This window comes from Agromyces sp. SYSU T00194 (genome assembly GCF_040496035.1).
GTDB classification, from domain to species: Bacteria; Actinomycetota; Actinomycetes; order Actinomycetales; family Microbacteriaceae; genus Agromyces; species Agromyces chitinivorans.
The window spans coordinates 109,814-223,775 of the sequence record NZ_JBEPJZ010000001.1; the positions used below are offsets into that span (position 1 = coordinate 109,814).

General features: G+C 73.4%; 100 protein-coding genes, 1 tRNA gene and 1 riboswitch (2 of these 102 cut by a window edge). Of the genes, 45 read left to right on the plus strand and 56 right to left on the minus strand.

From position 1 onward, the window contains the following. On the minus strand, positions 1–374 hold the beginning of the coding sequence (locus tag ABZK10_RS00565) for a phosphoglyceromutase (protein ID WP_353807238.1). The gene continues 379 nt to the left of window position 1, outside the view; only the first 374 of its 753 coding nucleotides appear in the window; the start codon lies at positions 372–374; the stop codon falls past the left edge of the window. 53 nt (positions 375–427) lie between these two features. Between ABZK10_RS00565 and ABZK10_RS00570 the strand changes: the two genes are divergently transcribed. Then, positions 428–1,237, plus strand: coding sequence for a class I SAM-dependent methyltransferase (locus tag ABZK10_RS00570; RefSeq protein WP_353807239.1), 810 nt, complete (start codon positions 428–430; stop codon positions 1,235–1,237). A gap of 54 nt (positions 1,238–1,291) precedes the next feature. On the opposite strand, the gene ABZK10_RS00575 is transcribed toward ABZK10_RS00570, so the two are convergent. From ABZK10_RS00575 to ABZK10_RS00590, 4 genes are all read right to left on the minus strand, one after another. Beyond that, positions 1,292–2,365 (minus strand): FUSC family protein, encoded by a 1,074-nt coding sequence (locus ABZK10_RS00575; protein WP_353807240.1) that lies wholly within the window; start codon positions 2,363–2,365, stop codon positions 1,292–1,294. Beyond that, positions 2,362–3,516, minus strand: coding sequence for a CAF17-like 4Fe-4S cluster assembly/insertion protein YgfZ (gene ygfZ / locus ABZK10_RS00580; RefSeq protein ID WP_353807242.1), 1,155 nt, complete (start codon positions 3,514–3,516; stop codon positions 2,362–2,364). Before ygfZ ends, ABZK10_RS00575 begins: the two co-directional genes overlap by 4 nt. Further along, positions 3,516–4,121 carry a nitrobindin family protein gene (locus tag ABZK10_RS00585; protein WP_353807243.1) on the minus strand — a complete coding sequence of 202 codons (606 nt, stop codon included), beginning with the start codon at positions 4,119–4,121 and terminating at the stop codon, positions 3,516–3,518. The genes ygfZ and ABZK10_RS00585 overlap by 1 nt, the downstream gene beginning before the upstream one ends. A 133-nt stretch (positions 4,122–4,254) precedes the next feature. Beyond that, positions 4,255–4,539 carry a hypothetical protein gene (locus tag ABZK10_RS00590; RefSeq protein WP_353807244.1) on the minus strand — a complete coding sequence of 95 codons (285 nt, stop codon included), beginning with the start codon at positions 4,537–4,539 and terminating at the stop codon, positions 4,255–4,257. Positions 4,540–4,617: 78 nt separating this feature from the next. On the opposite strand from ABZK10_RS00590, the gene ABZK10_RS00595 reads away from it, so the two are divergent. From ABZK10_RS00595 to ABZK10_RS00630, 8 genes are all read left to right on the plus strand, one after another. After that, a complete protein-coding gene (locus ABZK10_RS00595) occupies positions 4,618–5,307 on the plus strand; it encodes a response regulator transcription factor (RefSeq protein ID WP_353807245.1) in 690 nt (229 codons plus the stop codon). 88 nt (positions 5,308–5,395) lie between these two features. Beyond that, positions 5,396–7,579, plus strand: a complete 2,184-nt coding sequence (locus ABZK10_RS00600; protein ID WP_353807246.1) for an RNA degradosome polyphosphate kinase — start codon at positions 5,396–5,398, stop codon at positions 7,577–7,579. Next, positions 7,576–8,517 carry an NUDIX hydrolase gene (locus tag ABZK10_RS00605; protein WP_353807247.1) on the plus strand — a complete coding sequence of 314 codons (942 nt, stop codon included), beginning with the start codon at positions 7,576–7,578 and terminating at the stop codon, positions 8,515–8,517. Before ABZK10_RS00600 ends, ABZK10_RS00605 begins: the two co-directional genes overlap by 4 nt. Before the next feature lie 143 nt (positions 8,518–8,660). Further along, complete coding sequence (locus tag ABZK10_RS00610) at positions 8,661–9,749, plus strand: phosphate ABC transporter substrate-binding protein PstS (RefSeq protein WP_353807248.1); 1,089 nt, start codon at positions 8,661–8,663, stop codon at positions 9,747–9,749. A gap of 100 nt (positions 9,750–9,849) precedes the next feature. After that, positions 9,850–10,788, plus strand: coding sequence for a phosphate ABC transporter permease subunit PstC (pstC, locus tag ABZK10_RS00615; RefSeq protein WP_353807249.1), 939 nt, complete (start codon positions 9,850–9,852; stop codon positions 10,786–10,788). After that, the gene (gene pstA, locus ABZK10_RS00620; protein WP_353807250.1) at positions 10,788–11,882 is read left to right on the plus strand and encodes a phosphate ABC transporter permease PstA; all 1,095 of its coding nucleotides are present in this window, start codon (positions 10,788–10,790) and stop codon (positions 11,880–11,882) included. The genes pstC and pstA overlap by 1 nt, the downstream gene beginning before the upstream one ends. Before the next feature lie 20 nt (positions 11,883–11,902). Further along, the gene (pstB, locus tag ABZK10_RS00625) at positions 11,903–12,682 is read left to right on the plus strand and encodes a phosphate ABC transporter ATP-binding protein PstB (protein ID WP_353807251.1); all 780 of its coding nucleotides are present in this window, start codon (positions 11,903–11,905) and stop codon (positions 12,680–12,682) included. A 362-nt stretch (positions 12,683–13,044) separates the two neighbouring features. Further along, complete coding sequence (locus ABZK10_RS00630) at positions 13,045–14,265, plus strand: NAD(P)-dependent malic enzyme (RefSeq protein WP_353807252.1); 1,221 nt, start codon at positions 13,045–13,047, stop codon at positions 14,263–14,265. On the opposite strand, the gene ABZK10_RS00635 is transcribed toward ABZK10_RS00630, so the two are convergent. Continuing rightward, positions 14,249–15,139 carry an aminodeoxychorismate lyase gene (locus ABZK10_RS00635; RefSeq protein WP_436408475.1) on the minus strand — a complete coding sequence of 297 codons (891 nt, stop codon included), beginning with the start codon at positions 15,137–15,139 and terminating at the stop codon, positions 14,249–14,251. The two genes, ABZK10_RS00630 and ABZK10_RS00635, sit on opposite strands and share 17 nt — an antisense overlap. A 264-nt stretch (positions 15,140–15,403) precedes the next feature. Next, positions 15,404–16,036 (minus strand): DNA-directed RNA polymerase subunit beta, encoded by a 633-nt coding sequence (locus ABZK10_RS00640; protein WP_353807253.1) that lies wholly within the window; start codon positions 16,034–16,036, stop codon positions 15,404–15,406. A gap of 35 nt (positions 16,037–16,071) precedes the next feature. On the opposite strand from ABZK10_RS00640, the gene ABZK10_RS00645 reads away from it, so the two are divergent. Then, a tRNA-Lys gene (locus ABZK10_RS00645) sits at positions 16,072–16,144 on the plus strand. Between the two features lie 3 nt (positions 16,145–16,147). Here the strand turns inward: ABZK10_RS00645 and ABZK10_RS00650 are convergent. After that, positions 16,148–18,469, minus strand: a complete 2,322-nt coding sequence (locus tag ABZK10_RS00650; RefSeq protein WP_353807254.1) for an FdhF/YdeP family oxidoreductase — start codon at positions 18,467–18,469, stop codon at positions 16,148–16,150. A 107-nt stretch (positions 18,470–18,576) separates the two neighbouring features. Here ABZK10_RS00650 and fdhD point away from each other — a divergent pair, with 107 nt between their 5' ends. Continuing rightward, positions 18,577–19,425: a formate dehydrogenase accessory sulfurtransferase FdhD gene (fdhD, locus tag ABZK10_RS00655; protein WP_353807255.1), complete on the plus strand. Its 849-nt coding sequence runs from the start codon at positions 18,577–18,579 to the stop codon at positions 19,423–19,425. Next, on the plus strand, positions 19,422–20,603 hold the full coding sequence (locus ABZK10_RS00660; RefSeq protein WP_353807256.1) for a MarP family serine protease: 1,182 nt from the start codon (positions 19,422–19,424) through the stop codon (positions 20,601–20,603). Before fdhD ends, ABZK10_RS00660 begins: the two co-directional genes overlap by 4 nt. 26 nt (positions 20,604–20,629) lie before the next feature. Here the strand turns inward: ABZK10_RS00660 and ABZK10_RS00665 are convergent, their stop codons facing one another. From ABZK10_RS00665 to ABZK10_RS00675, 3 genes are read right to left on the minus strand one after another with little or no spacing between them, the layout of a single operon-like run. Beyond that, on the minus strand, positions 20,630–21,670 hold the full coding sequence (locus tag ABZK10_RS00665; protein ID WP_353807257.1) for an LLM class F420-dependent oxidoreductase: 1,041 nt from the start codon (positions 21,668–21,670) through the stop codon (positions 20,630–20,632). Between the two features lie 11 nt (positions 21,671–21,681). After that, entirely contained in the window at positions 21,682–22,614 is a 933-nt protein-coding gene (locus ABZK10_RS00670) for an aldose 1-epimerase family protein (RefSeq protein WP_353807258.1), read from the minus strand. A gap of 9 nt (positions 22,615–22,623) precedes the next feature. Next, on the minus strand, positions 22,624–23,475 hold the full coding sequence (locus ABZK10_RS00675) for a DeoR/GlpR family DNA-binding transcription regulator (RefSeq protein ID WP_353807259.1): 852 nt from the start codon (positions 23,473–23,475) through the stop codon (positions 22,624–22,626). Positions 23,476–23,560: 85 nt separating this feature from the next. On the opposite strand from ABZK10_RS00675, the gene galT reads away from it, so the two are divergent. Both galT and galK read left to right on the plus strand, forming a co-directional pair. Continuing rightward, positions 23,561–24,712 (plus strand): galactose-1-phosphate uridylyltransferase, encoded by a 1,152-nt coding sequence (galT, locus tag ABZK10_RS00680; protein WP_353807260.1) that lies wholly within the window; start codon positions 23,561–23,563, stop codon positions 24,710–24,712. Further along, positions 24,709–25,875, plus strand: a complete 1,167-nt coding sequence (gene galK, locus ABZK10_RS00685) for a galactokinase (RefSeq protein WP_436408476.1) — start codon at positions 24,709–24,711, stop codon at positions 25,873–25,875. The genes galT and galK overlap by 4 nt, the downstream gene beginning before the upstream one ends. A gap of 6 nt (positions 25,876–25,881) precedes the next feature. Here the strand turns inward: galK and ABZK10_RS00690 are convergent, their stop codons facing one another. Then, complete coding sequence (locus ABZK10_RS00690) at positions 25,882–26,379, minus strand: YbaK/EbsC family protein (protein ID WP_353807261.1); 498 nt, start codon at positions 26,377–26,379, stop codon at positions 25,882–25,884. A gap of 43 nt (positions 26,380–26,422) precedes the next feature. On the opposite strand from ABZK10_RS00690, the gene ABZK10_RS00695 reads away from it, so the two are divergent. Next, positions 26,423–27,697, plus strand: a complete 1,275-nt coding sequence (locus tag ABZK10_RS00695; RefSeq protein ID WP_353807262.1) for an APC family permease — start codon at positions 26,423–26,425, stop codon at positions 27,695–27,697. A 13-nt stretch (positions 27,698–27,710) separates the two neighbouring features. Here the strand turns inward: ABZK10_RS00695 and ABZK10_RS00700 are convergent, their stop codons facing one another. Further along, positions 27,711–28,130, minus strand: a complete 420-nt coding sequence (locus ABZK10_RS00700; RefSeq protein ID WP_353807263.1) for a hypothetical protein — start codon at positions 28,128–28,130, stop codon at positions 27,711–27,713. Positions 28,131–28,270: 140 nt separating this feature from the next. On the opposite strand from ABZK10_RS00700, the gene ABZK10_RS00705 reads away from it, so the two are divergent. Further along, positions 28,271–28,807 carry a gamma carbonic anhydrase family protein gene (locus ABZK10_RS00705; protein WP_353807264.1) on the plus strand — a complete coding sequence of 179 codons (537 nt, stop codon included), beginning with the start codon at positions 28,271–28,273 and terminating at the stop codon, positions 28,805–28,807. Positions 28,808–28,872: 65 nt separating this feature from the next. On the opposite strand, the gene ABZK10_RS00710 is transcribed toward ABZK10_RS00705, so the two are convergent. The 5 genes from ABZK10_RS00710 to ABZK10_RS00730 form a co-directional block, all read right to left on the minus strand. Then, on the minus strand, positions 28,873–29,172 hold the full coding sequence (locus ABZK10_RS00710; protein WP_353807265.1) for an HNH endonuclease signature motif containing protein: 300 nt from the start codon (positions 29,170–29,172) through the stop codon (positions 28,873–28,875). A 208-nt stretch (positions 29,173–29,380) separates the two neighbouring features. After that, positions 29,381–29,956 (minus strand): 13E12 repeat family protein, encoded by a 576-nt coding sequence (locus tag ABZK10_RS00715; protein ID WP_353807266.1) that lies wholly within the window; start codon positions 29,954–29,956, stop codon positions 29,381–29,383. Positions 29,957–30,022: 66 nt separating this feature from the next. Then, a complete protein-coding gene (locus ABZK10_RS00720; protein ID WP_353807267.1) occupies positions 30,023–31,390 on the minus strand; it encodes a DUF6716 putative glycosyltransferase in 1,368 nt (455 codons plus the stop codon). A 119-nt stretch (positions 31,391–31,509) separates the two neighbouring features. After that, complete coding sequence (locus ABZK10_RS00725; protein ID WP_353807268.1) at positions 31,510–32,400, minus strand: N-acetylneuraminate synthase family protein; 891 nt, start codon at positions 32,398–32,400, stop codon at positions 31,510–31,512. Positions 32,401–32,431: 31 nt separating this feature from the next. Next, positions 32,432–33,661: a cytidylyltransferase domain-containing protein gene (locus ABZK10_RS00730; protein WP_353807269.1), complete on the minus strand. Its 1,230-nt coding sequence runs from the start codon at positions 33,659–33,661 to the stop codon at positions 32,432–32,434. Positions 33,662–33,803: 142 nt separating this feature from the next. Between ABZK10_RS00730 and ABZK10_RS00735 the strand changes: the two genes are divergently transcribed. Together ABZK10_RS00735 and ABZK10_RS00740 are read left to right on the plus strand one after the other, a co-directional pair. Beyond that, positions 33,804–34,628: a hypothetical protein gene (locus tag ABZK10_RS00735; protein WP_353807270.1), complete on the plus strand. Its 825-nt coding sequence runs from the start codon at positions 33,804–33,806 to the stop codon at positions 34,626–34,628. A gap of 48 nt (positions 34,629–34,676) precedes the next feature. Further along, on the plus strand, positions 34,677–35,417 hold the full coding sequence (locus ABZK10_RS00740) for a sulfite exporter TauE/SafE family protein (RefSeq protein ID WP_436408477.1): 741 nt from the start codon (positions 34,677–34,679) through the stop codon (positions 35,415–35,417). 43 nt (positions 35,418–35,460) lie between these two features. On the opposite strand, the gene ABZK10_RS00745 is transcribed toward ABZK10_RS00740, so the two are convergent. After that, positions 35,461–36,342 carry a bifunctional methylenetetrahydrofolate dehydrogenase/methenyltetrahydrofolate cyclohydrolase gene (locus tag ABZK10_RS00745; RefSeq protein ID WP_353807272.1) on the minus strand — a complete coding sequence of 294 codons (882 nt, stop codon included), beginning with the start codon at positions 36,340–36,342 and terminating at the stop codon, positions 35,461–35,463. Positions 36,343–36,346: 4 nt separating this feature from the next. Further along, on the minus strand, positions 36,347–37,621 hold the full coding sequence (gene glyA, locus ABZK10_RS00750; RefSeq protein ID WP_353807273.1) for a serine hydroxymethyltransferase: 1,275 nt from the start codon (positions 37,619–37,621) through the stop codon (positions 36,347–36,349). A gap of 67 nt (positions 37,622–37,688) precedes the next feature. After that, a riboswitch (ZMP/ZTP riboswitch) is annotated at positions 37,689–37,771 on the minus strand. Between the two features lie 100 nt (positions 37,772–37,871). Here glyA and ABZK10_RS00755 point away from each other — a divergent pair. From ABZK10_RS00755 to ABZK10_RS00765, 3 genes are all read left to right on the plus strand, one after another. After that, on the plus strand, positions 37,872–39,410 hold the full coding sequence (locus ABZK10_RS00755; RefSeq protein WP_353807274.1) for a beta-N-acetylhexosaminidase: 1,539 nt from the start codon (positions 37,872–37,874) through the stop codon (positions 39,408–39,410). Next, entirely contained in the window at positions 39,407–40,555 is a 1,149-nt protein-coding gene (locus ABZK10_RS00760; RefSeq protein WP_353807275.1) for an N-acetylglucosamine-6-phosphate deacetylase, read from the plus strand. Before ABZK10_RS00755 ends, ABZK10_RS00760 begins: the two co-directional genes overlap by 4 nt. 262 nt (positions 40,556–40,817) lie before the next feature. Then, entirely contained in the window at positions 40,818–42,317 is a 1,500-nt protein-coding gene (locus ABZK10_RS00765; protein ID WP_353807276.1) for a sigma-70 family RNA polymerase sigma factor, read from the plus strand. On the opposite strand, the gene ABZK10_RS00770 is transcribed toward ABZK10_RS00765, so the two are convergent. Beyond that, positions 42,272–43,555, minus strand: a complete 1,284-nt coding sequence (locus ABZK10_RS00770; RefSeq protein ID WP_353807277.1) for an MFS transporter — start codon at positions 43,553–43,555, stop codon at positions 42,272–42,274. The genes ABZK10_RS00765 and ABZK10_RS00770 overlap by 46 nt on opposite strands. 182 nt (positions 43,556–43,737) lie before the next feature. Here ABZK10_RS00770 and purU point away from each other — a divergent pair, with 182 nt between their 5' ends. The 3 genes from purU (at position 43,738) to ABZK10_RS00785 (ending at position 46,101) form a co-directional block, all read left to right on the plus strand. After that, complete coding sequence (gene purU / locus ABZK10_RS00775; RefSeq protein ID WP_436408520.1) at positions 43,738–44,583, plus strand: formyltetrahydrofolate deformylase; 846 nt, start codon at positions 43,738–43,740, stop codon at positions 44,581–44,583. Between the two features lie 18 nt (positions 44,584–44,601). Then, entirely contained in the window at positions 44,602–44,961 is a 360-nt protein-coding gene (locus ABZK10_RS00780) for a YrdB family protein (RefSeq protein ID WP_353807279.1), read from the plus strand. Positions 44,962–45,039: 78 nt separating this feature from the next. Then, a complete protein-coding gene (locus ABZK10_RS00785) occupies positions 45,040–46,101 on the plus strand; it encodes an isopenicillin N synthase family dioxygenase (protein WP_353807280.1) in 1,062 nt (353 codons plus the stop codon). A gap of 4 nt (positions 46,102–46,105) precedes the next feature. Here ABZK10_RS00785 and ABZK10_RS00790 read toward each other — a convergent pair whose 3' ends face one another. Continuing rightward, positions 46,106–47,185: an ABC transporter permease gene (locus ABZK10_RS00790; RefSeq protein WP_353807281.1), complete on the minus strand. Its 1,080-nt coding sequence runs from the start codon at positions 47,183–47,185 to the stop codon at positions 46,106–46,108. Between the two features lie 153 nt (positions 47,186–47,338). Between ABZK10_RS00790 and ABZK10_RS00795 the strand changes: the two genes are divergently transcribed. Further along, entirely contained in the window at positions 47,339–47,932 is a 594-nt protein-coding gene (locus ABZK10_RS00795; RefSeq protein WP_353807282.1) for a TetR/AcrR family transcriptional regulator, read from the plus strand. A gap of 63 nt (positions 47,933–47,995) precedes the next feature. Here ABZK10_RS00795 and nagB read toward each other — a convergent pair whose 3' ends face one another. From nagB to ABZK10_RS00840, 9 genes are all read right to left on the minus strand, one after another. Continuing rightward, complete coding sequence (gene nagB, locus ABZK10_RS00800; protein WP_353807283.1) at positions 47,996–48,781, minus strand: glucosamine-6-phosphate deaminase; 786 nt, start codon at positions 48,779–48,781, stop codon at positions 47,996–47,998. Continuing rightward, the gene (locus ABZK10_RS00805; protein WP_353807284.1) at positions 48,774–49,694 is read right to left on the minus strand and encodes an ROK family protein; all 921 of its coding nucleotides are present in this window, start codon (positions 49,692–49,694) and stop codon (positions 48,774–48,776) included. Before ABZK10_RS00805 ends, nagB begins: the two co-directional genes overlap by 8 nt. Beyond that, positions 49,691–51,175, minus strand: coding sequence for a glycoside hydrolase family 3 protein (locus ABZK10_RS00810; RefSeq protein WP_353807285.1), 1,485 nt, complete (start codon positions 51,173–51,175; stop codon positions 49,691–49,693). Before ABZK10_RS00810 ends, ABZK10_RS00805 begins: the two co-directional genes overlap by 4 nt. After that, entirely contained in the window at positions 51,172–52,122 is a 951-nt protein-coding gene (locus ABZK10_RS00815) for a carbohydrate ABC transporter permease (RefSeq protein WP_353807286.1), read from the minus strand. Before ABZK10_RS00815 ends, ABZK10_RS00810 begins: the two co-directional genes overlap by 4 nt. After that, positions 52,119–53,096 carry a carbohydrate ABC transporter permease gene (locus ABZK10_RS00820; RefSeq protein WP_353807287.1) on the minus strand — a complete coding sequence of 326 codons (978 nt, stop codon included), beginning with the start codon at positions 53,094–53,096 and terminating at the stop codon, positions 52,119–52,121. The genes ABZK10_RS00815 and ABZK10_RS00820 overlap by 4 nt, the downstream gene beginning before the upstream one ends. Positions 53,097–53,287: 191 nt before the next feature. Further along, complete coding sequence (locus ABZK10_RS00825) at positions 53,288–54,529, minus strand: extracellular solute-binding protein (RefSeq protein WP_353807288.1); 1,242 nt, start codon at positions 54,527–54,529, stop codon at positions 53,288–53,290. A gap of 70 nt (positions 54,530–54,599) precedes the next feature. Then, positions 54,600–55,868, minus strand: a complete 1,269-nt coding sequence (locus ABZK10_RS00830) for an ROK family transcriptional regulator (protein ID WP_353807289.1) — start codon at positions 55,866–55,868, stop codon at positions 54,600–54,602. A gap of 170 nt (positions 55,869–56,038) precedes the next feature. Further along, positions 56,039–58,990, minus strand: a complete 2,952-nt coding sequence (locus ABZK10_RS00835) for a S8 family serine peptidase (protein WP_353807290.1) — start codon at positions 58,988–58,990, stop codon at positions 56,039–56,041. Between the two features lie 359 nt (positions 58,991–59,349). Beyond that, positions 59,350–59,943, minus strand: coding sequence for a hypothetical protein (locus ABZK10_RS00840; RefSeq protein WP_353807291.1), 594 nt, complete (start codon positions 59,941–59,943; stop codon positions 59,350–59,352). A gap of 204 nt (positions 59,944–60,147) precedes the next feature. Here ABZK10_RS00840 and ABZK10_RS00845 point away from each other — a divergent pair, with 204 nt between their 5' ends. Continuing rightward, on the plus strand, positions 60,148–61,785 hold the full coding sequence (locus ABZK10_RS00845; RefSeq protein WP_353807292.1) for a sensor histidine kinase: 1,638 nt from the start codon (positions 60,148–60,150) through the stop codon (positions 61,783–61,785). Continuing rightward, complete coding sequence (locus tag ABZK10_RS00850; protein ID WP_353807293.1) at positions 61,782–62,426, plus strand: response regulator; 645 nt, start codon at positions 61,782–61,784, stop codon at positions 62,424–62,426. Before ABZK10_RS00845 ends, ABZK10_RS00850 begins: the two co-directional genes overlap by 4 nt. Before the next feature lie 9 nt (positions 62,427–62,435). Here ABZK10_RS00850 and ABZK10_RS00855 read toward each other — a convergent pair whose 3' ends face one another. After that, positions 62,436–64,334: a heavy metal translocating P-type ATPase gene (locus ABZK10_RS00855; protein ID WP_353807294.1), complete on the minus strand. Its 1,899-nt coding sequence runs from the start codon at positions 64,332–64,334 to the stop codon at positions 62,436–62,438. 103 nt (positions 64,335–64,437) lie between these two features. Beyond that, positions 64,438–65,655 (minus strand): NADP-dependent isocitrate dehydrogenase, encoded by a 1,218-nt coding sequence (locus ABZK10_RS00860; RefSeq protein WP_353807295.1) that lies wholly within the window; start codon positions 65,653–65,655, stop codon positions 64,438–64,440. Positions 65,656–65,821: 166 nt separating this feature from the next. Between ABZK10_RS00860 and ABZK10_RS00865 the strand changes: the two genes are divergently transcribed. Then, positions 65,822–66,274: a GNAT family N-acetyltransferase gene (locus ABZK10_RS00865; RefSeq protein WP_353807296.1), complete on the plus strand. Its 453-nt coding sequence runs from the start codon at positions 65,822–65,824 to the stop codon at positions 66,272–66,274. Between the two features lie 10 nt (positions 66,275–66,284). Beyond that, on the plus strand, positions 66,285–66,602 hold the full coding sequence (locus tag ABZK10_RS00870; RefSeq protein ID WP_353807297.1) for an MGMT family protein: 318 nt from the start codon (positions 66,285–66,287) through the stop codon (positions 66,600–66,602). A gap of 22 nt (positions 66,603–66,624) precedes the next feature. Here ABZK10_RS00870 and ABZK10_RS00875 read toward each other — a convergent pair whose 3' ends face one another. Next, on the minus strand, positions 66,625–68,577 hold the full coding sequence (locus ABZK10_RS00875) for a sensor histidine kinase (protein ID WP_353807298.1): 1,953 nt from the start codon (positions 68,575–68,577) through the stop codon (positions 66,625–66,627). Beyond that, positions 68,577–69,251, minus strand: coding sequence for a response regulator (locus ABZK10_RS00880; protein WP_353807299.1), 675 nt, complete (start codon positions 69,249–69,251; stop codon positions 68,577–68,579). The genes ABZK10_RS00875 and ABZK10_RS00880 overlap by 1 nt, the downstream gene beginning before the upstream one ends. 176 nt (positions 69,252–69,427) lie before the next feature. Here ABZK10_RS00880 and ABZK10_RS00885 point away from each other — a divergent pair, with 176 nt between their 5' ends. Next, complete coding sequence (locus tag ABZK10_RS00885) at positions 69,428–73,312, plus strand: DUF3376 domain-containing protein (protein ID WP_353807300.1); 3,885 nt, start codon at positions 69,428–69,430, stop codon at positions 73,310–73,312. Here the strand turns inward: ABZK10_RS00885 and ABZK10_RS00890 are convergent. From ABZK10_RS00890 to ABZK10_RS00925, 8 genes are all read right to left on the minus strand, one after another. After that, on the minus strand, positions 73,309–75,114 hold the full coding sequence (locus ABZK10_RS00890) for an ABC transporter ATP-binding protein (RefSeq protein ID WP_353807301.1): 1,806 nt from the start codon (positions 75,112–75,114) through the stop codon (positions 73,309–73,311). The genes ABZK10_RS00885 and ABZK10_RS00890 overlap by 4 nt on opposite strands. Next, the gene (locus tag ABZK10_RS00895) at positions 75,111–77,075 is read right to left on the minus strand and encodes an ABC transporter ATP-binding protein (protein ID WP_353807302.1); all 1,965 of its coding nucleotides are present in this window, start codon (positions 77,073–77,075) and stop codon (positions 75,111–75,113) included. Before ABZK10_RS00895 ends, ABZK10_RS00890 begins: the two co-directional genes overlap by 4 nt. A gap of 361 nt (positions 77,076–77,436) precedes the next feature. Further along, positions 77,437–78,696: a dimethylargininase gene (ddaH, locus tag ABZK10_RS00900; RefSeq protein WP_353807303.1), complete on the minus strand. Its 1,260-nt coding sequence runs from the start codon at positions 78,694–78,696 to the stop codon at positions 77,437–77,439. Positions 78,697–78,760: 64 nt separating this feature from the next. Further along, a complete protein-coding gene (locus ABZK10_RS00905) occupies positions 78,761–79,855 on the minus strand; it encodes a Glu/Leu/Phe/Val dehydrogenase family protein (RefSeq protein WP_353807304.1) in 1,095 nt (364 codons plus the stop codon). 130 nt (positions 79,856–79,985) lie between these two features. After that, positions 79,986–81,587, minus strand: a complete 1,602-nt coding sequence (gene purH / locus ABZK10_RS00910; protein WP_353807305.1) for a bifunctional phosphoribosylaminoimidazolecarboxamide formyltransferase/IMP cyclohydrolase — start codon at positions 81,585–81,587, stop codon at positions 79,986–79,988. Between the two features lie 67 nt (positions 81,588–81,654). Further along, positions 81,655–82,245: a phosphoribosylglycinamide formyltransferase gene (gene purN / locus ABZK10_RS00915; protein WP_353807306.1), complete on the minus strand. Its 591-nt coding sequence runs from the start codon at positions 82,243–82,245 to the stop codon at positions 81,655–81,657. A 10-nt stretch (positions 82,246–82,255) separates the two neighbouring features. Next, positions 82,256–83,644 carry a cell division protein PerM gene (locus tag ABZK10_RS00920; RefSeq protein ID WP_353807307.1) on the minus strand — a complete coding sequence of 463 codons (1,389 nt, stop codon included), beginning with the start codon at positions 83,642–83,644 and terminating at the stop codon, positions 82,256–82,258. 12 nt (positions 83,645–83,656) lie between these two features. Beyond that, a complete protein-coding gene (locus ABZK10_RS00925) occupies positions 83,657–85,144 on the minus strand; it encodes a hypothetical protein (protein WP_353807308.1) in 1,488 nt (495 codons plus the stop codon). 290 nt (positions 85,145–85,434) lie between these two features. Between ABZK10_RS00925 and ABZK10_RS00930 the strand changes: the two genes are divergently transcribed. Then, positions 85,435–87,501, plus strand: a complete 2,067-nt coding sequence (locus tag ABZK10_RS00930) for an MSCRAMM family protein (protein ID WP_353807309.1) — start codon at positions 85,435–85,437, stop codon at positions 87,499–87,501. A 120-nt stretch (positions 87,502–87,621) separates the two neighbouring features. Here the strand turns inward: ABZK10_RS00930 and sucD are convergent, their stop codons facing one another. The 3 genes from sucD to ABZK10_RS00945 form a co-directional block, all read right to left on the minus strand. Further along, on the minus strand, positions 87,622–88,524 hold the full coding sequence (sucD, locus tag ABZK10_RS00935; protein ID WP_353807310.1) for a succinate--CoA ligase subunit alpha: 903 nt from the start codon (positions 88,522–88,524) through the stop codon (positions 87,622–87,624). Between the two features lie 35 nt (positions 88,525–88,559). Next, positions 88,560–89,726 (minus strand): ADP-forming succinate--CoA ligase subunit beta, encoded by a 1,167-nt coding sequence (sucC, locus tag ABZK10_RS00940; RefSeq protein WP_353807312.1) that lies wholly within the window; start codon positions 89,724–89,726, stop codon positions 88,560–88,562. 205 nt (positions 89,727–89,931) lie between these two features. Continuing rightward, on the minus strand, positions 89,932–90,225 hold the full coding sequence (locus tag ABZK10_RS00945) for a hypothetical protein (protein ID WP_353807313.1): 294 nt from the start codon (positions 90,223–90,225) through the stop codon (positions 89,932–89,934). Between the two features lie 149 nt (positions 90,226–90,374). On the opposite strand from ABZK10_RS00945, the gene ABZK10_RS00950 reads away from it, so the two are divergent. From ABZK10_RS00950 to ABZK10_RS00960, 3 genes are read left to right on the plus strand one after another with little or no spacing between them, the layout of a single operon-like run. After that, positions 90,375–90,704, plus strand: coding sequence for a DUF7882 family protein (locus ABZK10_RS00950; protein ID WP_353807314.1), 330 nt, complete (start codon positions 90,375–90,377; stop codon positions 90,702–90,704). Continuing rightward, positions 90,701–91,000: a hypothetical protein gene (locus ABZK10_RS00955; RefSeq protein ID WP_353807315.1), complete on the plus strand. Its 300-nt coding sequence runs from the start codon at positions 90,701–90,703 to the stop codon at positions 90,998–91,000. The genes ABZK10_RS00950 and ABZK10_RS00955 overlap by 4 nt, the downstream gene beginning before the upstream one ends. Then, positions 90,997–91,725, plus strand: a complete 729-nt coding sequence (locus ABZK10_RS00960; RefSeq protein WP_353807316.1) for a VIT1/CCC1 transporter family protein — start codon at positions 90,997–90,999, stop codon at positions 91,723–91,725. The genes ABZK10_RS00955 and ABZK10_RS00960 overlap by 4 nt, the downstream gene beginning before the upstream one ends. On the opposite strand, the gene ABZK10_RS00965 is transcribed toward ABZK10_RS00960, so the two are convergent. The 4 genes from ABZK10_RS00965 to ABZK10_RS00980 all read right to left on the minus strand — a co-directional run bounded on the left by ABZK10_RS00965 (position 91,686) and on the right by ABZK10_RS00980 (position 96,941). Then, a complete protein-coding gene (locus ABZK10_RS00965; protein WP_353807317.1) occupies positions 91,686–92,426 on the minus strand; it encodes an FAD:protein FMN transferase in 741 nt (246 codons plus the stop codon). The genes ABZK10_RS00960 and ABZK10_RS00965 overlap by 40 nt on opposite strands. Before the next feature lie 40 nt (positions 92,427–92,466). Then, positions 92,467–93,012, minus strand: coding sequence for an FMN-binding protein (locus ABZK10_RS00970; RefSeq protein WP_353807318.1), 546 nt, complete (start codon positions 93,010–93,012; stop codon positions 92,467–92,469). Further along, positions 93,009–94,418 (minus strand): ferredoxin reductase family protein, encoded by a 1,410-nt coding sequence (locus ABZK10_RS00975; protein ID WP_353807319.1) that lies wholly within the window; start codon positions 94,416–94,418, stop codon positions 93,009–93,011. Before ABZK10_RS00975 ends, ABZK10_RS00970 begins: the two co-directional genes overlap by 4 nt. 87 nt (positions 94,419–94,505) lie before the next feature. Then, positions 94,506–96,941 (minus strand): ATP-dependent helicase, encoded by a 2,436-nt coding sequence (locus tag ABZK10_RS00980; protein ID WP_353807320.1) that lies wholly within the window; start codon positions 96,939–96,941, stop codon positions 94,506–94,508. Positions 96,942–97,022: 81 nt separating this feature from the next. Here ABZK10_RS00980 and ABZK10_RS00985 point away from each other — a divergent pair, with 81 nt between their 5' ends. Both ABZK10_RS00985 and ABZK10_RS00990 read left to right on the plus strand, forming a co-directional pair. Further along, positions 97,023–98,339, plus strand: coding sequence for a threonine/serine exporter family protein (locus tag ABZK10_RS00985; protein ID WP_353807321.1), 1,317 nt, complete (start codon positions 97,023–97,025; stop codon positions 98,337–98,339). 55 nt (positions 98,340–98,394) lie between these two features. Then, positions 98,395–99,681, plus strand: a complete 1,287-nt coding sequence (locus ABZK10_RS00990; RefSeq protein WP_353807322.1) for an amidohydrolase family protein — start codon at positions 98,395–98,397, stop codon at positions 99,679–99,681. On the opposite strand, the gene ABZK10_RS00995 is transcribed toward ABZK10_RS00990, so the two are convergent. Together ABZK10_RS00995 and ABZK10_RS01000 are read right to left on the minus strand one after the other, a co-directional pair. Beyond that, complete coding sequence (locus ABZK10_RS00995; RefSeq protein WP_353807323.1) at positions 99,678–100,622, minus strand: PDR/VanB family oxidoreductase; 945 nt, start codon at positions 100,620–100,622, stop codon at positions 99,678–99,680. The genes ABZK10_RS00990 and ABZK10_RS00995 overlap by 4 nt on opposite strands. 3 nt (positions 100,623–100,625) lie before the next feature. Next, positions 100,626–101,258: a helix-turn-helix domain-containing protein gene (locus tag ABZK10_RS01000; protein WP_353807324.1), complete on the minus strand. Its 633-nt coding sequence runs from the start codon at positions 101,256–101,258 to the stop codon at positions 100,626–100,628. A 135-nt stretch (positions 101,259–101,393) separates the two neighbouring features. Here ABZK10_RS01000 and ABZK10_RS01005 point away from each other — a divergent pair, with 135 nt between their 5' ends. The 8 genes from ABZK10_RS01005 (at position 101,394) to ABZK10_RS01040 (ending at position 109,219) form a co-directional block, all read left to right on the plus strand. After that, positions 101,394–102,644: an amidohydrolase family protein gene (locus ABZK10_RS01005; protein WP_353807326.1), complete on the plus strand. Its 1,251-nt coding sequence runs from the start codon at positions 101,394–101,396 to the stop codon at positions 102,642–102,644. Between the two features lie 8 nt (positions 102,645–102,652). After that, positions 102,653–103,423, plus strand: a complete 771-nt coding sequence (locus tag ABZK10_RS01010) for an ABC transporter ATP-binding protein (RefSeq protein ID WP_353807327.1) — start codon at positions 102,653–102,655, stop codon at positions 103,421–103,423. Continuing rightward, complete coding sequence (locus tag ABZK10_RS01015; RefSeq protein WP_353807328.1) at positions 103,420–104,322, plus strand: ABC transporter permease; 903 nt, start codon at positions 103,420–103,422, stop codon at positions 104,320–104,322. Before ABZK10_RS01010 ends, ABZK10_RS01015 begins: the two co-directional genes overlap by 4 nt. A gap of 101 nt (positions 104,323–104,423) precedes the next feature. Then, the gene (locus ABZK10_RS01020; RefSeq protein ID WP_353807329.1) at positions 104,424–105,593 is read left to right on the plus strand and encodes an ABC transporter substrate-binding protein; all 1,170 of its coding nucleotides are present in this window, start codon (positions 104,424–104,426) and stop codon (positions 105,591–105,593) included. 80 nt (positions 105,594–105,673) lie between these two features. Then, a complete protein-coding gene (locus tag ABZK10_RS01025) occupies positions 105,674–106,417 on the plus strand; it encodes an SDR family NAD(P)-dependent oxidoreductase (RefSeq protein ID WP_353807330.1) in 744 nt (247 codons plus the stop codon). Between the two features lie 14 nt (positions 106,418–106,431). Then, positions 106,432–107,775, plus strand: coding sequence for an FAD-binding oxidoreductase (locus ABZK10_RS01030; RefSeq protein ID WP_353807331.1), 1,344 nt, complete (start codon positions 106,432–106,434; stop codon positions 107,773–107,775). Further along, entirely contained in the window at positions 107,772–108,545 is a 774-nt protein-coding gene (locus ABZK10_RS01035) for a creatininase family protein (protein ID WP_353807332.1), read from the plus strand. The genes ABZK10_RS01030 and ABZK10_RS01035 overlap by 4 nt, the downstream gene beginning before the upstream one ends. A gap of 11 nt (positions 108,546–108,556) precedes the next feature. Continuing rightward, entirely contained in the window at positions 108,557–109,219 is a 663-nt protein-coding gene (locus tag ABZK10_RS01040; RefSeq protein WP_353807333.1) for a pyridoxine/pyridoxamine 5'-phosphate oxidase, read from the plus strand. A 27-nt stretch (positions 109,220–109,246) separates the two neighbouring features. On the opposite strand, the gene ABZK10_RS01045 is transcribed toward ABZK10_RS01040, so the two are convergent. Both ABZK10_RS01045 and ABZK10_RS01050 read right to left on the minus strand, forming a co-directional pair. Beyond that, complete coding sequence (locus ABZK10_RS01045) at positions 109,247–110,269, minus strand: methylenetetrahydrofolate reductase (RefSeq protein WP_353807334.1); 1,023 nt, start codon at positions 110,267–110,269, stop codon at positions 109,247–109,249. Positions 110,270–110,279: 10 nt separating this feature from the next. Further along, positions 110,280–111,356 carry a glycerophosphodiester phosphodiesterase family protein gene (locus ABZK10_RS01050; protein ID WP_353807335.1) on the minus strand — a complete coding sequence of 359 codons (1,077 nt, stop codon included), beginning with the start codon at positions 111,354–111,356 and terminating at the stop codon, positions 110,280–110,282. Between the two features lie 198 nt (positions 111,357–111,554). On the opposite strand from ABZK10_RS01050, the gene ABZK10_RS01055 reads away from it, so the two are divergent. Further along, positions 111,555–112,355 carry a Bax inhibitor-1/YccA family protein gene (locus ABZK10_RS01055; RefSeq protein ID WP_353807336.1) on the plus strand — a complete coding sequence of 267 codons (801 nt, stop codon included), beginning with the start codon at positions 111,555–111,557 and terminating at the stop codon, positions 112,353–112,355. Positions 112,356–112,451: 96 nt separating this feature from the next. Here the strand turns inward: ABZK10_RS01055 and ABZK10_RS01060 are convergent, their stop codons facing one another. Together ABZK10_RS01060 and ABZK10_RS01065 are read right to left on the minus strand one after the other, a co-directional pair. After that, a complete protein-coding gene (locus ABZK10_RS01060; RefSeq protein WP_353807337.1) occupies positions 112,452–113,729 on the minus strand; it encodes an RNA polymerase sigma factor in 1,278 nt (425 codons plus the stop codon). 30 nt (positions 113,730–113,759) lie between these two features. Beyond that, on the minus strand, positions 113,760–113,962 hold the end of the coding sequence (locus ABZK10_RS01065) for a YciI family protein (protein ID WP_353807338.1). 217 nt of this gene lie beyond the right edge of the window; the window shows 203 of its 420 coding nt (coding positions 218–420); its start codon lies beyond the right edge, outside the window — the gene reads right to left on this strand; it ends in the stop codon at positions 113,760–113,762.

A 113,962-nucleotide genomic window follows, 5' to 3' on the forward strand; every position in this document is an offset into this window, starting at 1 on the left:
GGCGGCGGCACGTCGAACGAGCGACGCCACTGCATGAACTGCTCCTCGCCGTACTTCTCGAGGGTCTCGGCCTTGTCGAGGCCCTGCAGTGCGCCGTAGTGGCGCTCGTTGAGGCGCCAGGAGCGCTTCACGTCGATCCAGAGCCGGTCGGCGCGCTCGAGCGCGATGTTCGCGGTGACGATGGCGCGCTTCAGCACCGACGTGTGCACCACGTCGGGCAGGACGCCCTGCTCGGCGAGCAGCTCGCCCGCGCGCTCGGACTCGCCCTTGCCGATGTCGGTCAGCCCGACGTCGACCCACCCCGTGAAGAGGTTCTTCTGGTTCCATTCGCTGTTGCCGTGCCGCAGCAGCACGAGCGTGTAGGGAGCTGGCATGCCCCCAGACTAGCGCCGCCCGGGCGCGGCGCCCGCGCTGGCAGACTGGGCCCATGCCGGTGGGCTCCATCACGCGCGGGACGACCAACGCGAACCGGCTGCGCCGGTTCGATCGCTGGATCGCCGCGCAGCCGGCGATCCGTCGCGCCGCCGATCCGCTGGTCGTCGACCTGGGCTACGGCGCGAGCGCGGTGACCCCGCTCGAACTGCATCACCGGCTGGCGGCGGTGCGACCCGACGTCGAGGTGCTCGGCCTCGAGATCGACCCGGCCCGGGTGCGGCGCGCGCGAGCGCAGCTGGCCGAGGTGCGGGCCGGCGCGACGGCGTTCGACCCGGAGGCATCCGTCTCGTTCGCCCTGGGCGGGTTCGAGGTGCCGGTGCCCGGCGGGCGGGCGCCCGCCGTGATCCGCGCCTGCAACGTGCTGCGCCAGTACGACGAGTCCGAGGTCGCCGAGGCGTGGGGCATGCTCGTCGGGCGGCTGGCGCCGGGCGGTGTGCTCGTGGAGGGCACCTGCGACGAGCTCGGGCGCATCGCCTCGTGGGTCGGCCTCGACGCCGACGGGCCCCGCACGTTCACGGTCGCGCTGCGCCTGGCCGGACTGGAGGCGCCGTCGGTCGTGGCGGAGCGACTGCCCAAGGCGCTGATCCATCGCAACGTGCCGGGCGAGCCCGTGCACCGGTTCCTCCGCGCGCTCGACCGCGCATGGACGGTGCATGCGCCGCTGTCGGTCTACGGCCCCTCGCAGCGCTGGATCCGCTCGGTGCGGACGCTCCGCGAGGAGGGCTGGCCGATCGAGGGCGGCGTGCGGCGCTGGCGGCTCGGCGAGGTCACGGTGGCCTGGTCGGCGGTCGCGCCGGCCTGAGCGGATGCCCCGGGCCGTGCCGGATGCGCGGGCGGCGTGCGACCCGCCGGTCGTTCAGAGCGGCGCGAGCGCGTCGCGGGCCGCCGCGATGTCGAGCCCCGTCGCCACGAGCACGTCGACCAGGTACGGCCGCAGGGCGTGCACGACGTTGCGCTCCGCGACGGCGCCGGAGTCCGGCACGATGCGCTCGGGGTCGAGGTGCTTGGCGATCTCGATGGCCGACTGTCGCGCGACGACGACATGCTCGACGTCGCCCATCGCGTCGGCGAGGATGCCCACCGCGGCCGCGGTGCGCGCGAAGAGCTCCGCGAGTCCGGGTCGGCGGGCACCGTCGCGTTCGGCGAACGCCGTGCGCCGGGCGACGACCCGCAGGTTCCGCGTGGCGAGTTCGAGCCCCGTGAGCATGGTGCGCTGCCGGTCGAGGTCGTAGCGGCTGCGCCGGCCGAACGGAGAGATGCGCGCGATCGCGACGCCCGAGTCGACGGCGGCGGTCCAGGCGTCGACCACGGGCTGCGTCGAGCGCGCCCGGGAGAGGGCCAGCTCCGCGGCATCGGCGTCGCCGTGCCGCAACGCGTCGGCGAACGCGCCGAGCACGGCGACGTGCTCGTGCACGAGCCGGCGGCCCTCGCGCGCGGCCGTGCGCCGCGGGTCGCGCGGGATGATCGCGGTCGCCACGAGCGCGAAGGCGCCGGCGACGAGCCCGTCGACGGTGCGCGTGAACGGCCCGCCCTCGGGCAGCGGCATCAGCATGACGAGCGTGCACTGCAGCGCCGCCGCCACGGCGAACGCCGCCGACGGCGAGACGAGCCGCGCGACCAGCAGCGTCACGGCGAGCGCGAGCGCGTACTGGGGGATGCCCTGCCCGGCGACGATGAGCAGCACCTCGGCGAGCGCGATGCCGAGCGTCATGCCGACGACCGTCTCGAGCACGCGGATCGGGCGCGCGTCGCGTACGAAGCCGAGGGACGAGATGACCACGAGCGCGGCGATCAGCGGGCGCTCGTGTCCGAGCACGAACGAGGCGAACGCATAGGACGCGACGGCGGTGACGGTCACCTGCAGGATCGCGGGGGCGGCGTCGACCATGCGCCGCACGTCGACGGTGCGGGCGATGCCGCGCAGGTTCACCGGTGGATGCCGAGCCTCGGCAGGCGCGGGACCTCGACGGCGGCACCGGCCCCGGACGGGACGACCGCGACCTGCGATGCGGCGACGTCGATGCCGTGCGACTCGACGATCACGGGCACGTCGTCGGGCACCGCGCGCTTGACGATCGCCAGTGCGATCGGACCGAGCTCGTGGTGGAGGGCGCTCGCGGTGATGGTGCCGACCGCGCGCCGCTCGGGCTCGCCCTCGGGCAGCTGCTTCATCGCGACGACCACCTCCCCGTGCTCGGGCAGCACCGTGTCGGAGCCGTCGAGGTGCAGCATCACCAGGCGTCGCGGCGGACGGCCGAGGTTGTGCACCTTCGCGACGGTCTCCTGCCCGCGGTAGCAGCCCTTCGACAGGTGCACCGCGGTGCGCAGCCAGTCGAGCTCGTGCGGGAGCGAGCGCTCGTCGACCTCGGTCGCGAACCGCGGCCGCCAGGCGGCGATGCGCAGCGCCTCGGCTGCGAGGGCACCGGCCATGCGCACGCGACCCGCGGTCGCGGCCGCGGCGAGCGCCGGAAGGGCCTCGCGCTCGACCAGCATCTCGCTCCAGGTCCACTCGGCGGCCGGATGCTGCGGGTCGGTCGCGTACTGGAACCCGCCCGCGACCACGTGCGACCAGGGGTCGCGCCACACCAGCGGCACGCCGGCGGGCGCGGCGACGGCCACGCCCTCGGGCAGCAGCGACGCCGGGTCGCCCGACGCGGCGGCGAGCACCGCGAGCTCGTCGGTCCGCACGGACACCTCGACCCGGAGCATGAAGCGCATGCGGTCGAGCCACGAGCCGAGCGCGTCGGCGTCGCCGCCCTCGGCGACGAGCCACGTCGACGTGCCGTCGTCGAGCACGTGCACGGCGTGCTCGACGTGGCCGGCGGCGTCGAGGAAGAGCGCCTCGGCGGCCTCGCCCGGCACGAGTCGGGCGAGCGACTGGCTGGCCATCGAGTCGAGCCAGCTCAGCCGGTCGGGCCCCTCGACCCGGACCACCCCGCGCACCGAGCAGTCGACGAGCGCGTCACCGCGCTCGAGGTCGCGCTGCTCGACGATGGGGTTGCCGTAGTGGGCGGCGACGCCCGCGTCGACGCCCTCGGCGGGCACGGCGCCCGGGACGGACAGGAGCGGCGAGTCGACCATCAGCCCACCTTCGCCAGTCGAGCCGACGCGTGGGTGCGCAGGTCCTGGCCGAGTGCCGCGACATCCCACGCCCAGAGCAGGTGGCCCTCGACGAGGCCGTAGAGCCGGGTGGCGGCGGCGTAGGGCTTCGCGCCCTCGGCCCGCACGACCGCGTCGGTCGCGAGGTCGATGCGCGGCCCCGCCACCTGACCGAGGTAGAGCTCGCCGACGCCGTCGGGATGCACGAGCTGCACCTGCAGGTCGAAGCCGTCGGCGTCGTTGCGGAGCGACTCCACGGCCTCGGCGTCGCCGTAGGCGGTCGCGCCGGCGGCCGGCAGCATGCCGGGCCCCGGGTCGCCGTCGCCGAGGGGCCGGGCGAGCCGCCAGTAGCCGACCTCCGAGGGCAGTTCGCGCGCGGTGCCGTCGGGCGCGTCGAGGAGCCAGGCGACCGAGGAGTACTGGAGCACGGCTCCGCCGTCGTGGGCGAACTGCACGCGCTGGCCGAACTCGTGCGTGACCGAGTCCTCGCCGATGCGGTAGTCGATGACCCCGGTGCCCTCCCAGGTGCCGATCAGCCAGGAGAGCGGGACGAGTTCCGCCGGGAGGTCGACGGGGATCTCGAGCATCGTGCTAGCGCTGGCCCTTGAAGAGCTTGTAGACGACCACGCCGCTGATCCACGCGATCGTGACGCTCGCGAGTCCGAGCAGGCCGAGGTAGACGAGTTCGAGGGCGACGAGGGAGGACTCCATGGCCCGAGTCTAGCCGTTCAGCGCCTGCGCGAGGACCTGCGCGACGGCGGCGACGCCGATGATCACGACCGCCCCGCCGAGGCTGTCCCGCACCCGTGCGAGGTAGCCGGCCGGCGTGCGCGTCGCCAGCTGCAGCGCGAACGCCAGCACGATGCATCCGCCGAGACTCACCGACAGCCAGGCCACCGGGCGGTCGGGTGCGACCAGCACCACGAGGGCGGATGCCGCCAGCGCGGCCGCCCAGACCGGCACGACGCTCGCCCACCACAGCCGGTTCCCGGCGCGCTCGTCCATGCTTCCCCTCCCGGCCGGCGTCCGTCGGCCCCTCCCGGGCACGATAGTATGGCCAGACCTTACTCCAGGAGGGTCTGCGTGGCGCAGCTGTTGATCTTGACGTCGGCCGCCGACAACGACGTGCTCCCCGCCCTCGCCCTCCTCACGCACCGCACCCGGGTCATCCCGGCGTCGCCGGACCAGCTCGTGCGGGCGCCGGACTCGGACCTCGTCTTCGTCGACGCGCGGTCGAACCTCGCCGGGGCGAAGGCGCTCTGCCAGATCCTGCGCACCACCGGTCTCTCGGTGCCGCTCATCCTGGTCGTCACCGAGGGCGGCCTGACGGCGGTGAGCCCGGAGTGGGGCGTCGACGACGTGATCCTCGAGTCGGCGGGCCCGGCGGAGGTCGATGCCCGCATCCGCCTGACCATCGGCCGCACCGCGGCGGCGCCGGCCTCCGAGCGCATCCAGACGTCGGGCGTGATCATCGACGAGGCCAGCTACTCGGCGAAGGTCCACGGCAAGCCGCTCGACCTCACGTACAAGGAGTTCGAGCTGCTGCGCTTCCTCGCCGCGCACCCGTCGCGCGTGTTCACCCGCGAGCAGCTGCTCAGCGAGGTGTGGGGCTACGACTACTTCGGCGGCACCCGCACGGTCGACGTGCACGTGCGGCGCCTGCGCGCGAAGCTCGGCGACCTCGAGGGCCTGATCGGCACGGTGCGCAACGTGGGCTACCGATTCAACGTCCACGAGGACGACGAGCGCGACATGGCCGTCGGCAGCCGCTGACCGCGCTTCCGGTCGCGATCCGCGAGCCGTAACCGCGCGTTCACGCGGGGCATGTCGATCCCCTCCGCCCCGGTGGCATGATGAGGGGATGAACGCCGACTCCACCCTCACCGAGAGCGAAGAGCGGACCAGCAGCGACTTCGACGACGACTTCGAGCCGCTCGACGTCGCGGGAGCGCCGGAACTGCCGGCCGAACGGTACCTGGACCGCGAGCTCAGCTGGCTGGCGTTCAACCAGCGCGTGCTGGAGCTCGCCGAGGACCCCGCGGTCCCGGTGCTGGAACGCGCGAACTTCCTCGCGATCTTCGCGTCGAACCTGGACGAGTTCTTCATGGTGCGCGTCGCGGGGCTGAAGCGCCGCATCAACACCGGACTGGCCGTGCCGACCAACGTCGGACGGGCCCCGGCCGACGTGCTGAGCGACATCTCGAAGGCGGCGCACGAACTGCAGGAGCGCCACGCCCGCGCCTACCAGGACCTCGTGCGGCCGGCCCTCGCAGAGGCCGGCGTGCGGATCGTCGCCTGGGAGGACCTCGACGCGCCCGAGCAGGACCGCCTGCACGAGTACTTCGGCGCGCAGATCTTCCCGGTGCTCATGCCGCTCGCGGTCGACCCGGCGCATCCGTTCCCCTACATCTCGGGGCTCTCGCTGAACCTGTCGGTGCGGGTGCGCAACAGCCGCACCGGCAAGCAGGAGTTCGCGCGCGTGAAGGTGCCGCAGATGCTCCCCCGGTTCATCCGGGTCAGCGACGCCGAGAACGTCGAGGACGCGCGGTACGTCACCCTCGAGTCGCTCATCGCGAACCACCTCTCCGACCTGTTCCCGGGCATGGACGTGCTCGACCACCACGTCTTCCGCGTCACCCGCAACGAGGACGTGGAGATCGAGGAGGACGAGACCGAGAACCTCATCAAGGCACTCGAGAAGGAGCTCCTCCGCCGCCGGTTCGGGCCGCCCATCCGGCTCGAGATCACCGACGACATGGACGACGTCACGCTCGGCCTCCTCGTGCGCGAGCTCGACGTGACCGAGCAGGAGGTGTACCGCCTGCCCGCGCCGCTCGACCTCGGCGGGCTCTTCGACATCGCGAGGATCGACCGGCCCGACCTGCACTACCCGCCGCACGTGCCGACCACGGCGCTGCAGCTGCGCCCGTCGGAGACGAACTTGCAGGCGGACGTGTTCGCCGCCATCGACCGCCGGGACGTGCTCGTGCACCACCCGTACGAGTCGTTCGCGACGAGCGTGCAGGCGTTCCTCGAGCAGGCGGCGCACGACCCCGACGTGCTGGCCATCAAGCAGACGCTGTACCGCACCTCCGGCGACAGCCCCATCATCGAGGCGCTGATCGACGCCGCCGAGGCGGGCAAGCAGGTGCTCGCGCTCGTCGAGATCAAGGCCCGCTTCGACGAGGCCGCGAACATCACCTGGGCGCGCAAGCTCGAGAAGGCCGGCGTGCACGTCGTGTACGGGCTCGTCGGACTGAAGACCCACTGCAAGCTCGCGCTCGTGATCCGCCAGGAGAAGGGCGAGCTGCGCCACTACAGCCACATCGGCACGGGCAACTACAACCCGAAGACCAGCCGCCTGTACGAGGACATGGGCCTGTTCACGGCCGACGGCCAGGTCGGCAAGGACCTGACCCGCCTGTTCAACGAGCTGTCGGGCTACGCGATCGAGAAGAAGTTCAAGCGGCTGCTGGTCGCCCCGCTGCACCTGCGGAAGGGCCTGCTGAAGCGCATCTCGCAGGAGGCGCGCAACGCCGAGGCCGGCAAGCCCAGCGGCATCCGGATCAAGGTGAACTCGATGGTCGACGAGGCCATCATCGATGCGCTCTACCGCGCGTCGAACGCGGGCGTGCCGGTGGAGGTGTGGGTGCGGGGCATCTGCAGCCTGAAGCCGGGCGTGCCGGGCATGAGCGAGCACATCAGGGTGCGGTCGATCCTCGGCCGCTACCTGGAGCACTCGCGCATCTTCGCCTTCCACAACGACGGCGAGCCCGAGGTCTACATCGGCAGCGCCGACATGATGCACCGCAACCTCGACCGCCGCGTCGAGGCGCTCGTGCGCCTCACCGACCGCGGGCACATCGCCGAGGTCGGCGCGAACTTCGACCGGGCCATGCACGACGGCACCTCCTCCTGGTGGCTCGGCGGCGACGGGGTCTGGACGCGGCACGCGACCGACGAGGACGGCCGCCCGCTCGACGACCTGCAGAACGCGCTCATGCAGCAGATCGGACAGCGCACGCGCACGGGAACGCGCCGGTGAGCGCGGCCGCCGTCTACGCGGCCGGCGCCGTCTGCTGGCGATGGATCGACGGGAGGCTGCACGTCCTCGTCATCCACCGCACGCAGTACGGCGACGTCACCATCCCGAAGGGGAAGGTCGACCCCGGCGAGAGCCTGCCCGAGACCGCCGTGCGCGAGATCAAGGAGGAGACGGGCCTGTCGATCGCACTCGGCGTGCCGCTGGGCGAGAACCGGTACGCGATGCCGAACGGACGCGACAAGGTCGTGCACTACTGGGCGGCGGAGGTCTCCGACGAGGCCGTGCGCACCTCGACCTTCGTGCCCAACGGCGAGGTCGCCGCGCTCGAGTGGGTCACGCTGAAGCGCGCACGCGGCTACCTGAGCTACCAGCCCGACGTCGACCTCCTCGACCGCTTCGCCGCGCTGGTCGAGGACGGCGTGACGAGCACGGTGCCGCTGATCGTGCTGCGGCACGCCAAGGCGCGATCGCGCAACGGCTGGGGGAAGAAGCCCGACGCCAAGCGCCCGCTCGTGGAGCGCGGCGTGCAGCAGGCCGCCGCGCTGGTCGGCACGCTCGAGGCGTGGGGACCGAAGCGGATCGTGTCGAGCCCGGCGACCCGCTGCGTGACGACGGTGGCCCCGCTCGCGGCGGCGGCCGGCATCGACATCAAGCGCACGGACGACCTCAGCCAGGACGCCTGGGAGTCGGGCACGGCCGACGTGCGCCGGATCATCGGCAAGCGCGTGCGGGCGCGCAAGCCCGCGGTCATCTGCAGCCACCGCCCGGTGCTGCCGCAGATCATGCGGGAGATCGCACTCGCCACCGGCACGCCGATCGGCACCTACGCCGACGATGCGGCCGAGATGGATGCGGGCGGGTTCAGCGTCGTGCACCTGTCGGCGGCGAACCCGGCGTCGGGCATCGTGGCGGTGGAGACGCACCCCGCCCGGCGCTGAGCGGGCCACCCCGTCTGGTTCCCGGTCGTTCACCTCCCGTTCACCGACGGGGAGGCGACGCGTCACTCGTGCTGCGTACCGTCGCTCGCGGGTCGGGGATCTCCGGCCCGCAACCTGCATCCGAACCCGGAAGGGAATCACCCGTGAATCTCAAGCGTTTCGGCGCCCCCGCCGCAATCGCCGCCGCAGCAGTGCTCGCGCTCAGCTCGTGCGCAGCCAACGAGGGATCGGCCTCCACCGACTCCGACTCCGGCCTCTCCGGCACCCTCGTGGGCGCCGGCGCCTCCTCCCAGGGTTCGGCCCAGGAGGCATGGATCGCCGCCTTCCAGACCGCCAACCCCGAGGTCACGGTCAACTACGACCCGTCGGGCTCCGGCGCCGGACGCGAGACCTTCCAGGAGGGCGCCAGCGACTTCGCCGGCTCCGACCGCGCGTTCAACGACGAGGAGGTCGCGGAGGGCAACTTCCAGGCCTGCGCGCCCGACACCGGCATCGTCGAGCTGCCGCTGTACATCTCCCCGATCGCCGTGATCTTCAACCTCGAGGGCGTGGACTCGCTGAACCTCGACGCCGACACCGTCGCGGGCATCTTCGCGGGCGAGATCACCAACTGGAACGACGACGCGATCGCCTCGCAGAACGACGGCGTCGAGCTGCCCGACCAGGCGATCACCGCCGTGCACCGTTCGGACGACTCGGGCACCACCGAGAACTTCACCGACTACCTCGGCGTGGCTGCGCCCGACGTGTGGACCTACGAGGCCGACGGCGTGTGGCCGTTCGAGGGCGGCGAGGCCGCCCAGGGCACCTCGGGCGTCGTCGACGCGGTGACCAACGGCACCGGCACCATCGGCTACGCGGACGCCTCGCGCGCCGGCGACCTCGGCACCGTCGCGGTCAAGGTCGGCGACGAGTACGTGCCGTACTCGCCCGAGGCCGCTGCGGCCGTCGTGGACGCCTCGCCGCTCGTCGAGGGCCGTGGCGAGCACGACCTCGCGATCGAGCTGCAGCGCGACACCGCCGCGTCGGGCGCCTACCCGATCGTGCTCGTCAGCTACCTGGTGGCCTGCGAGCAGTACGCCGACTCGGCCAACGTCGAGCTCGTGAAGGCGTACCTGGGCTACATCGCCAGCCCCGAGGGCCAGGACGAGGCGGCGGCGAGCGCCGGTTCCGCCCCGATCTCGGAGACCCTGCGCGAGCAGGTCGTGGCTGCGATCGACTCCATCCAGTAATTAGGCTGATGCCCGACCCCGTGAGAGGCGAATCGCACGGGGTCGGGCACCGCCGTTCCGGCGCGTCCCCCGTACCATCGACCACGAGGATCCCCACCAGATGACCACCCAGGCCCCGCCCATCAGGGCCAAGCAACGAGCCGGCGACCGCGTCTTCTCGGGATCTGCCGTCTTCGCCGGTGCGATGATCCTGGTCACGCTCGGCGCCGTCGCGATCTTCCTGATCGTCCAGTCCGTGCCGGCGCTGTTCGCCACCTCCGACGACGCGTCGATCCTCACCACCAACTTCTGGGACTACGTCTGGCCGCTGCTGTTCGGCACGGTCTGGGCGGCGGCCCTCGCGCTGCTGCTGGCGATGCCGCTGTCGATCGGCATCGCGCTGTTCATCTCGCACTACGCGCCCCGCCGCCTCGCGTCGGCGCTCGGCTACATCGTCGACCTGCTCGCCGCGGTGCCCTCGGTCGTCTTCGGCCTCTGGGGCATCGGCGTCCTCGCGCCGGCCGTGCAGCCGCTCTACACCTGGCTCGTGGACAACATGGGCTGGTTCCCGCTCTTCAACGGGCCCGTCTCGGGCACCGGCCGCACGATCCTCACGGCCGCCGTGGTGCTCGCGGTCATGGTGCTGCCGATCATGACCGCGATCAACCGCGAGGTCTTCCTGCAGACGCCGAAGCTGCACGAGGAGGCCGCGCTCGCGCTCGGCGCGACGCGCTGGGAGATGATCCGCACCGCGGTCCTCCCCTTCGGCGCCCCGGGCATGCTGTCGGCGGGCGTCCTCGGCCTCGGCCGCGCGCTCGGCGAGACCATGGCCGTCGCCATGGTGCTCTCCGCCACCGGCGCGATCACCTTCCAGCTGCTCACCTCGGTGAACCCGTCGACCATCGCGGCCAACATCGCGCTGAGCTTCCCCGAGGCGTACGGCATCAACATCAACGTGCTGATCGCGACGGGCCTGATCCTGTTCATCGTCACCTTCGGCGTCAACGCCTTCGCCCGCTGGATGGTCAGCCGGCGCAAGGAATTCTCGGGAGCGAACTGATGGCCACCACGACCACCCGTCCCGACCGGGCGAGGACCTCCGTCGCCAACTCGCTCGCCGCGGCGAAGCTGCCGACCTACGCGCTCTGGATCGTCTTCGGCGTCGCCTTCGCGGTCGTCGGGGCCGTGCTCGGGCTCATCGCCATCGCGTCGGAGACCGAGTTCAACTACGCGGCCTGGCTCATCGTCGGCGGCGTCCTCTACGCCCTGAGCGTGTGGCTGTTCTCCTCGCTGGTCGAGGGTCGCCGCCGCGGCATGGACCGCTTCGTCACCGCGCTCGTGATCGGCGCGTTCGTGATCGCGATGATCCCGCTGATCTCCGTCACGGTCACGGTGGTGACCCTCGGCGCCAACCGCTTCGACATCGAGTTCTTCTCGTACTCCATGCGCAACATCACGGGCGAGGGCGGCGGCGCGCTGCACGCGATCGTCGGCACGCTCGAGATGACCGGCATGGCCGCGCTCATCTCGATCCCGATCGGCCTGATGACCTCGATCTACCTGGTCGAGTACGGTCGCGGCGCCGTCGCGCGGGGCATCACCTTCCTCGTCGACGTCATGACGGGCATCCCGTCGATCGTCGCCGGCCTGTTCGCCTACTCGCTGTTCTCGCTCTTCCTCGGGCCGGGCACGCGCACCGGCTTCGCGGGCGCGATCGCGCTCGCGGTGCTGATGATCCCCGTGGTCGTGCGCTCGAGCGAGGAGATGCTGCGGCTCGTGCCGAACGAGCTGCGCGAGGCGTCGTACGCCCTCGGCGTCCCGAAGTGGCTCACGATCGTGAAGGTCGTGCTCCCCACCTCGATCGCCGGCATCACGACGGGCATCATGCTCTCGATCGCCCGCGTCATCGGCGAGACCGCGCCGCTGCTCATCGCCGCCGGCTTCACCGCCAGCATGAACTACAACCTCTTCGAGGGCCGCATGAGCTCGCTGCCCGTGTTCGTCTACACGCAGTACGCGAACCAGGGCAACCCGCCCGAGGCGTACCTCGACCGCGCCTGGGCGGGCGCGCTCACGCTCATCATCATCGTGATGGCCCTCAACCTCGTCGCCCGCCTCGTCGCCCGCTACTTCGCCCCGAAGACCGGCCGCTGAGCCGCCAGCAAAGGAAACACGTGTCCAAGCGCATCGAAGTCAACGACCTCAACGTCTACTACGGCAAGTTCCTCGCCGTGGAGGGCGTGAGCCTCGAGATCGAGCCCCGTACCGTCACCGCGTTCATCGGCCCGTCGGGCTGCGGCAAGACCACCTTCCTCCGCACGCTCAACCGCATGCACGAGGTCACCCCCGGCGCATCCGTCTCGGGCGAGGTGCTCATCGACGGCAACAACCTGTACGGCACGGGCGTCGACCCGGTGCTCGTGCGCCGCCAGGTGGGCATGGTCTTCCAGCGACCGAACCCGTTCCCCACGATGTCGATCAAGGAGAACGTGCTGGCGGGCGTGAAGCTCAACAACCGCCGCATCTCCAAGTCGGACTCGGACGACCTCGTCGAGACGTCGCTGCGCGGCGCGAACCTCTGGAACGAGGTCAAGGACCGCCTCGACCGCCCGGGCTCCGGCCTGTCGGGCGGTCAGCAGCAGCGCCTCTGCATCGCGCGCACGATCGCCGTGTCGCCCGAGGTCATCCTCATGGACGAGCCGTGCTCGGCCCTCGACCCGATCTCGACGCTCGCGATCGAGGACCTCATCGAGGAGCTGAAGCAGGAGTACACGATCGTGATCGTGACCCACAACATGCAGCAGGCCTCGCGGGTGTCCGACCGCACCGCGTTCTTCAACATCGCCGGCACCGGCAAGCCCGGCAAGCTCATCGAGTACGACGACACCACGACCATCTTCTCCAACCCGTCGCAGAAGTCCACCGAGGACTACGTGTCGGGCCGCTTCGGGTAGGGCGCACCTGCACGATCGGATGTCCCGGGGGCGCGTTCCCCCGGGGCATCCGTCGTCTGGCGCCGTGGCCGCATCCCGCCCCGGTGCAGAAAAGCATGCACATTTCTCCGCCTCGGTCCCTGTGCGGCGGCCGCCCCCGCTGCTAGCGTGGGGCGCACCACGGTGCAGGATCACCCGTTCGGCACCGCCCCGCGATCGCACACCAGCGGTGCGCACCCTGGACGCGCGGCGCACTCGCGCCGCCCCACGACGGCCGCCCGCACGGCGAGACGACTCCCTGCGGCTCCCGCCCTCACCCGCACCCGCACCCCGGGCGACGGCATCCGACGCTGCCGCGCGCCCGCGACCCGAAGGAGTCGACGATGACCACGGAGCCCCTCCCCCCCGGCACCCCCACCCGCACCCCGATCACGCTCACCGATGCGGAGATCTTCGCCGCGCACGACGGCGGCAAGCTCGAGATCGCCCTCGCATCTCCCCTGGAGACCAAACGCGACCTCTCGATCGCCTACACGCCGGGCGTCGCGCAGGTGAGCCGCACCATCCGCGACGCCCCCGATGCAGCCCGCCAGTACACCTGGGCGAGCCGGCTCGTCGCCGTCGTGAGCGACGGCACGGCCGTGCTCGGCCTCGGCGACATCGGCGCCTCGGCGTCGCTGCCGGTGATGGAGGGCAAGTCGGCGCTGTTCCGTCGGTTCGGCGGGCTGAACTCCATTCCGCTCGTGCTCGAGACCACCGACGTCGACGAGATCGTCGAGACGCTCGTGCGGCTGCGCTCGAGCTTCGGCGCGGTGAACCTCGAGGACGTCGCGGCGCCGCGCTGCTTCGAGCTCGAGGCGAAGCTGATCGAGGCGCTCGAGATGCCGGTCATGCACGACGACCAGCACGGCACGGCGGTCGTCGCGCTGGCGGCACTGCTGAACGCCGCCCGCGTCGTCGACCGCGACCTGCGCTCGCTGCGGGTGGTGATCTCGGGCGCGGGCGCCGCGGGCATCGCGGTGGCGGAGATCCTGCTGCGGTCGGGCGTCGACGACGTGGTGCTGCTCGACTCGCGCGGCATCCTGTCGGGTGCACGGGAGGACCTGGGCGGCGTCAAGGCCGAGTACGCGGCGCGCACCAACCCGCGCGGCGTCTCCGGCGGCATCGACGAGGCGCTCGAGGGCGCGGACGTGTTCATCGGCGTCTCTTCGGGCACCGTGCCCGAGGAGACGATCGCCCGCATGTCCCGTGACGCGATCGTGTTCGCCCTGTCGAACCCCGACCCCGAGGTGCACCCCGACGTGGCCGCACGGCACGCCCGCGTGGTCGCGACGGGACGCAGCGACTTCCCGAACCAGATCAACAACGTGCTGGCCTTCCCGGGCATCTTCCGCGGCGCGCTCGATGCGGGTGCGCGCCGCATCACGACGGAGATGAAGCTCGCCGCCGCGCGCGCGATCGCGGGCATCGTGGGCGACGACCTGGCCGCCGACCGCATCGTGCCGAGTCCGCTGGACGACCGGGTCGCACCCGCCGTCGCCGAGGCCGTGATGGCCGCAGTCGAGCTGGAGCGCGCGACGGCGGAGCTCAGTCCCGAGGACTGAGCAGGTAGGCGTTGAACGCCGCCGTGCGCGGGTCGACGGGCAGCTCGCGCCCGTCGATCGCGCGCACGGGCGCGGCCATGCGCACGCTGGAGACCAGCCACGCGGCATCCGCCGTCTCGAGCTCGGCGACGGGGATGTCGCGCACCTCGGTGGTCTCGCCGGTGGCCGCGAGGTGCTCGAACAGCGAGACCTGGGTCGTGCCGCGCAGGATCGCGCCGCTCGGCGCCGGCGTCGAGAACACGTCGCCGTGCCGCAGGATGACCGACGAGGTCGGACCCTCCATCACGTACCCGTCGCTCGTGACGAACAGCGCGTCGTCGGCGCCGCGTCGGTGCGCCTCGCGGATGGCCGCCATGTTCACCGCGTACGAGAGCGTCTTGGCGCCGAGCAGCAGCCACGGGGCGCGGTCGGGCGTGCCGAGGTCGAAGCCGCGGTCGAGCGTGACGACCCGCAGCCCCTCGGTGCGGGCGCGGGTCTGGTCGGCGGCGGGGAAGGCGTGCAGCCACGCGGTGGGCGCGGGGCCGTGCTCGACGCCGCGGCTCAGCACGAGCTTCAGCGCGTACTCCCCCGTCGACGGCAGTGCGGCCACCGCGCGGGCGGCGGCGGCCTCCCACTGGCCCACGTGCGGTTCGGGCAGGTCGCAGATGCGCGCCGAGTTGCGGAGCCTCGCGAGGTGCGGATGCAGCTCCTGCGCGTGCCCGTCGACGACGGCGAGGGTCTCGAAGATGCCGTCGCCGCGCTGCGTGCTGAGCTCGCCGACGCGCAGCGCTGGCTCGGCCTGGTCGACCTCGACGAAGGTCGCCCGGAGCGTCTCGTCGTCGACCACCGCGTCGTGCGGCAGCGGGGTGATCAGCAGCGTGAAGGTCTCGGGCACAGCTCGATGCTAGACCGTGCCCGGACATGCTGGCGGCCGGCCGCAGAACGCCTCTCGGCGCGAGGCCGCTCGTAGCGGCGAGAATTGGAGCCCGGGGTTACTGCGACCGGCCACGACCAGTGTAAACAGACGGAGCGGGTCGTTTCATTCCCGTTCGCCGGGCGCGATATCGTCGCCGCCCGGGCGCGTCCGCGAGTCCCGCTCAACTCCGCGGCCGGTCGCGGCGGCGGGGGCATGGGCGGGGCGAGGCAGGGGCAGGGGCGGTCAGTCCAGCCGCTCGCGCCGCCACAGGCGTGCGCACGCCGACAGCTCGGCCGCGAGCTGGCTGAGCCGCAGTGCGCGCGTGGTGAGCGCGCCGCCCCGCTCGGAGTCGGCGAGGTCGGCGGTGTCGGCGAGGCCCGCGGCGCCGAGCGCCGTGATGCGGCAGAACGACGCCGCGCGCTCGAGCGCGATCGCGAAGTCGCCGGTGAACGCCCCGCGCAGGATCTGGTCGGCGAGCGCGAGCACCTCGTCGGGGCCGGTCGGCGAGGCCGCGCCGGCGACGACGCGGTCGCCGGTCGTGGCGAGTTGCGCCCCCTGCTCGTAGACGACGCCCATGCCCACCGGGTCCTGCCGGATCAGGGCGCGCAGCAGGTAGATGCGCCAGAGCGCGCCCGGCAGGCTGCGGGCGCCGGCGCGCGACCAGAGCTCGGCGACGGTGTCGATGCCGTGCTCGTCGGTGAACGACACGAGGCGCTCGACGACCTCGGGGTCGGGGTCCTCGCGCACCCGCGCGAGCAGCGCCGTCGCACTGTCGTGGGCGGCGCGGTTCAGCTGCGCCGGGTCGGCGGCGCCCTCGTATCCCTCGAACGCCCCGGAGGGCATCCGCACCGGTCGATGGAAGTCGGCTGCGCTCATACCCCGGCCACGATACCCCGGTAGATTGGGTGCCCGGGCCTGTAGCTCAGTTGGCAGAGCAGTGGACTTTTAATCCATGGGTCGTGGGTTCGAGCCCCACCGGGCCCACCGTCACCCGGCCGAGGCCGCCTCCAGCCGCACGAGCACCGACTTCGAGGTCGGCGTGTTGCTCACGTCGGCCACCGCGTCGAGCGGCACGAGCACGTTCGTCTCCGGGTAGTAGGCCGCCGCGTTGCCGCGCGGGGTGGAGTACGACACGATGCGGAACCGCGGGGCACGGCGCTCGATGCGGTCGGGAGCGACCGAGACGAGGTCGACCATGTCGCCGTCGGTGAAGCCCGCGGCGGCGATGTCGTCGGGGTGCAGGAGCACGACGCGGCGCCCGTGGTGGATGCCGCGGTAGCGGTCGTCCTTTCCGTAGATCGTGGTGTTGTACTGGTCGTGCGACCGGAGCGTCTGCAGCAGGAGGCATCCGCTCGGGATCTCGGGGTACTCGAGCGGGTTCGCGGTGAACCTGGCCTTGCCGGTCGCGGTCGCGAAGCTCCGGTCGTCGCGGGGGGCGTTCGGCAGGCGCAGGCTCTCGCCGCCGGCGATCGCCTCCTCGAGGCCCTCGAAGCCCGGCACGACGGCGGAGATCGCCGCGCGGATCCGCGAGTAGTCGCCCCGCCACGCGGCCCAGTCGACGACGGGCGCGCCGCCGGGTGCGAGCGGCGGATGCTCCGCGGCGAACACCTCCTCGGCGATGCGCGTCACGATCGCGACCTCCGAGCGCAGGTCGTCGCTCGCGGGCCGGAGCCGGCCGCGCGAGGCGTGCACCATGCCCATGGAGTCCTCGACGGTCACGCGCTGGTCGCCGGTGGCCTGCGCGTCGCGCTCGGTGCGGCCGAGGGCCGGCAGGACGAGGGCCCGGCGGCCGGTCACCAGGTGCGAGCGGTTCAGCTTGGTCGACACCTGCACGGTCAGCTCGAGCCGGGCCAGGGCCCGCTCGGTGACCGCGGTGTCGGGCGTCGCACGCACGAAGTTGCCGCCCATGCCCATGAAGACCCGGGCCTTCCCGTCGCGCATCGCCCGGATCGCGTCGACCGTGTCGACCCCGTGGGCGCGCGGCGAGGTGAACGAGAACTCGCGGTCGATCGCGTCGTGGAACCACTCGGGCATGCGCTCGAAGATGCCCATGGTGCGATCGCCCTGCACGTTGGAGTGCCCGCGGACGGGGCAGACGCCCGCGCCGGGCCGGCCCACGTTGCCCTGCAGGAGCAGCACGTCCACCACGTCGCGGAGCGTCGCGACGGCGTGCTTGTGCTGGGTGAGGCCCATGGCCCAGCAGACGATGGTCGAGGGGGCGTCCGCCAGCATCGCCCCGACCTCGCGGATCTCGGATTCGCCCAGTCCGGTCGCGGTCTCGACCTCGGCCCAGTCGAGTGCCCGCGCGGCCGCCGCGTAGTCGTCGAAGCCGCTGGTGTGCTCGGCGACGAACGCCTCGTCGAGCACGTCGCCGCGTGCATCGTGCAGGTCGAGCAGCACCCGGCCGAGCGCCTGGAAGAGCGCCTGGTCGCCGCCGAGGCGCACCTGCAGGAAGCGGTCGGCGAGCTTCGTGCCTCCGCCGACGAGGCCGCGGGCCGACTGCGGGTCGTCGAAGCGGAGCAGCCCGGCCTCGGGCAGCGGGTTGACCGCGACGATCGTCGCGCCGTTGCGCTTCGCCTTCTCGAGCGCGCTCAGCATGCGCGGGTGGTTGGTGCCGGGGTTCTGCCCCGCGACGATGATGAGCGACGCGCGATGGAGGTCCTCGAGGCTCACGGTGCCCTTGCCGATGCCGAGGGTCTCGGTGAGCGCGGACCCGCTCGACTCGTGGCACATGTTCGAGCAGTCGGGGAGGTTGTTGGTGCCGATGCCGCGCACGAGCAACTGGTAGGCGAAGGCGGCCTCGTTCGACGTGCGCCCCGACGTGTAGAAGATCGCCTGGTCGGGATGCTCCATGGCGCGCAACTCGTCGCCGATCATGCGGAACGCGTCGTCCCACGCGATCGGGGCGTAGTGGGTGGCCCCCTCCTCGAGCACCATCGGCTCGGTGAGGCGCCCCTGCTGGCCCAGCCAGTAGTCGTCGTGCCCGCGCAGGTCGTCGATCGAGTGCGCGGCGAAGAAGTCGCGTCCCACGCGGCGGCGGGTGGCCTCCTCGGCGACGGCCTTCGCGCCGTTCTCGCAGAACTCGGCGGCGTGCCGGTGCTCGCCCTCCGGCCAGGCGCAGCCCATGCAGTCGAAGCCGTCCTTCTGGTTGACCCGCAGCAGGGTCTGCGCCGTGCGCACGACGCCCATCTGGTCAACCGATGCCTGCATGGCGTGCACGATCCCGGGGATGCCGACGGCACGGGTCTCGGGGGCCGAGACCCGCAGTTCCGCCTCGTCGATGTCGGATTCCGGGGCTTTCCGCACCATGCACATGCTCCTTCGCCGGGTCGTGACGCGGTCACTCTACGCCAGGACGCGCCGGGCGAGCCCGCACGCGATTTCCGCAACGCGTGCACACGGTGGAAGCTTGAGGCATGTCACGGATGACCATGCGGCGCCGCATCGAGCGGCTGCGGGTCGGCGCGGGCGACGCCGTCACGACGAGCCGCAGGGAGGACCGCATCGCGGTCGAGGAGCCGCTCGAGATCCGCGTGGGCGGCGCGCAGTTCGCCGTGACCATGCGCACGCCCGGCGACGACTTCGACCTGGTCGCGGGCTTCCTCCTCTCCGAGGGGGTGCTGGGCATCGGCGCGCCGGCCGCGATGCGGGTCTGCGCGGGTCCCGCGGCCGACGGCGAGCCGGGCGCCGAGAACGACTACAACGTGATCGACGCGACGCTCGGGCCGGATGCCTCGACCGAGGCCCTCGCCGACACCCGGCGCGTGCTCGCGACGAGCGCGTGCGGCCTCTGCGGCATCCCCTCGCTCGACGCCGTGACGAAGGCGTCCCGCTTCGACGTCGCCGACGACCCGATGCGCATCGACCTGCCCGTGCTGCTCTCGCTGCCCGATCGCCTCCGCGAGCACCAGCGCCTGTTCGACGACACGGGCGGCGTGCACGCCGCCGGCCTGTTCACGGCCGACGGCGACCTGCTCTGCCTGCGCGAGGACGTGGGCCGGCACAACGCCGTCGACAAGGTCGTCGGCTGGGCGATCCGCGAGGGACGGCTGCCCCTGTCGGGCACCGTGCTGCAGGTCTCGGGCCGGGCCTCGTTCGAGCTCGTGCAGAAGGCGAGGCTCGCGGGCATCCCGATGCTGTCGGCGGTGAGCGCGCCGTCGACGGCGGCGGTGGCGCAGGCGGATGCCGCGGGGCTGACGCTCGCCGGCTTCAGCCGCGGCACCGGGATCAACCTCTACACGCGCGGCGACCGGGTGGCGCGATGAACTGGACGCTCGTGCTCGACCTGCTGCTGATCGCGGCGCTCGCCGGCGCGTTCGTGCGGGGCTGGCGGAGCGGGCTGCTGCACACCGCGGGCGGACTCGCGGGCATCGTGGCAGGCGGCGTGGCCGCCTACTTCCTGCTGCCCGTGCTGATGACCTGGATCCCCTGGCCCGGGTGGCGCATCGCGGGCGCGTTCGCGGCCGCGCTGCTGCTGCTCGTGGCCGGGGCGTCGATCGGCGGCGCGATCGGTCGCATGCTGCGCAGCGGGGCGGAGACGGTGAAGCTCGCCCCGGTCGACCGTCTGCTCGGCGGCGCCGCGACGACGGTGGTCGCCGCACTCGTGATCGCCATGCTGGGCGGCGGCATCGCCGCGATGGGCGTGCCGTGGCTCTCGCCCGTCGTCGCGGGGTCGGCGATCGTGCGCGGCATCGACCGCCTGACGCCGGAGCCGGCGCGCGCGGTCATCGCGCAGGTGCGGCAGGCCGCGTTCGACGACGCGATCCCGTGGCTCTTCGACGCGCTCGGCCAGCCGACCGAGGCGCCGGAGATCCCCGAGGTCGACACCGCCGGCCCGGAGCTGCAGCAGGCCGCGCAGTCGGTGGTGCGCATCTCGGGCGCGGCGTTCCAGTGCGGCATCTCGGTGACGGGGAGCGGGTTCGTCGTCGCATCCGACCGCGTGGTGACCAATGCGCACGTCGTCGCCGGCATCGACGAGCCGGTCGTCGAGGCGCCCGGCCGCACGCCCGTGCCGGGCCGGGTCGTGTACTACGACGAGGAGGCCGACCTCGCGGTGATCGCCACGTCGGGGCTCGACGCCGCGCCGCTCGAGCTCGGCGACACGCTGGCCTCGGGCGCCGAGGCGGTCGTCGCGGGCTACCCGTACGGCGGGCCGCTCGAGGTGACGCCCGCCCAGGTGCTGTCGGCGGGGCCCCTGGTGTTCAACGGCACCCTCGCCGACCGGCCGCGCGATGCGTACACGCTGGCCGCGGCCGTCTACCAGGGCGACTCCGGCGGCCCGGTGCTCACGACCGACGGGGTCGTCGCGGGCGTCGTGTTCGGCAAGGCGCAGAGCGTCGACGACGTGGGCTACGCGGTGACCATGGTCGAGCTCGACCCGGTGGCGGACGCCGCGTCGGGGCTCACGCAGCCCGTCGCGACGGGCAGCTGCCACGCGGGCTGAGGCCGGCCCGTGGCATCCGCCCGCCCTCAGCCGACGATCGCGCGCAGCCCGCGCATGAGCGCCAGCCGCTCGTCGGCGTTGCGGCCGAGTGGCGCTGCCGCGAGCACGCCGACGCCCGCGGCCTCGAACGCGGCGACCCGCTCGGCCACCTGCGCCGGCGTGCCGACGAGGTTCAGCGCGAGCGCGAGCTCGTCGGGCACCGCGGCGACCGCCTCGTCCTTGCGGCCGGCGAGGTAGAGGTCCTGGATGCGGGCGGCGACGTCGCCGTAGCCGTAGCCCGTGACGAGCGTGTTGTAGAAGTTCTTGCCGCGCGCGCCCATGCCGCCGACGTACAGCGCGATCTGCTGCTTCACGGTCGGCAGCACGGCCGCCACGTCGTCGCCGATGTAGAGCGCGGTCGTGGCGAACACCTCGAGCGGGCCGAGCGCCGGGTCGCGACGGGCGGTGCCGGCGTCGAGCGCATCGCCCCACACGTCGCGCGCCCGCTCGGGGTGGAACAGCGTCGGCAGCCAGGCGTTCGCGATCTCGGCGGTCTGCTCGACCGACTTCGGGCCGAGCGCGGCGATGAGGATCGGGATGTCGGCGCGGACCGGCTCGTTGATGAGCTTCAGCGGCTTGCCGAGTCCGCTGCCCCGGTCGGCGGGCAGCGGGATCGTGTAGTGCGTCCCCTGATGTTCGAGGCGCTCGCGGCGCCAGACGGCCCGGCAGATCTCGACCGTCTCGCGCATGCGCCCGAGCGGGGCGTCGTAGGGCACGCCGTGGAAGCCCTCGATGGCCTGCGGGCCCGAGGCGCCGAGGCCGAGCGTGAAGCGCCCGTCGGAGACGAAGTCGAGGCCGGCGGCGGTCATCGCGGTGAGCGTGGGCGTGCGGGTGTAGAGCTGCAGGATGCCCGAGACCAGCCGCATCCGCTCGGTGCGCGCCGCGAGGAAGCCGAGTTGGCTGACCGCGTCGAACGAGTAGGCCTCGGGCACCACGATGACGTCGACCCCGGCCTGCTCGAGCGCCTCGACCTCGGCGGCGGCCTCGCGGAAGCCGCCGGCGTAGCTCAGCATCATGCCGATCTGCATGCGCGTGGCCCTCAGTCGGCCGAGAATCCGGCGAAGCGGATGCCCCAGCGGACCTCCCACTGCTCGCCGGGGTGCAGCCAGCGCACGCCCTTGCCCGAGTTGAACCCCTCGGCGGGGGCCGTCATCGGCTCGATCGCGATCGCCTGGTCGCCGTCCTCGCCCGGGAACGTGCGGGTCGTGTACACCTGCACGTAGCCGAACGCGTCGTCGGCCCACATCGCGACGCTGCGGCCGTCGGGCGCGGTGAGCGAGTGCACCGACTCCCCGTCGACCAGCTCGACCTCGCCGAACGCGTCGTCGAGCTGGAGACCCGCGACCTCGGCGCCGTCGCGCAGGTCGAACGCCGTGCCCTCGACCGGCACCTCGCCGGTCGGGAGGAGCCGCTCATCGACCTCGATGTGGCTCGCCGCGGCGAGGCGCAGCTCGAGCGTCTCGGTGCGCACGTCGCCGATCTTCAGGAACGGGTGGGTGCCGACCGCCACCGGGGCGGGCTCGTGGCCGAGGTTCTCGATGAAGTGCGTGACGTCGAGCCCGTCGGAGACCAGCTCGTAGCGCACGGCGGTGCGGAGCAGGAACGGGTAGCCGAGCTGCGGGTAGATGTCGGCGCCGAGGGTGACCGAGTCGCGGTCGCGGTCGAGCTCGTGGTAGGCGGTGTACCGCAGCAGGCCGTGGATGGCGTTGTTGCGGGCGGGCTCGGTGATGGCGAGCTGGTGCACCTGCTCGTCGTGCATCCAACGGCCGTCGCGGATGCGGTTGGGCCAGGGCACGAGCACGATGCCCGAGCCGCTCGGCGGGCTCGAGTCCTCGGGGAAGCTCGGCACCAGGTCGATGCCGTCGATGCTGAGGGAGCGGATGCCCGCCGCGAGTGCCGTGATGGTGGCGCGGAGTTCGCCGCTCGAGGTGGTGGTGCTGAGCTCGAACTGCTCGCCCGTGGGAAGCGTCATCCCCCCAGCCTAGGGCGATCCCGGCGCGTCCGCGTCGGCGACCTGCACGGCCAGCCCCGCCTCGCGCAGCTCGTCGAGGAGCGCCGGCGGCGCAGCGGCGTCGGTGACGAGGCGGTCGAACGCGTCGACGGCCGCGATGCGACCGAGGTGCACCTCGCCGAGCTTCGCGGCGTCGGCGACGACGATCGCCCGCGAGGCCGATTCGAGCATCTGCCGCTTCACCGCGGCCTCGGGCAGGTTGGCGTTGGTCACGCCCCCGGCGGCGTCGACGCCGTTGCATCCGATGACCGCGAGGTCGGCGTGGACCTCCTGGAGCAGGGTGCCGGCGAGCGGGTGCACGAGCGAGTGCTGCCGGGGTCGCAGGGTGCCGCCCGTGACGACGACCGTGAAGCGCGGGATCTCGGGTTCGAGCTCGAGCGCGATGCTGAGCCCGTTGGTGAGCACGGTGACGTCGGACAGGTCGTCGCGCGCCCGCAGGGCCCGGGCGACCGCGAGGGTCGTGGTGCCGACGTCGAGGATGACGCTCTGCCCGGACTGCACCAGTGCCGCGACGGCCCGGCCGATCTGCTCCTTGGGCACGATCGACGAGGCGAGGGCCTCCTCGAAGCTCGGCTCGCGCTCGGGCCGGGAGCCGACCGTGCCCGCATCCGCGGGCACGGCGCCGCCGTGCACGCGGCGGATGTCGCCCGAGCGCTCGAGCGCGTCGAGGTCGGCGCGGGCGGTGACGTCGGTGACGCCGAAGGCGCGGCCGAGCTCGGAGACGCGCACGAACCCGCGCTCGGCGACCAGCGCCAGCGCACGCTCGCGACGCACGCCCGCGGGCAGCGGCGGGCGTGGGTCGCCGGCGGGTTCCACGTCCATGCGCAGCATCCTGCCCTGTGTCGGATGCTTTCGCAATGCAAAGACACTTGTTTGCGAAAGCAAAGCGACGTAGGCTGGGCCCGCCATGACCCACACCACCTCCACCGACGCCGCCGTCGACGACCGCATCGCGGTACGCCGCACCTCGCTCGCCGACGGCCGCGACCTCATCTACTTCGACGACGCCGACACCGTGCTCGGGCCCGAGCGCGCGGTCGACGAGCGCGAGCTCGCCCCGCGGCCCGCGACCGCCGAGATGCGCCAGGACCCGCTCACGGGCGAGTGGGTGTCGATCGCGGCGGCACGCCAGAACCGGGCCTTCCTGCCGCCGGCCCACCTCGACCCCCTGTCACCGCAGTCGCCGGGCAACCCGTCGGAGATCCCGAGCCGCTACGACGTGGCCGTGTTCGAGAACAAGTCGCCGTCGTTCGGCCCGGAACTGGGCCTGCCCGCGGGCGAGGACGACGCCGCCGCGCTCGCCGCGTACCGCTCGGTGGGCCTCGGCCGCACCCGCACCTCGGTAGGCCGCTGCGAGGTCGTCTGCTTCAGCCCCGACCACGAGGGCTCGTTCGGCACCCAGACGCCCTCGCGCGCACGCACCGTCATCGAGGCCTGGGCGCAGCGCACCGCGGAGCTGTCGGCACTGCCGGGCATCCAGCAGGTCTTCCCGTTCGAGAACCGCGGCGAGGCCATCGGCGTCACCCTGCACCACCCGCACGGCCAGATCTACGCCTACCCCTACGTCACGCCGCGCACGCAGCGGCTGCTCGACTCGGTCGACGCGTACGGCCCGACCCTCTTCGCCGACCTGCTCGAGCGCGAGCGCACCGGCGAGCGCGTGCTCATCGCCGGCGAGCACTGGACCGCGTTCGTGCCCTTCGCGGCGCGCTGGCCGATCGAGGTGCACCTCCTGCCGAACCGGCACGTGCCCGACCTCGCCGCCACGACGCTGGAGGAGCGCGAGGAGCTCTCCACGCTCTACCTGCGGGTCCTGCGCGGCGTCGACGCGCTCTACGACACGCCCACGCCCTACATCGCCGCCTGGCACCAGGCGCCCGTGCACGAGCACCGCGACGACGTGCGGCTCATGCTGCAGCTGACCAGCCCGCGCCGCGCGGCCGACAAGCTGAAGTTCCTCGCCGGATCTGAGGCGGCCATGGGCGCCTGGATCGGCGACGTGCCGCCGGAGACGCAGGCCGCCGCCCTGCGCGAGGCCATCGAGGGGGTCGAGCTGTGAGCGCACAGGACGTGGTGGCCGAGGCATCCGACGGATTCGCGGCACGGTACGGGCACGCCGCCGACGGCGTGTGGTCGGCGCCCGGGCGCGTGAACCTCATCGGCGAGCACACCGACTACAACGACGGGTTCGTGTTCCCGTTCGCGATCGATCGGCGCACGGCGCTCGCACTGGGTGCGCGCGGCGATCGGATGCTGCGCGTCGCGAGCACGTTCAGCGACGACGTGGTCGAGCTCTCGCTCGACGACCTCGCCCCCGACGCGGTGTCGGGCTGGTCGGCGTACCCGCTCGGCGTGGCCTGGGCGCTCGGCGAGTCGGGCGCCGACCTGTCGGGCGTTGCGGGCGTCGACCTCTTCGTGGCATCCGACGTGCCGATCGGCGCGGGGCTGTCGTCGTCGGCCGCGATCGAGAGCGCCGTGGCGCTCGCGCTCGACGAGCACTGGGGGCTCGGGCTCGACCGGCCCACGCTCGCCAAGGTCGGCCAGCTCGCCGAGAACCGCGCGGTCGGCGCGCCGACGGGCATCATGGACCAGTCGGCGTCGCTGCTCGGCGAGGCCGACGCGGGCGTCTTCCTCGACTGCCGGAGCCTGGACGCCGACGTGATCCCGCTCGGGTTCGACGCCGACGGGCTCGCGCTCGTCGTGATCGACACGCGCGTCGAGCACGCGCACGCCACGGGCGGGTACGCCGCCCGTCGGGCGTCGTGCGAGGCCGGCGCGGCCGCGATGGGCGTCGGCTCGCTGCGCGACCTCGACGTCGACGACCTCGAGCGCGCGGCATCGCTGCTCGACGACGAGACCTTCCGGCGGGTGCGCCACGTGGTGACCGAGGACGCGCGCGTGCTCGACACCGTGCGCACGCTGCGCGAGCAGGGCCCGACCGCGATCGGGCCGCTGCTCGACGCGTCGCACGTGTCGATGCGCGACGACTTCGAGATCTCGGTGCCCGAGCTCGACCTGGCCGTCGAGACGGCGCAGGCGCACGGCGCGATCGGCGCGCGCATGACCGGCGGCGGCTTCGGCGGGTCGGCGATCGCGCTCGTGACCGAGCCGCTCGTGCCCGTGATCGAGCGGGTCGTGCGCGAGGCGTTCGCGGAGCGCGGCTACGCGGAGCCCGGCGTGTTCACGGTGAAGGCGTCGCAGGGCGCCCGACGGGAACGCTGAGCCCGATCACGCGTCGGCGGGCTCGACGGCGCTGGGCGTGCCGCCCGTGACCCGCACGAGCTCGTCGAAGCTCGTCGGGAACACCGTGCGGGCGTGGCCGGCGGCGGCCCAGACCACGTCGTAGCGGGCCAGGTGCGTGTCGACGATGGTGCGCACGGGCGACGGATGCCCCACCGGGGCGACGCCGCCGATCACCTGCCCCGTGGCATCCTTCACCCGCTCCTTCGAGGCGCGGCCGATGGTGCCGCCGAGCTCGGCGCCGAGCCACTCGGTGTCGACGCGGTGCGCGCCCGAGGTGAGCACGAGCAGCGGCTCGTCGTCGAGCAGGAAGACGAGCGAGTTCGCGATCTGGCCCACCTCGATGCCGAGCGCGTCGGCGGCGAGCTGGGCGGTCGTCACGGCGCCGTCGAACCAGCGGATCTCGGGTTCGAGTCCGTGCGCCGCGAGCGCCTCCTGCACGCGGTCGACGGCGGGGTGGGCGGGCGTGGGCTGCGGCGTGGTCACGTCGGCGATCCTAGGCGACACCCGCGCGCGGTAGGGTGCGGCCGTGACCGCAGACCGGCCCGGCTCCCCCGACCTCTCGCGTGCGCTCGGCCTGCGCGACGCGACGGTGATCGGCGTCGCGTCGATGGTGGGCGCCGGCGTGTTCGCGGCGTTCGCGCCGGCCGCGCGGGCCGCCGGCGACGGGCTGCTGATCGGGCTGGCCATCGCCGCCGTGATCGCGTTCGCCAACGCCACCTCGTCGGCGCAGCTCGCCGCGCGGTACCCACGTGCGGGCGGCACGTACGTGTACGGCCGCGAGCGCCTCGGCCCGTGGTGGGGGTTCCTCGCCGGGTGGGGGTTCGTGGTCGGCAAGACCGCGAGCTGCGCGGCCATGGCGCTGACATTCGCCGCGTACGTCGCGCCCGACGGCTGGGAGCGGCCGGTCGCCACGCTCGCGGTCGCGGTGCTCGCCGGGGTGAACCTGTTCGGTGTGACCCGCACCGCGGGGCTCGCGACGATCATCGTGACGATCGTGCTGCTGGTGCTCGCGCTGGTCGTGGCATCCGGCGTCGCGGGCGCGCTGCCGGGCGGCGGGCTGCTCGATCCGGCCGGGCTCGTCGCCGAGGGCTGGTACGGCATCCTGCAGTCTGGCGGCCTGCTGTTCTTCGCGTTCGCGGGGTATGCGCGCATGGCCACGCTGGGCGAGGAGGTGCGCGAGCCGTCGCGCACGATCCCACGGGCGATCGTGCTCGCGCTCGCGGTCGCGGTCGTCGTCTACGCGTCGGTCGGGGTGGTCGCGCTCGCCTCGCTCGGTGCGTCGGCGCTGGGCGCGTCGACGGCGCCGCTCGTCGACGTGGTGCGGGCGAACGACTGGGGCTGGGCCGCACCGCTGGTGCGGGTCGGCGGGGCGGCCGCGTCGCTCGGCGCGCTGCTCGCGCTCATCGCGGGCGTCGGGCGCACGAGCCTCGCGATGGCGCGCGAGGGCGACCTGCCGGCACCGCTGGCGCGGGTGGGCGCCGGGTTCCGGGTGCCGTGGGTGGCGGAGGCATCCGTCGCCGTCATCGTCATCGTGCTGGTGCTGACCGTCGATGTGCGCGGGGCGATCGGGTTCTCGTCGTTCGGGGTGCTGCTGTACTACGTCGTCGCGAACGCCGCGGCGTTCACCCAGCCCCGCGAGGACCGGAGGTACCCGCGCTGGGTGCAGGTGCTGGGGGCGATCGGATGCCTCGTGCTGGTCGCGACCCTGCCATGGCTGTCGGTCGTGGCCGGCGTGGTCGTGTTCGCGGTCGGGGTCGCGGGGCGGCTCGTGGTGCTCGCGGTGCGGGGGCGGCGGGGCTGAGTGCGCCTGCCGGCTACTCGACCGAGCAGCCCTCGTTCACGAGGCCCGAGAGGTCGACCGGGATGTACTGAAAGGCGCCGCTCGGCCACGGCGACCAGACGACCCAACCGGTCGGGGCGTCACAGTCCGCCGGCTCAAGGAAGGCGATGCGCATGCTGGTGTTCGGGTCCAGGAACTGCGGAGCCTCAAGCCACCAGTCCCGGCCGGACGCATCTCGCCAGCCTCGCAGAATGATGGGAGCCAGAGCTGTTGGCGGGTTCGACACGGACAACTCCAGGTAGCCGGGGTCGCAGCACAGCATGACGCCTTCCGCACTGGGCGCACTCAGATCGGGAACCGATGCCGCCGCCCGCGGCACGGTGGCCGCGACGGCGATTGCGGGGGCCGTCCAGGCGATGGCCCTCGCTGCGGCGCGCCTCGAGATCTCGTCCACGTCACTCCGTTCCGTACCGGCGAGTTCGCATATCGCTGAAAGTAGCGGAACCGGTTGGGCGCGCACCGTCCGGCGCAAAGATGTGGAGAGTCGACGACCCCGCGTGATTCCGGCGACGCGCGGATCGCTAGTCTGACGCCATGACCGTCGATGCCGCCGCCCACGTCCGTTCGCTGCCCGGCATCGCCGCACCGTCGGTGGACGACTCGGCGTTCGTCGCCGCGGGTGCGGTGCTCGTCGGGAACGTGCGCCTGGAGGCCGGGTCGAGCGTCTGGTACAACGCCGTACTGCGCGCGGAGGCCGAGCCGATCGTGCTGGGCGAGGGGTCGAACCTGCAGGACACGGTGGTCTGCCACGTCGACCGCGGGTACCCGTTGACCCTGGGCCGCGGGGTGTCGGTGGGCCACGGGGCGGTGCTGCACGGCTGCACGATCGAGGACGACTGCCTGGTCGGCATGTCGGCGACCGTGCTGAACGGCGCGGTGATCGGGTCGGGGTCGCTCGTCGCCGCGGGTGCGGTCGTGCTCGAGGGCACGGTCGTGCCGCCGGGGTCGCTCGTGGCGGGCGTGCCGGCGAAGGTGCGGCGCGAGCTGAGCGACGAGGAGCGCGCGGGCATCCGCCGCAACGGCGAGTCGTACCTGCGGCACACGGTCGTGCACCGCGGCGACGTCGAGTAGCACCCCGGCGGTCGCGGGCATCGCATCTCGGCCGCCGGATCGAAGCCGGGCGGGCGCGGCACGCGTCAGAAGGGCGGGTGGGGCTCGCGTTCGGGCATGCGTTCGGACTCGCGCGTGACCGACATCGGCTCGGCCGGATCGGTCGTGTACTCCCGCCCCAGTGGACTCCGCCACTCGAGCACCCCGCCGCCCCGTTGGACGACCCGCCATCCGGCCTCGTGTTTCAGGTGGTGGTGCCGGGCGCAGAGGTGCGCGAGATTGTCGTGGCCGGTCTCTCCGCCCGCGGCCCAGTCGACCGTGTGGTCGATCTCGGAGGCATCCGCCCGCCGATCGCACCCCGGGAACCGGCACGTGCCGTCGCGCACCCGCAACCTGGCACGCAGGCCTGGCGGCACCGCATAGCGGTCGCGCCCGTTGCCGCGTCGTCGCCGGCCGCGAGCAGCAGGTCGGCGAGCACGTCGGCGCGCAGCTGGGCGTCGGTGCGCTCCTCGCCCTCGAGTGCGCCCAACCGGCCGGCGGTGTCGGTGAGTCGCGCGTCGATGCGGGCCGCCGCCACTGCGGGCAGGTGTGCCGTCAACCACGCCATGCCGTCGCGGTCGGGCTCGACGCGGGCAGCGATGCGGCCTCGTCGGCGATCGTGCGGGCGTGCAGGTAGGAGATGCGCCCGTCGAGCGCGGCGGTCATCGTCGCGTCGAGCCCGTCGGCCAGCGCCTCCGCCTCGCCCAGCCAGCGTGCGACCGCACCCTCGGTCGTTCGGGTCGCGCACGCGATCTCCGCGGTCAGCGATCGGCGCACGAGTTCCGCCCGGCGGCGCGGCGACTCCACGCGTAGACCGGCGCGCTCGCGCACCGCGGCGCGCTCCTCGTCGATGGCCGCAGACTCGCGCTGCGCGGCTGCGACGAGCGACGCACGTCGCGCAGCGACCCGATCGAGCTGCGCCGTCAGCGCGGCGATCTCGATCACGTGGAGGTCGAGCAGCGCCGCGCGCCGCGCGTCGGCGGGCAGCCCGGAGGCATCCGCCGACTCCCCCCGCCGCCATTCGTCGATGACGTCGTCGAGCAGCGCCCACTCGATGTCGATCTCGTCGGGCGCGGGCAGGCGCGGCGGCGCGTCGACCACCGGAATCGCGTCGTGCCCTGCTTCCTCCATACCCTCATGCAAGCAGTGACCACCGACATTCCCCGCGCGGCATGCGCGACCGGGACCGGCCGCGACTCAGGCCGACCGGCTCGGCACCCGCTCCGGGACGGCGTGGAACCCGGCGGGCGCGGATGCCCCGGGCCGCAGCGCCGCACGCACCCGGCGCGCGCGACGGAGCACCCAGCGCGCGGGCAGCGCGACGGCCGTCGCGGCGGCACCGGCCACGGCCGCGGGACCCGTGTCGTGCGAGCCCAGCATCCGCCGCCGCTCGTAGGCGCGCCGCAGCGCGCCCCCGGTCAGGTTGTGCCGGCGCACCCGCGGCGCCAGCTCGCCACGGTCGCGCGCGACCACCAGTTCGACGAGCCGCGCGATCCAGTCGTCATCGGTCGCGGGGTGGAAGTAGTTGTCGTCGAGCCAGCCCGGGTCGGGGTGCCGGTACTCCCCCGCCGTGAACGCGTCGTGACCGGCGAGCAGCCCGCTGCCGGCGAACACCGTGTTGATCATGGCCCGGTCGATGCCGAAGTCATCGAGCAGCAGCGCCGGCACCCCCGCCGCGACCGCCTCCAGCACCGCCGTCGAGCTCACGGTGACCAGCGCCGCGGCGTCGCGCAGGTGCGCCGACATCGGGCCGTCCTCCACGACGAGGTTCGCGGGCACCGATCCCGGCCCACCGGCCGCCGCGCGCGCCGCCAGCAGGTCCTGCAGGTCGTGCGCCTCGGCATGCGTCTGCGCCTCGCCCGAGCGGGCGCGCACCTTCACGACGACCCGGCGCTGCGGCTGCGCGCGCGCCGCGTCGACCAGCCAGTCGACGAGGCGCTCGCGGTCCTCGAGCTGGCGGGGCACCTTCGCCTGCACGGCGAAGACCACGTCGGCGCGCACCGGCGCGTCGGCGACGGCGTCGTGCCCGCCGGCCGCATCCGCCCCCGCACCCGCCCCGGACGCCCCCAGGAACGGCAGCCGCGCCAGCCCGAACCGCAGGTCCACCGGCAGGCCGGCCGCGTTGCGCGAGAACTCCCGCACCTCGCGCCGGCTGTGCAGCACGACGAGGTCGGACTGCTCGCGGTAGACGATCGCCTTGGGCTCGGCCGGGATCGTGATGCCCGGGAACCCGCTCACGATCACGGGGCGATCGGCCCGCGCGGCCAGCCGCGGCGCGACCACCCGCACGAGCGGACCGCGCAGCGCGAGGAGCACCACGTCGGGCCGCCGCACGTCGACGATCGTGTCGAGCCCGTCGAGGTCGACCACGCGCAGGGCGTCGAGCGCGCACGCGGTGCCGTCGAGGGCGACCCGCACCTGGCGGGCGCTCGGCAGCACGGGCGAGTCGAGCAGCACCACCTGCACCCGCCACGACCCCGGCACGCCCGAGCCCGGGCGCAACGGCCCCGGCAGCGCCGACGCGAGCGACGCGCCCCACTTCAGGTAGGAGTCGCTGTCGGCCACCACGAGCATGCGGCGCGGGCGCCCGGCACCCGCATCCGCCCGCCCGGCCGCAGCCGCAGCCGCAACCGCAGCCGCAGCCGCCGACCCGATCACCGGACCCGACCCGTTCCACGCCCCGCTCACGGCACCAGCACCCGCCGCAGCTTCGCGCGCGGCCCCTCCTCGCCCGGGTGGACGCGCTTGATGCCGTCGCCCATGGCCTCGCCGATGATTCGGATGTCGCGCACGAGGTGCCGCAGCCCCTGCGGCTCGAGCGAGGCGGCGTGGTCGCTGCCCCACATCGTGCGGTCGAGCGTGATGTGCCGCTCCACCGCGACGGCGCCGAGCGCGACGGCCGCGAGCGAGACCTGCAGGCCCGGCTCGTGCCCCGAGTAGCCGACCGGTACGCCCGGGTAGCGCAGCTGCAGCGTCTGGATCATGCGCAGGTTGCCCTCGGCCGCGGGCATCGGGTAGCTCGAGGTGGCGTGCAGCAGCACGAGCCGCTCGGTACCGAGCGCCGCGACCGCGCGGTCGACCTCGTCGATCGTCGACATGCCCGTCGAGCAGATGACCGGGCGCCCGGTCGCGGCGATCGCACCCAGCAGCTCCAGGTCGGTGACCGACGCCGACGCCACCTTGTAGGCGACCGGTTCGTGCCCGAACGCAGCCAGGGACTCGAGGAACGCCACCGACGGCACGTCCCACGGCGAGGCGAACCAGTCGAGGCCCCGGGATGCCGCGTGCTCGGCCACCGCACGGTACTCCGCGACGCCGAACTCGACCCGCCGGCGGTAGTCGAGGTAGCTCATGGTGCCCCAGGGCGTCTCGCGCGGCACGTCGCGCATGTGCTCGGGCGTGGAGATCTCCGGCGTGCGCTTCTGGAACTTCACCGCCTGCGCACCCGCGTCCGCCGCCACGTCGATCAGGCGGCGGGCGATATCGACGTCGCCGTTGTGGTTCAGCCCGATCTCGCCGATGACGTAGACCGGTTCGCCGTAGCCGACCGCGGTGCGGCCGATGCGGATCGACATGGGTTCCCTCCCGGGGCTCGGTTGCGGCCGCTCAGTGCCAGATGGCCCCGGCGAGCGCCGGAGCCGGTTCGGTGCGCCGCACCCGTGCGGCCGCGCGGCCGCCGAGCACGAGGTCGGACAACTCGCGCACGGCACCGTCGCCGCCGGAACGCGTGAGCACGTGGCGTGCCAGGGCGAGGGCCTCGGGCGCGGCGTCCGCCACGACCACCGGCCAGCCGACGATCCTGAGGCACCCGAGGTCGCCGACGTCGTTGCCGAGGTAGGCGATGCGACCGAGCGCCACGCCACGGCGCTCGGCCCAGGCACGCAGGTCGACGGCCTTGTCGGCCGAGCCGTGCACGACGTCGACGCCGAGCTTCGCCGCCCGGGCCGCGACCACCGCGTGCTGCTCGACGGACAGGATGAGCATCGGGACCCCGGCCTCGCGGAGCATGCGCACCCCGTGCCCGTCGCTGCGGCTGACGCGCACGGTCTCCGCCCCGTCGCCGCCCACGTGGGCGGTGTCGTCGGTGTGCACCCCGTCGAAGTCGGTCACCACCGCGTCGACGTCGATGCACGGCACCGCGGGCACGAGCGCCGATGGCGAGACGACGGCCGCGAGCGCGTCGGCCAGGGCGAGGTCTGCGGGCGTGTCGATCTCGAGGGCGTGCGCGTCGGGCACGAGGCGGAACCCGATACGGCCGAAGAACCGGTGCTCGGCGCGACGGAACCCGTCGGCGCGCATCGCGTAGAAGGCGCCGGTCTCGCGGTACTCCGCCTCGCGGTCCTGCCGGCGCAGCCTGGCGCCCTCGCTGTGGTTCACGCCCGCCGCACCCCGCGGCGTGTGCCGCCACAGGAAGGCGTGGCTCTCGACCGCCGAGAAGACCACGTCGGCGTCGCCGCGCCGCACCTCCGCCACGGCGGCGTCGAGGTCGGCGGGGTCGATGAACGGCGAGGTCGCCTGCACGAACACCAGCACCTCGGCCGTGCGCCCGCGGGCCTCGAGGGCGTCGAGCGCGTGCAGCAGCGCCGACTCGGAACTGGCCGCGTCGCCCGAGAGGTCGGCCGGGCGGTCGACGACCTCGGCTCCCGCCGCCTCGGCGGTGGCGGCGATCTCGGCGTCGTCGGTCGAGACGACCACGCGGTCGACGGATGCCGCGGCGAGCGCCGCGCGCACCGCACGCGCGACCAGCGGCACGCCCGCCACCTCGCGCAGGTTCTTGCCGGGCACGCCCTTCGAGCCGCCGCGGGCGGGGATGAGGGCGATCACCTCGGAGGGCATGTCGCGAGGCTAGGAGCGCGAGTTGGCCCCGCGATGATCGGCGGGTGAACGGCACGGGCGGCGCCGGTGAACGGATCGGCGCTGCGCCGAGTGGAGGCATGGCTCCGCTAGCGTGTGTCGGAACGTCGAAGGAGGCCCGAGCATGCGGATCCGGCCCACCCGACGCGCGCACCTCGCAGCGCTCGCCCTCGCCCCGGCCGTCGCCCTCGCCCCCGCCCTCGCCGGCTGCGCGGCCGCATCGTCGGCGGCGCGGGACGCGGCGTCGCAGGCCGCCGCACGGGCCGCGGCCGCCGACCTCGCGCGGGGCCTGTACCGGCACGGCACCGACACGATCGACGACTACGCCCGCTGGGCGGATGCCGACACCGCCGGCGGGAGCATCGAGCTGATCGGCACCGACGCCTACGCCGGAGCGGTGCACGGCGAGCCGTTCGGCGCACTGCGGTTCCGGGTCACGCTGCGGCCCTCCGGGCAGGGCGCCCCGTACGTCGCCTGCTTCGCGTCGGAGTTCGACTACTGGGGCGTCGTGACGCCCGGCCGATCCGGCTGGGACGACGATCGCGCGGTGGCCCGCGATGTCGACTGCCCGCCGGACGCGACCCGCATCGAGCCGCCCGAGGACACCCGCACCGTGTACGTCGTGCCCGACGGCACGGAGGAACTCGTCGTCGAGGTGCTCGCGGCGGCGCCCGCATCGCCGTCGGCCGACGAGGTCGTGGCCGAGGTGCGCGAGCGGATGCCGCGGCCGACCGGCGAGCGCGAGGCGGCGTTCGCGCCCGCCGCCGTGGTGCGCGACGGCGAGATCGGCTTCGCGATGGGCGACGCCGACGACTGCCTGCTCGTCAGGCGCGACGCCCGGGGCGTGCAGGTGCTGCGCGTGCCGCGCGTGCGGCTGCTGCCGGGCGAGCTCGGCTGCGGCCCCGACACCGCGCTGGCTCCGGACGAGCTCCTGAGCCCTCCGCACTGAGCGGGCGCCGCACCGACCCGACGCACGGGCACGGCTACGGTGGAACCCGTGCCCGACCTGACCGCCCTCGCCTGGGCGCTGCTCGCGTTCTCGGCGTTCATGGTCGGGGTCTCGAAGACCGCGCTCCCCGGCGCGAACACCATCTCGATCGCCCTGTTCGCGGCCGTGCTGCCGTCGCGTGCGTCGACGGGCGCGCTGCTGCTGCTCCTGATCGTCGGCGACGTGCTCGCGCTCTGGCTCTACCGTCGGCACGCCGACTGGGGCGCGCTCGTGCGGCTCGCGCCGGCGGTCGGCGTCGGCATCGTGCTCGGCGTGCTCTTCCTCGCCGTCGCCGACGACGCCTGGGTGCGCCGGGTGATCGCCGTGATCCTCCTGCTCGTGATCGCGTTCACGCTCTGGCGACGGTGGCGCACGTCGGCCGACGCACCGGTCGGCGGGCGTGTGGCCGCCTGGGGCTACGGCTCGCTCGGCGGGTTCACCACGATGGTCGCGAACGCGGGCGGCCCGGTGATGACGATGTACTTCCTCGCGTCGCGCTTCCCGGCGGCCGCCTTCCTCGGCACCGCGGCCTGGTTCTTCGCGATCGTGAACCTCGTGAAGGTGCCGTTCTCGATCGGGCTCGGCATCATCACGCCCGCGACGCTCCTGCTCGACATCGTGCTCGTGCCGGCCGTGCTCGTCGGCGGTCTGGTCGGTCGCAGCCTGATGCGACGGATGCCGCAGCGGGTGTTCGAGCGGATCGTGATCGTGCTGACCGTGGCCGGCGCGCTCTACCTGCTGTTCCTGTAGGGCTGCTGCGGCCGGGGAAGCCGCGGGGCGACCGCGGCCCGTGCTACCGCAGCCGGAGCTCGGCGGCCTTCACCACGTTCGCGAGCAGCATCGCCCGGGTCATCGGCCCCACGCCGCCGGGGTTCGGCGACAGGTGGCCGGCGACCTCCGCGACCGCCGGGTGGACGTCGCCCGTGATCCGGCCCTTGCCGGTCTCCTCGTCGGGCACGCGCGAGACGCCCACGTCGAGCACCGCGGCACCCGGCTTGACCCAGTCGGGCTGCACGAGGTGCGGCACGCCGACGGCCGCCACGACGATGTCGGCCCGGCGCACCTCGGCGGCCAGGTCGGCGGTGCGCGAGTGGGTGAGGGTCACCGTCGCATCCAGCCCCTTGCGGGTGAAGAGCAGCCCGAGCGGGCGCCCGACCGTGATGCCGCGCCCGATCACGACCACGTTGCGACCGCGGATCGGCACGTCGTAGCGCTGCAGCATCTCGACGATGCCCGCGGGCGTGCACGGCAGGGGCGACTGCAGCTCGCCCTCGATGCCGAGCACGAGCCGGCCGAGGTTGGTCGGATGCAGGCCGTCGGCGTCCTTGTCGGGGTCGACGAGTTCGAGCATGGCGTTCTCGTCGTGACCCGGCGGCAGCGGCAGCTGCACGATGTAGCCGGTGACCTCGCGGGCCGAGTTCAGGTCGGCGATCGCGGCCCGCACGTCGGCGGAGGTGGCCGCCGCGGGCAGGTCGATGCGGATCGACTCGATGCCGACCTCGGCGCAGTCGCGGTGCTTGCCGGCGACGTACCAGCGCGAGCCCGGGTCGTCGCCGACGAGCAGCGTGCCGAGCCCCGGCACGATGCCGTGCTCGCGCAGGTTGTCGATGCGCGAGCGCAGCTCGTTCTTGATGGCCGTCGCCGTGGCGACCCCGTCCAGCCTGACCGCGGTCATGCGGCTACTGCTCGAGGCCGGGGTAGAGCGGGAAGCGCGCGGTGAGCGCTTCGACGCGCGAGCGCAGGGCGGCGACGTCGGCGCCGGGCTTCAGGGCCTCGGCGATGACGTCGGCCACCTCGACGAACTCGGTGTCGCCGAAGCCGCGCGTCGCGAGCGCGGGCGTGCCGATGCGCAGGCCGGAGGTGACCATCGGCGGGCGCGGGTCGAACGGCACCGCGTTGCGGTTCACCGTGATGAGCGCCGAGTGCAGGATGTCCTCGGCCTGCTGGCCGTCGAGCTCGGAGGTGCGCAGGTCGGCGAGCACGAGGTGCACGTCGGTGCCGCCCGTGAGCACGTCGACGCCCGCGGCGCGGGTGTCGTCGGCGGTGAGGCGCTCGGCGAGGATCTGCGCGCCGCGGATGGTGCGCGCCTGCCGGTCGCGGAACTCCTCCGACGCGGCGATCTTGAACGCGGTCGCCTTGGCGGCGATGACGTGCATGAGCGGGCCGCCCTGCTGGCCGGGGAAGACGTTGGAGTTGAGCTTGCGGGCCAGCTCGGTGTCGCGGCTCACGATGAAGCCCGAGCGCGGGCCGCCGATGGTCTTGTGCACGGTCGACGAGACCACGTCGGCGTGCGGCACGGGCGACGGGTGCAGTCCTGCGGCGACGAGACCGGCGAAGTGCGCCATGTCGACCCAGAGCTTCGCGCCGACCTCGTCGGCGATCTCGCGGAACGCGGCGAAGTCGAGCTGGCGCGGGTAGGCCGACCAGCCGGCGATGATGACCTGCGGCTTGTGCTCGCGTGCCCTGTCGCGCACGACGTCCATGTCGACGAGGAACGTCTCGGGGTCGACGCCGTAGGAGACGGCGTTGTAGAGCTTGCCCGAGAAGTTCAGCTTCATGCCGTGGGTGAGGTGGCCGCCGTGGGCGAGCTCGAGGCCGAGGATGGTGTCGCCGGGCGTGGCGATGGCCGAGAGCACGGCGGCGTTCGCGGTCGCGCCCGAGTGGGGCTGCACGTTGGCGTACTCGGCGCCGAAGAGCGACTTCGCGCGGTCGATGGCGAGCTGCTCGGCGACGTCGACGTACTCGCAGCCGCCGTAGTAGCGGCGTCCCGGGTAGCCCTCGGCGTACTTGTTGGTGAGCACCGAGCCCTGCGACTGCAGCACCGAGACGGGCACGAAGTTCTCGCTCGCGATCATCTCCAGGTAGTCGCGCTGGCGACCGAGTTCCTGCTCGAGGACGGCGGCGATCTCGGGGTCGACGACCTCGAGCGGCTGGTTGAAGACGGACTCTGCCAAGGCTGGCTCCTTCAGGACACGCGTACCGGATGGTGGATGCTGCCGCGGCGACTCGCGCCGAGGCATCCGCTCCGGCCCAGGCGAACGGTCGGATGCGTGCCAGTCGCTCCCCGATGGTCACCCATCTCAACGCCAGTCGCGACGCCTGACAGCATAGCAACGGATGCCTCGGAACCCGCGGCTCACCGACCTCCCGCCGCGACGGTCCGCGTGGGACAATAGTTAGGATTCCTGCCTATTGAGTGAACGGATGCCGACGATGCCACTGCCCGCCCTCATCCCCGCACCGGTCTCGGTCGAGGCGCCCGACGGCGCGGCGCCGTTCGTGCTCGAGCCGGGCGCGCGCGTGGTCGTCGCCCACGACGACGCGCGGCCGGTCGGCGGGCTCCTCGCGGACCTGCTCGGTCGCGCGACCGGCGGCGCACCCGCGGTGGTGCACGACCCGGCGCGGCGCGGCGACCTCGTGCTCGAGCTCGACGCCGCCGCCGCGGACGACGACGAGGGCTACCGGCTCGAGGTCGCCGACTCCGGCGTGCGCATCGCCGCGCCGCACCCCTCGGGGCTGCACCACGGCGTGCAGACGCTGCGCCAGCTGCTGCCCGTCGCGCTCGAGGCATCCGCCGGCCCCGACCCCGTGCCGGTCGCCGTGCCGGCCGTGCGCATCGCCGACGCCCCGCGCTTCGCCTACCGCGGCGTCATGCTCGACGTCGCCCGTCGCTTCTTCACGGTCGAGCAGGTCGAGCGCCTCATCGACGAGGTCGCGCTCCTGAAGGTCAACCACCTCCACCTGCACCTCACCGACGACCAGGGCTGGCGCATCGCGGTCGAGGCGTACCCCGCGCTCACCGGCGTGGGCGCCTCGACCTCGGTCGACGGACGGGGCGGCGGCCACTACTCCGCGGCCGACTACGCGCGCATCGTCGCCCACGCGGCATCCCGCCACCTCACGGTCGTGCCCGAGGTCGACCTGCCGGGGCACACCCATGCCGCGCTGTCCGCGGTGCCCGAGCTGCACCCCGACGGCGTCGCGCCGGAGCCGTACGAGGGCGTCGACGTCGGCTTCTCGGGGCTCGACCCGCACCTGCCCGCCACGTGGGCCTTCGTGGAGCGCGTGCTCGGCGAGGTCGCGGCGATGACGCCCGGACCGTACCTGCACATCGGCGGCGACGAGTCGCTCGCCACGAGCGACGCCGACTACCTCGCGTTCGTCGCCCGCGCGACGGCGATCGCCGCGGGCACCGGCAAGACCGTGATCGGCTGGCACGAGCTCGGGCGCTCACCCGAGCTGCCGCGCGGCACGATCGGGCAGTACTGGAGCTGGACCACCCCGCAGGACGACAGCGCGGCGCGCACCCGATCGTTCGTCGCGCAGGGCGGCCGGGTCATCCTGTCGCCGTCGGACGTGGCCTACCTGGACATCTCGTACCCCGACGGCGGCGACGGCCCGGGCGGCCGGCCCCTCGGACAGGACTGGGCGAACGGCCCGACCTCGCTCGCCGACGCGTACGGCTGGGACCCCGCGCGCATCGTGCCCGGGCTGGCGGAGGCCGACATCCTGGGCATCGAGGCACCCCTCTGGACCGAGACGATCCGCACGCTGCCCGAGGCCGAGTGGATGCTCTTCCCGCGCCTCGCCGCGGTCGCGGAGATCGCCTGGTCGCCCGCCTCGCCCGAGCGCGACCTCGACGGGTTCGCGCGACGCCTCGACGCGTTCCGTGCCCGTCTCGACGCCATGGGCGTCGCCTGCGGGCCGACCGGCACGGGCGCGGCGCATAGGGTGGCCGGGTGAGCACCGTCATCCACTCCGCCCGCCGCGCGGGAAGCGGCGACGTCCTCGTCGACGCCTGGGTGCGATTCGCCGACGGCGTGGTCGCCGAGACCGGGCGCGGCGACGGCTGGCGCGCGCACGCGGGCGCCGACACGACGGTGACGGATGCCGCGGGGCGCTGGCTCGTGCCCGGCTTCGTCGACCTGCACTGCCACGGCGCGGGCGGCGCCTCGTTCGACGAGGGACCCGAGGCGATCGCGACGGCGCTCGCGGTGCACCGGCGCCACGGAGCGACCCGCTCGGTGCTCTCGCTCGTCTCCGCGCCCGCGGATGCGCTCACCGAACGGCTCGCCGTCGTGCGCGATGCCGCCCGCGCCGACCCGCGCGTGCTCGGCAGTCACCTCGAGGGGCCGTTCCTGCAGCCCGAGTACCGCGGCGCACACGACCCCGCGGCACTCGTCGCCCCCGATGCGGCCGCCGTCGACCGCCTGCTCGAGGCCGCCGACGGCACGCTCCGCATGGTCACCATCGCGCCGGAACTGCCCGGCGCGCTCGACGCGATCGCGCGCCTCGTCGCCGCCGAGGTGACGGTCGCCGTCGGGCACACCGCGGCCACGTTCGACCAGGCGCTCGCGGCGTTCGACGCCGGCGCCTCCGTGCTCACCCACGCCTTCAACGCCATGCCCGGCATCGGCCATCGCGCACCCGGGCCCATCGCGGCCGCGATGCGCGAGTCGCACGTCACCCTCGAGATCATCAACGACGGCGTGCACGTGCACCCCGAGGTCGTGCGCCTCGCGTTCCTCGGTGCGCCCGGCCGCGTCGCGCTCGTGACCGACGCGATGTCGGCCACCGGGGTCGGCGACGGCGAGGCCGTGCTCGGCGGGCTCGAGGTCGTCGTCGCCGACGGCGTCGCCCGCCTGCGCGACGGCGGCGCCATCGCGGGCTCCACCCTCACGCTCGACGACGCCGTGCGGCGCACGGTCGTCGACTGCCGCATCGACCCGGTGCAGGCGATCGATGCGGCGACGGTCGCGCCCGCCGCGGCGATCGGCCGCTCGGTCGACCTCGGCAGGCTCGAGCCGGGCTGCGCCGCCGACGCCGTGCTGCTCGACGACGCGCTGCGGGTCCAGCAGGTCGTCAGCTCGGGGCATCCGCTCGCCTGATCCGCCGGGTCCTGCGACGAGGGGGCCCGGGGGCGTGTTCCCCATCGCCCCCGGACCCGGCCCGTCGGTTCCGCTCCCCCGAGCGGACTCCACGCGCTCCCCCCGAGCGGGCCGCGTGCGCCCCTCACCCGAAGAGATGCGGCGTCGGCGGTTTCATGACGCGGGTTCCGCGACGAATGCGACACGACGAGGTTCCTGAGCGAACTTCGCGAATCTCTGGTGGAATGGCTGGTACCCGAACCGAATACCCCCGAGAGCCCGCGTGAGCCCCCTGATACCCGCACGCTCGCTGCACCGGCAGAGCGACGCCCGGCTGGTCGAGCGCGCCCGCGAGGGCGACCGCGACGCGTTCGGCGAGCTCTTCCGCCGCCACGCCTCCGCCGGGGTGACGGTCGCCCGCTCCTTCTCCACGCTCGATCCCGACGACCTCGTCGCCGAGGCCTTCGCGCGCATCTACGACGCCGTGCTCGCCGGCGGCGGGCCCCGCGGGGCGTTCCGCCCGTACCTGTTCACGACCATCCGCAACACCGCGGCCAGCTGGGGCCGGCGCGACCACGAGCTGCTCGTCGACGACCTCGACGCGCACGCCGACCCCGCCACCGACGAGCACGCCGCGCTGAGCGCCCTCGACCGCGGGCTCACCGCCCGCGCGTTCCGCTCGCTGCCGACCCGGTGGCAGGAGGTGCTCTGGTACTGCGAGGTCGAGCAGATGGCCCCGCGCGAGGTCGCGCCGCTGCTCGGCATGTCGGCCAACGCGACCGCCGCCCTCGCCTACCGCGCGCGCGAGGGACTGCGCCAGGCGTGGATCAACGTGCACCTGCAGGAGTCTGACCCCGACACCGACTGCGGCTGGACCGTCGAACGCCTCGGCGCCTACGCACGCGGCCGGCTCGGCGCACGCGACCGGGAGCGGCTCGACGAGCACCTGGACGACTGCGCGCGCTGCACGATCGTCGCGGTCGAGGCGCACGAGGTGGGCTCGCGGCTCGCGATGGTGCTGCTGCCGCTCACCGCGGGGGTGACCGGCGCGACGGCGTACGCCGGCTGGCTGCAGGCCGGAGCGCCGGCGACGGTCGTCGCGCTGGGCGCGGGAGCCGGCTCCGCGGCCGGGTCATCGACGGGCTCGGGATCGGGCGTGAGCGGCGGCGCGATCGCGGGCACCGCGATCGGCACGGCCGCGGTGGCCGCGTCGGTGGTCGCCGCCGTCGCCCTCGGCCCCGCGCTGGTCGGGGAGACGGATGCCACGAGCGCCGCCCCCGCCGCGGTGGTCGCCGCACCCGACGTGGCCGGCGAGGACGCGAGCGACGACGGATCGGCGCCGGGGCCGGCACCCATCGAGGAGCTCGTCGAACAGACGCCCGACGCGAGCGACCCGCGCGCGACCGAGGAGCCCGAGCCCGACGAGGCGGACGATGCGGACGGCGCCCCAGAGGCGACCCCCGATGCCGCGCCCGCACCGTCACCCGAGACGGTCGCACCCGCTCCCCCGCCCACCGAGGACGCCGCCGACGAGCCGGTCGCCGCCGACACCCCGACCGTGTCGGTGCAGCTGTCGGGCGGCGTGCTGCACGACCTGGCGGTCACCGGCCTGCCCGGCGCGACCGTCGCGATCCTGGTCGACGGGCAGCTCGCCCAGCTCCTGGTGCTCGACGCGGACGGCACGAGCGAGACGATCCCCCACTGGATCGTCGGCCCGCACGTGGAGCTGGCGGCGGCTTACGTCGTCGACGGCGCGCTCGGCACGGCGGTGCCGATCGGCTGACGCCGAGCGCGGAGCACGGGCGCCAGCACGGCGCCGACCGCCGCGAGCAGCACGACCGCGAACGCGAACGGCAGCGCGACGACGCCGAGCCCGCCGTAGAGCAGTGCGCCGACCATGGCGCCGCCCCCGATGCCGATGTTGAACGCCGTCGTGTAGAGCGCGCTCGCGACGTCGCGGATGCGCGGCGACGCGCTCTGCAGCAGTCGGGTCTGCAGCAGCGGCGGGATCGCCCCGAACGCGACGCCCCACAGCGCGAATGCGACGAGCGCGAGCGCGGTCGCGCCCTGCGCGAGCACGATGCCGACGACGGCGACCGCGGCGACCACCATGGCCCCGACCAGCCCGGCCGTGGGCCGGCGCCCGAGCACCGAGCCCGCGAGCACGAGCCCGACCGCGCCGGCGATGCCGTAGACGAACAGCAGCGGACCGACGCTCGCGGAGCGCACGCCGACGACGTCGGTGAGCAGGGGCGCGACGTACGTGTAGACGGCGTACTGCCCGATCATCGTGAGCGCGGTCACGACGCAGACCGCGAGCACCGCGGGCACGGTGGCGTCGCGGAGCGCGGGGCGCTCGGCGACCGACCCGGCGGGCTCCGCGGCCCGCTCGGCAGAGGCGGCGCCGTCGGACGCGGCATCGTCGGCCTCGGCGACGGGCAGCACGGCCCGCACGAGCACCGCGCCGAGCGCCGTGAGCACGCCCACCAGCAGGAACGCGGTGCGCCAGCCGGCCGCCTGGCCGAGCGACGTGGCCAGCGGCACGCCGAGCACGAGCGCCACGGTGCCGCCGCCGAGCACGACGGCGACGGCGCGGCCGACGAGCTCGCGCGGCACGAGGCGCGCGGCGTACGCCGCGACGAGCGCCCAGAACACGCCGTGCGCGAGGCCGCCGACGATGCGCGAGCCCACGACCCACGCGTAGTCGGGCGAGATCGCGGTGAGGAACTGCGCACCCGCGAGCACGCCGAGCGCGATCACGAGGAGCCGGCGGCGCGGCATGCGCTGGGTGAGCGCGGTCAGCGGCGCGCTGGTCGCGACCACGGTGAACGCGAACACGGTGACGAGCAGCCCGATCGACGGCTCGGGCACGAGCAGGTCGGCGCTCATCTCGGGCAGGAGACCCGCGGGGAGCATCTCGCCGGTGATGGAGAGGAAGACCGCGGCCCCGAGCACGGCGAGCGGGGTCCACGGGAAGGCGCGCGAGCGCGCGCGAACGGATACGGATTCGGTGGCAGTCATGGTGCAGCTGTCCCGACGGCGTTCCCCGCCGGCGGCATGTCCACGCGGGCGGGTCGACTACGCGCTGTTGTGCGCGCCCAGGGCCGACGGTGACCGTCGACCGCGGGCCAGTCTACCCGATGCCATATCCTTGCCGGGTGAACAGCGCGCCTGACGCACCCGAGCACGTGGCATCCGAACACCTGCACCACTGGGTCCTCTCCTTCGTCTGCACCGACGGGCCCGGCATCGTGCACGCCGTGAGCGGGGCGATCGTCGCGGCGCGCGGCAACATCACCGAGAGCCAGCAGTTCGCGAGCCTCGACACGGGCCGCTTCTTCATGCGCCTCCAGGTCGAGTCGCCCGCCGGCCGCGACGAGTTCGCCGAGGCGCTCGCCCCGGTCGTCGCGCGCTTCGACATGGACTGGCGCCTCGACGAGGTCGGCCGCCCCTCGCGCACGCTCGTGCTCGCCTCGACGGCCGGCCACTGCGTGAACGACCTGCTCTTCCGCCAGCGCGCCGGCCAGCTGCCGGTCGAGATCCCGCTCGTGCTCTCCAACCACGGCACCCTCCGCGACCTGGTCGACTTCTACGGCGTGCCGTTCGAGTCGCTGCCGGTGACGGATGCCGCCTCGAAGGCCGCGTTCGAGGCCCGCGTGCTGCAGGCCGTCGACGAGCACGACATCGAGTTGGTCGTGCTCGCGCGCTACATGCAGATCCTCAGCCCCGAGCTCTGCGCCGCGCTCGAGGGGCGTTGCATCAACATCCACCACTCGTTCCTGCCCGGCTTCAAGGGCGCGAACCCCTACCGCCAGGCGCACGCGCGCGGCGTGAAGCTGATCGGCGCGACGGCCCACTTCGTCACGAGCGACCTCGACGAGGGCCCCATCATCGAGCAGAACGTCGTGCGCGTCGACCACAGCCGCACGCCGTCCGAGCTCGTCGCGATCGGGCAGGACGAGGAGAGCCGCACGCTCACCCAGGCCGTGAAGTGGTTCGCCGAGCACCGCGTGCTGCTCGACGGGGCCCGCACGATCATCTTCCGCTGAGGAACGTAGAATCGTGCGGTGAGCGAGTCACCGAACACCCCCGCCATCGGCCCGAACGACATCGTGCGCTTCTTCCTCGAGCTCTTCGCGTTCGTGTCGCTCGGCATCTGGGGGTTCCTCGCCTGGCCGCTGCCGTGGCCGGGCGTGCTGATCGGCATCGGGGCACCCGCCCTCGCCATCTTGGCCTGGGCGCTGTTCGTGTCGCCGAAGGCGGTGTTCCGGGTCGACGTGTTCGGCCGCACGCTCGTCGAGCTCGCGGTCATGCTCTCGGCGGCGCTCGCCTGGTGGGGCCTCGGGCAGCCGATCGTCGCGGTCGTGTTCACGATCGTCGCGACGGTCAGCGGCATCCTGCACGGGCGCAGGCAGCTCGCCGACTGACGGGCGCTCCCGCCGGGCAGGGCGGGCGGATGCCGCGGGGTAACCCGCGCGAAACGGCTGCGGCGTAGCATCCGGCACATGCCCTTCACCGTTCCCGTGGTCGACATCACGCCCTACGTCGCTGCCGGCGACGACGCGGCCCGCGCCGAGGTGGCCGCGGCGATCGACGTCGCCTGCCGCGAGGTCGGGTTCATCCAGATCCTCGGCCACGGTATCCCCGCGCACGTCACCGACGGGCTCGCCGACGCCCTGGACGAGTTCTTCGGGCTCGCGCCCGAGGTCAAGCGCGGCTACCGCACGCCCGCGGGCATCAACCGGGGCTACGCGCCGCCCAAGACCGAGTCGCTGAGCCTCAGCCTCGGCGTCGAGAGCGCGAACCGCATGAACGACTTCTTCGAGGCGTTCAACGTCGGGCTCGCCGCGAGCGACTTCCCCGGCGTCGACGTCGACCCGGTGCACTACGCCGAGAACACCTGGCCCGACCCGGACGCGCCGGGTTTCCGCCCGCAGGTCGAGGCGTACTTCGCGGAGGCCGGCCGGGTCGCGCGCACCATGACCCGCATCTTCGCCGATGCGCTCGGCGTCGACCACGAGGTCTTCGCCACCCGCACCGACCACTCGCTCGACGTGCTGCGCATGAACAACTACGCGCTGCCCGCGGGCACCGACGTGCGGCTCGACGGCGACCTCACGGGCATGGGCGAGCACACCGACTACGGCATCGTCACCGTGCTCTGGGCCGACCGCGTGCGCGGCCTGCAGGTGCTGGGCGCCGACGGCGGCTGGCACGACGTGTCGCCCGACCCCGGGGCGCTGCTCATCAACCTCGGCGACCTGACGGCCCGCTGGACCAACGAGCGCTGGATGTCGACGCTGCACCGGGTGAAGCCGCCCGTCATCGACGGCACGATCGAGCGCCGGCGCAGCGCCGCGTACTTCCACGACGGCAACGCCGACGCCCTGATCGCGGCCATCCCGACGACCGTGCCGGCGGGCGAGGAGCCCCTCTACCCGCCGATCACGGTCGGCGACCACATCGCCGCGAAGCTCGCCGGATCGCGCGAGGGGCGGCGGAACACCGCGGGCCGGGAGACGGCCCGGGTGCTCGCCGCCCGCGATGCGGGCGGCGAGCCGTACTGAGCGCTCAGGCGGGAACGCGCTCGGGCTCGGCCACGGGGTCGTCCTCGTGCGCGGCCTCCGCGTCGGACTCGGCGCCGCCCGCCGTGCGGAAGTGGCCGACCACCGAGAGCACGAGCCCCACGACCGCCCAGCCCGTGAGCACGAGCAGCGGGAACGCGGTGTCGGCGCTCGGGAAGTAGTTCACGTCGCGCAGCAGGGTCGCACCGGCGCCCGGCGGGAACCACTGGCCGACCTCGCCCCACGGAGCGGGCAGGAACTCCTTCGGCACCGCCGCCGACGAGATCGGGTTCGCCACGAGCAGGATGGTCAGCGCGCCGAGGCCGAGCCCCGCGCGGCCGAGCAGCGCCGACATGCCGGTGATGAACGCCGAGACGGCGAGCAGCGTGAGTGCGATGGCACCGGCGTTCGGCCAGTAGTCGCCCGGGAGCGAGCCGAACCAGCCGCCGAGGATGCCGGCCAGCGCCAGCCCCGCGCCACCCGAGTAGACGACGACCGCGAGCACCCGGCGCAGGGCGCCGATGACGGCGAAGGTGATGGCGATGCCGCCGATCATGCCGCCGAGCACGAGCGGGAACATGGCGCTCGCGAGCCCCGTGCCGCGCGGGTCGGTGTCTGCCAGCGGCACGACGTCCGTGACGGTCACCTCGATCGTCGGCACGGTGTCGAGGCCCTGCGCCTGTGCCGCCGCGGCGGCCTGGGCGTTGGCGGCCTGCTGCAGCTGGGCGGCGGCGCCGCCGAGCAGCTGCGCGACCGCCGCGCTGGCGGCCGACGAGGTGAGCACCTCGGGCTGCTGGCCGAGGACGATCGCGCCGTAGACCTCGCGCGCCTCGATGGCCTCCACTGCCTCGTCGCGATCGGCGACCTCGGTGAACGCGATGGCGTCGGGCTGCGCGTCGCCCAGCCCGGCCTCGATCTGCGCGACGGCCTCCGCGGGCCCGGCGATGGCGACCGGCAGGTCGCGCGGCTCGGCCGTGACCGACGGCCACGAGAATGCGAGCACGATCACCGCCACGGCCGCGACGAGCGCCGCCGCGAGGACGAGCACGCGCGCGAGCGGCGTGTGCGGGGTTCGGGTGTCGGACATGGTTCCTCCTGTGCGGGTGCGCACGGCGCCGCCGTGGGTTGCTGTGCGTGTGCTGTAAAACGAACATTCGTTCTTTATCAGGATGCGCGCATCGCCTACGCTTGTCAAGAACGGTCGTTCGGTTTGCGCGACCGGCGAGGATCAGGGGGCGCGATGCCGAAGGTGACCGAGGCCTACCGCGAGGCCCGGCGCGACGAGATCGCCGCCGCGGCGCTGCGGTGCTTCGCGCAGAAGGGCTACCGGGGCACCTCGATGGCCGACATCATCGCCGAGTCCGGCCTCTCGGCCGGCGCCATCTACGGGCACTACGCGGGCAAGCGCGAGCTCTTCCGCGCGGTGACCGAGCGCGTGCTCGCCGCGCGGCGCGACGACCTCGCCCGCGCGGAGGCGGGCGGCCGTGCCCTCTCCCCCGGCGAGACGATCGCCACGCTCCTGCGCGGCATGGTCTCCGAGCCGTTCGCGCCGTCGGTCATGATCCAGATGTGGTCGGAGGCGGCGATCGACGACGAGCTGCGCGAGGTCGTCGACGGCATCCTCGCGCTCGTGCGCGACACCGTGCGCGAGCACATCGCCGCCTGGGTCGCCGAGGACCCGGCGCGCGGCGGCGACGACCCCGCCGGCTACGTCGACCGGCTCACCCCGGTCGCGATGGGCCTCGCCCCGGGGTTCATGATCCAGCGCGCGCTGAGCGACGGGTTCGACGAGGAGGCGTACCTCGAGATGCTGCCCGAGGTGCTGCCGCACTGAATCGGTGGAGCGGCGATCGGCGACCGCGGCGACGCCGGCACGCCGACCCCACGTCGCATCCGCTCAGATGCCCTGCCAGGCGGGCTTGTGCGCCCACGCGTGCCGGTAGTACGACAGGTTCGCCAGCTGCGACGCGGCCGCCTCGTCGACGATCACGGTGGTGTGCGGATGCAGCTGGATGGCCGAACCCGGCTGGCTCGACGTGACCGGCCCCTCGACCGCCGCGGCGATCGCGTCGGCCTTGGCCTCGCCGAACGCCAGCAGCAGCAGGTGCCGGGCGCGCAGGATCGTGCCGAGGCCCTGCGTGATGCAGTGCATGGGCACGTCGTCGGGCGAGTCGAAGAAGCGCGCGTTGTCGGCGCGGGTCGGCTCGGTCAGCGTCTTCACGCGCGTGAGCGACGCGAACGACGAGCCCGGCTCGTTGAAGCCGATGTGGCCCGTGCGGCCGATGCCGAGGATCTGCACGTCGACGCCGCCCGCGGCCTCGATGGCCGCCTCGTAGTCGTCGCCCGCGGTCTCGATGCCGTCGGGCGAGCCGTTCGGCACGTGGATCAGTTCGGGCGTGAGCCCCAGCGGCTCGACCACCTCGCGCGCGATGACCGCGCGGTAGCTCTCCGGATGCCCCTCGGGCAGCCCCACGTACTCGTCGAGCGCGAACCCGCGCACGCGCGAGACGTCGACCGCATCCGCCGCGATGCGCGCCGCGAGCGCACGGTAGCTCGCGAGCGGCGTCGAGCCCGTGGCGAGCCCGAGCACGGCGTCGGGCCGACGGGCGATGGTGGCGAGGAGGGTGTCGGCGACGAGCGCGCCGGCCTCCTCCTCGCTGCGGACGATGACGACTTCAGCCATGATCAGCCTCTCCGACGAGTGCGGCGCCGACGGCGGCCGCGGGGAAACCGAGCGGGATCACCTGGACCCGCTCCTGGAGGTCGAGCGACGCGAGGAACGGCGAGGCCGCCGCCTGCTCCGAGAGGATGCCGCGGACGCCCACGAGCAGCCGGTCGCCGAGCGTGCTGAGCCCGCCGCCGATCACGACCAGGTCGGGGTCGGCGGCGAGCACGAGCAGGCGGACGGCGGAGGCCACCCCGCCGAGGAACGCGTCGCGCACGGCGACCGCACGCGCGTCGCCCCGTTCGGCCGCCGCGAACAGCTCGGGCGCCGCATGGCCCGACGCCGTCGGCCACCTCCGTGCGAGGGCCGAACCCGACGCGATGGTCTCGAGGCACCCGCGCTGGCCGCAGGCGCACGGCTCCCCCGCCGGATCGACCGGGACGTGCCCGATCTCGCCCGCCACGCCGTGGCCGCCCCGACGGAGCCGCCCGTCGAGCACGAGGCCCGCCGCGAGCCCCGTGCCGAGGTTCAGGTACGCCATCGAACGGGCCTGCAGTCCGTCGGCCACGCCGAGGAGGTGATGCGCGCCGAGCGCCGCCGCCTTCACGTCGTTCTCGACCCGCACCGGCACGCCGAACTCCGCCGCGAGCCGCGGGCCCAGGTCGAGCCCCTCGAGTCCGAGGTTCACCGCGTGCGCGACGCGCCCGCTGCCGTTGTCGACCGCCCCCGGGATGCCGATGCCGATCGACGCGAACCCGTCGACGCCCGCACCGGTCAGCTCCCCCATGCGGCGCACGGTGCGCGCGGCCGTCTCGACCACCGCGTCGGCGCCGAACCCGGTGGGCATGCGCACCTGGTCGCTCAGCTCGCCGTCGGCGCCGATGGCGACCGCGGCCGTCTTCGTGCCGCCGATGTCGATGCCGAGCCTCATGCCGCCGCCACCGGGTTCCGCGACGCCGCCTCGATCGCCCGCAGGAGCGCCTCGCCCACGAGGCGCGAGCCGCCGAAGGTCGCCACGTCGGCGTAGGCGCGGTCGACGCCGGGCCACCCCATGTCGACGACGACCACGTCCTCGCGCACGGCACGCAGCGCGTCCACGCAGGCGCGCGCGAAGGCGTGCCGGTGCACGTCACGGCCGACGACCAGGACGGGGCCGCGCAGGGCGGATGCCGGAAGGGGCGCGTCGCCCTCGCGCACCGTCACCACGTCATCGCAGGCCTCGGCCGGCGGCCCCCACGGCGCGACGCCGACGGCGATGTTCGCGGCCGACTCGAGGCGCACGAGCGTCGCCGGCGCGCCGCCGCGCGCGAGGCGCTCACGTGCGGTGCCCGACACCTCGAACGATGCCGCGATGCGCGCGAGCTCGGCCCCGTGGTCGACCGGCGCGGGCGCCCCGGACGCTCGCTGCTCGGGAGCGGGCCCGGCGAGTGCGCGCACGCGCCCGGCGGCATCCGCCACCCGCTCCGCGGGCAGCCTGCCCCCGGCGATCGCGTCGTGCACGGCCGCCACGATCGCGTCGAGCAGGTCCTCGGTGGTGTCCGTGCCGATGCAGAGCAGGTCGCAGCCCGCGGCGAGGGCGCGCACGGCCGCCTCGGGGATGCCGTGCACGCCGCTCGCCCCGTGCATGTCGAGCGCGTCGCTCACGACGACGCCCTCGAACCCCGACTCCGCGCGGAGCAGGCGAACCACGCGCGCTGACAGGGTGGCCGGGTGTTCCGCATCCAGCTGCGGGAGCAGGATGTGGCTGGTCATCACGGTGCGGACCCCGGCGTCGATCGCCGCGCGGAACGGCACCAGCTCGCGGGCGGCGAGCTCGTCTGCCGAGCGATCGACGACCGGCAGCGCGACGTGCGAGTCCGCGTCGGTGTCGCCGTGGCCCGGGAAGTGCTTCGCGCTGGCGCTCACGCCGGTGGACTGCAGCCCGCGCGTCCAGGCGGCCGCGTGCCGGGCGACGAGCTCGGGGTCGGTGCCGAAGCTGCGCGTGCCGATGACCGGGTTGTCGGGGTTGGAGTTGATGTCGACGTCGGGCGCGAACGCCAGGGTGCATCCGCTCGCCCGCAGGGCCTCGCCCACCCGCCGGCCGATGGCCTCGGTGTAGGCCGGGTCGTCGATGCGGCCGAGCACCGCGTTGCCCGGGTAGGGGGCGCCCACGTCGTAGAACAGGCGGGTGACGTCGCCGCCCTCCTCGTCGATCGCGATGACCGCGAGCGGGTTCGCCGCCGTGATCTCCGCGTTCACGCTCGCGAGCTGGTCGGCCGACGCGATGTTCGGGCCGAACACGCACACGCCGCCGAGCCCCTCTGCCAGGCGCTCGCGCACCCAGCCGGGCAGCCGGGTGCCGGCGAATCCGGGCAGGAGCGTCGTGAGGACGTCGCGCGCGAGGCCGCCGACGCCCGTCTCGGTGCCGGTCATCCCTTGACCGCCCCCGAAACCATGCCGCTGGTCATGCGGTTCTGCACGATGAGGAAGAAGACCACGACCGGGATCGCGATGAGGGTCGAACCCGCCATGAGCTGCGCCCAGTCGGTGCCGCCGTTCGGGTCGAGGAACGTGCGCAGCCAGACCGGCAGCGTCATCGCCTCGGGGCGCGGGTTGATGACCAGCGCGAACACGAACTCGTTCCAGGCCTGGATGAACCCGAAGACGCCGGTGGCGACGAGCCCGGGGGCGAGCAACGGGAACGTGATGCGCCAGAACGCCTGGGTGCGGCTCAGGCCGTCGATCATCGCGGCCTCCTCGAGGTCGGCGGGCACGCCGTCGACGAACCCGCGGAGCGTCCAGATCGTGAACGGCAGCACGGTGGCCACGTACACGAGCGTGAGGCCGGCGATCGAGTTGAGCAGGTGCCACGAGTCCATCACCCGGAACATCGAGATGATCATGGCCTCGGCCGGGATCATCTGGATGATCAGGATCGTGATGATGAACGACACCCGGCTGCGGAAGCGGAAGCGGGTCACCGCCACGGCCGCGAGGAACGCGAACACGAGGGTGATGAGCACCGTCAGCAGGGTGATCTGCAGCGAGTTCGCCAGGGCCGGCAGGAACGGCGCGCGCTCGTAGTGGAAGATGATGTCGACGTAGTTCTGGAGGCTCCCGTTCTCGGGCCAGAAGTGCACCTCGCTGCCGCGTACCTGCGCGTTGGGCTGCAGCGACGTGTTCACCATCCAGTAGACCGGGAACACGCTCATGGCGAAGATCACGACGGCGGATGCCGCGAGCAGCACGCTCACGACGCGGGAGCGCATGCTCCGGGGGCGACGCGTCCGCGCCGCGCGGTCCGGCGCGGGTGCGCCCCCGCGAGGCGTCCCGGTGACGGCGGCGCGCGTGTCGGCGGCGGCCGTGGGTGCGGCGGTCATCGGTCCTCCTTGAGGCTCTGGCGGACGTAGTAGAGGGAGATCGCGACCAGGAACAGCACCACGATCACGGAGATCGCGCCGCCGGCGCCGAAGTCGCCCGTGCCGAGCGAGACGCGGTAGATGTAGACGCCGAGCGTGTTGGTCTGCTCGGCGAGGCCGCCGAGTGCCTGGAGGGCGTAGATCTGCGTGAAGACGCGCAGGTCCCAGATGACCTGCAGGATCGTCACGACGATGAGGATCGGACGCAGGAACGGCACGATCACGAGGAAGAACCGCTGGAACGGGCCGGCGCCGTCGAGCTGCGCCGCCTCGAGCACCTCGTCGGGCACCTGGGTGAGGCCCGCGAAGACCGTGAAGGCGACGAACGGGATGGCGCCCCAGACGATCACGATGCCCGCGACGAAGAAGAAGCTGAGCGGGTCGAGGAGCCACGAGTGGCCGCGGAAGTCGAGCCCGAACCACTCGGAGAGCGCGTAGTTCAGCACGCCGTACTGGGAGTCGAAGATCCAGCCCCACACGATGGTCGCCGACAGGGGCGGCATCGCCCAGGCCAGCAGCAGCCCGATCGAGACGAGCAGGCGCCAGCCGGCGGCGAGCCTGCGCATCAGGAGGGCGACCAGCACCCCGAGGACCATGGTGATGACCACGCACGCGGCGGCGAAGAGCACCGACCGGCCGAGGACCTCCCAGAACTCCGGGTCGCCGAGCACGCCGAGGTAGTTGCCCAGCCCGACGAACTCGGGCGGGGCGCCGAAGACCTGCGCACGGCCGAACTCCTGGAACGACATGATGACCAGCTGCAGCAGCGGCCAGCCGATGACGGCGACGAGGACGACGAGCGACGGGACGAGCAGCGCGTACGGCGTGAGTCGCCCGCGGCGCCGGGCGGGCCGCGGCGAGCGCGTCGGCTCGTCGGGCGCCTGGGGCCCGGACTCGTCCCGGGCCGGGGCCTCGGGTCGGGTGACGGTGCTCATGGATGACTCCTGGGTCGAGCGGGTGCGTTGCCATCATGCGCGCGGCAGCGCGAAAAGAACAGGGATGCCCGGCACGACGTGTGGTGCCGGTCGTGCCGGGCATCGTCGGGCCCGTGGGCCCGGGGTCGGCCGCGGTGCGGCCGGTTCCGGGCCGGCGACGTGTGTGGTCGCCGCCGGCCCGGAGGTGGGGACTAGCCGTTGAGGATGTCCTCGATCTTCTCGTCGACCTCGGCCGCGAGTTCGGCGACGTCGCCGCCCTGGGCGATCTTCACGAAGAAGTCCTCCAACACGCGCGAGGCCTCGACCTCGGCCCAGTTCGGCGACGCCGGGGTCAGCTTCGCGCTACCCGCGGCGGCGGTGAAGGCCTGGGCCTCCGGGCTGTCGCCCAGGGTGGTCGCGAGCGACTGCTTGGCCGGGATGAGGCCGTTCTCGCCGTAGATCGTCTGGAACTCGTCGCTCAGGATGATCGCCAGCGCGTCCTTCGCCAGCTCGGGGTACTCCGACTTCGCCGAGATGCCGATGTTCGAGCCGCCGGCGAAGGCCTGCGCGGCACCGCCGTCGGTGCCCGGGAGGGCGTAGACGAGCGGGGCTGCCGGGGCGTTCTCGGTCTCGCAGCCGCTGGCCAGGCCGAGTGCCCAGTTCGGGGCGGAGAACTGGATCGCGTCACCCTCGCAGTACGGGGTCCACGGCTCGGCGTTGTCGCCGTCCTTCGGTGCGACCGAGGCGTTCAGCATGAGGTCCTGCACCTGCTCGAGGCCCACGATCGACTCGGGCGAGCTCAGCTGCGCGTCCCAGCCGTCGCCCTCGGGAACGGCGACCTCGCCGCCGGCCTCCCAGATGAAGGGCAGGGCATTGTACCAGTCCTGGCCGGCGAAGTAGATGCCCGACGTGCCCTCGTTGTCGGCCGCGAGCTCCTTGGCCTGGGCGATGTAGTCGTCCAGGGTGGCCGGGGCCTCCGAGACGAACGCCGGGTCGGCGAAGACGACGCGCGCACCCGCGTAGAGCGGCGCGGCGTAGAACGCGCCGTCGTACGAGCCCGCCTCGACGAAGCCGGGGAGGAGGTCGTCGCCGCCGAGGGCGTCGTACTCGTCGGTGATGTCGAGCAGCGCGCCGACCGACGTGAACGCCGGGGCCTGCGTGTTGCCGAACTCGACGAGGTCGGGGCTGTCCGAGCTGGAGAGGCTGGTGGTCAGCTTGTCGACCAGGCCGTCCCACGACTGCTCCTCGATCGTGAGGGTCGAGCCGGGGTGCTCCGCCTCGAACGTCTCGACGAGGTAGTCGCGGGCGTCCTGGGGCGTGTCCGCGCCGACGAGCCAGACCCGGAGGTCACCCGTCTCGGGCTCCGCCTCGGAAGCAGCGTCGCCTCCCGAAGCACAACCGGCGAGGGCGAGCGCAGCAGCGGCGCCGAGCGCCACGATGCCGAGTTTCCGCATTGCTGTGTTTCCTTTCGTAGGGAATGTGGTCACCGGCCGGGGCGCCGGGTTCCATGGTGCAGGAGTCCGATTACGAGACCCCGAGTTGGCCGGAGAGGACCATGACGGCCGCGCCGCGCAGGACGATGTCCTGCCCATGCGTGGTCATCCGGAGCCGGAGATCGCGGTTCACGTCCGCCATCGTCCGGTTCCGGAGCGTCTCGACGGCCGCCTCTCGCAAGGGGCCGTCAAGCAGTTCGGACGGACCGCTCAGCACGACCTCGGCGAGGTTGAGCGCTCCGACCACGGGGGCGAGCACGATGCCGAGTCGGCGGCCCGCCTCCCGAAGCGTGGTGTCGCGCGCCGCGGCGCGCGCATCGTCGTCGCCGGCGGCCGCGGTGGCGGCGGCCAGCTCGGCGATCAGGCGCGGCTCGGCGAGCCACGCCTCGAGGCATCCGTGCTTGCCGCACGCGCACGCGGGGCCGCCGTCGGTGCCGACGACCACGTGCCCGATCTCGCCGGCCGCGTAGTCGCCGCCGACGAGGGGGCGGCCGCCCACGATGAGCCCGGCACCGACGCCGAGGCCGACCTTGACGAGGATCACGTCGTCGTCGCCGTCACGGGTGGCGTGCTCCGCCAGCACGGCGGCGTTCGCGTCGTTGGCGACGTGCACGGGCACGCCCGCGACGGCGTGGATGCGCGACCGCAGGTCGAGGCCCGTCCAGCCGAGGTTCGGTGCGCGGCGCACGACGCCCGCATCGTCGACGACTCCGGGCGAGCCGACGCCGACGCCGAGGATCGGGGCGGATGCGGCCAGCGCGAGCCGCTCGACGAGCGCGACGACGCGCGCCACGGCGTCCTCGCCGGTCGCTCCCGAGAGCGCGACCTCGTCGCGGTGCACGACCGCGCCCTCGAGGTCGAGCACGGCGCCGCGGAGGACCGCGGCGTCGGAGAGGTCGACCCCGAGGATCTGGAAGGCGTCGCGGGCGATGTCGATGAGCGTGGCCGGCTTGCCCGGGCGGGCCGACTCGCGCTGGCCCAGCTCGACGACGAGGCCCTCGGCGATGAGCTCTGCGACCAGGTCGGAGACCGTGACGCGGGTCAGCCCGGTCTCGCGCGCCACATCGGCACGGCTGCGGGCGCCCGCGGTGTAGAGGGTCTGAAGCACCAGCGACCGGTTGTGACGCCGGGCGTGCTCGGGGAGCCGCTTGCCGCTCGGGCGGAGGCTGCGTGCGAAGGGCGCCGGGGCCTGGTCGACGCGCAGTACGGACGTTGCCCGCGGGGCGCCGGCGGCCTCGCCGACCCCCGGGTGCGCGCCCTCGATGAGGGAGGCGCTGCGCTGCACGTCCGGCGTGGTCATGTTTGTTAGTAAACCTTACGAACAAACATCCCGCAAGAGTTCTCCACGAATTCGCCCGCCCGTTATCGAGTCGTGACACGGGCGCGTCGAGGTCGCGCCGTGGCTCCCCCGGGAACGCCGAACGGGCGACGGATCCGCGATCCGCCGCCCGTTCGTGTCGCCCGCGAGGGCTATTCGGTGCCGACCTCCAGCGCCGTGCCGAAGCCGGACTCGCCGTAGGCGACGTACCCGAGGTACGTCTCGCCCGCGTCGAGGCCCGACCAGGACAGCGTGTACGTCGCTTCCTCGCCCTGCACGCCCGGCAGCGGGTTCGGCGAGGCGCTCAGGTCGCCCACGCCACCCGGCATCACGGTGTAGGAGTCGAGGTCGTACATCTCGTCCTGCCCCGCGTAGACCTGCGCGACGATCTCGTAGTACCCGGGCTCGGGTGCGAGGAGGTCGACGCGCTCGTCCGCGTCACCCGTCGCCGAGTACCACAGCGCGACACGGGTGCCGCGCTTGCCGTCGAGTTGGTAGATGAGCAGGTCGAGGTCCGCCGCGTCGTTGTACGCGTCCAGATCCCAGCGCTGGAAGGTCACGCCCTCGGGGATCTCGACGAACCAGGTCGCCTCGTCTCCGGTGCTGCCCGAACCGCTGTACGCCTTGTTCGGGCCGCCCTTCTTGACCTTGAGCTGCTCCGCGGGAGCGAGCCCTGCGACAGTGAGCGGGATGTCGCCGGTGAAGCCGGGCGTCACGCTGACGTCGACCGAACCGGTGGTTCCCGTACCCACCTCGTCTGAGGGCGCATCGAGCGAGACCGGCTGCACCGCGACCGGGCTGTGCACGACGGTGGCGCCGCTCACCCAGTCGATCGAACCGGTCGTGAACTGGTCGACCGGGGCGTCGGTGCGGGTGAAGGTCACCGTGTAGGAGGCCTCCTCCCCCGCCGCGCCGAACACCAGCGACGACGGCTCGATGTCCACGTCGAACCCGGCGAGGCCGTTGATCGTCGGCGTGAACGTGCCCGCCTGCGTCGCGGTGGCCGTTCGGGTCACCGTCTCGGTTCCGGTCAGCGAGCCGACCGCGATCGACGCCTGGTTCAGGTCGCTCGGGTCGACTGGGTCGATGCCGTTGTAGTCGGCGTAGCCGAGCGCCTCGATGTAGGCGGCCCAGTCGTACACGTCGCTGTCGTACACGAAGCCCGGCGCGAAGAACGACGTCGGGTCGACGTGGCCGGCACCCTGCGTGAACGGGTCGGTGACCGCGTCGCCTGCGGCGTCGACCGTGTCGTAGGCGGAGGTCATCATGGCCGACTTCACGGCCATCGGCGACTCGGTCGGTGCCTCGCCCAGGTAGAACGCGGCGAGACCGGCGATGTGCGGCGACGACATCGACGTGCCGGAGAGGAACTGGTAGGTCCCCTCCTCGCCGTCGGCGTTCGCGCCCGCGGCCAGGATCGCGACGCCGGGCGCCGAGATGTCCGGCTTCAGCACGTCGCTGCCGTCCGCGAGCACCGGACCGCGCGACGAGAAGCCCGCGACCTGCGGCGTCGCCGGCGCGGTGCCGACCTCGCGGCCCTGCGCGAACGAGATCGTCGCACCGGCGGTGCCGGCGTACTCGTACAGCGCGTCACGCTCGGTGTCGGGCACGTGGATCGTCGGTACCGAGTGCAGGTCGAGGTCGATCGAGTTCGGCGACGGGTTGGCCATGATCATGCCGATGCCGCCCGCGCGAGCCACCTCGGCCGACTTGTCGACACGGGCGTACGCACCACGGTCGCAGTAGACGATCTTGCCCGTGACGAGCGCCGGGTCGAGCGAGCCGGCGGCGCAGAGGAGCGCCTCCGATGCCGAGGCCTTGCGCGTCTTGACCTGGTCGCCGCGGACGAAGTCGCCCGAGACGCCGTCGGCCGGAACCGTCACCGACCCGCCGACGGCCTTCGCGCCGTCACCGGTCGTGGCGGTCGCCTCGTAGCTCGGGATCGTCGACGCGGCCACGGTGGTGATCCACGGTGCAGCATTGTCGAGCGTCGAGGCCGAGGGACCCGAGTTGCCCGCCGACGCGGCGACGAAGACGCCGGCCGCAGCGGCGTTGAAGAACGCGTAGTCGGTGCCGACCACCGTCGACGTGGCCGCGCCGCCGCCGATCGAGAAGTTGATCACGTCGACTCCGTCGGCGACCGCGGCGTTGATGCCCGCGAGCAGGTCGCTGCCCGCACAGCCGTCGTCGTCCTGGCTGGCGGGGTCGGGCCCCGACCAGCAGACCTTGTAGGCCGCGATCTTGGCCGCGGGCGCTACGCCCACGACACCGCCGAAGGCGTTGCTGCCGACCGTGACCTCGCCGACGGGGTCGCCCGCCGCGGTGCTCGCGGTGTGCGAGCCGTGGCCATCGCCGTCGCGGGGCGAGACGTACTCGCCCACGCTCGCGTCGCCGATGGAGCCGGCACCGAAACCGTCGACGAAGTACTGCGCGCCGACGATCTTCGTCGAGCAGTCGCTCGCCTCGAACTGCTCGCCGACCTCGCAGGTACCGGTGAACACTCCGCCGTCGGCCTTCGCGTAGGTGATCACGTCACCGTCGAGGTACGGCTCGTCGCCGGGCGTCGTGCCCAGCGCGTCGCCCGCGAACGAGGCGTTCTCCGGCGCGATGCCGGTGTCGAGGATGCCCACGACGATGCCCTCGCCGGCGCTCTCGCGCCCGCCCGTGGCATCCCACACGCCGCCCGTGCCGTCGGCGCCCGACCCGAGGCCGAGGAACTCGGTGGAGGGGGTGGCGTCGAGGTGGTAGATCTGGTCGGCTTCGACCGTGACGCCGCGCATGCCGGCCAGCGTCGCCGCCTGGTCGGCAGTGAGGTCGGCAGCGAAGCCGTTCAGCGCGACCGTGTACGACGTCGCGACCTCCGCGCCGACGCTCTTGGCCAGCTTGTCCTGCTTGGCCTCGAGGTAGTTCGCGTACGCCCGGGAGTTCTTCGAGGTCGCGTCGAACGCGCGCCCATTGCCCGGCGTGGTCGGCGCGATACCCGAGACGCCACCGTCGTAGGTGGCGACCGGCGCCTCGTCGAGGAAGACGATGTAGCGCCCGTCGGTGAAGTCGGTCAGGTCGACGTAGCCCGTCGCCCCCGCGCCCGCCGCGGAAGGCGTCACGCTCGGCGCGGCGAACGCCGCACCACCGAGGCCGAGCGCCCCGGAAACGACGACGGCACCGCTCAGCGCTGCTGCCGCGATGCCGCGAATCCTGACGGAACGAGCCCGTCGCTGTGTTGCATGCAAATCGAATCCCCTGTCTTCGGATGACGTGCGCGCGCCCCCTTCGGGGGGTGCACAGTGTCATCGAACCTATCCCAAGGAATTCGCAGGATGAAGGGAGTGCACACGCAGATTCGCTGCGTATCCTGCACGATCTTTGCCTACGCGAGGAATGCTCGAAGATTGTACATACGGAGGTGAGGGTCCCTCACGCTGCTCGGGGCCCGAATCCGGGCCCGGACCCCGAGCAGCAGGGGTCACGCGGCGGTCGATGCGGTGACTCGAACGCCGCGCGCCGGCGCGGTCGCGGCAGACGCACCGAGCAATGCGAGGCCGAGGTTCGCGAACGTCTCGGCGTAGCCCGGGTGCGCCGCGGCCTCGGGCAGCACGAACATCAGCACGACGGCCGGCAGCGTGAGGGCCAACAGCCACGCGGATGCCGAGCGATCGCGCTGCACGAGCATCGTGATGCCGAGCGCGAACGGGAACAGCAGCATCCCGAGGAAACCGATGTTGACCACGAGTTCGAGGACGCCGGCGATCTCGAGGCCGAAGAGGCTCGCCCCGATGCCGACGGCCATTGCGCCGTAGACGAACGCCAGCGCCCACCGCACGACGTTGCGCCAGGGTCGCCCGCGGAAGACGGGCGCGGCGACCGTGAACAGCACGACCACGACGAGCACGTAGCAGGCGACGTGGATGGTGCCGCCGATCGTCTCGACGACCGGGAGCGGACCGCCCTCGGCGAACACGGAATCGGTGCCGGTGAGGATGCGGGTGAACGCATCGGTGAGGGCGATCGCGGACGTGGCGATCGCCGCGACGAGGGCGGCGATGCGGATGCGGGACATGGCGGGTTCCTTCGGTCGGTGTGGTCGGCGGCGATCGGTCGACCGCCCTCGAACAGGCTCCCGCTGCGGAATCGGAAGCGGATCCGTCCTGCGAACCGCGCGGGTCCTGCCGCGCGTACCGCGATGACTCCTCCGCGCGGACGGCGCAGACGTCGTCCGCGAGGAGGATGCGCCCCTGCCCGCCGGACCAGTAGCGTGCGTCGCATGGGCCCGCGGATCCTGTCGTACGCCGCCGTCGCGGTGGTCGCGGTGCTGGCCGCGACCGCCGCCGTCGGTGCGCTGTACGGCGGCGAACTGCCACCCCTCGACGTCGTGTTCGTGTCGATCCTGTTCACCTTCTTCGGCCTGGGCGTCCGTGCGGCGGTCATCGCCTGGCGGTCGGCACACCGTGCCGCGGCGCACGCCGCGCGGACGATCGACCGCTCGCCGGAGGACGCCGCGCGGGCCGCCGTCGATGAGGAGCGGGCCCGGATGTCCGCCGACATCGAGGCGGTCGTGCGTCGCGCGGTGCTCGGCATCCGATCGCGCGCGACCGCGCTCGAGGCATCCCCCCGCTCGGCCGACGCACCCGACCTGCTTCGAGCGATCCAGCGCGAGGGCCGGGCCGCCACCGCGGAGCTGCGCCTGCTGCTCGAACTCCTCCGCGCGCCCGGTGGAGACGGCGCGCCGGCGGCGGCCGCAGACGCACCGCGCCCGGAGCGGCGCACCCGCCCGGCGGGCCTCGACTTCGCCCTGGCCACGATCGCCGTCGTGGTCTGCATCTTCGAGGGCGTCGCGGGCCCATCGGTCGCGCCGGACGACCTGCGCCCGTTCGCGGTATCACTCGGGGCGCTCGCCGCCGCAGCGACGCTCGCTTGGCGGATCGACCCCGGTGCGACGCTCCTCGCACAGGCGGTCGCGATCGCGCTCGGGTCGGTGTTCGGGGCTCCGGTGTCGTTCGGCATCTGGACCGTCCTCGCCCTCGGGCTGCCGATGTGGGCGGCAGCGGCGCGGCCCCGTCGCGGCCAACTGGCGGTCGCCGGGCCGATCGCACTCGCCGTCGCAGGCGTCTGGTCGCAGGTCGTCTGGGCACCCGACAACGTCGGCGTCCTGATCGTGATCCTCATCGCCGCGGCGCTCACCGGCCTCGCGAGCCGACTCCTCGATGCGCGTCGACGGCGCAGCGCCCACCGGGCGGCCGAGCACGACGCGCTCCTCGCCCGGGAGGCCGATGCCGCGGTGCGACGGGACCGGATCGCGACCGCCCGCGAGCTGCACGACGCGGTGTCGGGCACGATCGGGGTGATCGTCATGCAGGCGGGTGCGGCGGAACTGCGCTGGGCCGACGACCGACCGGGCGCGCTGCGTGCGATCGACGTGATCGTCACCGCCGCCGAGCAGGCCGTCGACGAGCTCGACGACCTCATGCCGCGCCTCGCCGGTGCCACGATCGGCGGCTCGGCGGACCGAGGTCTCGGCGACCTGCCGGCACTCGTCGAGCGCATGCGTCGCGCGGGCGTCGACGTGACCGCATCGCTGCCGGACCCGCTCCCCGTGCTCCCGGGCGGCATCGCCGAGACGGCCTACCGGATCACCCAGGAGGGTGTCGCGAACGCGGTCCGCCACGCACCGGGCGCACGCATCGCGATCCGGGTCGACCGGACCGGCGACGACCTCGAGGTGACGGTGATCGACGACGGCGCACCCGCGGCGACCCGATCGGGCGGCGGGTACGGACTCACCGGCCTCGCCGAGCGGGTGGCCGAGGTCGGCGGCGAGTTCGCGGCCGGTCCCGCCGTCGACGGCGGGTTCCGGCTCGTCGCGTGCATGCCGCTCGCCGTCACGACGGAGCCCTCCGGATGACCCGGCTCATCCTCGCCGACGACCACGAGCTGCTCCGGAGCGGACTCGTGTCGATCCTCGAGAGCGACGCCGAGCTGGACGTCGTCGCGGTCTGCGACGACGGGCCGGCCGCGGTGCGCGAGGCGGCGCGGCTCCGACCGGATCTCGTGCTGATGGACGTCGAGATGCCGGGCGGGGACGGCATCGCGGCGATCGGACCCGTGCTCGCGGCGTCGCCCGCGACGCGGGTCATGGTGCTGACGATGTTCGACCTCGACGATTACGTGGTCGGTGCGCTGCGCGCCGGCGCATCCGGATTCCTCATCAAGACGACCCCGCCGCGCGAGCTGATCACCGCGGTGAAGGCGTGCGCGGCCGGCGAGTCGACCTTCGGCCCGAGCGTCATGACCCGACTCGTGCGGAGCTACGTGGAGCGCCCCGGGCCCGTGGACGCACCGCCGGGCGCCGCCGAGCTGACCCCGCGCGAGCGGGACGTGCTGCGCGCCATGGCGCGCGGGCTCTCGAACGCGGAGATCGGCGCGGAGCTGTACCTGGCGGAGACGACCGTCAAGACGCACGTCGCACGGGTGCTCCTGAAACTCGGCGTGCGGGATCGGGTCCAGGCCGTCGTGATCGCGCACACGTCCGACCTCGCAGGCTGACGCGCCGGGTCAGCGGGGCGCGTCGCCCCGGGCCGCGCCCGCCCGGACCGGCTGCTCGTCCGCGACGCCCGCGGTGCGCGCATCGCGCCGCCCACCGATCGCGCGGAGCGCGGCGAGGATCGTGATGAGGTCGACCACCTCCTGCAGCAGCGCGCCCACGGTCGCGGGGATCACCCCGAAGGTCGCCACCACCATGAGCGCGACGCTCACCGCGATGCCGATCCAGATGCTCTGCAGCGCGATGCGCACCGTGTCACGGCCGATCTCGACGGCCTTCGCCGTGCGCGAGATGTCGTCGACGAGGATCACGGCGCTCGCCGACTCGCTCGCCGCCGTCGCGCCGCGCGCGCCCATGGCGATGCCGACGTCGGCCGCCGCGAGCACCGGCGCGTCGTTGACGCCGTCGCCGACCATGACCACCGGGCGCTCGGCGATGCCCGCCACATCGGCGACCTTGTCGGCGGGCAGGCACTCGGCGCGCACCCGCTCGATGCCGACCTCGGCGGCGATGTGGTCGGCGGTCGCCTGCGCGTCGCCGGTCAGCATCATCGTGTGCCGCACGCCGAGGGCGGCGAGCCGCTCCAGCGTCGCCCGGGCGTTCCCGCGCACGCGGTCGCGCGCGAGCAGGGCGCCGGCGAACGCGCCGTCCACCGCCACGTAGATCGCGAGCTCTCCCGCGGCGATCGCGGCGCGTCGGGCGCCGGCGGAGTGCTCGGCGACGAACGCGAACTTGCCCACGACCACCTCCCGTCCGTCGATCGAGGCGACGACGCCGTTCGTGGCGGCCTCGCGGGCCGTGACCGCCTCGCGGAGCCGCAGGCCGCGGGCGCGCGCCGCGTCGATCATCGACGCCGCGAGCACGTGCGACGAGTACTGCTCGGCGGATGCCACGAGGCCGAGCAGCTCGTCCGCGTCGAATCCGGCCTCGGGCCGCACCGCGACCAGCTCGGGCGAGCCGTGCGTGAGCGTGCCGGTCTTGTCGAACACCGCCGTGCGGGCCCGGGCCAGCTGCTCGAGCACTCCCCCGCCCTTGACGATCACGCCGTTGCGCGCTGCGCGGCTCATGCCGCCGATGAACGCGACGGGCGCCGCGATCAGCAGTGGGCACGGCGTCGCGAGCACCAGCACCTCGGCGAAGCGCACGGGATCGCCGGAGACCCACCAGGCGACCCCCGCGAGCAGCAGCGAGAACACCGTGAACGGGACCGCGTAGCGATCGGCGAGCCGCACCACCGGCGCCCGGCTCGCGGCCGCCTCGGCGACGAGCGCGACGATCTGCTGGTACTGGCTCTCGTCGGCGCGCGCCGTGGCCACCAGCTCGACGGCCACCGTGCCGTTCACCGAGCCGCTGAGCAGCCCGTCGCCCGCGCGCTTCTCGACGGGCACGCTCTCGCCGGTGATCGACGACTCGTCGACCGAGGCCGCGGGCGAGGCCAGCTCGCCGTCGACCGGCACGAGTTCGCTCGGCCGGACCAGCAGCAGGTCGCCCGGCCGCACCTCGTCGACCGGCACGTCGACGAAGCGGTCGCCGTCCACGCGGTGCGCGTGCTGCGGGGCCCGCGCCAGCAGCGCGTCGAGTTCGCGCTTCGCGCGTCGGCCGGCGTAGTCCTCGAGCGCCTCGCCGCCGGTGAGCATGAGCACCACGATGAGCGCCGCGACGTACTCGCCGACCACGACCGTCGCCACGATCGCGGTGACCGCCAGGAGGTCGAGCCCCCAGTGCCCGCGCAGCAGGTCGCGCACCATGCCGACCGCCTGCCACGCGGCGACGCCGAGCGCGTAGACGCTGAACGTCCAGGCGACGAGCCACCCCTGGCCGGCGAGCGCGAGCACGATGCCCGCGAGTCCGATCGCGAGCGTCAGCGCGACGGCGGGATAGCGACGGACGAGACGGATGCCGCGAGCCATGCCTCCATCCTCGCCGATGCGGCGCCCGGCCGGTCGCAACGCGGCCGGAGACGACGACGGGGCCGGATGCCCCGTGGCATCCGACCCCGTCTCGAGCGTTCGCCTAGGCGGCCAGGCGCGCCTTGAGGTTCGCGTCGATCGAGTTCAGGAACTCCTCGGTGGTCTGGTACGGCTGGTCGCCGCCGACCAGGAGCGCGAGGTCCTTCGTCATGGCACCGGACTCGACCGTCGTGATGACGACGTCCTCGAGGGTGGCGGCGAAGTCGATCAGCTCCTGGTTGCCGTCGAGCTTGCCGCGGTGCGCGAGGCCGCGCGTCCAGGCGTAGATCGAGGCGATCGGGTTGGTCGAGGTGGGCTTGCCCTGCTGGTGCTGGCGGTAGTGGCGCGTGACGGTGCCGTGCGCGGCCTCGGCCTCGACGACCTTGCCGTCCGGCGTGGCCAGGACGCTCGTCATGAGGCCGAGCGAGCCGAAGCCCTGCGCGACGGTGTCGGACTGCACGTCGCCGTCGTAGTTCTTGCAGGCCCAGACGTAGCCGCCCTCCCACTTGAGGCTCGCCGCGACCATGTCGTCGATCAGGCGGTGCTCGTAGGTGAGGCCGGCCGCCTCGAACTTCTCCTTGAACTCGGCGTCGAAGACCTCCTGGAAGAGGTCCTTGAAGCGGCCGTCGTAGGCCTTCAGGATCGTGTTCTTGGTCGAGAGGTAGACCGGGTAGTCGCGCGAGAGGCCGTAGTTCAGCGAGGCGCGGGCGAAGTCCCGGATCGACTCGTCGAGGTTGTACATGCCCATGGCGACGCCGGAGCCCGGCGACTGGAACACCTCGAAGGACTGCGGCTCGGAGCCGTCCTTCGGGGTGAAGGTCATGGTCAGGGTGCCCTCGCCCTCGAACTTGAAGTCGGTGGCGCGGTACTGGTCGCCGAACGCGTGGCGGCCGACGATGATCGGCTTGTTCCAGCCGGGCACGAGCCGCGGGATGTTCGAGATGATGATCGGCTCGCGGAAGATGACGCCGCCGAGGATGTTGCGGATGGTGCCGTTCGGCGAGCGCCACATCTTCTTCAGGCCGAACTCCTCGACGCGCGCCTCGTCGGGCGTGATCGTCGCGCACTTGACGCCGACGCCGTGCTTCTTGATGGCGTTCGCCGCGTCGACCGTGATCTGGTCGTCGGTCTCGTCGCGCTTCTGGATCGAGAGGTCGTAGTACTCGAGGTCGATGTCGAGGTAGGGGTGGATCAGCTGGTCCTTGATGGCCTGCCAGATGATCCGGGTCATCTCGTCGCCGTCGAGTTCGACGACGGTGCCTGCAACCTTGATCTTGCTCAAGTCGGTGGTCTCCTTGAAATCTTCGGGTGGAAGTCGGAACGGGCGGAGAATCGCCGCCGACCAGCTTACCAACCCGGGCGGATATCTCGACATCGAGACAACTCTGGAGGCGCTCCGGACGCTCGCGCCCGCCCCGATCGCGCGCAGAACGGCTACCCTTGCCTTCATGGGTGATCTGCGTCTGGAAGAGTTGTCGGCCTCGAACGTCGCGGCCGCGAACGGCCTGTCGTTGAAGCCCGGCCAGGAGCAGTTCGTCGCGCCGGTCACCTACTCCGCCGAGACGACCGTCGTGAACCCGGCGACCGCCTGGCAGCGCGTGGTGCTCCAGGGCGACCGCGTCGTCGGCTTCATCCACGGCAACTTCGACCCCGACGAGCCCCGCGAGGAGTTCCGCGCGTGCCTCTGGCGCATCAACGTCGACGCCGACGTGCAGGGCAAGGGCGTCGGGCGGTTCGCCGCCGAGGCGCTCGCCCGCGAGGCGAAGGCGCGCGGCTTCGATCACGTGACCGTGATGTGGGAGGCCGGCGAGCAGGGACCCGGGGAGTTCTTCCACCGCATCGGCTTCATCGACGTGGGCGAGTCGGAGTACGGCGACGTGATCGGCCAGCTCGCGCTCTGAGGCGCCGGCCGTGCCCGAGGAGGCCGCCGGCGGGTTCGGCGAGCGCGTGCTGGAGCTCGTCGCCGAGATCCCCGCGGGGCACGTGCTGACCTACGGCGACGTGGCGGCGCTGCTCGGCTCGCGCGGTGCGCGCGCGGTCGGCACCGTGATGGCGCGCTCCGGCCACCTGGTGCCGTGGTGGCGCGTGCTGCGCGCGGGCGGCCACCCGCCGTCGGGGCACGCCGAGCGCGCACTCGCCCACTACCGCGAGGAGCGCACGCCGCTGCTGCCCGCCGCGACGGACGACGGCTACCGGGTCGACCTCGCACGGGCGCGCTGGCGCCCCTGACCCGCGCGCCGGCAGCCCGACGTCAGTCGGCGGTGACGGGCTCGCCGAGCGAGGCGGCGATCGCGTCGTCCGCCACCACGAGCGGCAGGTCGATCCGGATGGTCGTGCCCCCACCCACCGGGCTCTCCAGCCGGAAGGTGCCGCCGATCGCCTCGGCGCGGTCGGCCATGCCGACGATGCCGGTGCCGCGAGGGTCCACGCCGCCCACCCCGTCGTCGCGCACGGTCAGGCGCACGACCTCCACCGGACCGTCGCCCGCCGGGTCCGGTTCCCCGGCGCGTCCGGGCTCCCCCGGGTCACCCTCGGTCGCATCGTCCGCACCCTCCGCGCCGTCCGCACCACCCGGCGGCTCCCGGCGGGCGGCGGCATCCGCCGCGACGATCTCCACGCTCACCCAGCTGTGGGTCGCCTGCGCGTGCTTGGCGAGGTTCGCGAGGCTCTCCGAGAGCACGAAGTAGATCGTCGACTCGACGACCTCGGGGAGGCGGCCGACATGCACGTCGACGTGCGTCGGCACCGGGGAATGCCCCGCGAGCTCGGGCACGGCGAGCGCGAGTCCACCCGCCGAGAGCAGGCTCGGATGGATGCCGTGGGCGAGCTCGCGGAGCTCCCGCAGGGCGGTGCCCGCCTCGGTGATCGCCTGCTCCGCGCGCGCGGCGAGGTCGGGCTCGCCCGCGGCGACGGCCCGGTCGGCGAGCACGCGGAGCTGGAGTCCGAGCGAGACGATGCGCTGCTGCGCGCCGTCGTGCAGGTCGCGCTCGATGCGGCGACGCGTCTCGAGCCCGGCGACCACGAGCCGCTCGCGCGACTCGCGCACCTGCGCGAGCGTGGCCTCCACCTGGGAGCGCAGGCGGCCGTTGTCGACCGAGAGACGCAGCGCGGCCGAGACGCCGTCGAGGAGTCGCGTGTTGTCGGTCAGTGCGAGGTCGTGCCGGATGAGCGCCAGCCGAGCGCCCGAGGGCGACGTGATCGGCAGCAGGCCGGCACCGCCTCCGCCGGCGGCGTCGAGCGGCTCGCCCGCGGCATCCGTGTACCGTCCCGCCCGGTCGTCCCACCAGTACACCCGCACCGAGGGGTCGCGCAGCGTGCGGGCGAGCGACTCCGCCCACAGCGTGCGATCGGCGCTCTCCCGCGTGATGCGCATGAGGTCGGCCACGCGCGCGCGCAGGTTGCGCGCGTGCGCGATGCCCGCGACGAAGCAGACGGGGATCGTGGCGATCGCGATCAGCGAGATGGTCGCGGCGATCTCGTCGAACTCGGTGTCGGTCGCGTAGCTGACCACCTGGATCGCGAGCGTCGTCGCCCAGGCGAGCAGCGCGACGGGCATCAGGAACACGATCGTGCGGGCCGGCACGGAGCCGCGCATCCAGCGCAGCAGCATCCGGACGGCGACCACCACGACGAGCAGGCCGCCGAAGAGCCGGAACCCGGCGTCGATGATCGCGAAGGCGAGCGGCGCCTCGAGGAAGGAGTACGGGTTCGGGGCGCAGTCGCACGGCACCGCGTCCGGCACGGCGAGCAGGAGGACCGCGGCGAAGTTCACCGCCGCGACGGCGAACGCCGAGTACGCGATCGCACGGTCGGTGTTGTCCGCGAACGTGCCCCGCGGGTAGATCAGCACCAGCACGCCCGCCAGCACGCCCCAGAGCAGGTCGACGCCGCGCACCACCGGCCAGAGCCAGCCGAGGGGAGCGATCACGTTGTAGATCGTCTGCGGGATCCACAGCAGGGGGAAGATCGCCATGAGCAGCGCGGCCGAGGGCGCGACCTCGAGCCGCCAGGCGATCGCCGCGCAGACGGCGAAGACGATCGGCACCGTCGCGTGCAGCGTCGCGTAACTGGGGTCGAACCGTTCGTCGGGCGGCGTCGCGATCCAGCCGCCGACCTCCATCGCGAGGCTCGCGACGATGACCCCGACGATCGCGAGCGATCGCCCGGTGATCCGCGAGCGGACCGCTGCGGGAACCGCGGGCATCACCGCGACCCGAGGAGCATCAGCACGGCCAGCACGCGCCGGTGGTGCTCGGGCGACTCCTCGAGGTCGAGCTTCTGCAGGATGCTCCGGACGTGCGTCTCGACGGTCTTGACGCCGAGGAAGAGCTCCTGGGCGATGCCCGCGTTCGAGCGCCCCTCGGCCATCAGCTCGAGCACGGACCGCTCGCGCGGGGTCAGCCGCGCGATCGGGTCATCGGCGCGCGAACGCGACACCAGCTTCGAGACGACCTCGGGGTCGACGACCGAGCCGCCGGACGCGACGGTCTGCACCGCGCGCACGAGCGACTGCGGCTCCGACACGCGGTCCTTCAGGAGGTAGCCCGTGCCGGCGCCGGCCCCCATCACGCGGACCGCGTACTCGGGGGTCGCGTACATCGACAGCAGCAGCACGCCGATCTTGGAGCCGTCGGCGCGGATGCGCTCGAGGGCGCCGACGCCCTCGTCCGAGTAGTCGGGCGGCATGCGGATGTCGAGCACCGCGGCGTCGAGCTCGGAGTCGGCGACGACCGCGAGCAGCTCGTCGGCGGTGCCGACCGATGCGACGATCTCCATGCCCGCGTCCGCGAGCACCTTCTCGATGCCCTCGCGCAGGAGCAGGGCGTCGTCAGCGATCGCCACGCGAAGCGCCGTCGCATCGTCGTGGTGCGGGTCCATGATCACCTCGTACCGCGTTCCGGGTTGTGCGGTTGAATCGAGAATACCTCGGAGTATGTCGTCCGCACGGGAATCACGCGTCACTTCGGCGAAGTGGCACCAGTTCGGGGGGCGCGCGCGCAGCACCCGACGAACGGGATACTTGGGGGCATCCGCCCCGAGGGGAGCACTGGCGCATGGACAAGCCGCAGCAGCACACCGACGCGGACACCCGGCAACTCCCCGGCCCGCCCGGCCCGCCCGGCCCGCCCGGCCCGGTGGTGAAGTCGCTCGCCGACGTCGAGGTCATCCCCGTCGTCGCCCCGGAGACGCTGGCGAAGGCCACCCGCGGCGCGCCGGCCGCCTTCGGTCGAACGCTCCGCGTGTCGCTGGCCATGCGCGGCGGCGTCAGCCTCGCCGTCTGGATCGGCGGCGCGGTGGCCGAGCTCGACCTGTTCCGTCGCATCCGCATCCACGAGGGTGAGAACGGCGAACCCGTCGCCTACCTCCTCGTCCCGCTGGGCGAGGCGCCGAGCGCGGCGATGCTCGACCGCGTCTCCGTCTACGCGACCCTGCTCAGCCGGACCGGGTACGACCGCGTCGAGTTCGACCTGCTGGCCGGGGCCAGCGCGGGCGGGCTCAACGCCGTCGTCTACGCGGTCGCGCAGGGCGCGGGGGCCGGACTCGACGAGCTGCGGGACATGTGGGCCAAGGTCGGCGGCCTCTGGAAGCTGCTCCAGACGCCCGGCCGCGGCGACCTGCTCGCGCTCATGCGCGGCGAGGAGCACTTCCGCGCGTCGGTGCGAGACGGGCTCGATGCGATCCATGGAACGACCCGGTACCACCCCGAGCTCGTCGCCGACAGCATCGACATCGACCTCTCGGCCACCGCCATCGACGCGCGCGACGAGCTCGAGCCGGACAGCAACGAGGGCCGCGCGCACTTCCGGTTCCGTTCGAGCGTCCCGGACGCTCGCACGAACCGGATCCCGCGCCGGCGGAAGCTGCGATCGGAGGACCCCGATCCCACCGAGCGCCAGGTGCAGGACGACCGGGTGAGCCTCGAACGGCTGGCGCTCGCGGCGCGCTCGACCTCGTCATTGCCGGGCGGGTTCGAGCCTGCGCAGGTGGCATCGCTCTCGCCGGGCGGGGCCGAGCCCATGGGCGACCGCAACGACCTGCGGCACGCGTTCAGCGGGCACCGCAACGGCGTGGCGGGCTTCACGCCCCAGGAGGTGCCGTACCGGATCGTCGACGGCGCGGTGTTCGACAACGTGCCGATCGAACGTGCCATGCGCGCCGCTCGCGCACGCGGATCGGACCGCAACGCGGACCGGGTGCTGCTGTTCCTGGACCCCGACCCCGACCCGGGCCCCGAGGACACGCTGGTCTGGGAGCAGGGCGCGTCGCGGTTCTTCCGGGCCATCGGCGCCCAGGTGAGCCGGATGTTCCGCACCGAGCCCGTGGCGCGCGAGACCGCCGATGTCCAGCGCTTCAACGCCGCCCGGCGCGTCGAAGAGGCGCGCCGGCGGGCCGCGGTCGAGCTGGTCCGCACGGCCGACTGGTCCGAGCCGGGCCGGCTCGCGCGACGCGCCACGTACGTGCGCACCCTCGGCGCCGCTCTCGCCGAGGAGCTCGCCGAGGCGATCGCCGGCCCGTCCGTCTGGCAGGTGTCCACCGACCTCGACGACCGGCGGCGATTCCTGCCCATCGCGCGCACGCGACTGATCCCGTTCACCGAGGCGATCGTGAAGCGCTACGGGGAGGACGCCGAGAAGCTCGAACCGCGTGCGAAGCTGCTGCGCTCGGCGCCGGCACTGGCCGACGCGGCGAACTGCGTACTCGAATGGGTCCGCGACCTCGAGTCGATCCCCGAGCGGGAGCCGATCGACACGCGCCCGAAGCGCTTCCGCACGTTCGCCCGCGACCGCGACGTCGCCTACCGGGCGCTCGCCGCGGCGAATGCGGCCATGCACGAGGACACCGCTGCGGTGCTCGACGCCGTCACGGCCTTCGTGCAGCAGGCCGACTCGCGTCAGTTGGCGCAACCGGACTCGACGGCCGCCGCGAGCTGGATCACCGCCTGGTTCGGCCCGCGCACCCCACCGGTGGACCTCACTCCCACCTGGACGGAACTCGATGCCGCGGTGGGGCGGCTCCTTGCTCAGAACGCGCGTCTCATCGACCCGGCCGACGGGATCTCGGACCACGCGGGACGGTACGCGGTCCATTCTCCGTGGACGAAGCTGCGTGCCGCCGACCTGGGCGCCGGCGTCGGGGCGGTCGATCTCGCGGCCCTGATCGGCCCGGCGGGCATCCCGCCCGCACTCTCCAGCATCCGCTACTGGAGCATCGGGGTCGACGAGCGACCCGACGCGCCGGAGGCGTTCACACGGCTGATGGAGGGCCAGCGGCGCGGCGCCCTCCAGGAGTTGCTGCGCGCACCGGTCGGGCGGCCGCTGCCGCGCGACGCGCTCGGCCGCCTGACGCGAACCGGGCAACTCGCCACCCTCACGCCGCAGTCGAAGCTGGCCGGGTATGGGCTCGGCAACTTCCTCGGCTTCCTCAGCGCGCACTGGCGGGTCAACGACTGGCTGTGGGGACGACTGGACGCCGCCGCCGGTGCGATCCGGTTCTTCGACGCCGTCGAGACGACCGACGTGGAGGCCTCCGTCGCGATCGCCCGGGCCCAGGCCGCGATCCTCGCGGACGCGGACGCGGAGTCGGTCGCCGCGGCTCGGGAGGAGCAGGCCGCCTCGGAGCGGGGAGAACGCCCGTCACGGCGAGAGGTCCCGGCCCCGGTGGAGGTGTCCGCGACCGGCGCGGCTGATCCGGAGACGGCGCGGCAGCGTCTCCGCGCCGGGGTCGACACGCTCGGCGACCTGCCGCCCGGATACCTCGTCGGCATCGCGTCCCGGGGGCTGCGAGTGATCGACCGGGCGGCGCTCCGACCCTCGCGGGCGTTCGCACGCTGGCTGATCGGTGCGGTGCTCGCCGTGCTTCGCCCCGTGCTCGCCGTGCTGCCGACCGTGATCGACCCGCCCCGCGCTGCCGCCGTCGCAGGCGTGGCCGCCGGAGCCGGCTGGCTGCTGACGTGGCGCGCACTCGAGACGCCGTCGGTGGCTGCCTGGATCTGGGCGGTCGCGGTCGCGGCACTGCTCATCGCATGGCTCATCGCAGCCGGCGCCGGCGCGGACCGGCGGTGGCGGCGCGTCCGCGACGAGGCGGATGCCTTTCCGACGGAACAGGTCGCCCGCGCCGAGCGGATCCCCGACGACGAGGGGTCCGCCGGCACGACGCCCCCAGCCCGAGCCGAGCGCATCGCGCAGGCGACGCGGCTCGCCGCCGCCGAGCGGGCCGGCGCGGTCGAGCTGATCGAGCGCGAGGAGCACGCATCGCGGAGCGCATCGAACTGGCCGATGGTCCTCGCGGTCCTCGCGATCGCCGTGACCGCGGGCGCGATCCTCACCGGCAACGTGCTCATGGCCGTGCTGTCCATCGGCACCACGGCCGTGCTCGTCGCGGCAGCCTCGCGGTCGTTCACCGCCGTGGTGCAGCCGAAGGCCCGGCGAACGAGGGTACGCGCCGGGCTCGGCGCGGCGACGCTCGTGCTGCTGGCCGGAGTGGTGCCGATCGCCCTCCAACTCTCGGGCGCCACCGACGCCGGCGAGGCCCTCGCGCTGCTCGTGCCCGGACCCGCCGCGCCGTGGTGGATGCCGGTCATGGTGCTCGGTGTCGCGGCATCCGTCGTCTCGGTGCTGCTCTTCGCGGGCTGGTTGCCGCCGTTCTGGCGCGGCGACCGCCCGCGCCCCGTGGACCTGCTCGTCAGCACCGTGGGCTCGATCTCGATCGGCGTGCAGGCGTGGTTCGCCGTCGCGGCGATCGCCTGGATCGCCACCGGGGACCCGGCGGCCGCCCCGACCTGGCAGGCGCTCGCCTTCCTGGTGGCGTGGGGCAACGTCGCCTGGTGGGTGCCGGAGCTGGTCGAGGACGGGTTCGTCCCCGACGACACGCCGCGCCGGCCGGAGCCCTCGCCCCGGCCGTCCACGACGACCGGGGCGAGCACCGGCGCACCCGCCTAGACCAGGCTGTCCCGCCAGGCCGCGTGCAGCCGGGCGAACCGGCCGTCGCCGCCGATGAGCTCGGCCGGCGACCCGTCCTCGACCACGCGGCCCCACTCCATCACGAGCACGCGGTCGGCGATCGCGACCGTGGAGAGCCGGTGCGCGATGATCACCGCGGTCCGGTCGGCCAGCAGGGTCGTCAGGCCCTCCTGCACGAGGCGCTCGCTCGGGATGTCGAGCGAGCTGGTCGCCTCGTCGAGGATCAGCACCGCGGGGTCGGCGAGGAACGCGCGCGCGAACGAGATGAGCTGCCGCTGACCGGCGCTCACCCGGCCGCCGCGCTTGTTCACGTCGGTGTCGTACCCGTTCGGCAGTCCCTCGATGAACTCGTGCGCGCCCACGGCCCTCGCCGCGGCCACGATCTCGTCGAGGCTCGCCCCCGGCTTGCCGAGCGCGATGTTGTCGGCCACGGAGCCGGAGAACAGGTACGCCTCCTGCGTGACCATCACGATCGCGCGGCGGAGGTCCTTCGGGTGCAGGTCCCGGAGGTCGACGCCGTCGAGCCGCACGGCGCCGTCGCTCGGGTCGTAGAACCGCGAGATCAGCTTCGCGAGCGTCGACTTCCCGGCGCCCGTGGAGCCCACGAGCGCGATGGTCTGCCCGGCGGGGATCTCGAGGTCGAACCTCGGCAGCACCACCCGGTCGTCGGTGTAGGCGAACTCGACGCCGTCGAACGACACCTCGCCGCGCGCGGTCCACAGGTCGACCGGGCGCACCGGGTCGGGCACGCTCGGCTCCTCCTCGAGCACGCCCGAGATCTTCTCGAGCGCGGATGCCGCGGACTGGTACGAGTTGTAGAACATCGCCATGTCCTCCATCGGGTCGAAGAACCGACGGGTGTACAGCACCGCGGCGAGCAGGAACCCGATCTCGAGCGAGCCGTCGACGACGCGGAAGCCGCCCCAGAGCAGCACCATCGCGACGGTCACGTTGCCGATGAGCACCAGGCCCGGGTCGTACACGCCGAAGATCTGGATGACCTTGGCGTTCACGTCGCGGTAGTCCTCGACGAGGTCGCCGAACTCCTTCTCGTTGCGCCGCTCCTTGCGGAACGCCTTGACCGCGCGGATGCCCGTCATGGTCTCGACGAAGTGCACGATGAGCTTCGCGGATGCCTCGCGCGAACGCCGGAACAGCACCTGCGAGCGCTGCTGGAACCAGCGGGTCAGCACGAACAGCGGCACGAGCGCCGCGGCCAGCACGAGGCCCGACTGCCAGTCGAGCGCCACCAGCGCGATCGCCGTGAACGACATGTACAGCACGCCCTGCACGAGCTGGTTGATGCCCGAGTCGAGCAGCTCGCGGATCGCGTCGAGGTCGCTGGTCTGGCGCGAGATGATGCGACCCGACGTGTACGACTCGTGGAACTCGAGGCTGAGCTTCTGCGTGTGCAGGAAGACGCGCTTGCGCAGGTCGATCAGGATCGCCTGGCTGATGCGCGCCGACTGGCGGATGTAGACGGCGACGAGCAGCGCGGCGACGACCGCGGTCGCGAGGTACGCCGCACCCGCCCACGCCAGCGGCAGCCAGTCCTGGTCGAGCAGCGCGGGCAGGCCCTCGGCCACGCCGTAGCCGATCAGCGCCGGACCGGCGACCTGCGCGCCCGTCGAGACGGTGACGACCAGCGCCGTCAGCGCGACCTGCCAGCGCAGCGGCCGCAGGAGCGAGCCGAGCAGGCGCAGCGAACGCCGGCGGATCTGCCTGGACTCCTCCTTCGTGAAGTCGTGGCGCTCCTCGCCCTGTACGCCGACGACGCTCATCGGGTCACCTCCTGGTGGTCGCTGCTGCCCTCGGACTGCGCAGTGCTGCGGTCGGCCCCGTCGCGCTCGCGCGGATCGGGACCGATGATCGGGATGGCGGCCGTGTCGAGCTCCTCGGCCTTCCGCTCGCGCTCCTCGTCCTCCAGGCTCGAGATCACGAACCGGTAGTGGTCGCTCGACGCGAGCAGGTCGGAGTGCCGGCCGACCGCGGTGATGCGCCCCTCCTCGAGCAGCGCGACGCGGTCGGCGAGCATCACGGTCGATGGCCGGTGCGCCACGACGAGCGCGGTGGTCGTCCGGAGGATCTCGCGGAGCGCCTCCTCGACCAGCGCCTCCGTCTCGACGTCGAGCGCCGAGAGCGGGTCGTCGAGCACGAGCACGGCGGGGTCGGCCGCGACGGCGCGCGCGAGGGCGAGCCGCTGGCGCTGTCCGCCGGAGAGGCTGAGCCCCTCCTCGCCGACCAGGGTGTCGACGCCGTCGGGCAGGTCGTGCACGAAGCCGGCCTGCGCGATCTGGAGCGCCTCCGCGAGCACCGCGTCGGCGCGCTCGCGCACCGCGGGGTCGTCCCCCGCGAGCTCGGGGCGCCCGAGCAGCACGTTGTCGCGCACCGACGCGGAGAACAGCGTCGCGTCCTCGAACGCCATCGCCACGTGCGTGCGCAGCTCCTCGCGCGCCAGCGCCCGCACGTCGACCCCGTCGAGGGTCACGGCGCCGCCGGTCACGTCGTAGAGGCGGGTCGTGAGCGAGGTGAGCGTCGACTTGCCGCTGCCGGTGAGGCCGACGAGCGCCATGGTCTCGCCCGGCTCCAGCGTGAGGTCGACGCCGTCGATCAGGTCGCGCGTGCCCTCGGGGGCATCCGCGTACCGGAAGTGCACGCCCTCGAACGCGAGCTCGCCGCGCGGCGCGTCCACGACCTGCGGCGCCTCGGGATCGGTGATGGCGTTGGCCTCGTCGATGACCTCGAAGAAGCGGTCGGTCGCGGTGCGGGTGTCGAGCGCGAACGCGAGCAGGAAGCCGATCGACTCGATGGGCCAGGCGAGCACGGTCGCGGTGGCGAAGAACGCGACGACCTGGCCGACGGTCATCACGTCGACGGAGGCGAGCCAGACGCCGAGCACGAGGCACACCGCGAGCGCGACGTTGGGGATGAGCAGCAGCCAGAGCCAGATGCCCGACTCCAGCTTCGCCTTCTCCATCTCGGTGCCGCGGAGCTCCTCGGCCTGCGCCGTGAAGGTGCCGAGCGCGTGCTTCCCGCGACCGAACGCCTTGAGCACGCGGATGCCGTGCACCGACTCCTCGACGGCGGTCGCGAGGTCTCCGGCCTGGTCCTGGCTGCGGCGCGCGACCTCGGAGTAGCGGCCCTCGAACCGGAACCCGATGATCCACAGCGGCAGCGACAGCACCATGAAGACGAGCCCGAGCAGCCAGTTCATCCAGATGAGGATGCCCAGCCCGACCAGGATGGTGACGAGGTTGACGACCAGCAGCACGAGGCCGAACGAGAGCCAGCGGCGGATGCGACCGAGGTCGGACACGGCGCGCGAGAGCAGCTGCCCGCTCGGCCAGCGGTCGTGGAAGCTCACCGGGAGGTCCTGCAGCTGCGCGTAGAGCGAGTTGCGCATGTCGGCCTCGACCCGTGTGCCGGGCGTGAGCACGAACCAGCGCCGGAGCGCGATCATGATCGCCTCGGTGACGCCGAGCGCGAGCACGACGAGCACGGCGGGGACGATCTGGTCGGGGTCGCCCTCGGAGAGGGGGCCGTCGACGAGCACCTGGAGCACCTGCGGGATCGCGAGCGCGACGAGGCTCGCGATCATCGCGGCCGCCGTGCCGAGCACGAGGAACGGCACCGCGGGGCGCGCGTAGGGGTACAGGCGCAGCAGGGTGCGCGGCGTGCTCAGCCGCGCTGCGGGCGGCGTGGGCGGGTTCTGGGGGTGGTCGTGGACCGTGCTGGCGGGCATGCCGGGAATCCTTCTGGGCGGTCGGGAGCGCGCGACGGCGTTCCCTGATCGAGCGAGGGTGCGTGGTGGGCGGCGCGGACGCTCGGGTCCTGCGCCGCGGCGGCGCGTGCCGCCGGGAAGGGGCCGCGCGGGGCGACCCGGGGCGCGGTGCTAGGCCGCGCGGTGCCGGGGTCGGGCGAGGACGACGACCCCGCCGACCGTACCGGTGCCGGCCGTCATGCCATCTGTCGTCTTCATCGCTTCCTCCCGGGCGCTTGTGGTGGATGTCCCTGTGCACGCGCGCGTCTGGTGGACGGCGGCGAGCAGCCTTACAGGATATGCCCGCCGCGCTCGCGGGTGCAAGCGTTCGGTACGGACCGGTTCAGCGTACCCGCACCGAGAGGCAGGTCACGCATCCCTCGAGCTTCTCGAACTCGCTGATGTCGACCGTGACCACCCGGTAGCCGAGCCCGGAGACCATCGCCGCGGTCTCCGGGGCGGATGCCGCCATGAGCACCGTGTCGTCCGCCAGTTCCACCACCGCCACGCCCGTGGGCTCGGGCACCTCGAGGAAGCGCGGGAACAGTTCGCGGTGCTCGATCAGGTCGGGGTGGCCGAGCACGGTGCCGTCGGGCAACGCGGTGACCGCGCTCTTCAGGTGCAACGTGCGGGTGACGGGCACGGCGACGACCGCGTGGCCGCGGGGCGCGAGCAGGCCCCGGAGCTGGCGGATGCCCTCGGCGTTCGTGCGGCTCGAGCTGCCGACGTAGACCGTGCGGCCCACCTTCAGCACGTCGCCGCCGTCGAGCGTGCCCGGCTCCTCGATGCGGGCCACCTGCATGCCGCGCAGGCCCGACACCACGCGCTCGACGCCCGCCGTCTCCCCGCGGCGGGACTCGGCACCCGGCCGGGTGATCACCGCGAGGTCGTCGAACAGCACGACGGCGTCCTCGACGAACACCGAGTCCGCGAGTTCGGGGGCGCTGTCGACCTCGACCGTGCTCCAGCCCTCCGCGGCGAGCGCCGCGCAGTAGTTGTCCCACTGCTCGTCGGCGAGCGCGGGGTCCACCGGCAGGCGCTCGAGGTGCGTGAGCTCCGCCTCGTCGAGGTTGCTCGCCGGGATGCGCACGAGCGCCAGGCGGCGGTCGGCGGCGCGACGGCTCGGCCCGTGCACCAGCACCGCGCGCACGACCCGCGGCGCGAGGAACACCTCGGCACACACGGTCGCGACGATGAAGACCAGGTTGATGCCGACCAGCGAGCCCAGCACGAACGCGAACATGCGCAGGTCGGGGCGCGCACCGCCGGCCAGCACCGTGATCGTCGTGCCGAGCAGCGCCGCGAGGCCCGCCGACGTGAGCCCCGCCGCGGCGGCGAGGAACCAGGCGCGCGTCGCCCCGGCGGCGTTCGCCGCCGAGAGCAGCAGGAACGTGAGCACCGCGAGCAGCACGAAGTGCCCGCCGACCTGGGTGAAGACGGTCGGCGCCTGGCCGCCCGCGACGAAGACCCCGAGCAGCGCCGCACCGAGCGCGACGGCGGCGACCGCCCCGGCCGACGCGAACGCGGCCGCCACGCGGCGGCGGTGCGCACGGGTGCCAGGCGAGTGCGATCGGGCGGGAGCGGATGCGTCGGGGGAGGTCACGGCACGAGCCTAGCGGCCGCCCGGACCACCACCGTCGGGCGTCCCGCCGGGCGGCACCGACGGCTCAGCGCGCACGGTCGAGCCGGTCGCGCGCGAGGCGCTCGGCGGCGGCGAGCGTGGTCGTGCCGGAGGCGGCGGCCTCACGGTACACGGCACGCACGGTGTCGCCGATGGTCGCGACGCGCGCCTCGATGGCCGCCCGGTCGGCACCGGGCTCGGACGCCAGGTCGAGGTAGATCACGCCGCCCGCGTTCACCACGAAGTCGGGCGCCCACAGGATGCCCCGCTCGGCGAGGAGGCTCGCCGACTCGCGGCGCGCGAGCTGGTTGTTGGCGGCACCGATGACGGCGCGCACGCGCAGCTCGGAGACGACCTCCGCGGTGAGCACCCCGCCGAGTCCGCACGGCACGAACACGTCGGCCTCGACGCGGTGCGCGTCCTCGGGGGCGACCCACTCCGCATCGAGCTCGTCGGCGAGTGCGCGACGCTCCGGCACGACGTCGGTGACGTTGAGCCGTGCGCCCTCGGCGGCGAGGGCACGTGCCAGCCGCCCGCCGACCTGCCCGAGGCCGGCGACGACGAAGTGGCGGCCCGCGAGGTCGGGCGTGTCGAAGAGCTCGGCGACGGTCGCGCGGATGCTCGCGAAGACGCCGGCCGCCGTGGCATCCGCCGGCTCGCCCACGCCGCCCTGCTCGGGCGGGAGCCCACAGACGTGGTCGGTGCGCTCGGCGACGACCGCCATGAGCTCGGCGCTGGTGCCGACGTCCTCCGCGGTCATGTACGCGCCGCCCAGGCTCTCGACGGCATCGCCGAGGTCGCGCATCGCCGCCGCGCGCTCGTCGGCGGTGAGCGTCACGCCGCGCGGGATGCGGATGACCGACTTGCCGCCGCCGCGCGCGAGCCCGGCGGCCGCGTTCTTCAGCGTCATCGCGCGCGAGAGGCGGAGGGCATCGGCCAGCGCGTCGGTCCAGTGGTCGTACTGCCAGAGGCGCGCACCGCCGAGGGCCTGGCCGAGCCGGGTCGAGTGCACGGCCACGATGATCGTGAGGCCCGAGCGGGGTCCGGTGGTGATGAGGATGCGCTCGTGGTCGGGCGCCTCCTCGGCGAGGATGTGGGCCGTTGCGGCGGCCGGCGACGTTGCGGGGTGCGCGAGGGTCATGGGATTCGCTCCTGGTCGGCCGCCTGGTGAGCGGCACTGCTGTGGTGGACGGCGCCTCGTGAGCGCCGGATCCCCCTCAGGATACGCCGCGGAGCGGCCCGGCCGACGCCGCCCGGCCCGCTCCGGCCGATCAGTGGAAGAAGTGCCGCTCGCCCGTCAGGTACATGGTCACGCCGGCGGCCTTCGCCGCCTGGACGACCTCCTCGTCGCGCACCGATCCGCCCGGCTGCACGACCGCGCGCACGCCCGCGTCGAACAGGATCTGCGGCCCGTCGGCGAACGGGAAGAAGGCGTCGGATGCCGCGACCGAACCGCTCGCGCGTTCCCCCGCACGCTCGACCGCGAGCCGGCAGGAGTCGACCCGATTGACCTGGCCCATCCCCACGCCGACCGACGCCCCGCCCGAGGCGAGCAGGATGGCGTTCGACTTGACCGCCCGGCACGCGCGCCAGGCGAACTCGAGCTCCGCGGCGAGCGCCTCGTCGGCGGGCTCGCCGGCGGCGAGCGTCCATGACGAGAACGGCGCGAACTCACGATCGGCCTGCTGCAGCAGGAGGCCGCCCGAGACCTGCTTCTGCTCCAGCACCGTGGGCGTGAAGCCCTCGGGCAGGGTCAGCAGCCGGATGTTCTTCTTCTTCGTGAGCACTTCGACGGCCTCGCCCTCGAAGGCCGGCGCGATGAGCACCTCGGTGAAGATGCCGCTGACCGTCTCGGCCATCGCGCGCGTGACCGTGCGGTTCGCGGCGATGACGCCCCCGAACGCCGACACGGGGTCGCACGCGTGCGCGCGCTCGTGGGCGCTCGCGATGGGGTCGGACGCCCCGGGCGCGCCGACCGCGATGCCGCACGGGTTCGCGTGCTTGATGATCGCCACGGCGGGCTCGTCGAAGTCGTACGCGGCGCGCACCGCGGCATCCGCGTCGACGTAGTTGTTGTACGACATCTCCTTGCCGTGCAGCTGCACCGACTGCGCGATGCCCCGCCCCTCGGGCGTGGCGTAGAGCGCCGCCGCCTGGTGCGAGTTCTCGCCGTATCGCAGCGACTGCGCGCGGTCCCACGTGCCGCCGACCCAGCCGGGGAATCCGGTGCCCTGGTCGTCGGGCGCGACCACGCTGCCGAGCCAGGAGGCGACGGCGACGTCGTAGCCGGCGGTGTGGCGGAACGCCTCGACCGCGAGGCGCTGCCGCTGCGCGAGCGTCGTGCCGCCGGCGGCCACGGCCTCCGCGACCTCCGCGTAGCGATCGGGCGAGACGACGATGGCCACGTTGGCGTGGTTCTTCGCCGACGCGCGCACCATCGCCGGGCCGCCGATGTCGATCTGCTCCACCACGTCGCTCGCCGGTGCGCCCGAGGCGACGGTCTGGCGGAACGGGTACAGGTTCACCACGACGAGGTCGAACGCGGCGATGCCGAGCTCGGCGAGCTGGCGCTCGTGGTGCTCGAGTCGCAGGTCGGCGAGCAGACCCGCGTGCACGGCCGGGTGGAGCGTCTTCACGCGGCCGTCGAGGGCCTCGGCGAACCCGGTCACGCTCGCGACGTCGATCACCTCGTGCCCGGCGTCGCGGATCGTGGCGGCCGTCGACCCGGTGGAGACGATCTCGACGCCCGCGGCGGCGAGGGCTCCGGCGAGCTCGAGCAGGCCGCTCTTGTCGCTCACCGAGACGAGCGCCCGGCGCACGGGCACGAGGTCGCGCTCGCGGTAGAGGGATGGGTCGTGGCTGGGTCCGCTCATGCGTGCAGGTCCTCCGGGTCGATCGTCGTGCGGGTCGGGATGGTCGTGCCGACCTGGCTCGCTCCGCTCATGCGTGCAGGCCCTCCAGGTCGATCGTTCCGTTGGCGATGTCGATCACGGCCTGCACCAGCAGGCGGCGCTCGACGGGCTTGATGCGCTCGTGCAGGGTCTGCTCGGTGTCGCCCGCGTGCACCGGGATGCGCTCCCGCGCGATGATGGGCCCCCCGTCGACCGAGTCGTCGACGACGATGAGGCTCGCTCCGGTCTGGGTCACGCCCGCGGCGAGCGCGTCGCGGACGCCGTGCGCGCCCGGGAACTCGGGCAGGTAGGCGGGATGCGTGTTGATCATGCGCGGCGAGAACTCACGCACCACGGCGGGCGGCACGATGCGCATGAACCCGCTCAGGATCACGAGGTCGGGCTCCCAGAAGCGGATCTGGGCGAGGAGCTCGTCGCCCCAGCGCTCGCGGTCGGCGGCCCCGCGGAACGGCACCGTGAAGGTCGGGATGCCGAACTCCTCCCCCAGCACCAGTCCGTCGGCGTCGCGGTCGGCACCGATGGCGACGACGCGGGCGGGGAACTCGGCGTCCTCCGACGCCTCGAGCAGCGCGCGGAGGTTCGAGCCCCCGCCGGAGATCAGCACGACGAGCTTGAGCACGTCGTCGAGCCTACTCGGTGGTGCGGATCACGCTCGTCTCGGCGTCGCGCGGCGACGGGGGCGCCGACGGCCCGGGCGACGTCGGCACCGGGCCGGTGGGCGCCGGAGCGGGCCCCGTCGGCGACGGGTGCGGCGCCGGGGCGGTGACCCGGGCCGCCACGGCGCCGAGCACCGCGGGGATCCCGGTGAGCAGCGCGGCGGCCCCGCCGGCGACCCACCAGTCCGGACCCACCTCGGCGAGGCGACCGGGCCCGGCGGCGCCGCCCGACCACCAGGCGAGCACGGCGAGCAGGACGCCCGCGACGACGCCGGCCGCGAGCCCCTCGCCGACGAGCAGCGTCCACGACCACGCCGGCGAGCGCCGGGCGGGACGCTGCTCCGGCCGACCCGCGGCGCGGCGCGATCGGCGCGCGTCGACGCTGCGGCGCACCGCGAAGCCCGCGGCGAATCCGAGCAGCACCGGCACGAGCAGTGCGAGGTAGCCGAGCCCGGGATCGAGCTTGGGGATCGCGCCGAGCACGGGCAGGCCGGGCACCGGGCCCAGCAGGGTGCCGCCCGGCGAGACGGACGTGCCCGCACCGAGGGCGAAGCCGGGGCCGAGGATCCACGACGACGCCCACGCCACGAGGTTCGGCAGGAGCGCGAGCTGGCCCAGCGCGAGCACGATGCCGCCCGGCACGTCGGCGCGGAGCGACTGCCAGAGCCCCACCACGGTGGCGTAGTCGACGACGAGCGCCGCCGCCACGGCGAGCGCCCCCGCACCGACCACGCCGACGGCCGCGGCGGCCCCCGCGCGAAGCGAGAACCGCGCGGCGTCGCGCCAGGCCGGATCGAACCCGGCGAGCCACGCGCGCAGGCGACCGGCGGTGGCATCCGTCGCCCTGGCCCCGAGCCGGGTCGCCTCGATGCCCGCCCCGACCGCCCCGCCGGCGACGACGAGGAGGGCCGGCACCGCGACCGATTGCACGGCCGATGGGGTGAGGCCCGGGATGCTCGCGGTCGCGGCCAGCAGCCCGCCGACGGCACCGGTCGCCAGCGCGGCCGTGAGGATGCCGCTGACCGAGTGCCCGGCCGCGGCGGAGCGCCGTCCGACGTGGGCGCCGGCACCGACCGTCAGCGCGGTGAACCCCAGCAGCGCGATGGTCACCGTGAAGGAGGCGCCCTCGGCGCCGATGCCGAGCGCCGCGGCCGTGACCGGATCGAGCGACACGGCGAGGTCGACGCCGTTGCCGACCAGCCACGCGAGCGCGGCGGCGCCCCAGGAGGCCGCGAGGTCGCCGGTCAGCTCGGTGCTGATCGCCCAGACCAGCACCAGGGGCACGAACGCGAGGCCCACTCCCACGGCCGCGACGACGAACGCCTCGAGGGCGGCGAGCAGGATGGTGGTCGTGCGTGACATGCCTCGGCGAGCCTACCGGGCGTCGGCTCCCGTCACGGGAGCGTCGTCGGCCGCGTCGCGCTCTTCGACCACGACCTCCTCGACGACGACCTCCTCGACCTCGTCGGCGGCGCCCTCGACCGCAGCGCCCTCGACCGCGGCGCCCTCGACGGCGGCGCCCTCGACGGCGAGCACGTCCTCCTCGGGCAGCCGGAGCAGCTCCACGAGCGCGAGCACCACGAGCACGATGACCACGGTGGCGACGACCAGCCCCACCGTCACCGGCCGGGTGAAGAGCACGGTCGCGGCGCCGATCACGAGCACGGCCACGCGCACGAGGAGCACCTGGCCGTCGAGCCAGCGCCCGAACCCGCCGGTCGAGACCCCGCGCGCGAGGGCGGCTCGGCGGATGCCGCCGAAGCCCGCGGCGGCCAGGTCGCGCAGCCGGCCCGCCGTCTCGGATCCCCCGGCGAACCAGGCGATCACGGCGATCGCGACCCCGAAGAGCGCCAGGGCGACCGCGGTCGCGGCCATGCGGTCGACGATCTGGTCGTAGACCGCCTCTGCCGCGCCGAGCGGCATGAGCGACGGCGACACGGTCGCGAGGAAGTAGAGGCGCGCGACGCCGAAGCCGCCCGCCAGGAAGCCGAGCGAGACGGCGAGCCCGAGGCCCGTCCAGAACAGCGTGCGCGGCCGGTTGCGGGCCGCCACCACGCCGAGCGCGAGCAGGCCGATGACGACCCAGGGCAGCCAGGTGCCCGCGCTCACGGCGAGGGCGTAGACGATCTGCACGGTCACCAGCGCGTCCGACTGCGCGACCACGATCGTGCGGTCGACCTCGGGGATGGAGGCCGCGAAGCCCACGCCGGCGTCGACCAGCCGCTCCTTCACTGCGGCGATCACGGGCGCCAGCTGGATGCCGACCTCGCCGGAGGAGCCGATCGTCAGGGCGGCGTTCGGATCGCCCTGCATCGCGGCGACGAACTGGGTGTGGCTCGCCCGCAGCGCGGTCGCGAAGACCTCCTCGAACGCGTCCGACGCGACGAGGCGGTCGACGATCGTGCCGACGAGGTTCTCGATGCCCTGCACGGCGGGGCCTTCGAGCAGGGTGAGGGCCTGCTTGGCGGCATCCGGGATCTCGAGGGCGCGCACCCCGTCGAAGACGGATGCGGTGAGCCCGGCCACGTCCACCTGCTCGAGCACGACCTCGGTGACCTGGTCGGAGACGTACGCCTGGACCTGCGGGTCCTCGGCGAGCGGAGCGAAGGTGGCGACGAACTGGTCGGTGTCGACCAGCTGCGCCTTGGCCCACCCGCCCAGCACCGCGATGGGCGCGAGCAGCACGCCGAGCACGAGCAGCACGACGGCGAATGCGGTGCGCGCCCGCCCGGTCGGGCGCCGCTTCACGGCGGCGGCGCCCGTGTCGTCGGGGACTTCCGCGATGCTCGCGCGCAGGCGCGCGTTCTCGGCTTCCAGCTCTGCGATGCGCTCCGCGAGCGCGCGGTCCTCGATCGACGACATCCCACCCTCTTCCCGTCGGGGCCAGACTAGCGAGAGCGAGCAGCCGGGCGCGCGGACTTGGTCCCGTGGCATCCGGAAATTTGTTGAGTTTCCCTCATTTGGGGGTCGCGGAAGCACTCGTCGCGGCAGTACTATTTCCTCCGTCGTGAACCCGTCGGCAGATGGGCCACTTCCCCGACACCCGTCGGACGGCCACATCGAAGCGACCCCCAACCCGTGCCTCCCACCCGACCGCCGGCTCACCCGCCCGGCCTGTCCTGGTCGGACGACGTTCCACACCGGAGGCACCGATGTCCCGATACGAATCCACCCCACGACGCGTTCCACCCGACGGCGCCCGGCGCCGCCGGATGCGGCGCCTCACCGCAGTCGGCGCGGGCATCGCCCTCGTCGGCGCCGCGTTCGTCGCAGGTCCCGCGTTCGCCACCCACGGGCTCGTGAGCCTGACCGGCAGCGACTTCGAGATCGACGAGGACGCCAACCTGAAGGTCGACGACGGTGGCGACTGGACCGACTGGGTCACGTTCCCGCACGCGCTGCCCAGCGATCCCGAGAAGCGCAAGGCCGACCTGCCGAGCGGCTCCGGCGACGACTCGTTCGGCCAGGGCTCGAAGGAGGACACCGAGGTACCGAGCGTCGTCGACGGGAGCATCCCGCCGAACAAGTCGGACCTGAAGACCTTCGGCACCTACCTCGAGGAGACCGACGGCGGGGACTTCCTGCACATGTTCTGGCACCGCGTGCAGGATCCGACCGGCACGACGAACATGGACTTCGAGTTCAACCAGTCCGACGAGCTCTCCGACAACGGCGTCACGCCGGTCCGCACCGAGGACGACATGCTGATCCAATACGACCTCTCGAACGGCGGCACCCACCCGGAGCTGTTCCTCTCCAAGTGGGTCGAGACCGGTCCGAAGGCGCTCTGCGAGGCCGCGAACAGCACACCGTGTTGGGGCGTCCGCGTGAACCTGACGGACGCGGACGACGCGACCGGGTCGATCAACACGTCGGCCATTCCGGCCGCCGAGTCGGACGGCCTCGGGAATGTCTCCCCACGCACGTTCGGTGAGGCGACGGTCGACTTCTCCGCGATCGTCGGCGACGACGAGTGCGTATCGTTCGGCAGTGCGTACCTGAAGAGCCGGTCCTCCGACTCCTTCCCGTCCGCGCTGAAGGACTTCATCGCACCGCTCGACGTCGACCTGACCAACTGCGCCAAGGTGATCATCCGCAAGGTGACCGACCCGACCGGCGACAGCACGGAGTTCGACTTCACGACGGCGTTCGAGACCCAGGACGACGGGACCAACCCGACGTTCAGCCTCGGCGACGGCGAGTCGGTGACGTACGACAACGTGTTCTTCGGCAACGGGCTCACGGTCACCGAGTCGGGCCCGCCGAGCGGATGGGACCTGGTCGACATCGACTGCTCGGCCAGCACGAACATCTCGCCGACCGAGGACGAGGCGTCCCAGACGGCGACGTTCAACCTGACGGACTCGGACCAGATCGTCGACTGCACGTTCACCAACCAGGCGCGCGGCACCATCGTGGTGGAGAAGGTGACGACCGACGGGTACGGCCCGTTCGACTTCACGTCGAGCACGCTGCCCGATGCGTCGTTCACCCTCACGACCACGCAGGCGGGCGCTGCCGGGAAGGACTCCAACACCTACGCGAGCCTGACACCGGGCACGTACGACGTGGCGGAGACCGTGCCGGCGAACTGGAACCTCGATTCAGCCACGTGCGACGACGGGTCCGACCCGGCGTCCATCGGCCTGAGCGCGGGTGAGACGGTGACCTGCACGTTCGTGAACGAGCTCGAACGCGGCTCGATCAAGATCGTGAAGACGCGCAAGCACGCGGCAGCCACGGTGCCGAACGCCGATCCGCACGAGGGCGTGACCTTCACGGTCTCGGGCGGTGACCTCACCACGCCGATCGAAGTGCAGACCGATGCGAACGGCGTCGCCTGCGTGACCGGCCTCGTCGTCAGCGCGGTCGCCGGGAACTACACGGTGACCGAGACGGTGCCGAGCGGCTACGAGCTCGACCCGACCACGCCGTCGCCGCAGACCGCGGCGGTGGGCGAGGCCACGGCGACCGATTGCTCGGACACCAGTCCGGGGGCCGTCAAGTCGTTCCACAACATCCCGCTCACGAACCTCACGGTGAGCGTGGACTCGCAGGTCGACGGCGGCACGTACTCGAGCATCGAGTGCGACGCCACCGTGGAGGATCCGGACTCCGATCCGGACATCCCGCTGTCGGCGAAGCAGGACGACCCGAGCGTGACGATCGAGGACCTGCTTCCCGGGACCTACACCTGCGTGGTCGTGATCGACCCGTGACGGAGAGGAGCCGCACGAGCGGCCCGAAATGAGGGCCGCGCATGAACGAGGACCCCGCCGGGATCACCGGCGGGGTCCTCCGCGTACACCCCCGGGAGGGTTCACCGGGTGCGGACGGTCCTACAGGGCCTCGTAGACCTCGCGCAGCAGCGCAGCGGTCTCGGAGGGGGTCTTGCCGACCTTCACGCCGGCGGCCTCGAGGGCCTCCTTCTTGGCCTGGGCGGTGCCCGCCGAACCGGAGACGATCGCGCCGGCGTGGCCCATCGTCTTGCCCTCGGGCGCCGTGAAGCCCGCGACGTAACCGACGACCGGCTTGGTCACGTTCGCCTTGATGAAGTCGGCCGCGCGCTCCTCGGCGTCGCCGCCGATCTCGCCGATCATGACGATCGCCTCGGTCTCGGGGTCGGCCTCGAACGCGGCGAGCGCATCGATGTGCGTCGTGCCGATGATCGGGTCGCCGCCGATGCCGATGGCGGTCGAGAAGCCGAGGTCGCGCAGCTCGTACATCATCTGGTACGTGAGCGTGCCCGACTTCGAGACGAGGCCGATCGGGCCCTTGCCGGTGATCGTGGCGGGCGTGATGCCGACGAGCGACTCGCCGGGCGTGATGACGCCCGGGCAGTTCGGCCCGATGATGCGGGTCTGCTCGCCCTTGGCCTTGTTGTAGGCCCACGCCTCGGCCGTGTCCTGCACGGGCACGCCCTCGGTGATGACCACGAGCAGGCCGATGCCCGCGTCGATGGCCTCGATCATCGCGTCCTTCGTGAACGCCGGCGGCACGAACGCGATCGAGACGTCGGCGCCGGTCTCGGCCATGGCCTCGGCGACCGTGCCGTAGACGGGCAGCTCGACAGGGTTGCCCTCGGCGTCGTGGTGCAGCACCGTGGTGCCGGCCTTGCGGGCGTTGACGCCGCCGACGACCTGGGTGCCGGCCTTCAGCATGAGCGCCGTGTGCTTGGTGCCCTCGCCGCCGGTGATGCCCTGGACGATGACCTTGGAGTCCTTGTTGAGGAAGATCGACATGGTGTTCGCGTGTCCTGTTCTCTGTCGTGAAGGCCCTAGGCGGCGTTGGCGAGCTCGGCGGCCTTGGCGGCGCCCTCGTCCATCGTGGCGGCGAGCGTGACCAGCGGGTGGTTCGCCTCGTTCAGGATGCGGCGGCCCTCCTCGACGTTGTTCCCGTCGAGGCGCACGACCAGCGGCTTGTTCGCTGCCGAGCCGAGCTCGGCCAGCGCGCCCACGATGCCCTTGGCGACCGCGTCGCAGGCGGTGATGCCGCCGAAGACGTTCACGAAGACCGCCTTGACCTGCGGGTCGCCGAGGATGACGTCGAGGCCGTTGGCCATGACCTCGGCCGAGGCGCCGCCGCCGATGTCGAGGAAGTTCGCCGGCTTCACGCCGCCGTGCTCCTCACCGGCGTAGGCGACCACGTCGAGCGTGGACATGACCAGGCCCGCGCCGTTGCCGATGATGCCGACCTCGCCGTCGAGCTTGACGTAGTTGAGGTCCTGCGCCTTGGCCTTCGCCTCGAGCGGGTCGGCCGCCGCGGCGTCCTCCAGCTCCGCGTGCAGGGGGTGACGGAACTCGGCGTTCTCGTCGAGCGAGACCTTGCCGTCGAGGGCGATGATGTCGCCCTCCTCGGTCAGCACGAGCGGGTTCACCTCGACGAGCGTGGCGTCCTCGCCGGTGTAGACCTCGTAGAGCTTGGCGAAGACCGGGGCGACCTTGTCGACGATCTCGGCGGGGAACTTCGCGGCGACGGCGATGGCCTTCGCGCCCTCGAGGTCGAGGCCCGTGTTCGGGTCGACCTCGATGCGTGCGAGCGCCTCGGGCTTCTCGACCGCGAGCTGCTCGATCTCCATGCCGCCCTCGAAGCTCGTGAGCGAGAGGTAGGAGCGGTTGGCGCGGTCGAGCAGCACCGAGAAGTAGTACTCCTCGGCGATGCGGGCGCCGCCCGCGACCATGACGCGCTTGACGACGTGGCCCTTGATGTCGAGCCCGAAAATCGCCTTCGCGGCCTCCTCCGCCTCGTCGGGGGTCTTCGCGACCTTGACGCCGCCGGCCTTGCCGCGCCCGCCGATCTTCACCTGGGCCTTGACGACGACCACGCCGCCGAGCTGCTCGGCAGCGGCGCGCACCTCCTCCGGGGTATCCGCGATGATGCCCGGCAGCACCGGCACCCCGTACTTCTCGAACACGTCTCTGGCCTGGTACTCGTAGAGATCCACGCTGTACTTCCTATCCGCTGGTCAACGCCTGCGTGTGGCTGTGGGGGGTGGTCGGCCCGGCACCTGATGACTCGATGTCGAGATGGTTCGGGCCAGCCAGTAGCCTACCCCTCCGTCGCGCAACGGCACGAAACGTGGGGATCGCAGCCGCGTACCGCAGTGCGTGCACGACGCGCATCGACCGGGGTCGGGCCCGGCCGGCGACTCACTCGAGGTCGATGTCGGGCACCGGGGGCGCGCCGTCGGGCGCGGCCCTCGCGTGCCGGTACGGCACCGAGCGTTCGCCGAGCTCGGCCAGGAACTCCTCCACGTCGGGGTCCCCGCTCCCGTCGTCGATGCGCCGGGCGAGCATCTGGCTGGCGGGCCCGATCACCGCGTCCATCGTCGCGGTGCTGCCGTCGACGTCGACGATCGGCAGCGCCACGTGCGCCGACTGCCGGGCGCCCGCCGCGGACGCCGCGAAGTCGAACAAGCCTGCGACGGCCCGGTCGGCCATCATGAATGACGTTCCCCCATACCAGACGCGATGCATACCAGCAGCGTGCTCCTGCCGGGTCGCTCGACGATAGGGGTTGCGATCGGCCGTTCGGCGCGGTACATGTATCGGACCGCGTCCGGCGCGCGGCGCAGCAGGAGGTACCCGGCCCCATGGGAAAGCTGACCTACGACTCCACCCTCACGGTGGACTTCGACGACCGGGTGCTCGCGCACCTGCAACTCGTCATCGGCGCGAAGCTCCGGCGCGGCGAGTCGTTCTACTTCTCCTGGAAGGACGACACGACCATCGGCAACGGCCGCAGCGCGCTCTGGATGCATCCGTCCATTCCGCTGCACTTCAAGTTCTCGGGCGGGCGGCACCCCTCGATCAACCGCGCCTGGATCGACGCGCTCATGTCGACGGCGAACTCGTCCAGCGGGCTGCAGATCGTGCGCGAACCCGGTGCGCCCGGCAACGGCGGCGGCGAGGAGGCCAAGTGAAGCGGATCAACATCGCCTACGACGGGGCGATCTACTCGATCGGCGAGCAGGAGTTCGAGGAGTACCGCGAGCGCATCACCGCCGCGCACGAGCACAACGAGCCGTTCTGGCTGCGCGTCAACTACGGCGAGGGGCGCCCGCAGCCCGCGGACCTGCTGGTCGCACCGGGCATCCCGATCGCACTCATCCCGATCGCGCCCGGGCTCGACGACCTCGACCACCCCGAGCCCGACGAGGGCGACCCGAGCGACCACGGCGACTCCACGGACGACGACGGGTCGGACACGGACGGATGACCGGCGCCGACGCGTCCGAACCCGAACACGGCGTCGACCCGCACTCGGGCGACGTCGCGTCGCGGCTGAACTGGCTGCGCGCCGGCGTCCTCGGCGCCAACGACGGCATCGTCTCGGTCGCGGCCCTCGTCGTCGGCGTCGCCGCGGCGACCACCGACACCGCCGCGATCCTCATCGCCGGCGTGGCATCCGTGCTCGCGGGCGCGATCTCGATGGGCCTCGGCGAGTACGTCTCGGTGAACAGCCAGCGCGACACCGAGCGCGCACTCATCGCGAAGGAGCGCTGGGAGCTCGAGCACATGCCCGAGCAGGAGCTCGAGGAACTCGCCGGGCTCTACCGCGCGAAGGGGCTCTCGGCCGAGACGGCCGAACGGGTGGCCCGCGAGCTCACCGAGCACGACGCACTCGCCGCGCACCTCGAGGTCGAGCTCCACATCGCGGAGGACGAGCTGTCGAACCCGTGGCACGCGGCCGGCGCCTCGGCGCTCTCGTTCACCATCGGGGCGGTGCTCCCGATGCTCGCGATCCTGCTGCCGCCGCCCGGGTGGCGCATCCCGCTCACGTTCGTCGCCGTCGTGGTGGCACTGGCGTTCACGGGCTGGATCAGCGCGTGGCTGGGCGGCAGCCCGCGGCTGCGTGCCGTCCTCCGCGTCACGATCGGCGGCGCGCTCGCGCTCGCCGTCACCTACGCGATCGGCGCGCTGCTCGGGGTGAGCGTGGCCTGAGGCCAGCCCGGCGTCCGCACGGTGCGTTCCGGGTCGAGCACGGCGAACACGTCCGCGCCCCACTCCGCACGGGCGCGGTCCACGAGCGGCCGCCCGCCCGCGAGCACCGCCGTCGCGAGCACGTCCGCCGTCACGATGTCGTCGGCGACCACGGACGCCTGCACGAGCGGCTCGTCACCCGGCACGCTCCAGACGTGCGCGCCGCGCTCGGATGTGCCCGAGGTCGCGATCGCCCGCCGCGTGCCGTCGAGCACCGCGGTGGCGATCACCCGGCCGCGATCGAACGGATCGGCCACGGCCGCGGTCCACGGGGCGCCCCGTGGGCCCCGACCGCGCACGAGGGCGTCGCCCCCGGCGTCGACGCACCAGTCGGGGACGCCCGCCGCGTCGAGCTCGTCGCCGGCGGCCTCGATGGCGAGGGCCTTGACGATGCCGTCGAGGTCGAGCACGCCGTCGGGCCGGTGCGGGGTGAACGCGCCGCCCGTGCCGTTGCGCCATCGCATCGCGAGGGCGTACGCGTCGCGCACGACCGCAGCGGCGTCGACGAGCGCCAGCGTGCCGTCGCGGACGCGTGCGAGGTCGGTGTCGTCGCGGTAGAGGCTGAAGCGCGACTCCAGCGCGGCGAAGGCCCGGGCGACCCGCGGGACCGGGTCGGCCCGACCCGCCCCGCCGGGCACGATGAGCGTCACCATCGTGCCCATCGCAGGGAACGTGGCGCGTCCGTTGGCGCCGAGGTGCATCTCAGAGCCCCGCCTGGTCGAGTGCCGACTGCAGCGACTGCGCATAGCCGCGGCTCGTGTAGGTCGCCCCGCTGATGATCGAGATGTCCGCCGACTGCGCGGCGAGCGCCTCGGAGCGCAGCGGCTCCTCGACCTGCTGGCTGATGCGCGCCGAGTGGCCGTCGCGGTCCGGCAGCGCCAGCGCCGTGACGTCGGTGATCTCGCCGCCGGAGACGGTGACCTGCACCTGGACGTCGCCGAACCTGGTCGACACGACGTCGCCGGTGTAGGTCCCGTCCGACGCGGCGCTGCCGCTGCCGGTCGTGCCCGTGTCGGTCGCGCCCGTGTCGGACGTCCCCGAATCGGTCGAGCCCGTGTCGCCCGAGGCATCCGCGGACCCGTCGGTCGAGCCGGTCGAGCCCGAGGAGGAGGACGACGAGGTCGTGCTCACCGTCCCGGCCGACTCGGCGACCAGCTGGTCGCCCGTCGACACCGTCGACCAGGCCCACGCCGCCATGATGGCCGTGCTCGATGCCAGCCACGCCACTACCGCTGCTCGTCGTCTCACCAGTCGAACCTCTCTCGATGGATGCGCTCCTCGGGAACGCCCGCCGCCGCGGCGTCCGCGACGACCCGGTCGGACCACTCGCGCGGTCCGCAGATGTAGAAGTCGGTGTCGCGCGCGTCGGGCACGAACCCGACCAGCGAGTGCCCCGCCGCGTCGGCGGCGTCGGTCAGCCAGCCCGACCGGCCGCGCGGGCCCGGCACCGTGATGCACGTGGCGCCCTTGGCCCGGCACAGCCCGGCGATCTCGTCGAACAGGTAGGGCGGCGCGTCTTCGGGGCTGCGCAGCACCACGGTGGCCTGCCCCGGACGGAACCGGGCGTCCTCCAGGAGCGACCGGATCGGCGTCACGCCGATGCCCGCACCGATGAAGGCGATGCGCTCGCTCGTGCGGGCGTCGTCGGTGAACACGCCGTACGGTCCCTCGAGCGCCACCCGGGTGCCCGGTCGGATGCCCGCGAGCGCCCCGGAGCCGTCGCCCAGCGCCCGCACCGTGATGCGCAGCCGGTCGGCGCGCGGCGCCTCGCTTAGCGAGTACGGGTGGGCCTGCCACCACTGCCCGCGGGCGAGGAAGCGCCAGATGAGGAACTGCCCGCCGCGCGCGGCCAGCGCGTCGAGCCGGCGCCCCGTGACGACGATCGAGACGACGCCGGGCGCGAGCGGCTCGACGGCCGCGACGGTCGGGCGGTGCCGGAGGGTCTGCACGACCGGCGCGGCGAACCGGAACACCACGAGCGCGGCGAAGACGGCGGCGACCGCGGCCATCCAGAACCAGCGCTGCCAGGTGCCCTCGGCGAACATCCCGCCGAGCGAGAACTGGTGCGGCAGCGCCGCGAGGGCCGCAGCGTACGCGGACAGGTGCACCAGGTGCCAGACCTCGTAGCGGAACCGGCGACGCACCGCGACCAGCGAGGTGACCACCACGAGCGCCATGAGCGCGAATCCGAGCACGGCGAGCGGCATGTCGGGCAGCGTCCACATCGCGACCGCCTCGGTCCAGAGGTCGGTGCCGGCGGCGAGCGCGTAGGAGGCCAGGAGCAGCGCGACGTGGGCGACGATCAGCAGGAACGCCGGCTTGCCGAGCGAGCCGTGGATCGACATCGCCCGGTCGTGCCCGATCGTGCGGTCGATGAACGGGGTGCGGGCGGCCAGCAGCAGCATGATCAGCACCAGGTCGGTGCCGACGAGGCCCGCGGCGATGCCGATGGCGCCGATCGCGTCGGCGAGGCCGGTGATGCGGGAGAGCCCGCCGTCGGCGATGTACAGCGCGACCACGACCGCCACCGAGGTGACGATGCCGGCCTGGATCAGGTCCTCGCGCAGGCGGCGGCGCGCGGCTCGTGGGGCGAACTCGCCGAGCGTCCGGGCCCGCAGGCCGTCGCGCCGGGCGTCGTGGTGGAGGAGTGCCATGGCGACAGGATGCTCCCCGAGCCTCTGCGCGGAACCGGCGTGCGCTATGCGTCTCCTATGCGGTGCGCACGGGCCGTCGCCGGTCGCTCACAGCTTCTCGATCGGCGCGATCTTGATCAGGAGCTTCTTCTGGCCGGCCGTGTCGAACGAGACGTGCGCGACGCGCTTGGGGCCGATGCCGGTCACCTGGGTGACGCGCCCCTCCCCGAAGTCGGAGTGGCGGATGCGGTCGCCGGCCTCGAGCTCGAGGTCGCCGTTGTCGCGCACGTTCGCGGTGACGCGGTTCGTCCACTCGGTCTTGGCCTTCGTCGCGGACGCGATGCTGAAGCGGTCGCGCCGCTGCTGCTCGCGGGACTGCCGCGAGTTGAGCGCCCGCGGGCGGGTGCCGCCGCGCGAGGTCGCGTCGCCCGGCGACTGCTTCCAGTCGATGAGCTCGTCGGGGATCTCCTGGAGGTACCGGCTCGGCATCGCCACGGAGACCTCGCCGAACTGGGCGCGGCTCATGGCCAGCGACAGGTAGAGCCGTCGGCGGGCCCGCGTGATGCCCACGTAGAACAGGCGGCGCTCCTCGGCCGGCCCGCCGGGCTCGGTGGCCGACATCTGGTGCGGCAGCAGCCCCTCCTCGATGCCGGTGAGGAACACCGCGTGGTACTCGAGCCCCTTCGCGGTGTGCAGGGTCATGAGCGAGACCGTGCCCGACTCGTCGTCGATCTCGTCGGCCGCGGCGACGAGCGAGACCTGGGTGAGGAAGTCGAGCAGGGTCGCGCCCGGGTTCTCGCGGTCGAAGTCGCGGGTCTGGGCGACCAGCTCCTCGACGTTCTCGGCGCGCGCCTCGTCCTGCGGGTCGCGGCTGCCCCGCAGCGCGTCGAGCAGCCCGCTGCCGGCCATGAGGTGCAGCAGCACGTCGGCGACCTTGGTCGGCCCGCCCTCGCGCGCCGGGTCGGCGAGCTCGGCGGCCTCGTCGAGCAGGTCGGCGAGGCCCGAGATGGCGGCGGTGACCTTCGGGCCGAGGCCGAGACCGGATGCCACGCGCATCGCCTCGCGGAAGGTCATGCCGTTCTCGTCGGCGAAGTTCGCCAGCTGCGTCTCGGTGGCCGGGCCGATGCCGCGCTTGGGGGTGTTCAGGATGCGGCGCAGGGCGAGCTCGTCGAGCGGGTTCGCGACGGCGATCAGGTACGCCATGGCGTCCTTGATCTCGGCGCGCTCGTAGAACTTCGTGCCGCCGACCACGCGGTACGGCAGCGCGGAGCGCACGAAGATCTCCTCCAGCGCGCGGGTCTGCGCATTGGTGCGGTAGAACACGGCGATGTCGCGGTACGCGACGCCCGACCGATGCAGCTCGTCGATCTCGTCGGCGATGAACTGCGCCTCGTCGTGCGCCGAGTACCCGGTGTAGCCGACGATCTTCGCGCCGCTGCCGTCGGCGGTCCAGAGCTTCTTGTCCTTGCGATCGAAGTTGTTCGCGATGACGGCGTTGGCCGCCGAGAGGATGTTCTGGGTCGACCGGTAGTTCTGCTCGAGCAGCACGACCTTCGCCCCCGGGAAGTCGCGCTCGAACTCGACGATGTTGCGGATGTCGGCGCCCCGGAAGGCGTAGATCGACTGGTCCGAGTCGCCGACCACCGTGAGGCTCGCGCCGGGGATGCGCCCGTCGTCGTCGGCGAGCACCCGCATGCGCACGCCGTGCGTCTCGAGCTCGGCGACCACGTCGGGCTCCACCGGTCGCGTGAGCTCGCGGATGAGCGAGTACTGGGCGTGGTTCGTGTCCTGGTACTCGTCGACGAGGATGTGCCGGAACCGCCGCTGGTAGAGCGCGGCGACCTTCGGGAACGCCCGGAACAGGTAGACCGTCTCGGCGATGAGGTCGTCGAAGTCGAGCGCGCTCGCGTCGCGCAGGCGCCGGGTGTACTGGCGGAAGACGTCGAGGAACATCGCCTCCTGCGGGTCGTCGAGGTTCGCGTTGCGCGCGTACGACTCGACGTCGGCGAGCTCGTTCTTGAGCTTGGAGATCTTCGCGGCCGCACCCGCCGGGGTGAATCCGAGCGTGTCGGCCGAGGTGTCCTTGATGATGCGCTTCAGGATGACCCGCTGGTCGGCGGAGTCGTAGATCGTGAACGTCTTCGACAGGCCGATCGCCTCGGCCTCGCGGCGGAGGATGCGCACGCAGGCCGAGTGGAACGTCGAGATCCACATGCCGCCGGATGCCTCGCCGAGGAGTGCCTCGACCCGCTCGCGCATCTCGGCCGCCGCCTTGTTGGTGAACGTGATCGCGAGGATCTGGCTGGGCCACGCCTCGCGCGTCTCGATCAGGCTCGCGACGCGATGCGTCAGCACGCGCGTCTTGCCCGATCCGGCACCCGCCACGATGAGCAGGGCCTGCCCGCGGTACTCGACGGCCTCGCGCTGCTGCGGGTTGAGTCCGTCGAGCAGCGACTCGGAGACCCGCGGGGACTCGTCGGTCGCGGTCCGTCCGGCGGACTCGCGCCAGCCGCCGGGTTCGTCGGGATCGAGGATCAAGGTCATGGCTGCTCAAGTCTAGGCGCGGCGTACGACCCTCGCGCCCGCCGTCGACAGGCCGGTGCGCACGCCGCTAGCCTGTGCCGCATGGAGGCCCGGGACGCGGTCGACGCCGCCACGCTGCGGCGGTTCCTGCTCGGGATCGCCGAGGGGTTGAACGCGGCCCTCGAGTCGGTCGACCGGGTCGACGAGACGATGCGCGCGATCGCCCGGGCGTACGGCGCCGACGACACCGACTTCGTCGTGCTGCCCACCGTCATCCTCGTGCAGTCCGAGCAGGACGGCACCGACCGGGTCGCGCTGCGCACGACCCGTGTCACGGCGCTCCGGTTCGACCAGATCGCCGCACTGTACGACCTCGTCGGCCGTGCGCGGCGCGCCGCGGTCGACCCGGCCGCGGGCATCGACGAGCTCAACCGCATCGGCGCCATGCGACCGCGGCACCCGTGGTTCGTGCGCGTGCTCGGCCACGCGATCCTCACGACGGGCCTCGCCATGCTGCTCACCCCGACCTGGCAGGGCGCGCTCGTCGCCTTCGGCCTCGGGGCCGTCCTCGGCCTGGCGAAGCTCGTGCGCTCCCCCACGCTCGCGCTCGTGTTCCCGGTCGCGGCCGCGTTCGCCTCCGCCACCGTCGTGTTCCTGCTGGCCCCGCACGTCGCCGTGGGCGACCCCATCGTGCTGCTCATCGCGCCGCTCGTGACCTTCCTGCCGGGCGGGGTGATCACCACCGCCACCATGGAACTCGCCGCGGGCCAGATGATCGCGGGCGCCTCCCGGCTGGTCACCGGACTCGTGCAGCTCGCGCTGCTCGCGTTCGGCATCCTCGCCGCCGGCACCATGCTCGGCGTCGGCGACGCGAGCTACGTCGCACTCGAGGCGTCCGTGCGGTTCCCCTGGTGGACCGCGGTGCTCGGCGTCCTGCTCATCGCGGTGGGCGACCTGCTGCACTTCTCGGCCCCGGGGCGCACGTTCGGCTGGGTCCTGCTGTCGCTGTCGGTCGCGTACGTCGGGCAGGTCGTGGGCGCCGGGCTCGCGGGTCCCGCCGTCGGAGGCTTCCTCGGCGCCCTCGCGATGACGCCCCTCGTGCTCTGGGTCTCGGGCCTGCGCATCGGCGCGCCCGCGCAGCTGCTGTTCCTGCCGGCGTTCTGGCTGCTCGTGCCCGGGGCCTCGGGCCTCGCGGGGCTGACCGAGGCGATCGGCACCACCGAGGGCGTCGCCGACTTCGCCCAGGCGCTCATCTCGATCATGGCGATCGCGCTCGGCGTGCTCATCGGCACCGCCGCCCACGGCGCCGCCCGCCGCGGCGTGCAGCAGGTGGCGAACCTCTACGTCGAGCCCGCCGAGCCGGACGCCGACGTCGACGATCGGCCGACCTGGCTGCGCTGGCTGCCGCGGCGCCGCTGACCCAGCCACCCGGGCGTTCACGAGCCCGACACACGCGCCCTGCGAGAATCGCCGCATGCTCAGCATCCGCGACGCCGTCGCCGTCCTCGAGTCCCCCGGAACCGTGCGCACCGGCGACGTGCACGCCGTCGACGGCGCGGTCTCGACGTCGGCGAGCGACGGCGCGGAGGTGCTCGACGCCTCGGGCTGCGTCGTCACGGCCGGGCTCGTGAACGCCCACCACCACCTGCTGCAGTCCGCGTTCCGCACCCTGCCCGGCACCCGGAGCGTGCCGATGCGCGACTGGCTGCCCGCGATGGCGTCGGCGTATGCCGCCGCGGGCATCGACCCGGAGCTGGCCGGCCTCGCCGCACGCGTCGGCGTTGCGGAGGGGCTCCTCTCGGGGGTCACCACCGTCGCCGACCACCACCTCACGTGGCCGGTCGGCGTCGACGACGTCGGCGTCGCGGGGGCGGTGGCGGACGCGGCGCGAGCGCTCGGCGGCCGGCTGGCGTTCGTGCGGGGCTCCGCCCGCGACGACCCGGAGACGGCCGCCGCGTCGGCGGACGCGGTGGCCGAGGCGCTCGTGCCCGAGCACGGCGGGGTCTCGGAGGACGGCCTGCTGCAGGTCGCCGTCGGGCCGGCCGGGGTGCACAGCGACCCCGAGGCGACCTTCCGGCTCATGGGCGAGGTCGCCGCGCGGCGCGGCCTGCGCCGGCGCACGCAGTCGAACGAGCAGGTCGACGTCGAGGTCGCAGCCGCGCGCCACGGGCGCCGCCCGCTGGAGATGCTCGAGGAGTGGGGCTGGCTCGCTCCCGACGTGACCCTCGCCCACGTGTGCGACGTCGACGACGGCGAGATCGCCCGCATCGCGGCATCCGGCGCCTCAGCCACGCACGCCCCCGGCTGCGACGTCGTCATGGGCTGGGGCGTCGCGCCGGTCGCCCGGCTGCGCGCGGCGGGCATCGCCGTGGGGCTCGGCACCTCGGGCGGAGGCTCCAACGACGCCGGGCACCTGCTCGCCGACGCGCGGCTGGCGATGCAGGTCTCGGGCCTGCGCGGCCCCGCGCTGGCGGCAGCGGACGTGCTGGCCATGGCCACCGCGGGGTCTGCGGACGGGCTCGGCCGGCCCGAGCTCGGCCGGATCACGCCCGGGTCGGCCGCGGACCTCTGCGTCTGGGACGTCTCCGGCGTGGCCGACGCCGGGGTCGCCGACCCCGTCGCCGGACTGCTCTGGGCCGCGCCGGGTCGCCGTCCGCGGCACGTGGTCGTGGCGGGGCGGGTCGTCGTGCGCGACGGCGTGCTCGTGACGGGCGACGAGCGCGCGATCGTCGCGGGCCTCCGGGAGCGCGTGGGCCGCTAGAGGTCGAGCACGAGCCGCGGGCAGGCCGCGCGCGAGCAGCAGATCATCATGCGGTCGTTCGCCGCGCGCTCCTCGGGGGTCAGGATCGAGTCGCGGTGGTCGACCTCGCCCTCGAGCACCGGGGTCTCGCAGGTGCCGCAGGTGCCCTCGCGACACGACGAGATCACGAACGCGTCGGTCTCCTCCTCGACGACGTCGAGGATCGACCGGTCGGGTGGCACGGTCACCGTGACGCCGGTGGCGGCGAGTTCGACCTCGAACGAGTCGTGCCGCACGGGCTCGCCGAGCTCCCGCGCCTCGAAGCGCTCGACGTGGAGGGTGCCCGCGGGCCAGGCCGCGGCGCGCTCGTCGAGCTCGTCGAGCAGGCCGTGCGGCCCGCAGGCGTAGACGACCTCGCCCGGTGCGGGCGTCACGGTGGCGAGGTCCATGCGCGTGCCGGCATCCGTCGCATGCACCCGCACGCGATCGCCGTAGGCGGCCAGCTCGTCGAGGAACGCCATGCGCCCTGCGCTGCGCCCGCAGTAGTCGAGGGACCAGGGGGCGCCGGATGCCTCGGCCGCGGCGATCATCGGCAGCAGTGGCGTGATGCCGATGCCGCCGGCGATGAAGCGGTAGCCCGGCGCGTCGACGAGCGCGAAGTGGTTCCAGGGGCCGCGCACCCGCACCCTCGCGCCCTCGACGAGGTGCGCGTGCGCCCACGCCGAGCCGCCGCGGCCCGCCTCCTCGCGCAGGACGGCGATGCGCCAGGTGGCGTGGTCGGCCGGGTCGCCGCAGAGCGAGTACTGGCGGACCAGGTCGTCGGCCAGCACGTCCAGGTGCGCGCCGGGCGCCCAGTCGGGGAACGGCAGCCCGTCGGCGCGGGCGAGCTCGATCACCGCCACGCGGCCGGCCGGGTCGGTGCGGCGGCCGACCACCGCGTCGAACTCGGGTGCGGTCTCCATCGGTCAGTCGCCTCCTCGTGCGGGCGCGGCGCCCTTGATGTACAGGATGCGGAAGGGCCCGCCGTCGCCCGAACGCCAGCGGTGCGGGGTGCCGCCGCGATAGTAGATCGTCGTGCCCGCGGGCATGGCGACCGTGCGATCGGCGATCTGCACCTCCGCCACGCCCTCGAGCACGTAGCAGAACTCCTCCTCGTCGTGCAGGAAGTACTCGCCGAAGGCGTCGTTGTCGGCCGTGATCTCCATGGGCGTGAACCCGGTCGGCCGCCCCGCGAAGGCGCGCACCGAGCCCTCGGCGTACGTGCGGCCGGTCACGCCGCCGCCGGCGTCGACGGCGACCCCGTCGTCGGGGCCGAAGCCGGGGTTGGTCTCACCGCGGCCGGCCCGGGCGATCTCCGCGAAGAGCTCGAACTGCGTCGTCGACAGCGCGGTGGCGATGCGGTCGAGCGAGGTGAAGCTGGGCCGGGCCCGCCCGTTCTCGACCTGGCTGAGGAACGGATGCGACAGGCCCGACAACTCCGAGAGCTGCACGAGCGTGAGGCCCCGATCGCGCCGGAGCGCGCGGATGCGACCGCCGAGGAGTTCGGCCTGGTCGTCGGGCGCGTCGAGTCGCTCGGGCATCCGCTTCCTCTCGCTCATCGGGTGCTTTCCCCGGACGGAAATCCTCGGGAAACACGGTGGAAACGACCCATCCCTATCGTCGTCGATGTTGACAGTATCAACATTCCGTTCCGCCCGACGACGCGCGGTCCACCCCGTACCGAAGGTCTCCGAGTGCTCCCCCAGCCCGTCTCCCTCCTGCGCAACGCACGGCTCGCATCGGGCGAGCTGCGCGACGTCGTGCTCGACGGCCCCACCGTCGCCGACGTGCTCCCGGCCGGTGCCGGGACCGCAGCGGAGCCGGCCGCGCTCGACCTCGGCGGCGACCTCCTGCTGACCGCCGGCGCCGAGCCGCACGCGCACCTCGACAAGGCCTACACCTGGGACGCGATCCACCCGCCGTTCGGCGACCTGGTCGGCGCGATCGAGAGCTTCCACGCCTTCCAGGAGGAGCTCACCGAGGAGGACATCCTCGCCCGCGCACGCCGCGCCGCGCTCCGGCTGCTGGCCAACGGCACCACCGCGATCCGCAGCCACGTCAACCTCCTGCCCGGCGACCGGCCGTTCCGCGGCGTCGACGCGATGGTGCGCCTGCGGGCCGAGCTCGACGGGCTCGTCGACCTCGAGCTGGTGGCCCTGCCCCCGGTGGGCATGGACGATGCCACCATCGAGCAGGCGCTCGACCGCGGGCTCGACCTCGTCGGCGGGGCCCCGCACCTCGACCCCGAGCCGGGCGACGACGTGCGCCGGCTCGTGGCCCTCGCCGAGCGACGGGGCATCGGCATCGACCTGCACACCGACGAGTCCCTCGACGGCCCGGTGACGATCCGCGACTACGCCGCGGCCGTGCGCGACTGGCCCGCCGACCGCGTGCGGTCGGCCGGGCACAGCGTGCGCCTCGGCACGCTCCCCGAGGACGAGCTGGCCGCGGCCGTCGCCGACGTCGTGGCGTCCGGCATCGGGGTGATCGGCCTGCCGATCACCAACCTGTACCTCCAGGGCTGGGACCACCCGGTCTCGACGCCGCGCGGCATCACCGCCCTGCGGGCCCTGCTCGACGCAGGCGCGATCGTGGGCGCCGGCGCCGACAACGTGCGCGACCCGTTCAACCCGATCGGCCGCAGCGACCCGTTCGAGACGGCCGCGCTGCTGGTCGCCGCCGGTCACCTCGGGCTCGACGAGTCGTGGGACCTCGTGTCCTCCGGCGCCCGCCGCGTCATGGGGCTCCCCGCCGCCGGCCCGACCCCGGGCGCCGCCGCCGAGTTCCTCGCCGTGCCCGCCGCCGGCATCGGCGAGGCGATCGCCGAGGCGCCCGCGACCCGCACCGTGATCCACCGCGGACGCGTCGTCGCCCGCAGCACCGTCGACCAGACCATCGCACGGCACGGGCAGGTCCCGGCCGGCTCCCTCGAGGGAAAGGGGTGACCGCCGCCATGGCCATCACCGAACCGGCCGCCGCGACGCAGGCGACCACGCTGCTCGACTTCCGGGACGTGCAGCTGACCTACCCCAACGGCACGGTCGCGCTCTCGGGCGTCGACCTGCGGGTCGACCGCGGCGAGTTCGTCACGGTCGTCGGGCCGTCGGGCTGCGGCAAGTCGACGCTCCTGCGCATCGCGTCGGGCCTCGAGCAGGCCTCGCACGGGGACGCGAACGTCGCCACCGACCGCGTCGGCTACGTGTTCCAGGACGCGACCCTGCTGCCCTGGCGGGACGTGCAGACGAACGTCGAGCTGCTCGCCGAGCTGCAGTGGCAGACGAAGGCCGAGCGCCGCGCGAAGGCGAAGGAGGCGATCGACCTCGTCGGCCTCTCCGGCTTCGAGCGGCACCTGCCGCGCCAGCTCTCCGGCGGCATGCGCATGCGCGCCTCCCTCGCGCGATCGCTCACCCTCGACCCCGAGCTGTTCCTCTTCGACGAGCCCTTCGGCGCGCTCGACGAGATCACCCGCGAGTACCTGAACGACGAGCTGCTGAAGCTCTTCGCCGCCCGGCAGTTCGCCGGGCTCTTCATCACCCACTCGGTCTCCGAGGCGGTCTACCTCTCCACCAAGGTCATCGTGATGTCGGGGCGGCCGGGGCGCATCGTCGAGACGTTCGACGTGCCGTTCCCGATGCCCCGCGACCCCGAGATCCGCTACACCGCGGAGTACGCCGCCCTCGTCGGCGAGGTCTCCCACGCCCTCCGGGAAGGACACGGCGCATGAGCACCAACGACACCGAGCAGGCGATCGTCGAGGACGAGCTGGCGGAGGAGGTGCCCACGGCCGAGGTCGTCGAGCACGAGCTCTCGCCGAACACCGCCGCAGCCGTGCCGCTGCGCCGGCGGCGCGGCCACGGCCTCGCGACCTGGGGCCCGCCGCTGGGGGTGGCCGCGCTCATCGTCGGCCTCTGGTACTTCGTCGGCGCGGTCATCCTCGACCCCTCGAAGTCCTACCTGCTCCCGCCGCCGCACGACGTGCTCGCGACCTACTTCGACCCGAACCTCGGCCCGGAGATGTTCGAGGCGCTCTGGAACAGCGCCGTGGTGGCCCTGACCGGCCTCTTCATCGCCATCGTGCTCGGCGTGGTCTGGGCGGTCGCGATGAACCAGGCGAAGTGGATCGAGCGCTCGCTCTACCCGTACGCGGTCATCCTGCAGACGATCCCGATCCTCGCGCTCGTGCCGCTGATCGGCTTCTGGTTCGGCTTCGACTTCACCGCCCGCGTCATCGTGGCGGTGCTGATCGCCCTGTTCCCGATGGTGTCGAACACCCTGTTCGGACTCCAGTCGGTCGACAAGGCCCAGCGCGAGCTGTTCACCCTGCAGCGCGCCAGCCGCTGGACGGTGCTCAAGAAGCTCCAGTTCCCGGCGGCGCTCCCGGCCATCTTCGCGGGCATGCGCATCTCGGCCGGACTCGCCGTCGTCGGCGCCATCGTCGGCGACTTCTTCTTCCAGCGCGGCACGCCCGGCATCGGCGCGTTGATCTCGAAGTACCAGGCCCGCCTCAACGCGGATCCCCTGTTCGCCTCGATCATCCTCGCGTCGCTGTTCGGCGTCGTCGTGTTCTGGTTCTTCGGCTGGCTCGGCAAGCGGGTCGTCGGCAAGTGGTACGACTTCGCCTGACCGTCCGGCCGGAACCCACGGGGCACCGCACCGCCGGCCGCCCCGCCGCACCACCCTCACCACCGCACCATCCCCTGCACCACCCACCAAGAGGAGAACCCATGCGCAAGCACACGTCCCGGGCGGTCGTCGCCGTCGGCTTCATGGCCGGCACGCTCGCCCTCGCCTCGTGCGCCTCGAGCGGCGACGCGGGCTCGGAGGACACCGGCTCCGACGAGATGACCATCGGCTCGATCGACCTGGCCGCGGCCGGCTGCCCCGCCGACATCCGCATCCAGACCGACTGGAACCCGGAGTCGGAGCACGGCCACCTGTACGAGCTCGTCGGCCCCGACCCCGAGATCGACGACTCCGTCAAGTCGGTCACCGGCCCCCTGTACGCCTCCGGCGAGTACACCGGCGTCGACGTGACCATCCTCGCGGGCGGCCCGGCGACCGGCTTCACGCAGCCGAACGCCCAGATGTACAACGACGACTCGATCTTCATGGCCTACGTCGGCACCGACGAGGCGATCGCCCACGCGGGCGACCTGCCCACCGTCGGCGTCTTCGCGCCGCTGGAGAAGGACCCGCAGATGATCATGTGGGACCCGGAGACCTACCCCGACGTCGAGGGCATCGCCGACCTGGGCGAGGAGGGCGTCACCGTCCGCGTCTTCCCCGGCGGCACCTACATCGACTACTTCGTCGGCACGGGCGTCCTCTCCGAGGACCAGATCGACTCGACCTACGACGGCCTGCCCGCCGTGTTCGTGTCGGAGGACGGCGCGATCTCGCAGCAGGGCTTCGCCTCGGCCGAGCCGTACATCTACGAGAACGAGGTCCCCGAGTGGGGCAAGCCGGTCGGCTACGAGCTGATCAACGACGCCGGCTACCCGAAGTACGCCGCCGTCATGTCGCTGCGCCCGGACGACGTCACCGAGTACGCCGACTGCCTCACCGAGCTGGTGCCGGTGCTGCAGCAGGCCGAGATCGACTTCTTCGCCGACCCGACCGAGACCAACGAGCTCATCCTCGAGCTGGTCGACGCGTACGACACCGGCTGGGTCTACTCCGAGGGCGTCGCCGAGTACTCGGTCGCGACCCTGCAGGCGGAGCTCGTCGGCAACGGCGAGGACGACGTGCTCGGCAACCTCGACGAGGCCCGCGTGCAGGAGCTGTTCGACATCGTGGTGCCGATCTACACCGAGCAGGGCTTCGAGATCCCCGAGGACCTGACCGCTGAGGACATCTACACCAACGAGTTCATCGACGAGTCGATCGGCTTCTGATCGACCACCGCGGCGGTCCGGCCCCGTGCCGGGCCGCCGCGGCCGTCTCCACCTCCCCGAACCACCGCCAGGAGCGCTCCATGCCCGCATCAGGTCGACTCGCCGGCCGCCGCGCGATCGTCACCGGCGCGGCCCGCGGCATCGGCCGCGCGATCGCGGGGCGGTTCGCGGCCGAGGGCGCCGCGGTCGCGGTGCTCGACCTCGACGCGGATGCGGCCGAGGCGACCGCGCGCGACCTGGGCGGCCGCGCATTCGCGGTCGACCTGGCCGACGACGAGGCGGCCCGGGCGGCGATCGCCGACGCGGCCGGCGCACTCGGCGGCCTCGACGTGCTCGTGAACAACGCGGGCATCCTGCGGCTCGGCCCGCTGCTGGCGATCACCGCCGACGAGTGGGACCACGTGCAGCGCGTGAACGCCCGCTCCATGCTGAGCACCACCCAGGCGGCCGCGGCCGTCATGATCCCCGCAGGCGGCGGTCGCATCGTCAACCTCGCGAGCATGGCCGCCAAGTCCGGCGGCGCCGGCGAGGCCGCGTACGCCGCCTCCAAGGCCGCCGTGGTCGCCCTCACCCGCGCGACCGCGCTCGAGCTCGGCCCGCACGGCATCACCGCGAACGCGCTCTGCCCGGGCTACATCCTCACCGACATGGGCGCCGCCACCCGCACCGACGACGACGTCGCGCGCTGGTCGGCGCGCTCCCCGCTCGGCCGGCTCGGCGATCCCGCCGACGTGGCCGGCGCAGCACTCTTCCTCGCCTCCGACGACGGGGCCTACCTCACCGGGCAGGCCGTGAACGTCACCGGCGGCATGATCATGCACTGACAGGAGATCCACGCATGTCCACGACCCCCGACCTCACCGCGCTCGTCGCCGACCTCACCGCAGCCCTCGGCGAGCGCGGCGTCAGCGTCGACCCCGCGACCCGCGAGCGGGCCTCGGTCGACGGATGCGCGCTCTCCCCCGTCGTGAGCGCGAAGCTGCCGCTCGGGCTCGCCGACGTCGTGGCGTACCCGACCGACGCCGAGCAGGTCGCCGACGTCGTGCGGGCGGCCCTCGCGCACGGGGTGCCCGTGACGCCCCGCGGCAAGGGCACGGGCAACTACGGCCAGGGAATCCCGCTGCACGACGGGCTCGTGCTCGACCTCAGCCGCGCGCGGGGCATCGTCGAGGTCGGCGACGGCTACGTCACCGCCGAGGGCGGCGCGGTGATGGCGCAGATCGAGAACGCGGCCTGGGCGACCGGGCAGCAGCTGCTCATGTACCCGTCGACCGCGCAGTCGACGCTCGGCGGGTTCCTCTCCGGCGGATCGGGCGGCACCGGCTCGATCGCGCACGGGGTCATCGCGGGCGGCCCGTTCGTGATCGCGCTCGACGTCGTGCACGCCGACGGCGGCGGCCTCCACCACGTCGAGGGCGCCGAGGCGCAGGAGTACCTCCACAACTACGGCACCGCCGGCATCATCGCCCGCGCGACCGTCGCCCTCGAGCCGCTGCAGCCCTGGCGGGCGTTCTACGCGAGCTTCGACGCCGACGCGTTCCCGGCCGCGCTCGGCCTGCTCGCGCCGTTCGCCGAGCTGGAGCCGACCCCGCGACTCGTCTCGACCGACCTGCCCACCCTCGCCGACGCGCTGCCGTCGAACCCCGGCATCCCCGAGGGACGCGTCAGCCTCCGCGGCATCCTCGACGCCGCCTCGATCGACGCGGCCACGGCGCTCGTCGAGGCCGCGGGCGGCCGGGTCGAGCACGTCGCCGAGGGCGCGAAGGAGGTCATGCGGCTCAGCATGATCTCCTACAACCACCCCATCGAGTGGCTGCAGAAGGCCTACCCCGGCGAGTACTTCCACGTCGAGGTCGGCGGGTCCGCGCTCGTCGACCGCATCGACGAGGTGCACGCGGTCTACCCCGGCGCGATGCTGCACGCCGAGGCGCAGCGGGGCCGGCCGATCGGCATGCTCGCGGGCCGCTACGAGAGCGAGGAGGCGGTGCTCGCCGGCATGGCCGCGCTCGGCGAGCTCGGCGTGCACACGCACAATCCCCACCAGTGGTTCGTCGACGTGCGCGTCGAGGAGACGCGAGCGCGCAAGGCGCAGACCGATCCCGCGGGCATCCTCAATCCGGGCAAGCTGCCCGAGGCGGATGCCGCGACGAACCCGCTCATGTACGGGAAGGCCCCGGCGTGAGCCGGCGCCTCGACGAGCAGAGCGGCCCCTGGGTCGCCTCCTCGCTCACTCCCGAGTCGATCGTCGTCGTGCCCACCGGTGCGATCGAGCACCACGGACCGCACCTCCCGCTCGCGACCGACCGCATCATGGCCGAGGAGGTCGCTGCGGCCGCCGTCGACCGGGCCGCGGCGGCGGGCGTCGACGCCTGGCTGCTGCCGGCGCTCGCCTACACGAAGTCCGACGAGCACGCGTGGGCCCCGGGCACGATGTGGCTCTCGGCGGAGACGTTCCACGCGACGCTCGTCGACCTGGGCCGCGCGATCGCCGCGACGCCCGCACGCCGGGTCGTCTTCCTCAACGGCCACGGCGGCAACGTGGCGCCCCTCGGCGTGGCCGTGCGCGAGCTGCGGCGCCGCTTCGGACTGCACACGTTCTTCACGGGCATCCGCGTGCCGCCGGGCGACGGCGACGAGGGCGGCGACGAGCTCGGCATGGGCATCCACGGCGGGCACGGCGAGACCTCCCTGCTGCTGCACCTGCGTCCCGACCTGGTGGACCTCGCCGCGGCGCGCCGCGCGGTGCCCGAGCACCTGCTCGAGACGCCGATGATCGGGTTCGCCGGCACGCCCGTGACGTTCGGCTGGCTGAGCGACGACTTCGGCACCGGCGGCGTGATCGGCGACCCGACGCGCGCGAACGCGGCGCACGGTGCCGCCCTGTTCGAGGCGGCGGTCGACCAGGCGGCACGGGGCCTCGGCGAGGTCGCCCGATTCCACGCGGCGCCATGACGGAGGAACGCATGCCCGAGCACCCGACGAGCGACGACCAGCCGCCCGTGATCATCACGAGCACCAACCGCTTCGGCCACGACCAGGCGGACCCCGACGAGACGCTCGCCGACCCGATGGAGCTGCTGGCGGCATGGTTGCCGGGAAACGACGACGAGCTGCGCCCGCTGATGACCCTCACCACGATCGGCGCCGACGGCTACCCCGACTCGCGCAGCGTGCTGCTCAGCGAGTTCGACGGCGAGGCGATCGCCTTCCACACCGACGCGCGCACGCGCAAGGCGCGCGAGCTCGCCGCCGACGGCCGCGTGTCGCTCGTGCTGGCGTGGGTCGAGCACGCCCGGCAGCTCACGGTCGCCGGCGATGCGGTGCCGGTGACCGCCGAGGCGGCCGCGTCGGTCTTCCGCGCCCGGTCGCGCTACCTCCAGCTGCTCGCCTGGATGAACTCCGCCGAGCTCGCCCACCTGCCGCGCGCCGAGCGCGTCGCGGCCTGGGAGGCGTTCGCGGCGGCGCATCCGGAGGGCACCCTCGATGCGCCCGAGCACTGGGTGGGCTACCGGGTGCTCCCGCACCGGCTCACGTTCTGGCGCGGCGACCTCGAGGGGCCGAGCAACCGGGTCGAGTACACCCGCGGCGCCGACGGCGCCTGGTCGGCGACCCGACTGCCGGGCTGAGCGGATGCCCCGCGGCGGCGCCCCGCGTCAGGCGGCGACGCCCGCGATGCCGTCGGCCACCTCGGCGACCGCCTCGGCGTAGGCGAGCTCGCCGCCGGGGCCCGAGCCGCCGGAGAGGTCGACCCCGTCGACCCCGTCGACCTCGAGCAGCTCCTCGGCGAGCGCGATCGCCGCGTCGATCCCGGCCCGCCGCACGTCGGTCGCCGACGCGATGCGCTGGATGTACCCGGGCGGCAGCACCATGCCCGGGAAGGAATCGAGCGTCGACGCGCTGTCGACGTCGAACACGACCGGCACGCAGGCGATGAAGCGCACCTCCGAACCCGCGTCCCGTGCCGATCGCACGAACCGCCGCACGGGCGAGGTGCCGCCGCAGTGGTCGATGAAGCAGACGTCGGCCCCCGCCGCCTCCTTGACGAGCAGGCGCGCCACCCGGTCGCCCACGGGGGGCGCTGCCGGCGCCTCCGCGACCGACACCACGTGCCCGGCCCCGCGGGCGACCGCGGCGAGCTCGACGCCGTCGAGGTCGAAGACCGGCGCGGCATCGGGCCGGTGGCCGATGCCGGTGTGGTCGCCGGTGACGCAGTGCACGCCCGCGGCGCCGGCGACCGCGAGCCCCGCGACCTCGCCCTCGAGCGCCACGCGATTGCGGTCGCGGCAGTTCACGCCCGCCCAGACGGCGATGCCCTCGCGGCCGAGCAGCATCGCGCGCAGGCTCGGGGCGTACTGCACGCGCGCATCGGGCGCGTCACCCGAGAGCACGGCGTCGACGCGCCCCGACAGGATCGCCGCGCAGGCCGCGAGGCCGTGCTCGTCGGCCGCGCGCGCCGGCAGGTCGGCGACGACCACGCGGCCCGCGGCGAGTCGTGCGAGCGTGGCCCCGGCCGCGCTCGTGCGCGCACCGGGCGGCACGCCCCGCTCGCCGTCGACGCCCTCCCAGGGCCGCGGCGGCCCCTCGAGGAAGACGCACGGGAACGCGCCCGCCTCGCAGCTCCCGTCGGCGCCCACCCCGCCGCACGGGCCGTACTCCATGTGCTTCGGACACCCCACCCGCGACACGTTAGCGACGGGTCGTGTCGGCCGTGTTTCGCGCGTCCAGGGCGAGGTCGGGGTGATCGGCGAAGACCCCGTCGACCCCCGTCTCGATGATGCGCGCGAAGGCGCCGAGCCAGTCGCCCCAGGCCGACGTCGCCGTGCCGCGGCGGAACCCCTGCCGGAGGAACCGGTTCTCCGGCCGCAGCGTCCAGGTGAACACGTCGAGGCCGTGCTCGTGGGCCGCCTCGACCAGCGCAGCGCCCGCGAGTGGTGCGACGAGCGGCGCGGACGCACCGCGCGCGGCATCCGGCGCCCGGTCCCGGTCCCGACCCAGCAGCCGCCCGGTGTCGACGCTCACGCCGTCGACCCGGCCCGCGAGCCCGGCCAGCCCGTCGGGCGTCGCGAACCGGTCGAACGCGGGCGCGTCCGAACCCAGCGCGCGCACGAGGTCGGCCGGGGCGCCGGACGCCTCGAGCAGGAAGACCCGTCGGCCCGGAACGCCGCGACGGGCCAGCCGGTCCAGCACGTCGAGCTCGAACGCCTCGGCGACGATCGCGCGGCGCCCGTCGGCCCAGCCGGCCCCGGCGAGCTCGGCGGCCACCAGCTCGTCGAGCGGCAGGCCCATGCCCGCGAAGTGGCTCGCGTGCTTCAGCTCGGCCACGAGCGCGACCTCCCGGCCGGTGCGCTCGCACTCGCGATCGAGCAGCGCGAGCAGGTCGCGGAACCGCAGCACCGGGAAGCGCCCGTCGAACGTGGCGTTCTGCGGCCGGGTCCGGGGCATGCGCTCGCGCGCCCGCAGGGTGGCGAGCTCGGCCCAGGTGAAGTCCTCGGTGAACCAGCCGGCCACCCGGGCGCCGTCGACCTCGCGCGTGGTGCGCCGGGCGGCGAACTCGGGCCGGCTCGCGACATCCGTCGTGCCGGAGATCTCGTGCTCGTGCCGCACGACGAGCACGCCGTCGCGGGTGGCGACGAGGTCGGGCTCCACCGCGTCGGCGCCGAGGGCCACGGCGAGCGTGTAGGCGGGCGCCGTGTGCTCGGGCCGGTACCCGCTCGCGCCGCGGTGGGCGATGACGAGCGGGGTCGTGCCGTGGGCGGTCGCCATGGGCTCCAGCGTAGGTGCGCACCGCTCCCGTGCGGTCGCAGGCGGCTCCGCCCGGGGCGAACAACCCGTGAATCCGCCGGATTCGGGGGTGCTCCCCCGCCCGTCGGACACCGGTCTCCGGTAGATTCGTTGGTCAGGGACGTCCGCGACGACGGCCCGACCCCTTCCCCAGCGAACGCAGAGGACACCTCAGACCCCATGGCGATGAACAACCCGGCCTTCCGCAACGAGGCCTTCACGACCGGGCAGGGCCAGGTCGCGGCGCAGAACGCGTCCGCCCAGGACCTGCACGAGATGTACAACCGTCCGTCGGCCCCCGTCGAGGAGCCGATGACCATGGAGGACACGATCGCGAAGTCGGCGGTCGCGTTCGGCGTGCTGCTGGTCGGCGCGGCCGTGGGCTGGGTGACGGTCGACATGATCCCGTTCCTGTGGATCGGCGCCGGCATCGTCGGCTTCGTGCTCGCCCTCGTCAACATCTTCAAGAAGCAGCCCTCGGGCGGCCTCGTGCTGGCCTACTCGGCCGCGCAGGGCGTGTTCGTCGGCGGCATCTCCGCCTTCTACGAGGCGCTCTACCCCGGCATCGTCGCCCAGGCGGTCATCGCGACCCTCGCGGTCGTCGGCGTCACGCTGGCGCTGTTCGCCTCGGGCAAGATCCGCGCCTCCAAGCGTGCGACCAAGATCTTCCTCATCGCGATGATCGGCTACATGGTCTTCTCGCTCGTCAACGTCGGCCTCATGATCTTCGGCGTCTCCGACGACCCGTGGGGCCTCCGCAGCGGCTTCGAGATCTTCGGCATCCCGCTCGGGCTGATCCTCGCCCCGCTCATCGTGATCATGGCGGGCTACTCGCTCGTGCTCGACTTCGACTTCATCCAGAAGGGCGTGCGCAACCGCGCCCCGAAGGCCTTCGCCTGGTCGGGCGCCTTCGGCATCATGGTCACGGTCATCTGGCTGTACCTCGAGCTGCTGCGCATCCTCGCCATCGCACGCGACTAGCGAGCGGATGCCGCGAGGCTGATCGATCTCGAACGGGCCGCCCTCCGGGGCGGCCCGTTCGTCGTCTCCGGCGGGTGGGCGCCGCGGACGCCGTCCTCAGGCGCCCCGCAGTGCCGCCGCCTTGCCCTCGAGCACCCCGCGCTCGCGCAGGTTGCCGCAGCGGGCGGCCGCGTCGAGGAACTCCGCCCGCGCCTCGTCGTCGCGGCCGAGCCGCGCGAGCAGCTCGCCCCGCACGCTCGGCAGCAGGTGGCTGGTGCGCAGCGCGCCGGATGCCGCGAGCTCGTCGACGATCCGCAACGCGGTCGCGGGGCCCGTGGCCATCGACACGGCGACCGCCCGGTTCAACTCGACCACGGGCGACGGCGCGATGCGGCCGAGCGCCTCGTAGAGCAGCGCGACACGCTCCCAGTCGGTGTCGTCGACCGAGGCCGCCACGTCGTGGCACTCGGCGATCGCCGCCTGCAGCCCGTAGGCGCCGCGGCCGCGACCGGTGGCATCGGCCCGCACCAGGGCCGCCCGGCCGCGCGCGATCGCGCCGCGGTCCCAGCGCCGCCGGTCCTGGTCGGCCAGCAGCACCGGGGTGCCGTCGGCGGTCACGCGCGCCGGGAACCGCGCTGCGGTGAACTCCATCAGCGCGACCAGCCCGTGGGCCTCGGGCTCGCGCGGCGCGAGCCCGGCGACGATGCGCGCGAGCCGCAGCGCCTCGCGGCTGAGCTCCGGGCGCATCCAGTCCTCGCCCGAGCTCGCCGCATGCCCCTCGTTGAAGATGAGGTACAGCACCCCGAGCACCGAGCCGAGACGTTCGGCGAACTCCTCGCGCTCCGGCACCGCGAACGGCACGTGCGCGGCTCCGAGCGTCTTCTTGGCACGCACGATTCGCTGCTGCACGGTCGCCACCGGCACCACGAACGCCCGCGCGATCTCCTCGGTCGTGAGGCCGCCGACCACGCGCAGCGTCAGCGCCACGCGCGCCTCGCGCGAGAGCACCGGGTGGCAGGCCGTGAACACGAGGCGCAGCACGTCGTCGTCGATCCGGTCGGGGTCTCCGCCCGGGGCATCCGCCCGCTGCTCGAGGTCGCGGGCCAGCGCACGGTACCGCTCGTCGAGCCGCTCGCGCCGCCGCCACGCGTCGATCAGGCGCCGCTTGCCCACCGTGGTGAGCCAGGCGCCGCCGTTGCGCGGCACGCCGGTGCGCGGCCACTGCTCGAGCGCCTCGACGAGCGCCTCCTGCGCCAGCTCCTCGGCGAGGTCGAAGTCGCCCGACATGCGCGTCAGGGTCGCGACCACGTGCGCCGACTCGATGCGCCACACCGCGGCGACGGCACGACGCGCCGCCGCCTCGTCGGGCGGGCGGCGGGTCGTCGCATCCGTCATGCCGGTCACCTGCGACTCAGCCGCCTCCGCTCACTCCGTGCCGAGCTGCTGGCGCCAGTGCGCCTCCTTCTCGATCCACTCGTTGTCGTCGGGGAAGTCCTCGGGGCCGGTCACCCGGCGCACCTCGAGCTTGGATCCGGTTCCGAGCGGGCAGCGCATCGCCCACTCCGCGGCCTCCTCCCTCGAGGACACCTCCAGGATCCAGAAGCCGTTGAACAGCTCCTTGGTCTCGC

Excerpts from the sequence above, each read along its gene's own strand:
- galT (WP_353807260.1), top strand. The coding sequence starts at position 23,561 with ATGACCCACACCACCTCCACCGACGCCGCCGTCGACGACCGCATCGCG.
- ABZK10_RS00810 (WP_353807285.1), bottom strand. The coding sequence starts at position 51,175 with ATGACCGGCACCGAGACGGGCGTCGGCGGCCTCGCGCGCGACGTCCTC.
- ABZK10_RS00815 (WP_353807286.1), bottom strand. The coding sequence starts at position 52,122 with ATGACCGCCGCACCCACGGCCGCCGCCGACACGCGCGCCGCCGTCACC.
- ABZK10_RS00855 (WP_353807294.1), bottom strand. The coding sequence starts at position 64,334 with ATGGCTCGCGGCATCCGTCTCGTCCGTCGCTATCCCGCCGTCGCGCTG.
- ABZK10_RS00965 (WP_353807317.1), bottom strand. The coding sequence starts at position 92,426 with ATGGGCACGATGGTGACGCTCATCGTGCCCGGCGGGGCGGGTCGGGCC.
- ABZK10_RS01030 (WP_353807331.1), top strand. The coding sequence starts at position 106,432 with ATGTCCACGACCCCCGACCTCACCGCGCTCGTCGCCGACCTCACCGCA.
- ABZK10_RS01055 (WP_353807336.1), top strand. The coding sequence starts at position 111,555 with ATGGCGATGAACAACCCGGCCTTCCGCAACGAGGCCTTCACGACCGGG.
- ABZK10_RS00795 (WP_353807282.1), top strand. The coding sequence starts at position 47,339 with ATGCCGAAGGTGACCGAGGCCTACCGCGAGGCCCGGCGCGACGAGATC.
- ABZK10_RS01025 (WP_353807330.1), top strand. The coding sequence starts at position 105,674 with ATGCCCGCATCAGGTCGACTCGCCGGCCGCCGCGCGATCGTCACCGGC.
- ABZK10_RS00660 (WP_353807256.1), top strand. The coding sequence starts at position 19,422 with ATGAACTGGACGCTCGTGCTCGACCTGCTGCTGATCGCGGCGCTCGCC.
- ABZK10_RS00830 (WP_353807289.1), bottom strand. The coding sequence starts at position 55,868 with ATGACCACGCCGGACGTGCAGCGCAGCGCCTCCCTCATCGAGGGCGCG.
- ABZK10_RS00570 (WP_353807239.1), top strand. The coding sequence starts at position 428 with ATGCCGGTGGGCTCCATCACGCGCGGGACGACCAACGCGAACCGGCTG.
- pstC (WP_353807249.1), top strand. The coding sequence starts at position 9,850 with ATGACCACCCAGGCCCCGCCCATCAGGGCCAAGCAACGAGCCGGCGAC.
- ABZK10_RS00930 (WP_353807309.1), top strand. The coding sequence starts at position 85,435 with ATGTCCCGATACGAATCCACCCCACGACGCGTTCCACCCGACGGCGCC.
- ABZK10_RS00590 (WP_353807244.1), bottom strand. The coding sequence starts at position 4,539 with ATGGACGAGCGCGCCGGGAACCGGCTGTGGTGGGCGAGCGTCGTGCCG.
- ABZK10_RS00790 (WP_353807281.1), bottom strand. The coding sequence starts at position 47,185 with ATGTCCGACACCCGAACCCCGCACACGCCGCTCGCGCGCGTGCTCGTC.
- ABZK10_RS00650 (WP_353807254.1), bottom strand. The coding sequence starts at position 18,469 with ATGGTGCGGAAAGCCCCGGAATCCGACATCGACGAGGCGGAACTGCGG.
- ABZK10_RS00670 (WP_353807258.1), bottom strand. The coding sequence starts at position 22,614 with ATGACGCTTCCCACGGGCGAGCAGTTCGAGCTCAGCACCACCACCTCG.
- ABZK10_RS01040 (WP_353807333.1), top strand. The coding sequence starts at position 108,557 with ATGCCCGAGCACCCGACGAGCGACGACCAGCCGCCCGTGATCATCACG.
- ABZK10_RS00980 (WP_353807320.1), bottom strand. The coding sequence starts at position 96,941 with ATGACCTTGATCCTCGATCCCGACGAACCCGGCGGCTGGCGCGAGTCC.
- ABZK10_RS00850 (WP_353807293.1), top strand. The coding sequence starts at position 61,782 with ATGACCCGGCTCATCCTCGCCGACGACCACGAGCTGCTCCGGAGCGGA.
- ABZK10_RS00880 (WP_353807299.1), bottom strand. The coding sequence starts at position 69,251 with ATGGACCCGCACCACGACGATGCGACGGCGCTTCGCGTGGCGATCGCT.
- nagB (WP_353807283.1), bottom strand. The coding sequence starts at position 48,781 with ATGGCTGAAGTCGTCATCGTCCGCAGCGAGGAGGAGGCCGGCGCGCTC.
- ABZK10_RS00785 (WP_353807280.1), top strand. The coding sequence starts at position 45,040 with ATGCCCTTCACCGTTCCCGTGGTCGACATCACGCCCTACGTCGCTGCC.
- ygfZ (WP_353807242.1), bottom strand. The coding sequence starts at position 3,516 with ATGGTCGACTCGCCGCTCCTGTCCGTCCCGGGCGCCGTGCCCGCCGAG.
- ABZK10_RS00875 (WP_353807298.1), bottom strand. The coding sequence starts at position 68,577 with ATGCCCGCGGTTCCCGCAGCGGTCCGCTCGCGGATCACCGGGCGATCG.
- ABZK10_RS00665 (WP_353807257.1), bottom strand. The coding sequence starts at position 21,670 with ATGCAGATCGGCATGATGCTGAGCTACGCCGGCGGCTTCCGCGAGGCC.
- ABZK10_RS00905 (WP_353807304.1), bottom strand. The coding sequence starts at position 79,855 with ATGACCCTCGCGCACCCCGCAACGTCGCCGGCCGCCGCAACGGCCCAC.
- ABZK10_RS00730 (WP_353807269.1), bottom strand. The coding sequence starts at position 33,661 with ATGCCCTCCGAGGTGATCGCCCTCATCCCCGCCCGCGGCGGCTCGAAG.
- ABZK10_RS01020 (WP_353807329.1), top strand. The coding sequence starts at position 104,424 with ATGCGCAAGCACACGTCCCGGGCGGTCGTCGCCGTCGGCTTCATGGCC.
- ABZK10_RS00725 (WP_353807268.1), bottom strand. The coding sequence starts at position 32,400 with ATGTCGATCCGCATCGGCCGCACCGCGGTCGGCTACGGCGAACCGGTC.
- ABZK10_RS00600 (WP_353807246.1), top strand. The coding sequence starts at position 5,396 with ATGAACGCCGACTCCACCCTCACCGAGAGCGAAGAGCGGACCAGCAGC.
- sucD (WP_353807310.1), bottom strand. The coding sequence starts at position 88,524 with ATGTCGATCTTCCTCAACAAGGACTCCAAGGTCATCGTCCAGGGCATC.
- ABZK10_RS01010 (WP_353807327.1), top strand. The coding sequence starts at position 102,653 with ATGGCCATCACCGAACCGGCCGCCGCGACGCAGGCGACCACGCTGCTC.
- ABZK10_RS00630 (WP_353807252.1), top strand. The coding sequence starts at position 13,045 with ATGACCACGGAGCCCCTCCCCCCCGGCACCCCCACCCGCACCCCGATC.
- ABZK10_RS00865 (WP_353807296.1), top strand. The coding sequence starts at position 65,822 with ATGGGTGATCTGCGTCTGGAAGAGTTGTCGGCCTCGAACGTCGCGGCC.
- ABZK10_RS00840 (WP_353807291.1), bottom strand. The coding sequence starts at position 59,943 with ATGTCCCGCATCCGCATCGCCGCCCTCGTCGCGGCGATCGCCACGTCC.
- ABZK10_RS00895 (WP_353807302.1), bottom strand. The coding sequence starts at position 77,075 with ATGCCCGCCAGCACGGTCCACGACCACCCCCAGAACCCGCCCACGCCG.
- ABZK10_RS00675 (WP_353807259.1), bottom strand. The coding sequence starts at position 23,475 with ATGGACGTGGAACCCGCCGGCGACCCACGCCCGCCGCTGCCCGCGGGC.
- ABZK10_RS01015 (WP_353807328.1), top strand. The coding sequence starts at position 103,420 with ATGAGCACCAACGACACCGAGCAGGCGATCGTCGAGGACGAGCTGGCG.
- ABZK10_RS01050 (WP_353807335.1), bottom strand. The coding sequence starts at position 111,356 with ATGGCGACCGCCCACGGCACGACCCCGCTCGTCATCGCCCACCGCGGC.
- ABZK10_RS00960 (WP_353807316.1), top strand. The coding sequence starts at position 90,997 with ATGACCGGCGCCGACGCGTCCGAACCCGAACACGGCGTCGACCCGCAC.
- purH (WP_353807305.1), bottom strand. The coding sequence starts at position 81,587 with ATGAGCGGACCCAGCCACGACCCATCCCTCTACCGCGAGCGCGACCTC.
- ABZK10_RS00990 (WP_353807322.1), top strand. The coding sequence starts at position 98,395 with ATGCTCAGCATCCGCGACGCCGTCGCCGTCCTCGAGTCCCCCGGAACC.
- ABZK10_RS00820 (WP_353807287.1), bottom strand. The coding sequence starts at position 53,096 with ATGAGCACCGTCACCCGACCCGAGGCCCCGGCCCGGGACGAGTCCGGG.
- ABZK10_RS00975 (WP_353807319.1), bottom strand. The coding sequence starts at position 94,418 with ATGGCACTCCTCCACCACGACGCCCGGCGCGACGGCCTGCGGGCCCGG.
- ABZK10_RS01060 (WP_353807337.1), bottom strand. The coding sequence starts at position 113,729 with ATGACGGATGCGACGACCCGCCGCCCGCCCGACGAGGCGGCGGCGCGT.
- ABZK10_RS00805 (WP_353807284.1), bottom strand. The coding sequence starts at position 49,694 with ATGAGGCTCGGCATCGACATCGGCGGCACGAAGACGGCCGCGGTCGCC.
- ABZK10_RS00640 (WP_353807253.1), bottom strand. The coding sequence starts at position 16,036 with ATGAGCGCAGCCGACTTCCATCGACCGGTGCGGATGCCCTCCGGGGCG.
- fdhD (WP_353807255.1), top strand. The coding sequence starts at position 18,577 with ATGTCACGGATGACCATGCGGCGCCGCATCGAGCGGCTGCGGGTCGGC.
- ABZK10_RS00745 (WP_353807272.1), bottom strand. The coding sequence starts at position 36,342 with ATGACCGCGGTCAGGCTGGACGGGGTCGCCACGGCGACGGCCATCAAG.
- ABZK10_RS00585 (WP_353807243.1), bottom strand. The coding sequence starts at position 4,121 with ATGCTCGAGATCCCCGTCGACCTCCCGGCGGAACTCGTCCCGCTCTCC.
- ABZK10_RS00945 (WP_353807313.1), bottom strand. The coding sequence starts at position 90,225 with ATGATGGCCGACCGGGCCGTCGCAGGCTTGTTCGACTTCGCGGCGTCC.
- ABZK10_RS00825 (WP_353807288.1), bottom strand. The coding sequence starts at position 54,529 with ATGCGGAAACTCGGCATCGTGGCGCTCGGCGCCGCTGCTGCGCTCGCC.
- ABZK10_RS01000 (WP_353807324.1), bottom strand. The coding sequence starts at position 101,258 with ATGAGCGAGAGGAAGCGGATGCCCGAGCGACTCGACGCGCCCGACGAC.
- ABZK10_RS00770 (WP_353807277.1), bottom strand. The coding sequence starts at position 43,555 with ATGACTGCCACCGAATCCGTATCCGTTCGCGCGCGCTCGCGCGCCTTC.
- ABZK10_RS00755 (WP_353807274.1), top strand. The coding sequence starts at position 37,872 with ATGCCGACGATGCCACTGCCCGCCCTCATCCCCGCACCGGTCTCGGTC.
- ABZK10_RS00995 (WP_353807323.1), bottom strand. The coding sequence starts at position 100,622 with ATGGAGACCGCACCCGAGTTCGACGCGGTGGTCGGCCGCCGCACCGAC.
- ABZK10_RS00845 (WP_353807292.1), top strand. The coding sequence starts at position 60,148 with ATGGGCCCGCGGATCCTGTCGTACGCCGCCGTCGCGGTGGTCGCGGTG.
- ABZK10_RS00885 (WP_353807300.1), top strand. The coding sequence starts at position 69,428 with ATGGACAAGCCGCAGCAGCACACCGACGCGGACACCCGGCAACTCCCC.
- ABZK10_RS00890 (WP_353807301.1), bottom strand. The coding sequence starts at position 75,114 with ATGAGCGTCGTCGGCGTACAGGGCGAGGAGCGCCACGACTTCACGAAG.
- ABZK10_RS00920 (WP_353807307.1), bottom strand. The coding sequence starts at position 83,644 with ATGTCACGCACGACCACCATCCTGCTCGCCGCCCTCGAGGCGTTCGTC.
- ABZK10_RS00925 (WP_353807308.1), bottom strand. The coding sequence starts at position 85,144 with ATGTCGTCGATCGAGGACCGCGCGCTCGCGGAGCGCATCGCAGAGCTG.
- ABZK10_RS00705 (WP_353807264.1), top strand. The coding sequence starts at position 28,271 with ATGACCGTCGATGCCGCCGCCCACGTCCGTTCGCTGCCCGGCATCGCC.
- ABZK10_RS00950 (WP_353807314.1), top strand. The coding sequence starts at position 90,375 with ATGGGAAAGCTGACCTACGACTCCACCCTCACGGTGGACTTCGACGAC.
- ABZK10_RS00985 (WP_353807321.1), top strand. The coding sequence starts at position 97,023 with ATGGAGGCCCGGGACGCGGTCGACGCCGCCACGCTGCGGCGGTTCCTG.
- ABZK10_RS00715 (WP_353807266.1), bottom strand. The coding sequence starts at position 29,956 with ATGGAGGAAGCAGGGCACGACGCGATTCCGGTGGTCGACGCGCCGCCG.
- pstA (WP_353807250.1), top strand. The coding sequence starts at position 10,788 with ATGGCCACCACGACCACCCGTCCCGACCGGGCGAGGACCTCCGTCGCC.
- ABZK10_RS00735 (WP_353807270.1), top strand. The coding sequence starts at position 33,804 with ATGCGGATCCGGCCCACCCGACGCGCGCACCTCGCAGCGCTCGCCCTC.